Annotated in this window: 102 protein-coding genes (2 of these 102 cut by a window edge); 33 read left to right on the top strand and 69 right to left on the bottom strand. The window is 72.6% G+C overall.

Translation table 11 applies throughout. The annotated features are described in order from the left end of the window. The 3 genes from ACFYXU_RS32940 to ACFYXU_RS32930 form a co-directional block, all read right to left on the bottom strand. Positions 1-779: the 5' portion of a MetQ/NlpA family ABC transporter substrate-binding protein gene (locus ACFYXU_RS32940; RefSeq protein ID WP_389461304.1), read on the bottom strand. 76 nt of this gene lie to the left of the window's left edge; the window shows 779 of its 855 coding nt (coding positions 1-779); the start codon lies at positions 777-779; its stop codon lies off the left edge, out of view. A 92-nt stretch (positions 780-871) separates the two neighbouring features. Continuing rightward, the gene (locus ACFYXU_RS32935; protein WP_329850860.1) at positions 872-1,540 is read right to left on the bottom strand and encodes a methionine ABC transporter permease; all 669 of its coding nucleotides are present in this window, start codon (positions 1,538-1,540) and stop codon (positions 872-874) included. Continuing rightward, positions 1,537-2,592, bottom strand: a complete 1,056-nt coding sequence (locus ACFYXU_RS32930) for a methionine ABC transporter ATP-binding protein (RefSeq protein ID WP_376511988.1) — start codon at positions 2,590-2,592, stop codon at positions 1,537-1,539. The genes ACFYXU_RS32935 and ACFYXU_RS32930 overlap by 4 nt, the downstream gene beginning before the upstream one ends. Before the next feature lie 570 nt (positions 2,593-3,162). Here ACFYXU_RS32930 and ACFYXU_RS32925 point away from each other — a divergent pair. Next, entirely contained in the window at positions 3,163-3,525 is a 363-nt protein-coding gene (locus ACFYXU_RS32925) for a hypothetical protein (protein ID WP_041128303.1), read from the top strand. A gap of 2 nt (positions 3,526-3,527) precedes the next feature. Continuing rightward, positions 3,528-3,944, top strand: coding sequence for a hypothetical protein (locus ACFYXU_RS32920; protein WP_389408689.1), 417 nt, complete (start codon positions 3,528-3,530; stop codon positions 3,942-3,944). Positions 3,945-3,992: 48 nt separating this feature from the next. Here ACFYXU_RS32920 and ACFYXU_RS32915 read toward each other — a convergent pair whose 3' ends face one another. The 3 genes from ACFYXU_RS32915 to ACFYXU_RS32905 all read right to left on the bottom strand — a co-directional run bounded on the left by ACFYXU_RS32915 (position 3,993) and on the right by ACFYXU_RS32905 (position 6,397). Continuing rightward, positions 3,993-4,481: a GNAT family N-acetyltransferase gene (locus ACFYXU_RS32915; protein WP_389461301.1), complete on the bottom strand. Its 489-nt coding sequence runs from the start codon at positions 4,479-4,481 to the stop codon at positions 3,993-3,995. Positions 4,482-4,518: 37 nt separating this feature from the next. Next, the gene (locus tag ACFYXU_RS32910; RefSeq protein ID WP_376511984.1) at positions 4,519-5,100 is read right to left on the bottom strand and encodes a sigma-70 family RNA polymerase sigma factor; all 582 of its coding nucleotides are present in this window, start codon (positions 5,098-5,100) and stop codon (positions 4,519-4,521) included. 118 nt (positions 5,101-5,218) lie between these two features. Continuing rightward, positions 5,219-6,397: a glycerophosphodiester phosphodiesterase gene (locus tag ACFYXU_RS32905; RefSeq protein ID WP_389461299.1), complete on the bottom strand. Its 1,179-nt coding sequence runs from the start codon at positions 6,395-6,397 to the stop codon at positions 5,219-5,221. A 242-nt stretch (positions 6,398-6,639) separates the two neighbouring features. Here ACFYXU_RS32905 and ACFYXU_RS32900 point away from each other — a divergent pair, with 242 nt between their 5' ends. Continuing rightward, positions 6,640-7,311, top strand: a complete 672-nt coding sequence (locus ACFYXU_RS32900) for a lysophospholipid acyltransferase family protein (protein WP_329850866.1) — start codon at positions 6,640-6,642, stop codon at positions 7,309-7,311. A 73-nt stretch (positions 7,312-7,384) separates the two neighbouring features. Here ACFYXU_RS32900 and ACFYXU_RS32895 read toward each other — a convergent pair whose 3' ends face one another. Further along, positions 7,385-8,929 carry an MFS transporter gene (locus ACFYXU_RS32895; RefSeq protein WP_376511980.1) on the bottom strand — a complete coding sequence of 515 codons (1,545 nt, stop codon included), beginning with the start codon at positions 8,927-8,929 and terminating at the stop codon, positions 7,385-7,387. After that, positions 8,926-9,477, bottom strand: coding sequence for a helix-turn-helix domain-containing protein (locus ACFYXU_RS32890; protein ID WP_329850867.1), 552 nt, complete (start codon positions 9,475-9,477; stop codon positions 8,926-8,928). The genes ACFYXU_RS32895 and ACFYXU_RS32890 overlap by 4 nt, the downstream gene beginning before the upstream one ends. Positions 9,478-9,562: 85 nt before the next feature. Between ACFYXU_RS32890 and ACFYXU_RS32885 the strand changes: the two genes are divergently transcribed. Beyond that, complete coding sequence (locus ACFYXU_RS32885; protein ID WP_389408686.1) at positions 9,563-10,072, top strand: HAD domain-containing protein; 510 nt, start codon at positions 9,563-9,565, stop codon at positions 10,070-10,072. A 56-nt stretch (positions 10,073-10,128) separates the two neighbouring features. On the opposite strand, the gene argH is transcribed toward ACFYXU_RS32885, so the two are convergent. Next, on the bottom strand, positions 10,129-11,556 hold the full coding sequence (argH, locus tag ACFYXU_RS32880; RefSeq protein WP_376511976.1) for an argininosuccinate lyase: 1,428 nt from the start codon (positions 11,554-11,556) through the stop codon (positions 10,129-10,131). A gap of 234 nt (positions 11,557-11,790) precedes the next feature. On the opposite strand from argH, the gene ACFYXU_RS32875 reads away from it, so the two are divergent. Then, complete coding sequence (locus ACFYXU_RS32875) at positions 11,791-12,390, top strand: pyridoxamine 5'-phosphate oxidase family protein (RefSeq protein WP_389461297.1); 600 nt, start codon at positions 11,791-11,793, stop codon at positions 12,388-12,390. Between the two features lie 107 nt (positions 12,391-12,497). Here ACFYXU_RS32875 and ACFYXU_RS32870 read toward each other — a convergent pair whose 3' ends face one another. The 5 genes from ACFYXU_RS32870 to argC all read right to left on the bottom strand — a co-directional run bounded on the left by ACFYXU_RS32870 (position 12,498) and on the right by argC (position 17,512). Continuing rightward, the gene (locus ACFYXU_RS32870; RefSeq protein WP_030316147.1) at positions 12,498-13,028 is read right to left on the bottom strand and encodes an arginine repressor; all 531 of its coding nucleotides are present in this window, start codon (positions 13,026-13,028) and stop codon (positions 12,498-12,500) included. A gap of 7 nt (positions 13,029-13,035) precedes the next feature. After that, positions 13,036-14,235, bottom strand: coding sequence for an acetylornithine transaminase (locus tag ACFYXU_RS32865; protein ID WP_389461295.1), 1,200 nt, complete (start codon positions 14,233-14,235; stop codon positions 13,036-13,038). Beyond that, on the bottom strand, positions 14,232-15,155 hold the full coding sequence (argB, locus tag ACFYXU_RS32860; RefSeq protein ID WP_329850872.1) for an acetylglutamate kinase: 924 nt from the start codon (positions 15,153-15,155) through the stop codon (positions 14,232-14,234). The genes ACFYXU_RS32865 and argB overlap by 4 nt, the downstream gene beginning before the upstream one ends. Further along, the gene (gene argJ / locus ACFYXU_RS32855) at positions 15,152-16,303 is read right to left on the bottom strand and encodes a bifunctional glutamate N-acetyltransferase/amino-acid acetyltransferase ArgJ (protein WP_389461292.1); all 1,152 of its coding nucleotides are present in this window, start codon (positions 16,301-16,303) and stop codon (positions 15,152-15,154) included. Before argJ ends, argB begins: the two co-directional genes overlap by 4 nt. A gap of 180 nt (positions 16,304-16,483) precedes the next feature. Continuing rightward, positions 16,484-17,512 carry an N-acetyl-gamma-glutamyl-phosphate reductase gene (gene argC / locus ACFYXU_RS32850; RefSeq protein ID WP_389461290.1) on the bottom strand — a complete coding sequence of 343 codons (1,029 nt, stop codon included), beginning with the start codon at positions 17,510-17,512 and terminating at the stop codon, positions 16,484-16,486. A 334-nt stretch (positions 17,513-17,846) separates the two neighbouring features. Between argC and ACFYXU_RS32845 the strand changes: the two genes are divergently transcribed. The 4 genes from ACFYXU_RS32845 to ACFYXU_RS32830 all read left to right on the top strand — a co-directional run bounded on the left by ACFYXU_RS32845 (position 17,847) and on the right by ACFYXU_RS32830 (position 23,124). Continuing rightward, positions 17,847-18,440: a hypothetical protein gene (locus ACFYXU_RS32845; protein WP_389461288.1), complete on the top strand. Its 594-nt coding sequence runs from the start codon at positions 17,847-17,849 to the stop codon at positions 18,438-18,440. A 312-nt stretch (positions 18,441-18,752) separates the two neighbouring features. Next, positions 18,753-20,207, top strand: coding sequence for an argininosuccinate synthase (argG, locus tag ACFYXU_RS32840; protein ID WP_389461286.1), 1,455 nt, complete (start codon positions 18,753-18,755; stop codon positions 20,205-20,207). A gap of 126 nt (positions 20,208-20,333) precedes the next feature. Continuing rightward, positions 20,334-21,344 carry a sigma factor-like helix-turn-helix DNA-binding protein gene (locus tag ACFYXU_RS32835; protein WP_389461284.1) on the top strand — a complete coding sequence of 337 codons (1,011 nt, stop codon included), beginning with the start codon at positions 20,334-20,336 and terminating at the stop codon, positions 21,342-21,344. 181 nt (positions 21,345-21,525) lie between these two features. Beyond that, the gene (locus ACFYXU_RS32830; RefSeq protein ID WP_389408681.1) at positions 21,526-23,124 is read left to right on the top strand and encodes an ABC-F family ATP-binding cassette domain-containing protein; all 1,599 of its coding nucleotides are present in this window, start codon (positions 21,526-21,528) and stop codon (positions 23,122-23,124) included. 50 nt (positions 23,125-23,174) lie between these two features. Here ACFYXU_RS32830 and ACFYXU_RS32825 read toward each other — a convergent pair whose 3' ends face one another. The 6 genes from ACFYXU_RS32825 to ACFYXU_RS32800 form a co-directional block, all read right to left on the bottom strand. Then, positions 23,175-23,615 (bottom strand): MerR family transcriptional regulator, encoded by a 441-nt coding sequence (locus ACFYXU_RS32825; protein WP_389408680.1) that lies wholly within the window; start codon positions 23,613-23,615, stop codon positions 23,175-23,177. Between the two features lie 100 nt (positions 23,616-23,715). Continuing rightward, a complete protein-coding gene (locus ACFYXU_RS32820; RefSeq protein ID WP_389461282.1) occupies positions 23,716-24,735 on the bottom strand; it encodes an MDR family NADP-dependent oxidoreductase in 1,020 nt (339 codons plus the stop codon). Positions 24,736-24,968: 233 nt separating this feature from the next. Beyond that, on the bottom strand, positions 24,969-26,132 hold the full coding sequence (locus ACFYXU_RS32815) for a methyltransferase (protein WP_329850882.1): 1,164 nt from the start codon (positions 26,130-26,132) through the stop codon (positions 24,969-24,971). Between the two features lie 92 nt (positions 26,133-26,224). Then, complete coding sequence (locus ACFYXU_RS32810) at positions 26,225-26,800, bottom strand: histidine phosphatase family protein (protein WP_329850883.1); 576 nt, start codon at positions 26,798-26,800, stop codon at positions 26,225-26,227. Between the two features lie 69 nt (positions 26,801-26,869). Further along, complete coding sequence (locus tag ACFYXU_RS32805; RefSeq protein ID WP_361393751.1) at positions 26,870-27,331, bottom strand: GNAT family N-acetyltransferase; 462 nt, start codon at positions 27,329-27,331, stop codon at positions 26,870-26,872. Positions 27,332-27,435: 104 nt separating this feature from the next. After that, a complete protein-coding gene (locus tag ACFYXU_RS32800; protein WP_389461279.1) occupies positions 27,436-28,872 on the bottom strand; it encodes a PLP-dependent aminotransferase family protein in 1,437 nt (478 codons plus the stop codon). On the opposite strand from ACFYXU_RS32800, the gene ACFYXU_RS32795 reads away from it, so the two are divergent. Together ACFYXU_RS32795 and ACFYXU_RS32790 are read left to right on the top strand one after the other, a co-directional pair. After that, positions 28,871-30,013 carry an EamA family transporter gene (locus ACFYXU_RS32795; protein WP_389461277.1) on the top strand — a complete coding sequence of 381 codons (1,143 nt, stop codon included), beginning with the start codon at positions 28,871-28,873 and terminating at the stop codon, positions 30,011-30,013. The two genes, ACFYXU_RS32800 and ACFYXU_RS32795, sit on opposite strands and share 2 nt — an antisense overlap. 92 nt (positions 30,014-30,105) lie before the next feature. Next, complete coding sequence (locus tag ACFYXU_RS32790) at positions 30,106-30,309, top strand: DUF1918 domain-containing protein (RefSeq protein ID WP_376516039.1); 204 nt, start codon at positions 30,106-30,108, stop codon at positions 30,307-30,309. Positions 30,310-30,316: 7 nt separating this feature from the next. Here the strand turns inward: ACFYXU_RS32790 and ACFYXU_RS32785 are convergent, their stop codons facing one another. Further along, positions 30,317-31,537 carry a glycoside hydrolase family 10 protein gene (locus tag ACFYXU_RS32785; RefSeq protein WP_389461275.1) on the bottom strand — a complete coding sequence of 407 codons (1,221 nt, stop codon included), beginning with the start codon at positions 31,535-31,537 and terminating at the stop codon, positions 30,317-30,319. A gap of 199 nt (positions 31,538-31,736) precedes the next feature. On the opposite strand from ACFYXU_RS32785, the gene ACFYXU_RS32780 reads away from it, so the two are divergent. After that, positions 31,737-32,597 carry a 3-hydroxybutyryl-CoA dehydrogenase gene (locus tag ACFYXU_RS32780; RefSeq protein WP_376516044.1) on the top strand — a complete coding sequence of 287 codons (861 nt, stop codon included), beginning with the start codon at positions 31,737-31,739 and terminating at the stop codon, positions 32,595-32,597. A gap of 116 nt (positions 32,598-32,713) precedes the next feature. Here the strand turns inward: ACFYXU_RS32780 and ACFYXU_RS32775 are convergent, their stop codons facing one another. The 10 genes from ACFYXU_RS32775 to infC all read right to left on the bottom strand — a co-directional run bounded on the left by ACFYXU_RS32775 (position 32,714) and on the right by infC (position 43,881). Continuing rightward, positions 32,714-33,244 carry an NUDIX domain-containing protein gene (locus ACFYXU_RS32775; protein WP_361393748.1) on the bottom strand — a complete coding sequence of 177 codons (531 nt, stop codon included), beginning with the start codon at positions 33,242-33,244 and terminating at the stop codon, positions 32,714-32,716. Positions 33,245-33,306: 62 nt separating this feature from the next. After that, on the bottom strand, positions 33,307-34,647 hold the full coding sequence (locus ACFYXU_RS32770; RefSeq protein WP_376516048.1) for a transcriptional regulator: 1,341 nt from the start codon (positions 34,645-34,647) through the stop codon (positions 33,307-33,309). 280 nt (positions 34,648-34,927) lie between these two features. Next, positions 34,928-35,995, bottom strand: coding sequence for a PP2C family protein-serine/threonine phosphatase (locus ACFYXU_RS32765; RefSeq protein WP_376516050.1), 1,068 nt, complete (start codon positions 35,993-35,995; stop codon positions 34,928-34,930). A 311-nt stretch (positions 35,996-36,306) separates the two neighbouring features. After that, complete coding sequence (pheT, locus tag ACFYXU_RS32760; protein ID WP_389461272.1) at positions 36,307-38,835, bottom strand: phenylalanine--tRNA ligase subunit beta; 2,529 nt, start codon at positions 38,833-38,835, stop codon at positions 36,307-36,309. Next, positions 38,835-39,974 carry a phenylalanine--tRNA ligase subunit alpha gene (gene pheS / locus ACFYXU_RS32755; RefSeq protein WP_329850897.1) on the bottom strand — a complete coding sequence of 380 codons (1,140 nt, stop codon included), beginning with the start codon at positions 39,972-39,974 and terminating at the stop codon, positions 38,835-38,837. Before pheS ends, pheT begins: the two co-directional genes overlap by 1 nt. A gap of 156 nt (positions 39,975-40,130) precedes the next feature. After that, the gene (locus tag ACFYXU_RS32750; RefSeq protein WP_389461269.1) at positions 40,131-41,258 is read right to left on the bottom strand and encodes an ATP-binding protein; all 1,128 of its coding nucleotides are present in this window, start codon (positions 41,256-41,258) and stop codon (positions 40,131-40,133) included. Positions 41,259-41,339: 81 nt separating this feature from the next. Further along, positions 41,340-42,179: an RNA methyltransferase gene (locus ACFYXU_RS32745; RefSeq protein WP_329850899.1), complete on the bottom strand. Its 840-nt coding sequence runs from the start codon at positions 42,177-42,179 to the stop codon at positions 41,340-41,342. 144 nt (positions 42,180-42,323) lie between these two features. Then, positions 42,324-42,710 (bottom strand): 50S ribosomal protein L20, encoded by a 387-nt coding sequence (gene rplT, locus ACFYXU_RS32740; RefSeq protein ID WP_017241732.1) that lies wholly within the window; start codon positions 42,708-42,710, stop codon positions 42,324-42,326. A 106-nt stretch (positions 42,711-42,816) separates the two neighbouring features. Then, on the bottom strand, positions 42,817-43,011 hold the full coding sequence (gene rpmI, locus ACFYXU_RS32735) for a 50S ribosomal protein L35 (protein ID WP_015032399.1): 195 nt from the start codon (positions 43,009-43,011) through the stop codon (positions 42,817-42,819). Positions 43,012-43,134: 123 nt separating this feature from the next. Continuing rightward, positions 43,135-43,881 (bottom strand): translation initiation factor IF-3, encoded by a 747-nt coding sequence (infC, locus tag ACFYXU_RS32730; protein WP_376516055.1) that lies wholly within the window; start codon positions 43,879-43,881, stop codon positions 43,135-43,137. A gap of 271 nt (positions 43,882-44,152) precedes the next feature. On the opposite strand from infC, the gene ACFYXU_RS32725 reads away from it, so the two are divergent. Next, complete coding sequence (locus tag ACFYXU_RS32725; protein WP_376516057.1) at positions 44,153-44,521, top strand: DUF1844 domain-containing protein; 369 nt, start codon at positions 44,153-44,155, stop codon at positions 44,519-44,521. 18 nt (positions 44,522-44,539) lie between these two features. On the opposite strand, the gene ACFYXU_RS32720 is transcribed toward ACFYXU_RS32725, so the two are convergent. Genes ACFYXU_RS32720 through ACFYXU_RS32710 form a run of 3 tightly spaced genes read right to left on the bottom strand, consistent with a single transcriptional unit; the run spans position 44,540 to position 47,869 of the window. Beyond that, the gene (locus ACFYXU_RS32720) at positions 44,540-45,271 is read right to left on the bottom strand and encodes an SseB family protein (protein ID WP_376516060.1); all 732 of its coding nucleotides are present in this window, start codon (positions 45,269-45,271) and stop codon (positions 44,540-44,542) included. A 34-nt stretch (positions 45,272-45,305) separates the two neighbouring features. Next, on the bottom strand, positions 45,306-46,490 hold the full coding sequence (gene mycP, locus ACFYXU_RS32715) for a type VII secretion-associated serine protease mycosin (RefSeq protein ID WP_389461267.1): 1,185 nt from the start codon (positions 46,488-46,490) through the stop codon (positions 45,306-45,308). Next, positions 46,487-47,869 carry a hypothetical protein gene (locus ACFYXU_RS32710; RefSeq protein WP_389461265.1) on the bottom strand — a complete coding sequence of 461 codons (1,383 nt, stop codon included), beginning with the start codon at positions 47,867-47,869 and terminating at the stop codon, positions 46,487-46,489. Before ACFYXU_RS32710 ends, mycP begins: the two co-directional genes overlap by 4 nt. A 108-nt stretch (positions 47,870-47,977) precedes the next feature. On the opposite strand from ACFYXU_RS32710, the gene ACFYXU_RS32705 reads away from it, so the two are divergent. Continuing rightward, positions 47,978-49,180, top strand: coding sequence for an amino acid deaminase/aldolase (locus tag ACFYXU_RS32705; RefSeq protein ID WP_389408672.1), 1,203 nt, complete (start codon positions 47,978-47,980; stop codon positions 49,178-49,180). Positions 49,181-49,211: 31 nt separating this feature from the next. On the opposite strand, the gene ACFYXU_RS32700 is transcribed toward ACFYXU_RS32705, so the two are convergent. From ACFYXU_RS32700 to ACFYXU_RS32685, 4 genes are all read right to left on the bottom strand, one after another. Beyond that, on the bottom strand, positions 49,212-50,480 hold the full coding sequence (locus tag ACFYXU_RS32700; protein ID WP_389461263.1) for a haloacid dehalogenase-like hydrolase: 1,269 nt from the start codon (positions 50,478-50,480) through the stop codon (positions 49,212-49,214). Positions 50,481-50,561: 81 nt separating this feature from the next. Continuing rightward, the gene (locus ACFYXU_RS32695; RefSeq protein ID WP_361393737.1) at positions 50,562-51,347 is read right to left on the bottom strand and encodes a 3-oxoacyl-ACP reductase; all 786 of its coding nucleotides are present in this window, start codon (positions 51,345-51,347) and stop codon (positions 50,562-50,564) included. A 5-nt stretch (positions 51,348-51,352) separates the two neighbouring features. Further along, the gene (locus ACFYXU_RS32690; protein WP_361393736.1) at positions 51,353-52,717 is read right to left on the bottom strand and encodes an aldehyde dehydrogenase family protein; all 1,365 of its coding nucleotides are present in this window, start codon (positions 52,715-52,717) and stop codon (positions 51,353-51,355) included. A gap of 43 nt (positions 52,718-52,760) precedes the next feature. Next, entirely contained in the window at positions 52,761-54,125 is a 1,365-nt protein-coding gene (locus tag ACFYXU_RS32685) for a glutamine synthetase family protein (protein WP_376516808.1), read from the bottom strand. Between the two features lie 89 nt (positions 54,126-54,214). Between ACFYXU_RS32685 and ACFYXU_RS32680 the strand changes: the two genes are divergently transcribed. From ACFYXU_RS32680 to ACFYXU_RS32670, 3 genes are all read left to right on the top strand, one after another. Further along, entirely contained in the window at positions 54,215-54,943 is a 729-nt protein-coding gene (locus tag ACFYXU_RS32680) for an FCD domain-containing protein (RefSeq protein ID WP_329850920.1), read from the top strand. Positions 54,944-55,104: 161 nt separating this feature from the next. Next, positions 55,105-56,538 (top strand): ethanolamine permease, encoded by a 1,434-nt coding sequence (gene eat / locus ACFYXU_RS32675; RefSeq protein WP_329850921.1) that lies wholly within the window; start codon positions 55,105-55,107, stop codon positions 56,536-56,538. A gap of 28 nt (positions 56,539-56,566) precedes the next feature. Next, positions 56,567-57,250 carry a gamma-glutamyl-gamma-aminobutyrate hydrolase family protein gene (locus ACFYXU_RS32670; RefSeq protein WP_389461261.1) on the top strand — a complete coding sequence of 228 codons (684 nt, stop codon included), beginning with the start codon at positions 56,567-56,569 and terminating at the stop codon, positions 57,248-57,250. Positions 57,251-57,383: 133 nt separating this feature from the next. Here the strand turns inward: ACFYXU_RS32670 and ACFYXU_RS32665 are convergent, their stop codons facing one another. Next, entirely contained in the window at positions 57,384-58,814 is a 1,431-nt protein-coding gene (locus ACFYXU_RS32665) for a purine-cytosine permease family protein (RefSeq protein WP_389461259.1), read from the bottom strand. Positions 58,815-58,883: 69 nt separating this feature from the next. Between ACFYXU_RS32665 and ACFYXU_RS32660 the strand changes: the two genes are divergently transcribed. After that, positions 58,884-59,621, top strand: a complete 738-nt coding sequence (locus ACFYXU_RS32660; RefSeq protein WP_389461256.1) for a TetR/AcrR family transcriptional regulator — start codon at positions 58,884-58,886, stop codon at positions 59,619-59,621. A gap of 117 nt (positions 59,622-59,738) precedes the next feature. Continuing rightward, on the top strand, positions 59,739-61,370 hold the full coding sequence (locus tag ACFYXU_RS32655; protein WP_389461254.1) for an amidohydrolase: 1,632 nt from the start codon (positions 59,739-59,741) through the stop codon (positions 61,368-61,370). A gap of 726 nt (positions 61,371-62,096) precedes the next feature. Here the strand turns inward: ACFYXU_RS32655 and ACFYXU_RS32650 are convergent. Next, positions 62,097-63,068: a LysR family transcriptional regulator gene (locus ACFYXU_RS32650; RefSeq protein ID WP_389461252.1), complete on the bottom strand. Its 972-nt coding sequence runs from the start codon at positions 63,066-63,068 to the stop codon at positions 62,097-62,099. Positions 63,069-63,138: 70 nt separating this feature from the next. Between ACFYXU_RS32650 and ACFYXU_RS32645 the strand changes: the two genes are divergently transcribed. Beyond that, the gene (locus tag ACFYXU_RS32645; RefSeq protein WP_389461250.1) at positions 63,139-64,299 is read left to right on the top strand and encodes a TDT family transporter; all 1,161 of its coding nucleotides are present in this window, start codon (positions 63,139-63,141) and stop codon (positions 64,297-64,299) included. On the opposite strand, the gene ACFYXU_RS32640 is transcribed toward ACFYXU_RS32645, so the two are convergent. The 4 genes from ACFYXU_RS32640 to ACFYXU_RS32625 all read right to left on the bottom strand — a co-directional run bounded on the left by ACFYXU_RS32640 (position 64,226) and on the right by ACFYXU_RS32625 (position 68,536). Further along, the gene (locus ACFYXU_RS32640) at positions 64,226-64,942 is read right to left on the bottom strand and encodes a helical backbone metal receptor (protein ID WP_389408758.1); all 717 of its coding nucleotides are present in this window, start codon (positions 64,940-64,942) and stop codon (positions 64,226-64,228) included. The genes ACFYXU_RS32645 and ACFYXU_RS32640 overlap by 74 nt on opposite strands. Positions 64,943-64,955: 13 nt before the next feature. Further along, positions 64,956-65,507 (bottom strand): helix-turn-helix domain-containing protein, encoded by a 552-nt coding sequence (locus ACFYXU_RS32635; protein ID WP_389461248.1) that lies wholly within the window; start codon positions 65,505-65,507, stop codon positions 64,956-64,958. Positions 65,508-65,670: 163 nt separating this feature from the next. Next, positions 65,671-67,467 (bottom strand): ABC transporter permease/substrate binding protein, encoded by a 1,797-nt coding sequence (locus ACFYXU_RS32630; RefSeq protein ID WP_329855903.1) that lies wholly within the window; start codon positions 67,465-67,467, stop codon positions 65,671-65,673. After that, positions 67,460-68,536, bottom strand: coding sequence for a glycine betaine/L-proline ABC transporter ATP-binding protein (locus tag ACFYXU_RS32625; RefSeq protein ID WP_389408667.1), 1,077 nt, complete (start codon positions 68,534-68,536; stop codon positions 67,460-67,462). Before ACFYXU_RS32625 ends, ACFYXU_RS32630 begins: the two co-directional genes overlap by 8 nt. 362 nt (positions 68,537-68,898) lie before the next feature. Here ACFYXU_RS32625 and ACFYXU_RS32620 point away from each other — a divergent pair, with 362 nt between their 5' ends. Beyond that, a complete protein-coding gene (locus ACFYXU_RS32620) occupies positions 68,899-69,804 on the top strand; it encodes a 5'-3' exonuclease (protein ID WP_329855929.1) in 906 nt (301 codons plus the stop codon). 126 nt (positions 69,805-69,930) lie between these two features. Further along, a complete protein-coding gene (locus tag ACFYXU_RS32615; RefSeq protein ID WP_376515400.1) occupies positions 69,931-70,767 on the top strand; it encodes a siderophore-interacting protein in 837 nt (278 codons plus the stop codon). Positions 70,768-71,367: 600 nt separating this feature from the next. Here the strand turns inward: ACFYXU_RS32615 and ACFYXU_RS32610 are convergent. After that, positions 71,368-72,000 carry a MerR family transcriptional regulator gene (locus ACFYXU_RS32610; RefSeq protein WP_376515398.1) on the bottom strand — a complete coding sequence of 211 codons (633 nt, stop codon included), beginning with the start codon at positions 71,998-72,000 and terminating at the stop codon, positions 71,368-71,370. Between the two features lie 198 nt (positions 72,001-72,198). Between ACFYXU_RS32610 and ACFYXU_RS32605 the strand changes: the two genes are divergently transcribed. The 3 genes from ACFYXU_RS32605 to ACFYXU_RS32595 are packed head-to-tail and all read left to right on the top strand — an operon-like array spanning position 72,199 to position 74,544. Next, complete coding sequence (locus ACFYXU_RS32605; RefSeq protein ID WP_389461449.1) at positions 72,199-73,122, top strand: hypothetical protein; 924 nt, start codon at positions 72,199-72,201, stop codon at positions 73,120-73,122. Further along, positions 73,119-73,571 (top strand): ABA4-like family protein, encoded by a 453-nt coding sequence (locus ACFYXU_RS32600; protein ID WP_389461246.1) that lies wholly within the window; start codon positions 73,119-73,121, stop codon positions 73,569-73,571. Before ACFYXU_RS32605 ends, ACFYXU_RS32600 begins: the two co-directional genes overlap by 4 nt. A 4-nt stretch (positions 73,572-73,575) precedes the next feature. After that, positions 73,576-74,544, top strand: coding sequence for an ADP-ribosylglycohydrolase family protein (locus tag ACFYXU_RS32595; RefSeq protein ID WP_389461244.1), 969 nt, complete (start codon positions 73,576-73,578; stop codon positions 74,542-74,544). A 69-nt stretch (positions 74,545-74,613) separates the two neighbouring features. Here ACFYXU_RS32595 and ACFYXU_RS32590 read toward each other — a convergent pair whose 3' ends face one another. The 12 genes from ACFYXU_RS32590 to ACFYXU_RS32535 form a co-directional block, all read right to left on the bottom strand. Beyond that, positions 74,614-76,146, bottom strand: coding sequence for a cytochrome P450 (locus ACFYXU_RS32590; RefSeq protein ID WP_389461242.1), 1,533 nt, complete (start codon positions 76,144-76,146; stop codon positions 74,614-74,616). A gap of 179 nt (positions 76,147-76,325) precedes the next feature. Next, positions 76,326-79,154 carry a DEAD/DEAH box helicase gene (locus ACFYXU_RS32585; protein ID WP_389408662.1) on the bottom strand — a complete coding sequence of 943 codons (2,829 nt, stop codon included), beginning with the start codon at positions 79,152-79,154 and terminating at the stop codon, positions 76,326-76,328. A gap of 210 nt (positions 79,155-79,364) precedes the next feature. Further along, positions 79,365-80,267, bottom strand: a complete 903-nt coding sequence (gene tatC, locus ACFYXU_RS32580) for a twin-arginine translocase subunit TatC (protein WP_329855925.1) — start codon at positions 80,265-80,267, stop codon at positions 79,365-79,367. 104 nt (positions 80,268-80,371) lie between these two features. After that, positions 80,372-80,662 carry a Sec-independent protein translocase subunit TatA gene (gene tatA / locus ACFYXU_RS32575; RefSeq protein ID WP_329855894.1) on the bottom strand — a complete coding sequence of 97 codons (291 nt, stop codon included), beginning with the start codon at positions 80,660-80,662 and terminating at the stop codon, positions 80,372-80,374. A 184-nt stretch (positions 80,663-80,846) separates the two neighbouring features. Next, positions 80,847-81,044, bottom strand: coding sequence for a hypothetical protein (locus ACFYXU_RS32570; protein WP_329855893.1), 198 nt, complete (start codon positions 81,042-81,044; stop codon positions 80,847-80,849). 210 nt (positions 81,045-81,254) lie between these two features. Next, positions 81,255-81,518: a hypothetical protein gene (locus ACFYXU_RS32565; protein ID WP_361393719.1), complete on the bottom strand. Its 264-nt coding sequence runs from the start codon at positions 81,516-81,518 to the stop codon at positions 81,255-81,257. A gap of 52 nt (positions 81,519-81,570) precedes the next feature. Next, positions 81,571-82,524: a WYL domain-containing protein gene (locus ACFYXU_RS32560; RefSeq protein ID WP_329855890.1), complete on the bottom strand. Its 954-nt coding sequence runs from the start codon at positions 82,522-82,524 to the stop codon at positions 81,571-81,573. 16 nt (positions 82,525-82,540) lie between these two features. Further along, a complete protein-coding gene (locus ACFYXU_RS32555) occupies positions 82,541-83,497 on the bottom strand; it encodes a helix-turn-helix transcriptional regulator (protein WP_376515383.1) in 957 nt (318 codons plus the stop codon). 123 nt (positions 83,498-83,620) lie between these two features. After that, positions 83,621-83,998 (bottom strand): FKBP-type peptidyl-prolyl cis-trans isomerase, encoded by a 378-nt coding sequence (locus ACFYXU_RS32550; RefSeq protein ID WP_376515380.1) that lies wholly within the window; start codon positions 83,996-83,998, stop codon positions 83,621-83,623. Between the two features lie 58 nt (positions 83,999-84,056). Beyond that, positions 84,057-84,998: an FKBP-type peptidyl-prolyl cis-trans isomerase gene (locus ACFYXU_RS32545; protein ID WP_329855886.1), complete on the bottom strand. Its 942-nt coding sequence runs from the start codon at positions 84,996-84,998 to the stop codon at positions 84,057-84,059. A 117-nt stretch (positions 84,999-85,115) separates the two neighbouring features. Then, a complete protein-coding gene (pafA, locus tag ACFYXU_RS32540) occupies positions 85,116-86,477 on the bottom strand; it encodes a Pup--protein ligase (RefSeq protein ID WP_189804522.1) in 1,362 nt (453 codons plus the stop codon). A 69-nt stretch (positions 86,478-86,546) separates the two neighbouring features. After that, the gene (locus ACFYXU_RS32535; protein ID WP_389461239.1) at positions 86,547-87,818 is read right to left on the bottom strand and encodes an MFS transporter; all 1,272 of its coding nucleotides are present in this window, start codon (positions 87,816-87,818) and stop codon (positions 86,547-86,549) included. 123 nt (positions 87,819-87,941) lie between these two features. Between ACFYXU_RS32535 and ACFYXU_RS32530 the strand changes: the two genes are divergently transcribed. After that, complete coding sequence (locus tag ACFYXU_RS32530) at positions 87,942-88,961, top strand: LacI family DNA-binding transcriptional regulator (protein ID WP_361393716.1); 1,020 nt, start codon at positions 87,942-87,944, stop codon at positions 88,959-88,961. A gap of 142 nt (positions 88,962-89,103) precedes the next feature. Here ACFYXU_RS32530 and prcA read toward each other — a convergent pair whose 3' ends face one another. The 5 genes from prcA to arc all read right to left on the bottom strand — a co-directional run bounded on the left by prcA (position 89,104) and on the right by arc (position 94,751). Beyond that, positions 89,104-89,856, bottom strand: a complete 753-nt coding sequence (prcA, locus tag ACFYXU_RS32525; RefSeq protein ID WP_329855880.1) for a proteasome subunit alpha — start codon at positions 89,854-89,856, stop codon at positions 89,104-89,106. A 52-nt stretch (positions 89,857-89,908) separates the two neighbouring features. Then, positions 89,909-90,748: a proteasome subunit beta gene (gene prcB / locus ACFYXU_RS32520; RefSeq protein ID WP_376515372.1), complete on the bottom strand. Its 840-nt coding sequence runs from the start codon at positions 90,746-90,748 to the stop codon at positions 89,909-89,911. Positions 90,749-90,907: 159 nt separating this feature from the next. Continuing rightward, a complete protein-coding gene (locus ACFYXU_RS32515) occupies positions 90,908-91,120 on the bottom strand; it encodes a ubiquitin-like protein Pup (RefSeq protein WP_030315996.1) in 213 nt (70 codons plus the stop codon). A 160-nt stretch (positions 91,121-91,280) separates the two neighbouring features. After that, on the bottom strand, positions 91,281-92,792 hold the full coding sequence (gene dop, locus ACFYXU_RS32510) for a depupylase/deamidase Dop (protein ID WP_376515370.1): 1,512 nt from the start codon (positions 92,790-92,792) through the stop codon (positions 91,281-91,283). 192 nt (positions 92,793-92,984) lie between these two features. After that, positions 92,985-94,751, bottom strand: coding sequence for a proteasome ATPase (gene arc, locus ACFYXU_RS32505; protein ID WP_376515368.1), 1,767 nt, complete (start codon positions 94,749-94,751; stop codon positions 92,985-92,987). A gap of 240 nt (positions 94,752-94,991) precedes the next feature. On the opposite strand from arc, the gene ACFYXU_RS32500 reads away from it, so the two are divergent. Beyond that, positions 94,992-95,303, top strand: a complete 312-nt coding sequence (locus ACFYXU_RS32500) for a ferredoxin (protein ID WP_329855873.1) — start codon at positions 94,992-94,994, stop codon at positions 95,301-95,303. Between the two features lie 4 nt (positions 95,304-95,307). Here ACFYXU_RS32500 and ACFYXU_RS32495 read toward each other — a convergent pair whose 3' ends face one another. The 3 genes from ACFYXU_RS32495 to ACFYXU_RS32485 all read right to left on the bottom strand — a co-directional run bounded on the left by ACFYXU_RS32495 (position 95,308) and on the right by ACFYXU_RS32485 (position 98,172). Next, entirely contained in the window at positions 95,308-95,886 is a 579-nt protein-coding gene (locus ACFYXU_RS32495; protein WP_376515365.1) for a hypothetical protein, read from the bottom strand. A gap of 246 nt (positions 95,887-96,132) precedes the next feature. Continuing rightward, complete coding sequence (locus ACFYXU_RS32490) at positions 96,133-97,020, bottom strand: tRNA (adenine-N1)-methyltransferase (RefSeq protein WP_015032448.1); 888 nt, start codon at positions 97,018-97,020, stop codon at positions 96,133-96,135. Positions 97,021-97,038: 18 nt separating this feature from the next. Then, entirely contained in the window at positions 97,039-98,172 is a 1,134-nt protein-coding gene (locus tag ACFYXU_RS32485) for a site-2 protease family protein (RefSeq protein WP_376517734.1), read from the bottom strand. Between the two features lie 181 nt (positions 98,173-98,353). Here ACFYXU_RS32485 and ACFYXU_RS32480 point away from each other — a divergent pair, with 181 nt between their 5' ends. Beyond that, the gene (locus tag ACFYXU_RS32480) at positions 98,354-99,256 is read left to right on the top strand and encodes a RecB family exonuclease (RefSeq protein WP_361393712.1); all 903 of its coding nucleotides are present in this window, start codon (positions 98,354-98,356) and stop codon (positions 99,254-99,256) included. A 58-nt stretch (positions 99,257-99,314) separates the two neighbouring features. After that, the gene (locus ACFYXU_RS32475; RefSeq protein ID WP_329855866.1) at positions 99,315-99,992 is read left to right on the top strand and encodes a response regulator transcription factor; all 678 of its coding nucleotides are present in this window, start codon (positions 99,315-99,317) and stop codon (positions 99,990-99,992) included. Positions 99,993-100,069: 77 nt separating this feature from the next. Here the strand turns inward: ACFYXU_RS32475 and ACFYXU_RS32470 are convergent, their stop codons facing one another. The 4 genes from ACFYXU_RS32470 to metH all read right to left on the bottom strand — a co-directional run bounded on the left by ACFYXU_RS32470 (position 100,070) and on the right by metH (position 108,146). Further along, positions 100,070-101,650: an ABC transporter substrate-binding protein gene (locus tag ACFYXU_RS32470; protein ID WP_376515671.1), complete on the bottom strand. Its 1,581-nt coding sequence runs from the start codon at positions 101,648-101,650 to the stop codon at positions 100,070-100,072. Positions 101,651-101,716: 66 nt separating this feature from the next. Beyond that, a complete protein-coding gene (locus tag ACFYXU_RS32465) occupies positions 101,717-103,306 on the bottom strand; it encodes an ABC transporter substrate-binding protein (RefSeq protein ID WP_376515673.1) in 1,590 nt (529 codons plus the stop codon). Positions 103,307-103,778: 472 nt separating this feature from the next. Further along, positions 103,779-104,477, bottom strand: coding sequence for an HAD family phosphatase (locus tag ACFYXU_RS32460; protein ID WP_329855861.1), 699 nt, complete (start codon positions 104,475-104,477; stop codon positions 103,779-103,781). 159 nt (positions 104,478-104,636) lie between these two features. Next, complete coding sequence (gene metH, locus ACFYXU_RS32455) at positions 104,637-108,146, bottom strand: methionine synthase (protein ID WP_389461236.1); 3,510 nt, start codon at positions 108,144-108,146, stop codon at positions 104,637-104,639. 244 nt (positions 108,147-108,390) lie between these two features. On the opposite strand from metH, the gene ACFYXU_RS32450 reads away from it, so the two are divergent. The 4 genes from ACFYXU_RS32450 to ACFYXU_RS32435 form a co-directional block, all read left to right on the top strand. After that, positions 108,391-109,155: an IclR family transcriptional regulator gene (locus ACFYXU_RS32450; RefSeq protein ID WP_376515679.1), complete on the top strand. Its 765-nt coding sequence runs from the start codon at positions 108,391-108,393 to the stop codon at positions 109,153-109,155. 277 nt (positions 109,156-109,432) lie between these two features. Then, complete coding sequence (locus tag ACFYXU_RS32445; RefSeq protein WP_329855856.1) at positions 109,433-110,191, top strand: MIP/aquaporin family protein; 759 nt, start codon at positions 109,433-109,435, stop codon at positions 110,189-110,191. A 35-nt stretch (positions 110,192-110,226) separates the two neighbouring features. Beyond that, positions 110,227-111,753, top strand: a complete 1,527-nt coding sequence (gene glpK, locus ACFYXU_RS32440; protein ID WP_329855854.1) for a glycerol kinase GlpK — start codon at positions 110,227-110,229, stop codon at positions 111,751-111,753. A 6-nt stretch (positions 111,754-111,759) separates the two neighbouring features. Beyond that, positions 111,760-112,247, top strand: partial view of a glycerol-3-phosphate dehydrogenase/oxidase gene (locus ACFYXU_RS32435; protein WP_329855853.1) — the start only. 1,117 nt of this gene lie beyond the right edge of the window; only the first 488 of its 1,605 coding nucleotides appear in the window; it begins with the start codon at positions 111,760-111,762; its stop codon lies off the right edge, out of view.

Raw genomic sequence — 112,247 nt, 5'->3', positions numbered from 1 at the left:
TTGAGGAGCTTGGCGAGCTTCTGCACGCGGGCGTCCTTCTCGTTGCCGGCCTTGACGGCGAGGAAGTTGGCGTACGGGTTGCCCTCCGCCTTCTCCAGGACGAGGGAGTCCTTCGACGGGGAGAGCTTCGCCTCGATGGCGTAGTTGCCGTTGATGACGGCGGCGTCCACGTCGTTCAGGGCGCGGGGCACGGTGGCGGCCTCCAGCTCCTTGAACTCCAGGCCCTTCTTGTCGGTGATGTCGGAGAGCTTGGCGTCGGTGCCGACGCCGCCCTTGAGGGTGATGAGGCCGTTCTCCGCGAGGAGGTGCAGCGCGCGGCCCTCGTTGGTGGTGTCGTTCGGGACGGCGACGGTCTGGCCGGGCTTGATGTCCTTCACCGACTTGAGGCTCTTGGAGTAGAGGCCCAGCGGCTCCAGGTGGACGTTGACCACGGGGACGATGGTGGTCTTGTTCTTCTTGTTGAAGTCGTCGAGGTACGGCTTGTGCTGGAAGAAGTTGGCGTCGACCTGGCCGCTCTGGGTGGCGGTGTTCGGCAGGACGTAGTCCGTGAACTCCTTCACCTCCAGCTTCAGGCCGGCCTTCTCGGCCAGGTTGTCCTTGACGAAGTTGAGGATGTCGGCGTGCGGCGTCGGGGACGCGGCGACGACGAGCGGCTTGTCGGCGGAGCCGGCCGCGTCCTTGGAGGAGGACGGGTCCGAGGACGTGCCGCAGGCGGTGAGGCCGAGGGCCAGGGCCGCGGTGGCGGCGATACCGGCGGTGAGCTTGATGTTCTTACGCACGAAGAGTGCCTCTTTCCGGTGGAGCGGTGGACGCCTGGACAACAAGTCCGGGCTGTTCTTCGAGAACGAAGTCGTGGGTGGCCGGGCGGCCGTCAGGCGGTGCGGCCCCGGCGGGCGAGGAGTCGGACGACTCCGTCGCCGATGAGCTGGACGACGGTCACGATGGCGACCAGGACGACGACGGTGACGAGCATGAACGTGGTGTCGAAGCGCTGGTATCCGTAGGTGACGGCCTTGGATCCGAGGCCTTCGCCGCCGACCGCGCCGGCCATCGCCGAGTAGCCGATGAGCACGATCACGGTGGTCGTGACGCCCGAGATCAGCGAGGGCAGGGCCTGCGGGAGGAGGACCTTGCGGACGATGGTGGGGATGCCGCCGCCCATGGCCTGGACGGCTTCGACGAGTCCGTGGTCGACCTCGCGGATCGAGGTCTCGACGAGGCGCGCGAAGAAGGGGATGGCGCCGATGGCGAGCGGCACGATCATCGCGGTCGGGCCGATGAAGGTGCCGACGACGAAGGTCGTGAAGGGGATCAGGGCGATCAGCAGGATGATGAACGGGAGCGAACGCCCGATGTTCACGATCGCACCGACGACCTTGTTCACCGGCCGGTTCTGGAGCAGTCCGCCCTTGTCCGTGAGGACGAGGAGGATGCCGAGCGGCAGGCCGCCGACGATGGTGACGACGGTGGCCCACAGGACCATGTAGAGGGTGTCGAGGGTGCCCTGCTCCAGGAGGGGCTGCATCTCCGACCAGGTCACTTGGCACCTTCCTTGACCAGCGCGGGCGCGGCGTCCGCCACGGCCCCGGCGTCTTCCACGATCTCGACCTGGAGGCCCTGCTCGCGCAGGAAGCCCACCGGGACGACGTTCTCCTCGTACCGCCCGGGCAGTTCGATCCGCATCCGGCCGATCTGCTTCCCGGCGACGGTGTCCATCGCCGCCCCGAGGATCGAGATGTCGATGTTGTACGTGCGGGAGAGCTGCGAGATCACCGGCTGGGTGGCGGCCTCGCCGTGGAACGTGACGTCGACGACGGTGCGGTCGGGGCCGGTGGGCGCGCCGCCGACCGGGAAGAGCTCGGCCGCCAGCTGGGAGCCGGGGGTGGCGAGCAGTTCGCCGACGGTGCCGGACTCGACGACGCGGCCGTGCTGCATCAGGGCGGCGGAGTCGCAGATCGTCTTGACGACGTCCATCTCGTGCGTGATGAGCAGGACGGTGAGGCCGAGCTGCTGGTTGAGGTCGCGCAGGAGCTGGAGGATCGAGCGGGTGGTCTCCGGGTCGAGGGCGCTGGTGGCCTCGTCGGAGAGCAGGACCTTCGGCTCGCCGGCGAGGGCGCGGGCGATGCCGACGCGCTGCTTCTGCCCGCCGGAGAGCTGTCCGGGGTAGGACTTCGCCTTGTCGGCGAGGCCGACCAGGTCGAGGAGTTCCAGGGCGCGGCGGGAGCGCTCGGCTCCGGAGACGCCCAGGATCTCCAGGGGGAGTTCGATGTTGTCCTTGACCGTGCGGGAGGACAGCAGGTTGAAGTGCTGGAAGACCATGCCGATGCTGCTGCGCGCGCGCCGCAGGTCCTTCCCGGCGCGGCGGCTCCTCCCGGCGAGGGCGGTGAGGTCGACGCCGTCGACGGTCACCGTGCCGGAGGTGGGGCGCTCCAGGAGGTTGACGCAGCGGATGAGCGAGGATTTGCCGGCGCCGCTCTGGCCGATCACGCCGAACACCTCGCCCTCGCGGACGTGGAGGTCGACGCCGTCCAGAGCGGTGACCTGCCGGCCGCGCGACTCGTAGACCTTGGTCAGGCCCGAAGTGGTGATCACAGGGGTTTCCGTCACTGTCGAGTGCGCGACGCGGGGTCCGTCGTGCACGGGGCATTCGTCATTCGGACAGTCAGGCGCACGGGAGGGGCTGCTCCGGCTGGTGGCCGGGCGGCAGCGGTGCGCGGGGCAGGCACGGTCCGGCGCCGGGTGGCGGGCGGATCGGCTCGGCCGTCGGGGTCTCGCTTCGGGGCGCGAGGCTCAGGCGGGGGCCCTCAGATGGCGCACATTCGACACATACAACGAGCACCGGGCGTCGTGTTCGCCTCGGTCGCAAGGGTGCGGCTGCTCGTCGTGGTCATGTCTGCAAGTAAAACATGCGCAGCTGCGAAGGGAAGGGGAGTGTCCGAATACCGGACGTGATTGAGACGCCATGCGGACGCCCCGGAGGCGCCGTCGACCTCTTCTTTCCCCGCGTGGCCTGGAGGGAAGCGGTCCGGGGCGCGGGCCTCGCGGGGGCCGCGCCGGGGCCCGGATGTGGCCAAGGCCACGCGGCGGCGGGCCCCGGTTCCTCTCCCGGCGAGCCGGGGGGCGAGCGCATCGGGCCATTCGGCCCGTAATACCCTCGGGCGCATGCTTGACGCCCTGACGGTCGCGGTCTCCGTGGCCGCGCTCGCCCTCGCCGCCTGGTGCGGCTTCGCCGCCTTCCGGGACCAGTCGACCAAGGACTGGCACTTCATCGGCATGGCCGTGGTGACCTTCCTGGTCCTGGTCCAGCTGATCGTCGGCATCGTGCAGCTGGCGCGCGGCGAGAAGGCCGAGGAAGGCACGACGATCTTCGTGGCCTATCTCCTCGGCGCGCTGTGCGCGGTGCCGATCGCCGGTTTCATGTCGCTCGCGGAGCGGAGCCGGTGGGGTTCGGCGACGGTGGCGGCGGGCGCGGTCGTCCTGGCCGTGCTCGAAGTGCGTCTCTACGACATCTGGACGGTGGGCTGACCATGACCGCGACCGAGACCCAGGGAAAGGCCCGGCTCGTCACGGGTCCGGGCATGCTGCTCGTCTGGCTGTACGGCGTGATGTCGGTCGGCGCGGTCTCCCGCTCGATCTACCAGATCGCCACCGAGTTCGACCGGGCGCCGCTCGCGTACAGCCTGTCGGCGGTGGCGGCGGTGGTCTACGTCTTCATCACGTACACGCTGGTGCGCGGTGGGGAGAAGGCCCGCAGGGCGGCGCTGGTGTGCTGCGCCGCCGAGCTCGCGGGCGTGCTGATCGTGGGGACCTGGACGCTGGTGGAGCCGTCCGCCTTCCCGGACGCCACGGTCTGGTCGGACTTCGGCTACGGGTACGTCTTCATCCCGGTGCTGCTGCCGCTGACCGGCATCTGGTGGCTGCGGCGGGCGGCCAAGGCCGCCTAGGGCGTGTCGTCACACTCCCGTCGTCGCCCGGAGGGCGGCCAGGGCCGCCTAGGCGGCCTTCTCCAGGGTCACCAGGGTGAGCTTCGGGCCGAGTTCCCGGGTGCTCACCTGCGCGTAGCCCTTGCTGCGGTAGAGGCGCAGGTTGCCCTCGCTGCGGTGGCCGGTGAAGAGCTGGTAGCGCTTGGCGGACGCCGTCGCGGGGGCCGCGGCCGCGAAGTGGCGCTCGATGCCGTCGAGGAGCCGGCCGCCGAGGCCGTGCCGCCGCATGCGCGGGTGGACGATCAGCTTGGCGATCCGCACCGTGCCGTCCTCGTCGAGGCGGCCCCGCACGGAGGCGACGACCTCGTCGCCGAGCCGGGCCACGAGTCCGTACCCCTCGTCCAGTTCGGCGCGCAGGGCGTCCAGGGACTGGGTGAGCGGTTCGATCGACCAGTCCCCGTACAGCTCCGCCTCGCTCTGGTAGCAGAGGTACTGGAGCTTCAGGATGTGCTCCGCGTCCTGCGCGTCCGCCGCTGAGATGGTCACACTCAGGCCCATGTGTGCACGCCTCCCGCTCATCTGGTCGATCACCGGTTTACCGCACCCTTCCCCGTCGACCCGGGGCGGGAACCTCTGCCGCGAGCATTCTGCGCAGGCATCCCAGGCAACGGGAACGCATCGGCCCCAGACTGCCCTGTGAGATACCCAACTCTCCTGCGATTTCCCGGTACGTGGGGTCCTCCGGGTCGAGCATCGCGGTGAGCACCTTGGGGCAGCGGCCGGGTGTCCGGGTGACGGCGGCGCGCAGGCTGCGGCGTCCCTCGGCGGCCAACAGGGACTGTTCCGGGGAGCCCTGGGGCTCCGCGTCGCCCGGCTCCCCGGCGGGTTCGTCGCGGTAGGGGCGTTCCCGGTCGTGGGTCCTGCGGGCGCGGCGCGCCTCCGCGCGGACGGCCCGGCGCAGCCATTCGGCGGGGCGCTCCGGGGCGGTGCCGGTCTCCCGGAGCTGTTCCAGGAGGCGGAGCCAGACGGCCTGTTCGAGGTCGCCGGGGTCGACGCCGGCGGCGGGGGCCTCGGCGTCGGACTCGGCGGAGAGCAGCGGGGCGAGGGCGGCGAGGAGGCCGGGGGCGGCCGGCCGCTCCTGGGTCCGCGGGACGGGGGCGGTCTCGGGGGTGGTCATGACGGGCACGATGCCGGGGTGCGCGGCCGCGGTTGCGGCGCGGGGCGTAAACCACCCGGGAGGGGGGCGTACGGGCCGGTGGTCCGCCCGTACGCCCCCCCCTCGTCGGGGGCCCGGGTCAGCCGCGTCCCGTGAGGTCCTCGGCGGCAAGCAGCGCCGTGTCCGGGTTGTCGGCGAAGATGCCGTCGATGCCCGTCTCCAGGTACCGCCTGAGGGACCCGAAGGCGTCGCCGTACGCCGTCGGGTCGGTGCCCCTGCGGTACTCGGCGGGCAGGAAGGTGTTCTCGTTGCGGTGCGTGTACGGGTGGAGGATCAGGCCCTCGGCGTGCGCGTCGCGGACGAGGGTGGTGGGGGTGGTGAGCCGGCCGGCGGCGTCCTTCGGGATGACGAGGTCGAGGGTGGGGCCGATCCCCTGGGCGTAGGAGGCGATCCAGCGCAGGCCCTCGGGGGTGACCAGGTCGGCGACGGTGCGCGGGTCTCCGGCCTGGACGAAGTCCCAGGGGCGGGTGCTCGCGCCGGAGAGCAGGACGACGCCGGGGGCGTCGACCAGCTTCGCCAGCCGCTGGATGCTGCTGGGCTCGAAGGACTGGAGGAAGACCGGGGAGTTCGCGCGGTGGCGTCCGTACCGGCGCAGGAGCTTCGCCAGCCGCTCCTCCAGGCCGAGGCCGAGGGAGCGGAAGTAGCTGGGGTGCTTGGTCTCGACGTGGAGCCAGATCTCGCGGCCCCGGCGGCGGCCCTCGTCCTCGGCCCAGCGCAGCACCTCCTCGAAGGTGGGGACGGTCCAGCGCCCGTCGTAGAGGGTGTTCTCCTGGCGGGTGGCGGGGATGCGCTCCTTGGCCCGCAGGGTCTTGAGCTCGGCGAGCGTGAAGTCCTCGGTGAACCAGCCGGTGAGGGCGACGCCGTCGACGGTCTTCGTGGTCCTGCGGGAGGCGAACTCGGGGTGGTCGGCGACGTCGGTGGTGCCGCTGATGTCGTTCTCGTGACGGCAGACGAGGTGGCCGTCCCGGGTGGGGACGAGGTCCTGCTCGACGACGTGGGCGCCGAGGTCGAGGGCGTGCCGGTAGGAGCCGAGGGTGTGCTCGGGCCGGTAGCCGCTGGCGCCCCGGTGGCCGATGACGGTGGGGACGGGCAGGGAGCGGTAGCCGCGGCCGTGTCCGGACGCGCGGTCCGGGTGCGCCGTGGCGGCCGTCGCGGTGCCGGCACCGGCCGCGACGGCCGTGGAGGCGCCGAGGACGGTGGCGCCCGCCGCGCCGAGAACCGTGCGCCGTGCCGGGATCCGGCGTTCGCCCTGGGTCATGGGGGATCCTCCTGTGTGAGCCGCGGTGTGATGTCCCGCACCTGTCAATCGATGTCCCCGACGGTAGGCAGCGGGCCCCTACGGGCGGCGGACCTGGGCGGAACATGGCGGAAACACGCGTCAACACTGCGTATCCACTCGGTGAACCCGATGTGCGCGTGGGGGTGACCCGCGAGTATCGTCGCGAGCTCCAGCCGTCGGTCCGACCGGCTCGACCGACCCGCTTCCCACCGGAGGAACCGTTGTCCCGTCTCGCGATCATCAAGGCAGTGCTCGGGCCGGTCATGCGCCTGATGTTCCGCCCCCGCGTGGAGGGCCTCGAGAACATCCCGGGGACGGGACCCGTGATCCTCGCGGGCAACCACCTGACCTTCATCGACTCGATGATCATGCCGATCTGCCTGGACCGTCCGGTCTTCTTCATCGGCAAGGACGAGTACGTGACGGGCAAGGGCCTCAAGGGCCGGGCGATGGCCTGGTTCTTCACCAGCGTCGGCATGATCCCGGTGGACCGGGACGGCGGCCGCGGCGGTGTGGCGGCGCTGATGACGGGCCGTCGCGTGCTGGAGGAGGGCAAGATCTTCTCGATCTACCCCGAGGGCACCCGCTCCCCGGACGGGCGTCTGTACCGCGGTCGTACGGGCATCGCGCGGCTCACCCTGATGACGGGCGCGCCGGTGATCCCGTTCGCGATGATCGGCACCGACAAGATCCAGCCGGGCGGTGCGGGCTTCCCGCGCCCGGGCCGGGTGACGGTCCGCTTCGGCGAGGCGATGGAGTTCTCGCGGTACGACGGGATGGACCGGGACCGGTACGTGCTCCGGGCGGTGACGGACTCGGTGATGGCCGAGGTGATGCGTCTGTCCGGGCAGGAGTACGTGGACATGTACGCCACGAAGGCGAAGGCCGCGTAACCGCGTCCGCCGCACACGGAAGTGCCCCGTACGCCTTTCGGCCGTACGGGGCACTTCCGTGTCCGGGGGTGCGTCAGTGCTCGACGCCGTCCTCCAGCTTCTGGCCCTTCAGCAGGAACCAGGCCGCGACCGCCGTCGCGAGGAGGACCGCCGCGCCGACGCCGGCCGCGATCCGCAGACCGTCGACGAAGGCCTCCTGGGCGGAGGACACCAGCGCGCTCGCCGTCCCGGGGGCGAGGGTGCCGGAGGCCTCGACCGCGCCGCCGAGCGACTCGTGGGCGGCCGACGCGACGTCCGAGGGGACCCCGGCCGGGGTGGCGAAGCCCCGGTAGACGCCGGTCACGATCGAGCCGAGGATGGCGATGCCGAGCGCGGCGCCCAGTTCGTACGCGGTCTCGGAGACCGCGGAGGCGGAACCGGCCTGCTCCTTCGGGACGCTGGAGAGGATCACGTCCGCGGTCACGGTGAAGGAGAAGCCCGCGCCCACGCCGACGACGAGGAGGGTGGCCCCGAGCAGCGGGTAGCCGGTGTGCTGGTCGAGCGTCGTCAGGACGGCCAGGGAGAGGCCGACCGCGGCGAGACCGCCGGCCACCACGGACCGTACGGAGTAGCGGCGGGCGACCACGCCGGCGATCAGACCGGCCGTCACCGCGCCGATCGCGGCGGGGAGTTCGGCCAGTCCGGCCTCCAGCGGCTGGCGGCCCTGGACCAGCTGGAAGAACTGGGACAGGAAGAACACCAGGCCGGACAGGCCGAGGATGGTCAGCAGGTCGGCGGCGACGGCCCCGGAGAAGCCGCGGTGGCGGAAGAGCCGCATGTCCAGGAGCGGCGCGGGCAGGGTCAGCTGCCTGCGGACGAACCAGGCCAGGGCGGCCACGCCGAGGAGCGCGGCGACGCCGGCGTCCGGGGAGAGGCCGTGGGAGGCCAGCTCCTTGACGGCGTACACGATGCCGATGACGCCGACGAGGGACAGGGCGACGCTGGGCACGTCCCAGGGGCCGGGGTTCGGGTTCTTCGACTCGGGGATCAGCTTGGCGCCGACGAGGACCAGGACGGCCATGACGGGCAGGTTGATGAGGAAGACGGAGCCCCACCAGAAGTGCTCCAGGAGGAATCCGCCGACGACCGGTCCGACGGCGGCACCGGCCGAGGCCATGGCACCCCAGATGCCGATGGCGAGGCTGCGCTCGCGGGCGTCGTGGAAGAGGTTCCGGATGAGGGCCAGGGTCGACGGCATCAGGGTCGCGCCGGCGACGCCGAGGAGGGCGCGGGCGACGATCATCATCTCGGGGCTGGTCGCGTAGGCGTTCAGGACCGAGAGGGCGCCGAAGGCGGTGGCACCGATCAGCAGGAGCTTCTTGCGGCCGATGCGGTCGCCGAGGCTGCCCATGGAGACCAGGAGTCCGGCGATGACGAAGGAGTAGACGTCGCCGATCCAGAGGAGCTGGTTTCCGGTGGGCCGGAGGTCCTCGGAGAGGAAGGGGGTGGCGAGGCCGAGTACCGTGGCGTCGACCGCCACGAGGAGGACGGCCAGGACGAGCACGGAGAGGGCGAGCCACCGGCCGGGGCGGTGCGCGCCCCCGATATGGCTCTCTGTCTTGATCGTGCTGGTGATCACTTCTCCACGCTCCTGCGCGCTCCGCCGAGCAGCAGCTCGACGATCATGTACGGAAAGTCCTTGGCGGCGACCCGGCCGTCCTGCACGGCCCAGGCGCCGGAACCGATGAGCCCGTAGAAGGCCTCGGTGAGCCAGGCGGGGGTCATGTCGATGCGGAAGACGCCTTCTTCCTGACCGCGCCGGAAGAGCGCGGAGACCCGGGCGTCGAGGCGTTCCCAGCCGTCGTTCTGCTGGTCGCCCTCGAAGAGCTGGTTCTCGGTGACGAGGAACGAGAGCAGCGGTGCGACGTCCTCGACCTCGGCGACGAGCCGTCGTACGGCCTCGTCGGCGGGACCCTCCGCGGTGCGGGCCCGGTCGTGGGCCGCCTCCAGCTCCTGGATCCCGAGCTCTTCGAGCGCCCGCACCAGGGCGTCCCGCCCGGCGAAGTGCCGGTGCAGCGTGGCGCGGCCGATCCCGGCGGCGCGGGCGACCTCGTCCATGGTGGCGGTCGCCTTGCGGGTGAGCAGGGCGGCGGCGGCATGGAGCACCTGGGTGCGATCGACTGACATGAGACAACCATACACCCAATGAGACATCCGTGTCTCATTCGATAAATCCACGCCTCATCGAGGGCGGGAACGGAAAGCTGTGCGGATGACCAGACCCCTGCTGCTGCTCGATGTCGACGGTCCGCTGAATCCGTACGCGGCGCAACGCGAACGGCGCCCGGAGGGGTACACGACGCACCGGATGCGGCCGGGCGGCTGGTTCGACACGAAGCCGCTCCGGGTGTGGCTCGACCCCGGTCACGGCGTCGAGCTGCGCGCCCTGGCCGGGGCGTACGAGCTGGTGTGGGCGACGACCTGGAAGAACGAGGCCAACGAGTGGATCGGGCCGCGGCTCGGGCTCCCCGAGCTGCCGTTCATCGACTGGCCGACCATGCACGGGGCCGCCCCGCGCGGGACGTTCTGGAAGACCCAGTACATCCTGGAGTACGCGGCGGGGCGGCCGTTCGCCTGGGTGGACGACGACATCACGCCGTACGACCACGAGTACGTGGAGCAGAAACACCTCGCCGCCGCCCTGCTCCTGCACGTCGACCCCCGGATCGGACTGATCCGGCCGGACTTCGACGCGCTCGCGGAGTGGGCGGCGGCGCTGTGACGGGCTGAGTCCTACCTCTTGGCCTCGGCCCAGGCGGCACCGTGACGGGCTGAGTCCTACTTCTTGGCCTCGGCCCAGGCGTGCTGGATGACCAGGTCCGCCTTGACCTCGACCAGCTGGACCGCGACCGCCGAGGGGGCGGTGCCGCCCCGGCCGTTGCGGGAGGCGAGGGCGCCGGGGACGTCGAGGACCGTGCGGACCTCGGGGGTGAGGTGCTCGGAGATCTTGGCGAACTGCTCGTCCGTCAGCTCGTCCAGCTCCTTGCCCTCGGACTCGGCGACCTTCACGCACTCGCCGGCCACCTCGTGCGCCACCCGGAAGGGCACGCCCTGCCTGACCAGCCACTCCGCGATGTCGGTGGCGAGCGAGAAACCGGCCGGGGCGAGCTCCTCCATGCGCTCCCGGTTGACCGTGAGCGTGGCCATCATGCCGGTGAAGGCGGGCAGCAGGATCTCCAGCTGGTCGCAGGAGTCGAAGACCGGCTCCTTGTCCTCCTGGAGGTCCCGGTTGTAGGCGAGCGGGAGGGCCTTCAGGGTGGCCATCAGACCGGAGAGGTTGCCGATCAGGCGGCCGGACTTGCCCCGCGCCAGCTCGGCGATGTCGGGGTTCTTCTTCTGCGGCATGATCGAGGAGCCGGTGGAGAAGGCGTCGTGCAGGGTAACGAAGGAGAACTCCTTCGTGTTCCAGATGATGATCTCCTCGGCGATCCGCGAGAGGTTGACGCCGATCATCGCCGTGATGAAGGCGAACTCGGCGACGAAGTCGCGGGAGGCCGTGCCGTCGATCGAGTTGCCGGCCGAGCCCCGCTCGAAGCCGAGGTCCTTGGCGACCGCCTGCGGGTCGAGCCCGAGGGAGGAGCCGGCGAGGGCGCCGGAGCCGTACGGGGAGACCGCCGTCCGGGTGTCCCACTGCCGCAGCCGCTCGGCGTCCCGGGAGAGCGACTGGACGTGGGCGAGGACGTGGTGGGCGAAGAGCACCGGCTGGGCGTGCTGGAGGTGCGTACGGCCGGGCATGGCGACGTCCGCGTGGGCCTCGGCGAGGCCGACGAGCGCGTCCTGGAGGTCGGCGACGAGGCCGCCGATGATCCGGGCGTGGTCCCGCAGGTACATCCGGAAGAGGGTCGCGACCTGGTCGTTCCGGGACCGGCCGGCGCGCAGCTTGCCGCCGAGGTCCGGGCCGAGGCGCTCCAGCAGGCCCCGCTCCAGGGCGGTGTGGACGTCCTCGTCGGCGAGGGTGCCGACGAAGGAGCCGTCGGCGACGTCCGCCTCCAGCCGGTCGAGACCGCCGAGCATGCGGGTCAGCTCGTCCTCGGTGAGCAGGCCGGCCTTGTGCAGCACGCGCGCGTGGGCACGGGATCCGGCGATGTCGTACGGCGCGAGACGCCAGTCGAAGTGGACCGAGGCGGAGAGCTTCGCCAGGGCCTCGGCGGGGCCGTCGGCGAACCGTCCGCCCCAGAGCCGGACGTCACCGTTGTTGCTGCTCACTGCTGCTCCTCGGGAGAGTGGGTGTACCGCCGCCTCCCGGCCCGGGCCTGGGCCGGGGGGACGGCCTGTTCAACGCGTGCGGGTCACGCCAGGTCGCGCCGGGCGGCGATGGCGCGCCTCTCCGGTAGGCATAACTATGCAAGTGGCCGTATGTTTTGTCAACGCGGGGGCGTGGAGGGCCGGTGCCTGAGACGGGTCTCCCCCCGGGCGGGCGGCGTGGGGAGAATGGCCGGCATGGGCAAAACGTATGAACACATCGACGGGCGGCTGCGCGCCTTCATCGAGGAGCAGCCGGTGTTCGTCGCCGCGACCGCTCCCCTCTCGGGCGACGGGCACGTCAACCTCTCCCCCAAGGGGCGCCGGGGGACGCTCGTCGTCCTGGACGAACTGACCCTCGCGTACGTCGACTTCGGCGGCAGCAGCGCCGAGACGATCGCGCATCTGCGCGAGCCGGGGAACGGGCGGATCACGCTGATGTGGACCGCCTTCTCCGGACCGCCGACCGTCGTCCGGGTGCACGGGACCGGCGAGGCGGTGCTGCGGGACGATCCGCGGTGGGGCGAGCTCTTCGCGCGGTTCCCCGCCGAGGCCGTCGAGGGGCAGGGCAGTGCCCGGGCGATCGTCCTCGTGCACGCGCGCAGGGTCAGCGACGCCTGCGGGTTCGCGGTGCCTCTGATGGAGTACCAGGAGGACCGGGGTCTGCACGCCGAGTACTTCAACCGGAAGACCGACGAGGAGTTCAACGCGTACTGCGAGCGGAAGGACCACATCGCCAGCAGCCTCGACGGGCTGCCCGCGCTGCCGCTCCCGCTGCCGCCGCTGCCCGCCGGATAGCCCGTACGACGGGCGGCGGCGCGGGCGCGGTCCTCGCGCGCCGGCCGCTGATCGCCGTCGGCACGCGGGGCGGGCCGACGGCGGTCACGCGGTGCCGGGCCCGGCGGCTACTTCTGGGCCAGCTTCAGCAGGTGGTCGGCGAGGGCCTGGCCGCCCGCCGGGTCGCGGCTGATGAGCAGCAGGGTGTCGTCACCCGCGATGGTGCCGAGGATGGCGTGGAGTTCGGCCTGGTCGATGGCCGACGCGAGGAACTGGGCGGCGCCCGGCGGGGTCCGCAGCACCACCAGGTTGGCGGAGGCCTCGGCGGAGATCAGCAGTTCGCCGGAGAGGCGGCGCATGCGCTCCTCCTTGGCCGACTCGCCGAGCGGGGCCTGCGGGGTGCGGAAGCCGCCCTCGCTGGGCACCGCGTAGATCAGCTCACCGCCGGTGTTGCGGATCTTCACCGCGCCGAGTTCGTCGAGGTCGCGGCTGAGCGTCGCCTGGGTGACGCTCAGCCCGTCGTCCGCGAGGAGCTTGGCGAGCTGGCTCTGCGAGCGCACCGGCTGCCGGTTGAGGATGTCGACGATCCTGCGGTGGCGTGCGGTGCGGGTCTGCGGAACGGACGGCCCTCCGTGCTCGTTCTCCTGCGCGTCGGTCATCGTCGTCTCATTCTCCGGTTCGTCCTTGCCCGTTCGCCTCGTCCAGGACCGCCGGCAGAGCCCGGAGGAAGGAGTCCGCCTCGGCGTCGGTGAGGACCAGCGGAGGCATGATCCGTACGACATCGGGGGCGGGCGCGTTCACCAGGAGGCCGGCGTCCTGGGCCGCCTGCTGCACCTGGGGTGCGAGGGGCCCGGTGAGCACGATACCCAGCAGCAGGCCCGCACCACGGACGTGGGAGACCAGCGGGTGGCCCAGACCCTCGATTCCCTGGCGCAGCCGCTCCCCGACCGCCTTCACGTGGTCGAGGGCCGCGTCGGCCGCGAGGGTGTCCAGGACGGCGAGTCCGGCGGCGCAGGCGACCGGGTTGCCGCCGAAGGTGGTGCCGTGGTGGCCGGGCGCGAACAGTTCCGCGGCCTCGCCGAAGGCGACGGTGGCGCCGAGCGGCAGACCGCCGCCGAGGCCCTTGGCGAGGGTCACGACGTCCGGGTCCACACCCTCGTGGGCCTGGTACTCGAACCACTGGCCGCACCGGCCGATGCCGGTCTGCACCTCGTCGAGGACGAGCAGGGTGCCGGTGGCGCGGGTGATCTCCCGGGCGGCCCGGAGGTAGCCGGCGGGCGGGACGACGACGCCGTTCTCCCCCTGGACGGGCTCGATGATGACGAAGGCGGTGTCCTCGGTGACCGCGGCCCGCAGCGCCTCCACGTCCCCGTAGGGCACGTGGGTGACGTCGCCGGGGAGCGGCAGGAAGGGGGTCTGCTTGCCGGGCTGGCCGGTGAGCGCGAGGGAGCCCATGGTCCGGCCGTGGAAGCCGCCCTCGGTGGCGACCATGTGCGACCGGCCGGTCAGCCGGCCGATCTTGAACGCGGCTTCGTTCGCCTCGGCGCCCGAATTGCAGAAGAAGACCTTGCCGGGGCGGCCGGAGAGGCTCAGGAGCCGCTCGGCGAGGGCGACGGGCGGCTCGGCGACGAAGAGGTTGGAGACGTGGCCGAGGCTCTGGATCTGCCGGGTGACGGCCTCGACGACGGCCGGGTGGGCGTGGCCGAGGGCGTTGACGGCGATGCCGCCGACGAAGTCCAGGTACTCCTTGCCGTCGGCGTCCCAGACCTTGGCGCCCTCACCGCGGACGAGCGGCAGCCGGGGGGTGCCGTAGTTGTCCATGAGCGAGCCCTGCCACCGCTGGGTCAGCTCCGCGTTGCCGGTCATTTCTCCCCCTGTGCGTTCTTGCCGCCCCGGTGGTCGGGTACGACCATCGTGCCGATGCCCTCGTCCGTGAAGATCTCCAGCAGGATCGAGTGCTGGACCCGGCCGTCGATGACGCGGGCCGTGGTGACCCCGTTCCGTACGGCGTGCAGGCAGCCCTCCATCTTGGGGACCATGCCGCTGGAGAGCTCGGGCAGCAGCTTCTCCAGCTGGCTCGCGGTGAGCCTGCTGATGACCTCGTCGCTGTGCGGCCAGTCCTCGTAGAGGCCCTCGACGTCGGTCAGGACCATCAGGGTCTCGGCACCCAGCGCCGCAGCGAGTGCCGCAGCCGCCGTATCAGCATTGACGTTGTAGACATGTCCGTCGTCCTGGGAGCGGGCGATGGAGGAGATGACCGGGATCCGGCCGTCCTCCAGGAGCGCCTCGATGGCTCCGGTCTCGATGGCCGTGATCTCGCCGACGCGGCCGATGTCGACCCGCTCGCCCTCGATGACCGGCCGGTGCTGGGTGGCCGTGATGGTGTGCGCGTCCTCGCCGGTCATGCCGACGGCGAAGGGGCCGTGCTGGTTGAGCAGCCCGACCAGCTCGCGCTGGACCTGGCCGGCGAGGACCATCCGTACGACGTCCATGGCCTCCGGGGTGGTGACCCGCAGACCGGCCTTGAACTCGCTGACCAGGCCCGCCTGGTCGAGGGCGCGGTTGATCTGGGGGCCGCCGCCGTGCACCACGACCGGCTTGAGGCCGGCGTGGCGGAGGAAGACGACGTCCTGGGCGAAGGCGGCCTTCAGGTCCTCGTCGATCATGGCGTTGCCGCCGAACTTGATGACGACGGTCTTGCCGTGGTGGCGGGTGAGCCAGGGCAGGGCCTCGATGAGGATCTGCGCCTTCGGGAGGGCGGTGTGCTTCCGCGCGGTGTTGCTCATGACGAGTACGCGCTGTTCTCGTGGACGTAGTCCGCGGTGAGGTCGTTCGCCCAGATGACGGCGGACTCCGTGCCGGCCGCGAGGTCGGCGGTGACGGTGACCTCCCGGTAGCGCATGTCGACCAGGTCGCGGTCCTCGCCGACGGAGCCGTTCCGGCAGACCCAGACGCCGTTGATGGCGACGTTGAGCCGGTCGGGCTCGAAGGCCGCCCGCGTGGTGCCGATGGCGGAGAGCACCCGGCCCCAGTTGGGGTCCTCACCGTGGATGGCGCACTTGAGGAGGTTGTTACGGGCGATGGAGCGGCCCACCTCGACGGCGTCGTCCTCGGTCGCGGCGTTGATCACCTCGATGCGGATGTCCTTGCTGGCGCCTTCGGCGTCGCCGATGAGCTGGCGGGCGAGGTCGTCGCAGACGCCCCGGACGGCCTCGGCGAACGCGTCCTGCTCCGGGGTGACGCCGGAGGCGCCGGAGGCGAGGAGGAGGACCGTGTCGTTGGTGGACATGCAGCCGTCGGAGTCGACCCGGTCGAAGGTGAGCCGGGTGGCGGTGCGCAGCGCGGCGTCGAGGCCCTTGGTGTCGACGTCGGCGTCGGTGGTGAGGACGACGAGCATGGTGGCCAGGCCGGGGGCGAGCATGCCGGCGCCCTTGGCCATGCCGCCGACGGTCCAACCGTCCCGGGTGACGACGGAGGTCTTGTGGACGGTGTCGGTGGTCTTGATGGCGATGGCGGCCTTCTCGCCGCCGTGCTCGGAGAGTTCGCCCGCGGCCTTCTCGACGCCGGGGAGGAGCTTGTCCATGGGGAGCAGCATGCCGATGAGACCGGTGGAGGCGACGGCGACCTCGCCGGCGCCGATGCCGAGGACGTCCGCGACCTTCTCGGCGGTGGCGTGGGTGTCCTGGAAGCCCTTCGGGCCGGTGCAGGCGTTGGCGCCGCCGGAGTTGAGCACGACGGCCGTCAGCTCGCCGCCGGCGAGGACCTGCTGGGACCAGAGGACGGGCGCGGCCTTGACGCGGTTGGAGGTGAAGACTCCCGCGGCGGCGCGGCGGGGCCCGGTGTTGACCACGAGGGCCAGGTCCGGGTTGCCGTTCTGCTTGATCCCGGCGGCGATGCCCGCGGCCGTGAATCCCTTCGCTGCGGTGACGCTCACTCTGCTACTCCGTTCGCTTCTCCGCCCGCGCGGCACTGGGGCGCGGGCTTCGTCGTCGTCTGCGGGCCGGTGGCTGCGCGTGCGCCGCTCACTGTGCCCCTCCGTTCGCTGCTCCGCCCACGCGGCGCGGAGGTGCGGGCTTCGTCCTCGTCCGCGGGCCGGTGACGGCGCGCGCGTCGCTCACGGAGCGACTCCGATCGTGGAAAGTCCGGTGGCCTCGGGAAGTCCGAGGGCGATGTTCATGCTCTGCACCGCGCCGCCGGCGGTGCCCTTGGTGAGGTTGTCGATGGCGCTGATCGCGATGATCCGGTTCGCGTTCGCGTCGTACGCGACCTGCACCTGAACGGCGTTGGAACCGTAGACGGACGCCGTGGCGGGCCACTGTCCCTCGGGGAGCAGGTGGACGAAGGGCTCGTCCGCGAAGGCCTTCTCGTACGCGGCCCGCACGCTCTCGGCGGTGACGCCGGGCTTCGCCGTGGCGGTGCAGGTGGCGAGGATGCCCCGGGGCATCGGGGCCAGGGTCGGCGTGAAGGAGACGGTGACCCGCTCCCCCGCCGGTCCGCTGAGGTTCTGGATCATCTCGGGCGTGTGGCGGTGGCCGCCTCCGACGCCGTACGGGGACATGCTGCCCATGACCTCGCTGCCGAGCAGGTGCGGCTTGGCGGCCTTGCCGGCGCCGGACGTGCCGGAGGCGGCGACGATCACGGCCTCGGGCTCGGCGAGGCCCTCGGCGTACGCCGGGAAGAGGGCGAGCGAGACGGCCGTCGGGTAGCAGCCGGGGACCGCGACCCGCTTGGTCCCGTCGAGGGCGGCGCGGGCACCGGGCAGCTCGGGGAGGCCGTAGGGCCAGGTCCCGGCGTGCGGGGAGCCGTAGTACGTCTCCCAGTCGGCCGGGTCCTGGAGGCGGAAGTCGGCGCCCATGTCGACGACGAGGACGTCGGGCCCGAGCTGCTCGGCGACGGCGGCGGACTGGCCGTGCGGCAGCGCGAGGAAGACGACGTCGTGTCCGGCGAGCTCCTCGGCCGTGGTGGGCGCGAGGACACGGTCGGCGAGCGGGAGCAGGTGGGGCTGGAGGGCCCCGAGGCGCTGGCCGGCGTTGGAGTGCCCGGTCAGTGTGCCGATCTCCACGTGGGGGTGCGCGACGAGGAGACGCAGGAGCTCTCCGCCCGCGTATCCGCTCGCACCCGCCACTGCTACTCGTACCGTCATCGAAACCCTCCTCATGGATGGCATGACTATACGTGTCGCCGAACTTTTATGCAATGACAGGGAGAGCGACTCGGTGCGGCCCGGTACGACAGAGAGATCGACTCGGTCCGGCCCGGTACGCCAGGGAGAGCGACTCGGTCCGGCCCGGTACGCCAGGGAGATCGACTCGGTGCGGCCCGGTACGCCGGAGAGATCGACCCGGTCCGGGCCCGGTACGCCGGAGAGATCGACTCGGTCCAGCCCAGTACGTCCGCCGGAGAGGTCGACTCGGTCCGGTCCGCTACTCCGCGCCATCGGGTCGCCCACCGCTTCACGGCCTGCCAAGGTGTCCCCCATGAGTGCCGAGCCCACACGCCCCGGACCGGACCGCCACGACGACCACGGCACCTGGCTCGTCCGGTTCACCGGGCGGGTGCTCGTCGTCTGCCCCGGCTGCGGCGGCCGCGCGCTCGTGACGCCCCGGCCGGGCCTCCCGGAGCCGCGGCACCTGCTCTTCGAGCCCCGTCGCCTCACCTGCGGCGGCTGCGGCGCGGTCGCCGAGTGGACGGCGGGACAGCGGGGCGGAGGCCTGGTGGGAGCGGTGCCCGGCGGCACCGAGGACCCGTTCTTCCGCCGTCCGCTCTGGCTCCAGACGCGCTGCGCGGGGCGGATCCTCTGGGCCTACGACGAGGAGCACGCCGACGCGCTGGCCGCGTACGTCCGGGCACGGCACCGCGTCCGCCACGCCTCCCCCACGCTGTCGATGTTCGCCCGGCTGCCCGCCTGGATGAAGTCCGCGAACCGCCGGGAGGAGGTCCTGGCGGGCCTGGCGACGCTCCGCGCCCTCGCCGAGCGGACGGCCCCCGCCGACCGCTCGGACGCGGCCCACGAGCGCGGCGACCGCCCGCGCCACCACGGCAGCCTGCTGTTCCGGGGCGGGCCGTACTAGAGGGCACACGACCGGACCGTACCGGGGAGCACGCGACCGGACCGTCCGTCGGCGGCCTGCAACCGGGCCCTGCCGGTCTCGGAGATGCGGGCCCCCTTCGAACCCAGGTCGGGCATGCCCGACCTGGAGGACGGATCGGCTCCGTGAGCGGGGCCGGGCGCCCCCGGCCTGGACGACGGGTGGGGCTCGGTGAGCGGGCCCGGGCCCGGGGCGACGGGTCGGTCCCTTGAGCGGGCATCACGGCCCGCACACCTGATCACCGACCCCCCCCCCCCCTTTGCATGACCATGCGAGTTCATGCATAATCTTCCTATGTCCAAGGTCCTCACCTCCCTGCCCGCCGGCGAGCGCGTCGGCATCGCCTTCTCCGGCGGCCTCGACACCTCCGTCGCGGTCGCATGGATGCGCGACAAGGGCGCCATCCCCTGCACCTACACCGCCGACATCGGCCAGTACGACGAGCCCGACATCGAGTCGGTCCCCGGCCGCGCGAAGACCTACGGTGCCGAGATCGCGCGCCTGGTCGACTGCCGCGCCGCGCTGGTCGAGGAAGGCCTTGCCGCGCTCACCTGCGGCGCGTTCCACATCCGCTCCGGCGGCCGCGCCTACTTCAACACCACCCCGCTCGGCCGCGCCGTCACCGGCACCCTGCTGGTCCGCGCGATGCTCGAGGACAACGTCCAGATCTGGGGCGACGGCTCGACGTTCAAGGGCAACGACATCGAGCGGTTCTACCGCTACGGCCTGCTGGCCAATCCGCACCTGCGGATCTACAAGCCCTGGCTGGACGCGGACTTCGTGACCGAGCTCGGCGGCCGCAAGGAGATGTCCGAGTGGCTGCTCGCCCATGAGCTGCCCTACCGGGACAGCACCGAGAAGGCGTACTCCACCGACGCCAACATCTGGGGCGCCACGCACGAGGCCAAGACCCTGGAGCACCTGGACACGGGCGTCGAGACCGTCGACCCGATCATGGGTGTGAAGTTCTGGGACCCGTCGGTCGAGATCGTCACCGAGGACGTCACGATCGGCTTCGAGCAGGGCCGCCCTGTGACGATCAACGGCAAGGAGTTCCACTCCGCCGTCGACCTGGTCATGGAGGCGAACGCCATCGGCGGCCGCCACGGCATGGGCATGTCCGACCAGATCGAGAACCGGATCATCGAGGCCAAGAGCCGCGGCATCTACGAGGCCCCCGGCATGGCGCTGCTGCACGCCGCGTACGAGCGCCTGGTCAACGCGATCCACAACGAGGACACCCTCGCCCAGTACCACAACGAGGGCCGGCGCCTCGGCCGCCTCATGTACGAGGGCCGCTGGCTCGACCCGCAGGCCCTCATGGTCCGCGAGTCGCTCCAGCGCTGGGTCGGCGCGGCCGTCACCGGAGAGGTGACCCTGCGGCTGCGGCGCGGCGAGGACTACTCGATCCTCGACACCACCGGCCCGGCGTTCAGCTACCACCCGGACAAGCTGTCCATGGAGCGCACCGAGGACTCGGCCTTCGGACCGGTGGACCGGATCGGCCAGCTCACCATGCGCAACCTCGACATCGCCGACTCGCGCGCCAAGCTGGAGCAGTACGCCGGTCTCGGCCTGATCGGCACCGGCAGCCCCTCCATCGGTGCCGCCCAGGCGGCCGCGACGGGCCTGATCGGCTCCATGACGCAGCTGCCCGAGGGCGGCGCCGAGGCCATCGCCTCGCGCGGCGAGGTCTCCGGCGACGAGGAGATGCTGGACCGGGCCGCGATGGAGTTCGGCACGGACTGACGCACGACGGCACGACCACGGAAGGCCGGTCCGACACGCCTGGTGCCGGACCGGCCTTCTCGCTGTCCTGGGCGGTTTCGGCCCGCGCGCCCCTGTCACATCGCGACGGGTCCTCGCGTCAACGCGGTGACGGGAACCGACGAGGAGTGGGACGCCATGGACGACGACACCTTTCTGACCGCCCTGACCAGGCGCTTCGACGCCCAGGAGGAGCGACTGCGGGCCGTGGCCCTGCGGATCACCGGATCGCCGGCGCGGGCCGAGGCGGCCCTCGCGGCGGCCCGGGCGGGGCTCGGCAGGGACGGCGACGCGGCGGTACGCGCCTGGCTGACGGCGACGGTGGGCGAGACCTGCGTACGGGGGCTCCAGGGGCGGGGGGCTGGGGGTGGTTCGGGGGCTGGTGCGCGGGGAGCCGGGGCCGGTCGGGGGCCTGGAGCGCGGGAGGTCGGCGCCGGTTCGGGACCTGGGGCCGGGGACGGTTCGGGGCCCGGGGACGGGGACGGTTCGCCACCCGGGGACGGGGACGGTTCGGGGACCGAGCCCGGGGTCGGGGACGGCCGAGGGCCCGGGGTCGGGGACGGCGACGTCGAGGCTCTGTGGCTGGTCCTGCTCGTGATGCTGGAGCGGCTCGGGGGGCAGGAGCGGCTCGCCTATGTCCTGCACGACGCGTTCGGGCTGCCCGTGCCCCAGACCGCGCGGATCCTGGGGAGCTCCCCCGAGGCGGCGGCGCGGCTGGCCCGGGAGGCGCGGGAGCGGATCAGGGGCCGCGGAGCCGTCCGCACGGAGGGGGAGCGGGGGCGGCAGCGGGCGGTGGTGGACCGGTTCGTGGCCGCCGCACGCGCGCGGGACGCCCGCGGTCTGGTGTCCGTCCTCGACCCGGACGTCGTGGCGTACGCGGACGCCGGCCCGGTCCACGGGGTCGCCGCGGTCTCCGAGACGGCCGCCGCCTTCGCGCGGAGCGTGGACGTGTCCCGGCCCGCGCTGGTCGACGGGGCCGTCGGCGCGGTGGGCTTCGCCGCCGGGCGGCCGGTCTCGGCGCTCGCGGCCACCCTCCACCGGGACCGGATCGTCACGCTCTCGGTCACCACCGGCGAGGAGCGGGTGCGCGCACTGGACCTGACCTTCCCCGACAGCTGAGACCGAGAGGCAGGCGGGGGCGGGCGGGGCACAGCCGCAGGCTGGGGCCCAGAGGTAAAGCCCGTGCGTTCGGCGACCGGATCCTTTAGCCTCGACGGCATGTCTACGCCCCGAATCTCCTAGCTGAGGACCCGCACTCACGCCACCCGTGTGTCCTCAAGCTTGTTCGGAGCGTTATCCCATGATCACCGTTCGTGGTGCCGACGTGCGCGTCGGCGCCCGGCTCCTGCTGTCCGGCGTCTCCTTCCACGTCGCCCCCGGCGACCGGATCGGTCTGGTCGGCCGCAACGGCGCCGGCAAGACCACCCTCCTCGACACCCTGGCCGGGCTGCGCGCCCCGGCCGCCGGCACCGTCACCCGTACCGGCTCCCTCGGGCACCTCGCCCAGGACGCGCGGGCCGCCGACCCCGAGACGACCGTCACCGACCGGATCCTCTCCGCGCGCGGCCTCGACCAAGCGGCTCGGCGGCTCGCGGACGCCGCCCGGCGGCTCGGCGAGGCGCCCGACGCGCGAGCACTCGCCGCGTACGACGCCGCCGAGACCGCCTTCGAGGCCGGCGGCGGCTACGCGGCGGAGGCGGAGGCCGCCCGGGTCGCCGCCGGCCTCGGCCTGCCCCCCGCCCTGATGGACCGGCCGGTCGGACGGCTGTCCGGCGGGCAGAAGCGCCGGGTCGAACTCGCCCGGATCCTCTTCGCCGGGCACGGGCGGGACGACACGCTGCTGCTCGACGAGCCGACGAACCACCTGGACGCCGACTCGATCGGCTGGCTGCGCGGCCACCTCGCCGCCCACCGGGGCGGACTCGTGCTGATCAGCCACGACGTGCGCCTCCTCGCCGAGACCGTCAACCGGGTCTTCCACCTCGATCCGGGGCGCGCCGCACTCGACGTCCACAACACCGGTTGGGACGCGTACCTCGCCCAGCGGGACGCCGACGAACGGCGCCGGGTGCGCGAGCGCGCCAACGCCGAGCGGAAGGCGGCCGCCCTGCACGCGCAGGCGGACCGCATGAAGTCGCGCGTGGCGACGGCGACGACGGCCCGCAGCATGGCACGCCGCGCCGACCGGATGCTCGCCGGGCTCGACCCGGCACGGCAGGCCGAGCGGGTCGCCCGCATCCGGCTGCCGGAGCCCGCCCCGTGCGGCCGGACGCCGCTCGGCGCCGTGTCGCTCACCAAGGCGTACGGGGAGCAGCACGTGCTCGGCGGCGTGGACCTGGCCGTGGACCGGGGCTCGCGGCTGGTCGTCCTCGGGCTCAACGGAGCCGGGAAGACGACGCTGCTGCGGCTCCTCGCCGGGCGGGAGACGCCCGACGCGGGGCGGGTGGTGCGCGGCCACGGGCTGCGGCTCGGCTACTTCGCCCAGGAGCACGAGACGCTGGACCGGGCGCGTACGGTCCGGGAGAACCTCGCGGCGGCGGCCCCGCACCTGACGGACGGTGAGGTACGGGCGGTGCTCGGCGCGTTCCTGTTCCGGGGCGACGACGCCGACAAGCCCGCCGGGGTGCTGTCCGGCGGCGAGAGGACCAGGCTCGCGCTGGCCGCCCTGGTGCACTCCGGCGCGAACGTGCTGCTCCTGGACGAGCCCACCAACAACCTGGATCCCGCGTCGCGCGACGAGGTGCTGGCTGCGGTGGGCACGTACCCGGGCGCGATCGTGATGGTCACGCACGACGAGGGCGCGATCGACGCGCTGCGCCCGGAGCGGGTCCTGCTGCTCCCGGACGCGGACGAGGACCTGTGGAACGCGGAGTACCGGGAGCTGGTCACCCTGGCGTGAGGTCCCGCCGTCCGGGGCTCGGATCCGGGCGGGGTCGCGGCGGCCTGCCGTCACCGGGCCTCTGACGCGGGCGCGGGTTCGGGCCGGGGCGTCGCCTCCGGGGCCGCCGGGCCGGGTCCCGGGCCCGTCACCGCGCGGGCCGCCAGTGCGTCGCGGCGGCGGGTGAGGCGGGCGATCTCCGCGTCCAGGGCGGCGAGCCGGCGGCTCACGACCGGCGACGCCCGGACGCACACGCCCTCGGGGACCCGGCGCGAGCGGATCGCCTCCGCGTCGAGCAGCGGGAGGCGGTCCACACAGGCGCGTACGTCCTCGATCGTCAGGCCGAGGCCGAGGAGTTCGCGTACGACCCGGACCCGCTCCACGTCGTCCGGGCCGTAGCGCCGCTGGCCGGTGGGAGTGCGGTCCGCCGGCGGAAGGAGACCGCGCTGCTCGTAGAGGCGCAGTGCCCGGGGTGTGGTCCCCGCCGCTGCCGCCGCGTCACCGATCCGCATGCCGGCCACCCTCCGTCGCGTCACCGATCCGCATGTCGACCACCCTCCGCCGCGTCACCGACCGCATGCCGACCGCCGCCCTCCGCCGAGACCACCGTCGTCACGGCAACTCGACCACGACCGCGCCGAGATGCCGGCCCTCCATCACCTCCCGCAACGCCTGGGCGGCGCGTTCCATGCCCGCGACCCTGAGGTGGGGGAAGGTGATCGTCCCGGCGCGCAGCCAGTCGCCGAACCGGTCCCGCCACTCGGCGTCGGTCTCGGGGTGGTCGAGCGGGCTGAAGCCGCGCAGGGAGATCCGCCTGAGGATGAGCGGGAACGTGTCCAGCTCCACGCGCGCGGTGGCTCCGTTTCCCTCCGGGTCGAGCTGTCCGGCGAGCGCGCCGACGAGGACGGCCCGCGCCCCGGGGCGGGCGGCGGCGAGCGCGGCGCTCAGCTGCTCGCCGCCGACGGTGTCGAGGACGACGTCGATGCCGTCGGGCGCGGCCTCGGCGAGCTGCGCGGCGAAGGGGGCGGCGGCGCCCCGGACGACGGCGGCGTCGTAGCCGAGTGCGGTGACGAGGTGCTCGGCCTTGGCCGGTGAGCCGGTGCTGCCGATGATCCGGCCCGCGCCGAGGAGCCGGGCGATCTGGCCGGCCATCGTCCCGACGGCGCCGGCCCCGCCGGTGACGAGGACCGTGTCGCCGGGGCGCAGCTCCGCGCCGCGGGTGAGGGCGGCGTAGGCGGTCCGGCCCTGGGAGAGGTGGGCGACGGGGTCGGGCAGCGTGTCGCCGACGGGCGTGACCAGCGACGGGGCCACGGCGGCGTACTCGCGCCAGCCCTGCCAGTGGAGGACGAGGTCCCCGGGGCGAGGGCCGCTGCCGTCCGGTGCGGACACGACTTCGCCGACGGCCGCGCCGGGGAGGGGGTCGCCGGGCTCGACGGGCGGGAAGGGGGCGTCCTTCACCCCGCCGCCGATGAGGGTCCGCAGGGCGGCGGAGACCGCGAACCAGCGGTTCCTGACGAGGAGTTCGCCGGGGGCGGGCTCGGGACGGGCGGTGGTGACGAGCTCCAGGTGCTCGGGGGCCGGGAGGCCGCGCTCGGGTCGGGTGCGCAGCCGGATCTCGCGGTGGGTGGCCATGGGGCGCTCCGGGGAAAGGGGGCGGGCGGGTCGGGCGGACCGTAGACCCTGACCCGCGCGTCAGGGTCAAGTCCGTGACGAGGGAGGGTGATCCCCGAGAGACACCGCCGCCGGAGCCTCCTAGCCTTGAGACATGATCACCGATGCGCAGATCCGCTCGCGCTCCTGGAGCATATGAACGGGGAGTGCCCGGCCCCTGGGGTCCGGCACTCCCCGGCGCGGGGCGGCGTGCCCTAGCTCTGGCGCACCGCGCGCAGCACGACGAACTTGGCGTCGCTCGCGACGAGTTCGCTGTTGCCGAAGATCCGGCGGAGCGTGACGTGGTAGCCGAGGTGCCGGTTGCCGATGACCCACAGCTCGCCGCCGGGGCGCAGGGCGCGCCGCGCGTCCGCGAACATCCGGCGGGCGGTGCGGTCGGTGGTGGCCTGATGGCTGTGGAAGGGAGGGTTGTTGAGGACCAGGTCGAACGAGCCGGGCGCGAGGCCGGTGAGCCCGTCCCCGACGAGGAACTCGGCCTTGCGGTCCGGGCCCAGGTGGGCGCGGAAGTTCTCCTCGGCCGAGGCGACCGCGGGGTACGACTCGTCGGTGAAGACCAGTTCGGCCTCGGGCTCGTGGAGGGCGATGGCGAGGCCGACGACTCCGTTGCCGCAGCCGAGGTCGGCGACGCGGGCCCGGCCGAGACCGCCGGGCAGGTTCGCGAGGAAGAAGCGGGTGCCGATGTCCAGGCGGTCGGCGCAGAAGACGCCCGCGTGGTTGGTGACGGTCAGTCCGGGGAGTCCGGGCGCGGGGGTGTCTCCGGGGAGGGCGTAGCGGTGGGGCCAGGGGTTGGGCCGGGGAGTGAGGGCCGGATCGGGGGTGGTGTGGATGAGCCGGGCCTTCTTCACCGCGAGCGAGGTGCGGGTGGGGCCGAGGATCCGCTCGAAGAGCTTGAGCGTGGAGGTGTGGATCTCCTTGACCATGCCCGCGCCGACGACCACGGTGTCCTCGTGCACAGCGGGGGCGAGCCGGTGCAGCTGGTCCTCCAGGAGCGCGAGGCTCTTGGGGACGCGGACGAGGAGCACGTCGATGCGCTCGGGCGGCGGATCCTGGGTGGTGAGGAGGCGGACGGCGTCGGGGGCGGCACCGGCGCGGGCGAGGTTGGCGCGGGTGGCCTGCTCGCCGAGGTACGAGTCGGTGATCTGGACGAGTTCGCGGGGTCCCGCCGCCTGGAGCGCCGTGACGAGCGCGCCCCAGCGGTCGCCGAGGACGGCGACGTTCCCCGACAGGTCGGTGCCGCTCTCGGCGAGGTGTCCGAGGAGGTACTCGTCGGACGCGTCCCAGGCGCGCAGCTGGTCGCGCGGGTCCTCGGGGAAGCGGGTCAGCGTGAAGGCGCCCCATGACGTGCTCAAACGGTTCATCGTGCTCTCAGGCTAGCCGGTCGGGGCCGAGTGCCCCACCCTGCGCCAGCCGGTCGGGGCCGAGTGCCCCACCCCGCGCGTCCGGGGAGCCGTCAGTGGAGGGCGGTGGCGAGGTGGAGGTGCCAGAGGCCGGGGCGGCCGGTGAGGGTGATCGTGGAGAGGGGGCGTACCTCGACGTTCCAGTAGGTGGCGGGCGGCGCCTTGAGGGCGTACACGAGGGCGGCCCGTACGACGGAGGGCTCGGCCACGGCGACGATGGCGCCGTCCTCGGCGGGCCGGGTGTCGAGCCAGTGCCCTATCCGGGAGATGAAGGCGAGGAGGGGTTCGCCGCCGTGCGGGGCCGTGCGGGGGTCGGTGAGCCAGGCGTCGACGGCGGCGGGTTCGAGGGCGGCGACCTCGGCGAGGGTGAGGCCGCGCCAGCGGCCCATGTCGCAGTCGCGGAGCGCGGGCTGGACGAGGGGCGCGTAGCCCAGCGCGGTGCCGGTGGCGCGGCTGCGCGGGGTCGGGGAGCAGTAGCGCAGTTCGGCCGCGCCGAGCGGGATGAGCGCGGGCGCGGCCTGCTGCACCTCGTACCAGCCGGCCTCGTCGAGGGGCCGGTCGTCGTCGAAGCGTTCGGCGAGCAGGGAGGAGCTGCGTGCCGCCGTGACGAGCGTCACCCGAAGACTCATGGCCGCGATCGTGAGGCCGGTGACTGCGCTGGTCAAGGGGTCATGTGCCGGGACGGGCGGGGGTGGGTCTCACTGCTGCCCGAGAGCCATCCACTTGTCCGGATTCCGCAGTGGCGTGAAACCCACCTTCTCGTACACGCCGTGGGCGTCGGCGGTGGCGAGCAGGACCCGGCGCAGTCCGTACGGTGCGAGGTGGTCGCGGACGGCGGTGACGAGCGCGGTGCCGAGGCCGGTGCCGCGGGCCGGGCGGTCGACGTAGACGTCGCAGAGCCAGGCGAAGGTGGCGTAGTCGGTGACGACGCGCGCGTAGGCGCTGATCTCTCCGGTCTCCCGGTGGTAGGCGCCGAGGTTCAGGGAGCCCGCGATGGCGCTGTCCTGCTTCTCCCGAGGTCGGCCGAGGGCCCAGTAGGAGTCGGTGGACAGCCAGTGGTGGACGCGGGCGGCGTCGATCCGGGCGGGGTCGGCTGAGATCTCGTACGCCCCGTGCAGGACGGGGGCGCCGGGGGTGTCGGAGGCGGTGCTGTCGCTCATGGGCGAAGGCTCGCAGGGGCGGGTGGGCTTGTCAGGTGAATTTGCCCGCGGCCAGGGCGGCTGGCCGTGCCGCGTGGTGGCCCCGCGCGGCCCGGCCCCCGGCGTCAGCGGGTGAGCTCGTCGACCGCCGCCCGCAGGCGGCGCACGCCCTCGACGATCTCCGCCGGTCCCGCGACACCCGCGAAACTCAGCCGGATGTGGCCGGCGGGGGGTTCGGCGCAGAAGTAGGGGCGGCCGGGAGCGGCGGCGACGCCCGCGCGCAGGCCCGCGGTGAGGAGGGAGGTCTCGGGGAGGGTGTCGGGGAGGCGCAGCCAGAGCTGGTAGCCGCCGGAGGCGACGTGCGGCAGGGCGAGTTCGGGAAGGTGGAGGGCGAGCGCGCCGGTCATGACGTCCCGGCGGCTCCTGAGCTCCTGGGAGACGGCGCGGAGGTGACGCGGCCAGGCCGGGGAGCCGACGAGTTCGAGCGCGGCCTCCTGGAGGGGGCGCGGGACGAAGAAGCTGTCGACGACCTGGATGGCGCGCAGCCGTTCCAGGACGGGCCCCCGGGCGGCGAGGGCGCCGACGCGGAGGCTCGGCGAGGTGATCTTGGTGAGGGAGCGGACGTGGACGACGACGCCGTCGGGGTCCTCGGCGACGAGCGGCGCGGGGAGCGGGCCGGCGTCCTCGTGGCCGAGGCGGCGGGCGAAGTCGTCCTCGACGACGAAGGCGCCGGCGGCGCGGGCGATGCGGACGACCTCGCGGCCCCGCTCGGGGCGGACCACGGTCCCGGTGGGGTTCTGGAAGAGCGGCTGGCAGACGAAGACGCGGGCCCCGGTGGCGCGGAACGCGGCGTCGAGGAGCTCGGGGCGCACCCCGTCGGCGTCGGTGGGCACGGGGACCGGGCGGAGTCCGGCCGCGCGGGCGACGGCCAGCATGCCGGGGTAGGTGGGCGACTCGACGAGCACGGGGGTGCCGGGCGGGGCGAGGGCGCGCAGCGCGGTGCTGAGCGCGGACTGTCCGCCGGCGGTGACGAGGACGTCCGCGGCGGTGACGCCGCCGCCGATCTCGCGGGCGAACCAGGCGCGCAGTTCGGGCAGACCGTCGGTGGGCGGCCGGCCCCAGGCGCCGGGGCGGCGGCCGGCCCGGGCGAGGGCGGCGGCGAGGGCGCTCTCGGGCTGGAGGGAGGGGTGGAGATAGCCGCCGTTGAACTCGATCACGCCGGGCGGGGGCGCGGAGAGGGTGACGAGGACTCCGGAGGCGTCGACGGCGCGGGGCACGAGTTCGGTGGCGGCGTCGGCGCTGAGCGCGACCTCCTGCCAGGAGGTGTCGCCGACGACCGGGGCGGGGGTGCGGGCTTCCGCGCGGAAGGCCCCGGCCCCGGGGCGGGTGACGACGAGCCCTTCGGCGGCGAGCTGGGCGAGGGCCCGGGTGACGGTGACCGGGGAGACGTGGAAACGCTCGACGAGCGCGCGACTCGACGGCAGCTTTCCCCCTGGTGAGTAGCGGTCCAGCTCCTCTCGCAGGGATTTCACCAGTTCCGCGACACTGCTACGCTCGTGCATGAGGACACAGGATAGCGCTACTACTCCGACGGCGATAGCGGTCACCGCCCCCGGACCCGCCCGGACCGCCACCCCCGCCGCTGCCGGATCCACTCGGACCGCCGTCCCGGGGGCCACCGGACCCGCTCGCACCGACACCCCGGACGCCGCCGCGCCCGCCCAGGCCGTCTCCGGCCGGACCCCCTCCGAGCCCGCTCCGACCGCCTCCGGCCGGACCGTTACCGGACGGACCTCCTCCGCGACCGGGGCAACCCCCTCCCCCGGGCCCCGCGCCCCCGCCGACCCCCGGACGCGGGGCACCCTGCTCGCCGGGCTCGGTGTGATCGCGTTCTCCCTCACCTTCCCCTCGACCGTCTGGGGTCTGGAGAGCTTCGGCCCCTGGTCGCTCGTGGCCGTGCGCTCCACCCTCGCCGCGCTCGTCGCCGGGTGCTTCCTCCTCGCGGGCCGGGTGCCGCTGCCCGAGCGCCGGCACTGGGCGGGTCTCGCGGTCGTCGCCTGCGGAGTCGTCATCGGCTTCCCGCTCCTGACCACCCTGGCCCTGCGGACCTCCACCACCTCGCACGCCGCCGTGGTCGTGGGCCTCCTGCCGCTGACCACGGCGACGCTCGCCGCCGTGCGGACGGGCCGCCGCCCCTCCCGCGCCTTCTGGGTCGCGGCCGTCTCCGGCGCCGTGGTGGTGCTGGGCTTCACGCTCCAGCAGAGCGGCGGCTCCTTCTCCACGGGCGACCTCTACCTCTTCGGGGCGCTGCTCGTGTGCGCGGCCGGATACACCGAGGGCGGCCGGCTCGCCGCGCTCATGCCGGGCTGGCAGGTCATCGGCTGGGCGCTGGTCCTCTGCCTGCCGCTGATGGCGGTCGGCTCGGCCGTGTCGCTGTCGTTCGAGCCCGTGCACCTGACCGCGCACGGCGTCATCGGTCTGGTGTGGGTCGCCGCCGGCTCCACCTTCTTCGGCCTGTACGTCTGGTACCGGGGCATGGCCGCCATCGGCATTCCCAAGGCCAGCCAACTCCAGCTCGCCCAGCCGCTGCTCACCCTGTTCTGGGCGGTCGTCCTCCTGGGCGAGACGCTGCCGGTGGCCGCCCCGATCGCCGCGCTGGCGGTCCTGGTCTGCATCGCGGTCACCCAGCGGGCGAGGAGCTGACGCGACGAACCAGGACGGAACGGTCACAATGGCAGACAGAGACCCTGCGCAGTACAGGCCAGGAGAAGCCAGGTCGCGAGGAGGTCAGCCCGATGCAGGCGAGCGTGGGCGACAAGCTGCTGGTACACGGCCGGACCGTGGGTCACCACGACCGCACGGCCGAGGTCCTTCAGGTGCTGGGGGAGAACGGCACTCCCCCGTACCGCGTGAAGTTCGACGACGACGGCCACGAGGCCCTGATGTCGCCGGGCCCCGACACCGTCGTACGCCACCACCCGGAGATGGGGATCGGCTGAGCCGTCCCTACCTCGGCGGACGGACCCTGGTCGGGTAGTGATCGGCCACCACGGTGGTCATCGCCCCGATCGGGTCCGCGGCGACCTCCTTCGCGGAGAACCAGCAGTGGCCCCCGACGGAGGGATACGTCCGGGCCAGGTCCAGATGGCGCGAGAGCTCCCGCAGGTCCTGCCAGGGCGCGGGCTGGGCCGGATCACCCGCCTTGTAGAGCGCCTCGCCGATGTAGAGATTGACCCCGGTGCCCCGCACCACCGCGTCCCACCAGGGCAGCAGCCTGGCGTAGTCCGCGGCGGGTAGTCCGATGTTCCAGTAGAGCTGCGGGACGATGTGGTCGATCCAGCCCTCGCGGATCCACTTCCGGGTGTCGGCGTGGAGGTCGTCGTAGGTCTGGACGCCGGCGCTCGTGTCCGAGCCCTCCGGGTCGGTGGAGGCGTTCCGCCAGACCCCGAACGGGCTGATGCCGAAGGCCGTGCGCTTCCCGGTCTCCTTGATCCGGGCGGACATCTCCGAGACCAGCAGATCGGTGTTGTTCCGCCGCCAGGACGCCCGGTCGGGGAAGTCCCCTCCGTACCGCGCGTACGTCTCGTCGTCGGCGAAGACCTGCCCGGCCACCGGGTACGGGTAGAAGTAGTCGTCCCAGTGCACGGCGTCGATGTCGTAGCGGCGCACCGCGTCCAGCATCGCCTCCTGGACGAAGCCGCGGACCTCGGGCAGCCCCGGGTCGTAGTAGAGCTTCCCTCCGTAGGGCAGGACCCACTCCGGGTGGAGCCGGGCCGGGTGTCCGGCGACGAGCCGGCCGGGGTCCGTGTGGTTCGCCACGCGGTACGGGTTGAACCAGGCGTGCAGTTCGAGGCCCCGGGCGTGGGCCTCCTCGACGGCCGTGCCCAGCGGGTCCCAGCCGGGATCCCGGCCCTGCGTGCCGGTCAGGCACTCCGCCCACGGCTCGTACGGCGAGGGCCAGAGCGCGTCGGCGGTCGGCCTGACCTGGAGGACCACCACGTTGAGCCGGCGCTCGACGGCCGCGTCCAGGTGATCGAGGAGCTCGGCGCGCTGCCGCTCCGCCGTGAGTCCGGGCCGGGAGGGCCAGTCGCGGTTGGCGACGGTCGCCAGCCACATCCCCCGGAACTCCCTCCCGCGACGCGGCCCGCCCCGACCCGGGCGCGCGGCACCGGACGCCGGGGCTGTCGTTCCCGTCACGGCGAGGGCCGCTCCGCCGGCGCCGGTCACGAACCCTCTTCTGCCGATAGGCCGCACTTGTACCCCTCTTCTGTCGGATACGTCACACCCACCCGGACAGCATGCCCGTCCTCGGCGATCGATCATCGGTTAATGAGCGGTAACGTCGTGGGGGTAGAGGCGGACGCTCCCGGAATCACACGGGCCCCCGCCGCCGGAGAAGAGCGAAAGGCACGAGGTGACGGACTCCATGGCCGACATTGAGCGCGTCGGAGTGGTGGGCTGCGGCCAGATGGGCGCGGGCATCGCGGAGGTGTGTGCCCGGAGCGGGCTCGAGGTGAGGGTCGCCGAGACCACCGGCGAGGCGCTGGAGATCGGCCGCACACGGCTCTACAACTCGCTGAACAAGGCCGCCGAGCGCGGCAAGATCAGCGAGGAGGAGCGCGACGCGACGCTCGCCCGCCTCAGCTTCACCACCGACCTCGGCGAGTTCGCCGACCGTGACCTCGTCATCGAGGCGGTCGTCGAGAACGAGCAGGTCAAGACCGAGATCTTCCAGGTCCTCGACCAGGTGATGACCCGGCCCGACGCCATCCTGGCCTCCAACACCTCCTCCATCCCGCTGGTGAAGCTGGCCGTGGCGACCTCCCGCCCCGACCAGGTCGTCGGCATCCACTTCTTCAACCCGGCCCCGGTGCAGAAGCTCGTCGAGCTGATCCCGGCCCTCACCACCTCCGAGGGCACGATCAGCCGGGCGCAGGCCTTCGCGGAGAAGGTGCTCGGCAAGCACGCGATCCGCGCCCAGGACCGCTCCGGCTTCGTGGTCAACGCGCTGCTCGTGCCGTACCTCCTCTCGGCGATCCGGATGTTCGAGTCGGGCATCGCGAGCCGCGAGGACATCGACAACGGCATGGAGTTCGGCTGCGCCCACCCGATGGGCCCGCTGAAGCTCTCCGACCTGATCGGCCTGGACACGATCGCGTCCATCGCCGACTCGATGTACTCCGAGTTCAAGGAGCCGCTGTACGCCGCTCCCCCGCTGCTCCAGCGCATGGTGGACGCGGGCCGGCTCGGCCGGAAGACGGGCTCGGGCTTCTACCCGTACCCCTAGGACCCGGCACTCCCCAGACCCGGAGTCCGGCGTCCGACCCCTGACACCGTGACTCCGGCCGGACGGCCCGTACCCCCGCACAGGCACGGGCCGTCCGGCACAGGTGCCCCCGCGTCTCAGCCGAGGCGCAGATGGTGGAGCATCAGCAGCCCGGCGGCCATGTTCGCCGCCGGGATCTCGCCCCGGCCGATCATGTCGGGGATCTGCTTCAGCGGCACCCAGGCCCGCCGCGAGGACTCGAAGGCGTCCTCGGGCGGTCCGGTGTACGTGGCGCGCTCCGCCCAGTAGAGGTGGTGCCGGGCGTCGGTGAGGCCGTTGGAGGGTTCCACGGTGAGGAGATGGCGCAGCGGCCCGGGCCGCCAGCCGGTCTCCTCCTCCATCTCGCGGGCCGCGGCGGCCTCGATGTCCTCGCCGTCCTCGACGACGCCGGCGGCCAGCTCCCAGCCCCAGCTGTCGGTGATGAAGCGGTGCCGCCAGAGCATCAGGACTTCGTCGGCCTCGTTGACCGCCGTCGCGACGGCGACCGGGCGGAGCCGGATCAGATAGTGGTCGAGGTGGCGGCCGTCGGGGAGTTCGACGTCCGCGAGGTTCACCCGGAACCAGCGGTTCTCATAGACAGAGCGTTCGCTCAGTTTCGTCCACTGCACGTTCTTGCCACCTTCCGATCGGTCGGTGCTTGTTTGGTGGCAATATCGCAGCAGTTGACGGGTCACAGGGGAACGCGCAGCGCCCCGTCGATGAGCGCGGCGGCCTCCCGGGCGTCCCCGCCGCCGCTCGCCAGGAGCCGCTCCCGCACCTGCGTCAGCCGCTCCCTCAGCCGCCGCGACTCCATCCCCCGCGCCCGCTCCGTCATCTCCACCGCCGTGCGCGCCGCCCGGTCGGCCTCCCCCCGCCGCAGCTCGATCTGGCACAGGATGGCGAGCCGGTGCACCCGGCCCCGGTCGTGCGAGGGCGTCCCCACCGCTTCGGCGGCGTGCTCGTGGGCCGCCGCGAGATCGCCCAGGTCGAGCAGGGCCTCGGCCACCTGGACGTTGACGAACCCCGGCTGGACGTAGCCGGTCTCGACCGGCTCCTCACCCGGACTGATCCGCCCCGCGGCCTCCTCCGCCCGCCGGATGCAGGACAGGGCGGCGGCCCCGTCGCCCAGGTGCGCGTACGCCTTCGCCTGCATCGCCGTCAGATCCGCCGCGAGCGCCGGGGTGAGCTGCGCCCCCGCCGCCCGCAGCGCCGCCTCGGCGAACGCCACGGCCTGGCGGTACTCCCCCGTGAACAGCGACTGGTTGACCAGGAGCGCGATCACGTACGCCCCGAGACCCCGGTCCCCGCTCGCCTTCGCCAGCCGCAGCGCCTGGTGGAAGTAGCGCTGGGCGAGGCCGTGCGCGTCCGCGTCGTACGCGCAGATCCCGGCCACCGCGACGAGCCCGCCGGTGGCCCGGTGCAGCCGCCGCCCCAGCGCGTCGCCGTACGTCCCGCGGAGCAGCGGCGCGGTCTCGGTGTTCAGGAAGCCGACGATCCGGGCCCGGGTCGCGATGCCCCCGGCCCTGCGGTACATCTGCTCGTAGTGCGACCGGGCCGCGCTCAGGACGGTGATGTCGGCCGCCGAGACCGTCGTCCGGCCCGTACGGGACACGTCCACGTCCTCCGGCGGGTTCTCCCACTCCCACACCGGCATCACCGCCGGGGTGCCGGTCACGGCCGGGGCGGCGACGATGTGCGGCCGCTGCTGCTCGTCGGAGCGCCACAGCGCGGCGGCCCGCTCCACGAAGCCGGACAGCGGCGATCCGGCCGCCGGCGGCCCGCCGCCCGGCACGCCCAGGCCGATGTCGTCCAGGGTCACCTGCCGGTGCAGCCGGGCGGCGAGCACCTCGCAGATCAGGTCCGGCACCTGGCCCCGCGGCCGCTGGCCCTTCAGCCAGCGGGCCACCGCGGTGTGCTCGTACCGCAGGGTGAGGCCCCGGGCCCGGCCCGCCCGGTTCACCCGGGCGGCCAGGCCGGCGTTCGAGACGCCCGCTTCGTCGAGCAGGGCGTCGAGCAAGGTGTTGGGCTGCATGACCGCTCCGGTGGCTCGCGTGCCGCACCGCACGCTCGGTGAAGTCAGCCTAGCGGCGGCCGATTTCGCACGGGGTGTGAACGAAGTACCCGTTCTCCCGGTCCGCGTACTCTGCCGCGCTCGTCCGGGCCCCGGTTGACTGTGCTTCTCGCCGCAAGGCGAAGACCGGGCCGCCGGCTCCCCCTCGTACAGTGCGGCCGCCCGGTCCGCGTCGCCCGCTCCGCTGATCTGCCCGACACTCCGTGGCGGAGCGGGCGACGCCGGTCCCGGCCCCCTCCGCTCAGCAGCGCGGGGAGGGGGCGGGCCGGGGGCGGCGCAGCCCGGGTTCGGCGGGCTGCGCCGGCACCCGGACACGGTCGTTGCGTACGACGAGCAGCGCGACGTCGTCGGCGAGCCGGCCTCCCGTGTGGTGCAGCAGCGCCGCCCGGACCCGGCGGACCAGGGCGGCGGGCGCCTCGCCGGGCACCCCGGACAGGGCCGCGTCCAGCGCGAAGAACCGGCCCCGGTGGTCCCGGGCCTCCTCCGCGCCGTCGGTGTGCAGGACCAGCGTCTCGCCGGGCAGCAGCCGCGCCGCCGTGTGGGGCACGAGCACGGCGGGCAGCGGGAGCACGCCGAGCGGCGGCAGCGGGTCCCCGACCGGGAGCCGCTCCGCCCGGACTCCGAGCCGGTACGGGCCGGGATGGCCGCAGTTGAGGACGGCGAGGCGGCCGTCGGGGCGGACCTCCACGAGCAGCAGGGTGACGAACTCCTCCGCCACCGGGTGCGGGGGCTCCGCGTCCGGCCCCGCCGGCTGCTCGTCGCGCGCGGGCTCCCGCAGGTGGCGCTCCAGGGCCCGCTCCAACCGCCGCAGCACCCCGGCGAGTTCGGCCTCGTCGTGGGCGGCCTCGCGGAAGCTGCCGAGCACCGCCACGACCGCGCCGAGCGCGGCGAGCCCGTGGCCCCGCACGTCCCCGACGACGATCCGTACCCCGTGGGGCGTGGCCACCGCCTCGTAGAGGTCCCCTCCGACGGACGCGCCCCGGGTGGCGGACAGCTGTCCGGCGGCGAGCGTGAGGCCGTCGAGCCGGGCCGGCGGCGGGCGCAGCAGGACCCGTTGGGTGGCGGCGGCGACGGCCCGGGCCCGCGTCAGCTCCCGCACGAGCCCGTGCCGGAGGCCCAGGACCATCCCGATGCCGACGGTGAGGAAGACGACGCTGGTGGCGATCCGGGTCGGCAGCCCCGGCTGCCGGGCCAGCGGACAGCAGAACTTCCACGCCACGGCCACGGCACCCCAGGCGGCGGGAAGGACAAGCGGGGCCAGCCGGCGGAGCCGGGAGCCCTCGGCGAGCAACGACCTGGTACGGATCATCCACGGCCCTTCCCGAGCCCCGACAGCGCCCGAAGGCCCCGCGGCCCACAGGTCCGCCCCTGTGGCCGCGTCGATTCTGCCGACCGTGCCCGGCGCGCCGGAACAGCGCCCGGGGATCTCACCCGAAGGAGTGAGCGCCCCCCGCGCGCCGCCTTCCGCCAGGGCTGCGCCACGCGCACGGGCGGCCTGATCTCGCACGGATGTACGGACCCGGCGCCCGCGCGCGGCACGCCCCCGACACGGCGGAGGGCCGCCCCGGGAATCCCGGGGCGGCCCTCCTTCGTCCTGCCGGACGTGCTGCTCGGTGCCGGTCAGGCGCCGCGCAGGACGGCGCCCGTGCGCTCGGCGGCCAGGGCCACCGCGGCGTCGCGGGCCGCGCTGGCCTCGTCGACCGTCAGGGTCCGGTCCGCGGCGCGGAACTTCAGCGCGTACGCCAGGGACTTGCTGCCCTCGCCGAGCTGGTCGCCGGTGTAGACGTCGAACAGCCGGATGGACTCCAGGAGTTCACCCGCGCCCTCGGTCAGGGCGGCCTCGACGTCGGCGGCCGGGACGCCGGCGGCGACGACCAGGGCGACGTCCTGGGTGGCCACCGGGAAGGAGGAGATCCGGGGTGCCTTCAGGGGCCCCTCGTTCGCCTTCTCCAGGAGGTCCAGGTCGATCTCCATCGCGCAGGCGCGGGCCGGCAGGCCGAACGCCTTCACCACGCGCGGGTGGAGCTCGCCGGCGTGGCCGACGAGGACCTTCTCGCCGTCCACCTCGACGTGGAACGCGGCGCAGCGGCCGGGGTGCCAGGGCGCGTGCTGGTCGGCGCTGATGATCAGCTCGACCCCGGCCTCGGCGGCCACCGTGCGGCCGGCCTCGACGGCGTCCGCCCAGTCGGACGGACGGCCCTTGCCCCACCAGCCGGCCTGCTCGCGCGCACCGGCGAGGACGACGGCGGCACGGCGCGGCTGCGCGGGCAGCGCGGCGTTGACCTCGGCGATCTCCTCGTCGGTGGGACGCCGGTCGACGCCCAGGCGGACGGCGACGCCCGGCCGGTCGCCCGGCCGGAAGACCAGACCGGTCTCGAAGAGCGCCAGGTCGTGGCTGCCCCGGCTGTCGTTGCGGCGGAGCGCGCCGAGCAGGCCCGGGAGCAGCGTCGTACGGAGCGCGGGCTCCTCGTCGGAGAGCGGGTTGACCAGCTTCACGAGGCGGCGACGGGCGTCGTCCGCGTCGAGGCCGAGCTGGTCGAGGGCCTGCTCCCCGATGAACGGGTAGTTCAGCGCCTCGACGTAGCCGGCGCCGGCCAGGGCGCGGCCCACCCGGCGGTGGACGCGCTGGCGCTCGGTGAGGCCGCGGCCGGCCGGGGGCTTGGGCAGCGTGGAGGGCAGGTTCTCGTAGCCCTCCAGCCGGATGACCTCCTCGGCGAGGTCGTTCGGCTCGTTCAGGTCGGGGCGCCACGAGGGCACCGTGACGACGAGCTCGTCCTGGCCGTAGACATCGCAGCCGACCTCCTGGAGGCGACGGACGACGGTCTCGCGGCCGTAGCCGACGCCCGCGACCTGGTCCGGGTGGTCCGCCGGCATGGCGATCGTCCGGGGCGCCGACGGGGCCGAGACCTCGGTGACCCCGGCCTCGGCGGTGCCGCCCGCGAGCAGCACCAGCAGGTCGACGCAGCGCTGCGCGGCAGCGGCGGCGGCCTGCGGGTCGACCCCGCGCTCGAAGCGCTTGGACGCCTCGGAGGACAGCTTGTGGCGGCGGGCCGTGCGGGCGATCGAGATCGCGTCGAAGTGCGCGGCCTCGATGACGACCTCGGAGCTGCCGGTGACGACGCCGGTCTCCGGGTCGGTCTCCGGGTCGGCGATCTCCGTGTTGGCCCCGCCCATGACGCCCGCGAGGCCGATCGGGCCGCGGTTGTCGGTGATGACGAGGTCCGCGGCGTCCAGGACGCGCACGGTGCCGTCGAGCGTGGTGATCTTCTCGCCGGCCTCGGCGCGGCGGACCCCGATGGGGCCGTCGAGCCGGGTGCGGTCGTAGGCGTGGATCGGCTGGCCGAGCTCCAGCATCACGTAGTTGGTGACGTCGACGGCCAGCGAGATCGAGCGCATGCCGGCCTTCTGGAGGCGACGCCGCAGCCAGATCGGGGAGCGGGCCTCGGGGGCCAGGCCGACCACGGTGCGCGCGGTGAAGCGGTCGCAGCCGAGCGGGTCGCTGATCCGGACCGGGTAGCCGTACGAGTTCGGCGCGGGCACGTCGAGGAGCGCCGGGTCGCGCAGCGGAAGGCCGTAGGCGGTGGCCGTCTCGCGGGCGACGCCGCGCATCGAGAGGCAGTAGCCGCGGTCCGGCGTGACGGCGATGTCCAGGACCTCGTCGAACAGCTCCAGGAGGACCGTGGCGTCGGTGCCGATCTCGTGCTCCGGCGGCAGCACGATGATGCCGTGCGTGCCGTCGTCGCCCATGCCGAGCTCGTCGCCGGAGCAGATCATGCCCCGGGAGACGCGGCCGTACGTCTTGCGCTCGGCGATCCGGAAGTCTCCGGGGAGGACGGCGCCGGGCAGCGCCACGACGACCTTGTCGCCCTCGGCGAAGTTCCGGGCGCCGCAGATGATCTCCTGGGGCTCACCGGTGCCGTTGGCCTGGCCGACGTCGACGGTGCAGAAGCGGATGGGCTTCTTGAACTCCGTCAGCTCCTCGATGGTGAGGACCTTGCCGACCACCAGCGGGCCGGTCAGACCGGCGCCGAGCTGCTCGACGGTCTCGACCTCGAGGCCTGCCGAAATGAGCTTGGCCTGGACGTCGCGGCCGGTCTCCGTCGCCGGCAGGTCGACGTACTCCCGCAGCCAAGAAAGCGGGACCCGCATCAGATCTCCATCCCGAAAGGCCGGGTGAAACGGACGTCACCCTCGACCATGTCTCGCATGTCGTCGACGTTGTGGCGGAACATCAGCATCCGCTCGATGCCGAACCCGAAGGCGAATCCGCTGTACTTCTCGGGGTCCACACCGCAGGCGGTCAGCACCTTCGGGTTGACCATGCCGCAGCCGCCGAGCTCGATCCAGCCCTCGCTGCCGCAGGTGCGGCAGGGACGGTCCGGGTTGCCGACGGACTCGCCGCGGCAGACGTAGCAGAGCATGTCCATCTCGGCGGACGGCTCGGTGAAGGGGAAGAAGTTCGGCCGCAGCCGGGTCTTCATGTCCGGGCCGAAGAGCGCCTGGACCATGTGGTCCAGGGTGCCCTTGAGGTCGGCCATGGTGAGGCCCTCGTCGACGGCGAGCAGCTCGATCTGGTGGAAGACCGGGGTGTGCGTGGCGTCGAGCTCGTCGGTGCGGTAGACGCGGCCGGGGCACACGACGTAGACCGGGGGCTCCCGGTCGATGAGCGTGCGGGCCTGGACCGGCGAGGTGTGCGTACGGAGCACGACGCCCGACTCGTCGCCGGTCGTCGCCTTTCCGTCGGCGGAGGTGCCCTCGACGAAGAAGGTGTCCTGCATCTGCCGGGCCGGGTGGTCCGGGACGAAGTTCAGGGCGTCGAAGTTGAACCACTCCGCCTCGACCTCGGGGCCCTCGGCGACCTCGTAGCCCATGGAGACGAAGACGTCGGAGACGCGCTCCATGAGGGTGGTCAGCGGGTGCCGGGCACCGGCCGGGACGCGGTCGTACGGCAGGGTGACGTCGACGGCCTCCTCGACGAGGACGCGCGCGTCGCGCTCGGCCTCCAGCTCGGTCTGCCGGGCGGCCAGCGCCTTGGAGACGGCGCCGCGGGCCTGGCCCACGAGCTTGCCGGCGGCGGCCTTGGCCTGCGGCGGCAGGGCGCCGATCTCCCGGTTGGCGAGCGCCAGCGGCGAGGTGCCACCGGTGTGCGCCGTCTTCGCGTGCGCGAGCGCGTCGAGGTCGCCCGCGGCGGCGAAGGCGGCGAGCGCCTCGTCCCGCATGCGCTCGATCTCTTCCGGTTTCAGTGCCTCGACCTCAACCGGGTCGTACGACTTATTGGGTGCGGACATCTCTTCCCGTGCTTCCGTTGGCTGGCTGGGCGGCCCCGCTCGACGTCAAGGGCGCAAACGTGCCAAAGGACGAGTCTAACGGGGCGCGGGGACGCGAATGAGCCCGTGGGCAGGCCGGGCGGCTCCTGATCTCGTACGGTCTCGACTGCTGAGACGTCAGAGGAGGTGGGCCGGGGTGCCGACGGGCAGGATAAATCGGAACTCGGCCCCGCCACGGGGGCCCCGTCCGACGGTGATGGTGCCGCCGTGGGCCTCGACGACGCCCTTGACGATGTAGAGGCCGAGGCCGGTGCCGCCGCGTTTGCTGCCCCGCCAGAAGCGGGTGAAGACGCGGTTCATCGACGCTTCGGGGATGCCGGGTCCCTCGTCTCGCACGGTGACCTCCGTCCCCTCTTCTCCGTCGTCGCCCAGCGTGGTGGGTGCCACCTCGATGGTGACGGTTCCGTCGCCGTGGCGCACCGCATTTTCGAGGAGGTTGCCGAGGATCTGGTCGATCTTGTCGGGGTCGGCCCACAGCGCGGGCAGCTCGGGCCTGATCCGTACGAAGAACCGGTCCGGGGACTGGCCGTTGGTGGTGTGCACCTGGATGTGGCGGCCGACGGCGGCGGCGATGTCCACGGGCTGGCGGCGCACTTCGAGACGGCCGGAGTCGATGCGGGAGATGTCGAGGAGCTCCGCGATGAGCCGCTTGATGCGGCCCGCGTCGGCGTCGACCGTCTCCAGCATGAGCCGCTTCTGCTCGTCGTTGAACCGCTCCCACTTGTCGAGGAGGGTGGCGGTGAAGCCCTTCACGGAGGTGAGCGGGGAGCGCAGTTCGTGGGCGACGGTGGCGATGAGCTCGGCGTGGCTGCGCTCGGTGCGGCGGCGCGCCTCGGTGCCGCGCAGGGAGACCACGACGCGCCGGACGGGTCCGGTGGGGTGCTCGCGGACGTACCGGGCGGAGACGAGGACCTCGCGGCCGCCGGGGAGCAGCAGGTTCCGCTCGGGCTGTCCGCGCCGGGTGGCGAGGCCGCCGTACGGATCGGTCACCGCCCACCAGCGGCATCCCTTGAGGTCCTCCAGGGGCAGCGCCCGGTCGAGGGGGAGGCCGAGGGCCCGGTCGGCGGGTACGGCGGTGATGCGGGCGGCCGCGGCGTTGAAGCAGACGACGCGGCCGGTCTCGTCGGCGATGACGAGGCCGTCCGGCAGGTCGTCGGGGTCGACGCCGGCGAACCCGGCGGGCTGCTGCGGGGCGTGCGGCGGAGCGCTCCCTGCCTGTGCGGGACTGTCCGTGCCGACCGTCATCCCCGTACCCCACCCCTCCGTGCAGTGCAGTGGGTCCCCGAGTGCGTCACTCTACTGGGCGGGGGCCGCGGAATGGACCCCTCAGGGGGAGGTTCGGGGGCGCTGGGCGCGCGCGGAGGCGTACAGGCAGACCGCCGCGGCGGTGGCGAGGTTGAGGCTCTCGGCCTTGCCGTGGATCGGGACGCGGACGACGGCGTCGGCGAGCGCCCGGGTCTCCTCGGGCAGCCCCCAGGCCTCGTTGCCGAAGATCCACGCGGTGGGCCCGCCCATGGTGCCGGCGTCGAGCTCGTCGTCGAGGTCGTCCAGGCCCGCCCCGTCGGCGGCGAGGATCCGCACGCCCGCGCCCTTGAGTCCGGCGACGGCCTGCTCGACGGGGACGCCGACGGCCACCGGCAGGTGGAAGAGGGAGCCCACGGAGGCGCGGACGGACTTGGGGTTGTAGAGGTCGACGGAGGCGTCGGTGAGGACGACGGCGTCGGCACCGGCGGCGTCGGCGCAGCGCAGGACGGTGCCGGCGTTCCCGGGGTCACGGACGTGCGCGAGGACGGCGACCAGCTTGGGCCGGGCGGCGATGATCTCCTCGAACGGCGAGTCGAGGAACCGGCAGACGCCGACGAGGCCCTGCGGGGTGACGGTCTGGGAGACCTCGGCGAGGACGGCGTCGGAGGCGAGGTGGACGCGGGCGCCGGCGGCGTGGGCCGCGTCGACGATCGCGGCGTAGCGCTCGGCCGCCTCGACCGTGCTGAAGAGCTCGACGAGGGTGGGCTCTCCGCCGGGCCCGCGGTGCTCGACGGCCTCGCGGACGGCCTGCGGGCCCTCGGCGATGAAGAGGCGGTCCTTGCCCCGGAAGTTGCGCTTGGCGAGCCGCCGGGCGGCGACGACGCGCGGGGAACGCGGGGAGATCAGCTCGGGGGTGGACATGTGCCTGCGGCTCTCTTGCTCGTCGGGTACGGCGGCTCGGGCCCGGTCCGACGGGGGCGCCGGCGGGGACCTGGGGCGGTCAACGCGCCGGACCCGCAGGCGCGAGGCCTGCGGGTCCGGGCAGAAGTACTGCGGCCTGGGAGATCAGGCGGCGGCCTTCGGGGCGTTGACGTCGGCCGGGAGGGCCTTCTGCGCGACCTCGACCAGCGCGGCGAACGCGTTGATGTCGTTGACGGCCAGCTCGGCGAGGATCTTGCGGTCCACCTCGATGTTGGCGGCCTTCAGACCCTGGATGAGGCGGTTGTACGTCATGCCGTTCTGGCGGGCAGCGGCGTTGATGCGCTGGATCCACAGCTGACGGAAGTCGCCCTTGCGCTTCTTGCGGTCGTTGTAGTTGTAGACCAGCGAGTGGGTGACCTGCTCCTTGGCCTTGCGGTACAGGCGCGAACGCTGACCGCGGTAGCCGGAGGCCGCCTCGAGGATCGCCCGGCGCTTCTTGTGGGCGTTGACTGCCCGCTTGACGCGTGCCACTTGTTAACTCCTTGTAGCGGGGTCGTGGTTGGACTCACACGACCCGAAAAACGAATGGGTCCCGGACCTGGCCGGAGGCCCCCGTCGCCGGGGGCGGGTGATCAGATCAGATGCCCAGCATCTTCTTGATCTTGGCCGCGTCGCCCGGGGCCATCTCGGCGTTGCCGGTGAGGCGACGCGTCAGCTTGGACGACTTGTGCTCGAGCAGGTGGCGCTTGCCGGCGCGCTCGCGCAGGATCTTGCCGGAGCCGGTGACCTTGAAGCGCTTCTTGGCACCGGAGTGCGTCTTGTTCTTCGGCATCGCGCCGTATCTCCTCGTCAGTGGCGCTCCCCCCGGTGCGGGCACCGGACATCCGGGAGCGTCAATTCTTCGTTGGGTGGTTCCGGGCGGGGCCCGGGGCTGCCTGGGTGGCAGCCCCTCGGGTCACGCCTCGGGGGTCTCGGCCGGAGCGTCGACCGGGGCCTCGGCTGCCGGGGCCTCGGCGACCGGAGCCTCGGAGGTCTCCTCGGAGGAGACGCCCTGGCGCTCGGCCTTGCGTGCGGCCTGGGCCTCACGCGCCTCGGCCATGGCCTCGGTCTTCTTCTTGTGCGGACCGAGAACCATGATCATGTTCCGGCCGTCCTGCTTCGGGTTGGACTCGATGAAGCCAAGCTCCTCGACGTCCGACGCCAGCCGCTGCAGCAGTCGGAAACCAAGCTCGGGGCGGGACTGCTCACGACCACGGAACATGATCGTGATCTTGACCTTGTCACCCTGCTTGAGGAACCGGACGACGTGACCCTTCTTGGTGTCGTAGTCGTGCGGGTCGATCTTCGGCCGGAGCTTCATCTCCTTGATGACCGTGTGCGCCTGGTTCTTGCGCGCCTCACGGGCCTTCATGGCCGACTCGTACTTGAACTTCCCGTAGTCCATGAGCTTGCACACGGGCGGACGGGCGTTCGCCGCGACCTCGACCAGGTCGAGGTCGTACTCCTGTGCGAGCTCCAGGGCCTTGGCAAGCGGAACAATCCCGACCTGCTCGCCGCTGGGTCCGACAAGTCGCACCTCGGGAACGCGAATCCTGTCGTTGATGCGGGGCTCGGCGCTGATGGATCCTCCTCGGTAGCACCACGCGACCGTCTGGCGGACGGACGCGCACGTCTGTTTCTGAGACCAACCGAGCCGGCACATGAAAAACGCCCCGGTACAGTACACAGGCGGGGCTCCATGGAAAACCGGAGCACCGCCACGGTGAACCGCGGGGCGCACATCGGGCGGCTCCATCGTCCGTACGGAACGATGGGCGCCACCTGACCGGTGACCCGCCTCCCGTGAGGGCGGTCGGGTGGGAGTACGGAGCCTCCACTTGTGGGCCGGACACAGAGATGTCCAGCCGGTCGTTACACAAGGTTAGCAGGACCCGGCGGTCGGCGCGAACCGTACGTCCGCTTATCGTGTGGGCATGAGCGAGACGCCCCAGAACGAGTCCACGGACTCCCCCGACTTCGAAAGCATGACCCGCGACATCGCGGAGGTCCCGGCCGTCGAGGTGATCGTGACCGTCGCCGTGAATCTGATGAGCGCCGCCGCCGTGAAGCTCGGGCTCACCGAGGAGGGCGAGAAGCACAAGGACCTCGACGAGGCCCGGAAGCTGATCCACGCGCTCGCGGGCCTCATGGACGCCGGCGCGACGGAGGTGTCCTCCTTCCACGCGGCGCCCCTGCGCGACGGCCTGAAGTCCCTCCAGCTCGCCTTCCGCGAGGCCTCCCTGATCCCGGACGAGCCGGGCCAGGGGCCGGGCGAGAAGTACACGGGTCCGGTGTACGGCTAGGAGCCGCTTCCCGCAGACCTACCGCACGTAGAAGGGCTCGCCCGGAGGCGTGGCCGAGACCGGCAGGAGTGCCAGGTCGAGGCCCCGCACCAGGCGGGCCCTCAGTGTTTCGTCGGCGGCCAGGGCCCGCGCCACCCGCTGGGCGGCCTCCGCCGGGGAGGCGCCGGGGTCGAGCACCAGGGCGACGGTGCCGTCGGCGGCGCCGGGTCCCAGGTGGGCGCGGAGCACGGCGGGCTCGGCGGCCACGACGGCGCGCACGGCCTCCCGCACGGCCGGGTCGTCGAGCGGGTCGGCGCTGGAGCGGCCCTCGGCGAGCGCGAGCAGCGCGGAGCCGGTCACCTGGTACGGGACGGGGCCGGCCAGGTCCAGCACCAGGGTGTCAGCCTTCTCGTGGACGAGCGCGGCCAGCGCCTGCCGCGTCGGCACGGCGACGGGGCGCGCCTGGGGGTCCCAGAGGGCGAGCGCGGCGATCGAGGTGAAGGCCGGCAGGGCCCGCCGGTCGCCCGCCGTGAGGGTGGGGACGGCCATGTCGCTGGTCTTCTCCTGCTTCAGGCCCGTCACGGGGTCGGTCTCGACCTCGCCGAGGACGGCGACCACGGGGACGAGCAGCCGGGCCTCCTTCAGCGCTTCGAGGACGGGACCGTGGGCGGTTCTGTCCTCCGCCCAGGCCGCCAGGGCCGCGGCGAGGCGCGGGTCGGCGGTGCCGTCGTCTTCGGAGAAACCGGGGTCCGGGATGTTCTTGAGGGCCACGGGACGAGCCTAGCCGCCGGGTCCCGGCCCCCGGCTAGGAGGTCCGGTGGGCTCGCCGGAGGACGACGGCGGTGAGCAGGAGCAGGGCGCCGAGTCCGCCGGCGACGGGCGCGAGCAGGCCGAAGGGGCGGCTCTCCTCGACGGCGGGGAGGGGTCCGGGCCCGAAGTGGCGACCCTGGTAGCCGGTGGCGGTGTCCTTGGGGTCGCCGCCCCTCATCCCGCGGCCGGCGGCGATCGCCGCGGCCGGGTCGACCGTCCCGTACCCCTTGGCGTCGCTGCGTCCGCCCTTCGGCCGGTCGCGGGCCGTGTCGATGAGGAGCCGCTTGATCTGGGCGGGGGTGAGGTCGGGGTGGGCCGAGCGGACGAGGGCGACGGCCCCGGAGACGAACGCCGCGGCGGCGCTGGTGCCCCAGCCCTCGTAGTAGCGGCGGTCGGGGTCGGCGATGACGATGTCGTCGCCGGGGGCGCTGACCGTGGCGTACCAGCGGCGGGTGGAGAAGGCGGCGTGGGTGCCGTAGCGGTCGACGGCCGTGACCGCGATGACGCCGGGGTAGGCCGCCGGGTAGGAGACGTGGTCGCCCTTCTCGCCGCCGTTGCCCGCGGAGGCGACGACGGAGACGCCCTTGCCGAGGGCGTACTGGACGGCGGCGTCCTCGCCCGCGTCGGGGTGGGCGGACTTGGAGTCGTCGCCGAGGGAGAGGTTGATGACGTCGGCGCCGTGGTCGGCGGCCCAGCGGATGCCCTGGGCGAGGGCGGTGCCCCGGGTCTTGCGGGCCTTGTCGCGGGCCTTGTCGGCGGACTCCAGGATGACCCGCACCGGCAGGACGCGGACGTCGGGGGCGACGCCGAGGACGCCGTCCTGGGCACCGGGGCCGTGGCCGTGCCCGGCGATGATGCCCGCCATGGCCGTGCCGTGCCGGGCCCAGGCGCGGTCGCCGCGCGCGGCGCCGAAGCCGATGAGGTCGTGTCCGGGCAGCACGGATCCGGCGAGGTCCGGGTGGTCGGCGTCGACGCCGGTGTCGAGGACGGCGACGGTGACGCCATTGCCCCGGGTGGTGCGCCAGGCCTCGGTGGTGTGGAGGGCTTCGAGACCCCACTGCCGGGCCCGGATGGTGTCGGCGTGCGCGGGGGCGGTGGTGGCGGGCAGGACGGTGAACGCGGCGGCGAGCAGGGCGACCGCGCCGCCGCGGGCGGGGCGGCGGTGGAGGGGTCGGGTCACCGGTCGTTCTCCTCGGCGGCCGTGGTGGCGGCCGTGCGCAGCAGTCGTACGAGGCGTTCGGTGATGCCCTTGGCCTCGTGGCCGAGTCCGGACTGGGCGACGGGGTCGGGACGCTTGCCGACGACGGCCTCGTCGGCGGACACGGGTGCGCCGTCGGTCTTCCGGCCGTCGGCGAAGCCGGAGACGGCGGTGACGACGACCGGGAGGTCGGCGGGGGCGTTCAGCCACCAGGCGGCGCGCTGCGGGGCGCCGAAGCGGGCGGCGACGGTGCCGGGTCCGGCGAGGGCCGGGGGGACGTCCGCGCCGAGGCGGGCGGTGAGGTCCTTGCCGAGGGTGCGCTGGGTGGTGGCCTCGGCGCGGGTGAAGACGAGGCCGACGGTGATGACGCTGCTGGCGGTGGCGTCGGTGTACGTGGCGCGCAGGACGCGCTCGCAGCCGAGGGGCTCGACGGTGGCGAGGAGTCCCTCCGCGAGGGCGGCGGAGGTGCAGGGGGCGTCCGGGGCGACGACGATCCGGGTCCAGGTGCGGTCGGCGCCTCCGGGGCCGGCGCCGGGGCCCGCGAGGGTGCGGGGGAAGAGGGTGTCGACGGGGGCGTTGTGCCAGAGGTCCTTCGCCTCGGTGTAGCCGACGGGCTCGACGGGCCTGCCGGGTTCGGCGGCCGCCAGCCACACACCGGCGAGGGCACCGCCGACGAGCCCGAACCCGAGCACGGCGCAGGCGGCGACGGCGAAGCTCCGCCCGCGACGGCGCTCGGGCCGGGGCCGCGCGCGGGGGGCGACCTCGACGGGCACCTCGGGCGGCAGGGCGCCGGGACCTCGGGAGTGGGCGTACGGGGGGAGGCCCGGCGGGCGCGGGGAGGCGGCCGCACCGGCGTGCGGGGCGGGGCGCCCGGGGGCGGCGGGCCCGTCGACGGGGGTGGCGGCGGCCCCGGGGTGCGGGGTGTGGCGCCCCGGGGCGGCCGGGGACCGGGGCGGCGCGGCTGCGGGACGTGCGGGCGGAACCGAGGGCCGGGAGGGCGCGACCGGCGGCACGGTGGCGGACGGCGCGGTGGCGGACGGCGCGGTGGCAGCCGGTGCGGGCGTCACCGGAGCCGGTCGGGCGACCTGAGGCGCCGGTCGGGCGGGCGGAGCCGGGGGCCGGGCGGGCGCGGCAGCGGGGCGGGCGGGGGCGACCGGACGCGCCGACGCGGCAGCCGGACGGGCGGGCGCGGCCGAGGGGCCGGCGGGCAGGCGCGGGGCCGCGGGGGTGATCGGGCGGAGGCGGGTCGTCGTCTCCGCGGCGGGGAGGTCGGCCGCCTCCGGGGCCGGGAGCAGGACCTCCGGGGCCGGGAGCAGGGCGTCCGTGATGCGGGAGGTCGTGGCGCGGTGCTCGCCGGTCATCCCCGTCCCCCCGCTCGTCCCGACAATGCCCGTCACTCTACGGGCTGTTCCCCCACGTGCGGGAACCCAGGGGTACCCACCCGCAAACCGGTCTGGCAAGCTCGGGCCATGACTCCCCGTGCCGCCGACCGGGCCCGATACGACCGGGCCACCGCTCACCTCGACGCGCCGGTGGCGATCGTCGATCTGGAGGCCTTCGACGACAACGCGGCGGACCTCGTGCGCCGGGCCGGGGGCAAGCCGATCCGGGTGGCGAGCAAGTCCGTGCGGTGCCGGGCGCTGCTCGAACGGGTCCTGGCGCGGGACGGGTTCGCCGGGATCATGTCGTTCACGCTCGACGAGTCGCTGTGGCTGGCGCGGGCCGGGTTCGAGGACGTCCTCCTCGCGTACCCGTCCGCCGACCGCTCCGGCTTCGGGGAGCTCGCGCGGGACCCGAAGCTGGCCGCCGCCGTGACGGTGATGGTGGACGACGTGGCGCAGCTCGATCTGATCGACGCGGCCCGCGCGGGCGGGGCGGAGGAGGTGCGGGTCTGTCTGGAGATGGACACCGCGCTCCGGCTGCTCGGCGGGCGGGTGCGGATCGGGGCGCTGCGCTCGCCGCTGCGGACCCCGGCCGACCTGGCCGAGCTGGCCCGTTCCGTGGTGCGGCGCCCCGGTTTCCGGCTGGTCGGGATCATGGCGTACGAGGGACACGTCGCCGGGGTCGGGGACGCGGTGGCGGGCCGGCCGCTGCGGTCGCGGGCGGTCCGGCTGATGCAGTCCGCCGCCCGCCGGGAGCTCGCGGAGCGCCGGGCGGCCGTGGTACGGGCCGTCCGGGCGGTGGCGCCGGACCTGGAGTTCGTGAACGGCGGCGGGACCGGCAGCGTGCAGCACACGGCAGCCGAGGACGCGGTGACGGAGATCGCCGCCGGTTCGGGGCTCTTCGTCCCGCGTCTCTTCGACCACTACACGTCCTTCAGCGGGCGCCCGGCCGCGCTCTTCGCGCAGCCGGTGGTCCGCCGCCCGGGGGTGGGCGTGGTGACGGTCCTCGGCGGCGGCTATCCGGCGTCGGGCGCGGCGGGCCCGGACCGGCTGCCCGTCCCGTATCTGCCGGAGGGTCTCCGGTACGACGCCCAGGAGGGTCCCGGAGAGGTGCAGACCCCGCTGCTCGGCTCCCCCGCCGACGATCTGCGGATCGGCGACAAGGTCTGGTTCCGGCACGCGAAGGCCGGGGAGCTGTGCGAGCGGTTCGAGAGCCTGCACCTGGTCGAGGGCGACCGTGTGACGGCGACCGTCCCGACGTACCGGGGCGAGGGGATGACCTTCCTCTAGGACCCTGGGCCCGACGCGGCGGGCACTGGAGCTAGAAGACGGTGTCCAGCTGGTCCGGGACGACGCTGCCGTCGGCGCGCCGGACCGGCTGCGTCGTGCCGTCGCCTGCCGTGTAGCCGGTGGTGGAGCAGGGGTAGGCGCTCGTCTTCTGCTTCTTGGGCTCGATGAACATGGGGTTGACGAGCCAGCGGCCGTCGCCGTTCTCGTACGCCCGGCACATGAGTTCGTTCTTGTTGCGGTTGAGGACCAGGCGCAGTCCCGTGGCGTCCCGCAGGAAGGAGATGTCGGTGTCGGAGTCGCCGGCGGCGAAGACCTGGCGGCGGGCGGCGGGCTGGACGCGCTCGGCGGCGGGGCCCCGGACGCCGAAGATCTCCTGGTTGATCCAGCAGCGCTTGCCGTCGATGTAGGTGATCATCGCGTCCTCGCCGTCCCGGACGGTGCCGCAGCCCTTGAGGTGGCTGGTGAGGCGGCCGTGGTCGGTGGTGTTGCGGATGCCGAGGGCGTGGGAAGGCGCGACGCCGACGCCCTTCGCCCAGACGTCGACGACGGGTTCCGGCGAGGCGGAGACGATCCAGACATCGAAGCCGGTGTCCTTCAGGGCGCGGATCAGGTCGCGCTGCTGGTCGTAGTAGCGGACCCAGCCGGTGACCCGGGCCGTGCCGACCTGCTGGGTGGCGCCCTGCGGAGCGGCAAGGTTCTCGGCGCGGGCGGCGGCGGCGAAGGAGGCGGCCTGGCGGGTGGTCCAGCCGTGCAGGAGCTGGGCGAGCCAGGCGTACTGGGGCTCGATGCGGCGGTGGTCGTAGCCGGCGAAGGCGGTCTTCCCGCCGGTGGTGGTGCCCGAGCCGTAGACGGAGAGGAGCTCGTCGGCGCAGCGGGTGTCGGTGGACGTGGGGAGGGTGCGGACGCCGGTGGGACAGGCCGTGCCGAGGGCGGTCGCGGCCTCGGGGGTGAGGTACCGGCTGGTGGTGGACCAGTCGCCGCCCTTCGGGGGGCGGACGCGGTCGTGGCGCAGGAGCCAGTAGAAGGTGGCGTCGCCGACGTCGTTCTTGATGACGGTGTTGTCCCAGTCGAAGACGGCGACGGGCTTCCTGCCGCCCTTGTCGCGGTTCCCGCAGTGCTCGGCGAGGAGGGCGTCGACGCGGGCCTTGTTGGTCCCGTACCAGCCCTCGGAGACCTTCAGGGTGGGGCATCCGGCGGGCCGGGCCGCGGGGCGGGCCTCGGCGTTCGCCGCGGGGAGGAGGCCGGTGGCGGCGAGGGCGAGGGCCGCCGCCGCGGCGGAGGTGCGGAGCTTGTCGTTCATGATCACTCTCCTGGGTGTACGCAGGACAGCCGGGCGCCTCGCGACGCCCGGCTGTCGGGTGGGGGGATTCGAGGTGAACGGTTAGAGCGGGGTCACGTACGCGCCGGCGATGCCGCCGTCGACGACGAAGTCGCTGGCGTTGACGAAGGAGGAGTCGTCGCTGGCGAGGAACGCGACGGCGGCGGCGATCTCCTCGGCCTCGGCGAAGCGGCCGACGGGGATGTGGACGAGGCGGCGCGCGGCCCGCTCGGGGTCCTTGGCGAAGAGCTCCTGGAGGAGCGGGGTGTTGACGGGCCCGGGGCAGAGGGCGTTGACGCGGATGCCCTCGCGGGCGAACTGGACGCCCAGTTCGCGGGACATGGCGAGGACGCCGCCCTTGGAAGCGGTGTACGAGATCTGACTGGTGGCGGCGCCCATGAGGGCGACGAAGGAGGCGGTGTTGATGATGGAGCCCCTGCCCTGGCGGCGCATGTAGGGCAGCGCGGCCTTGCAGCAGAGGTACACGGAGGTGAGGTTGACGTCCTGGACGCGCTTCCAGGCCTCCAGGCCGGTCTCCAGGATGGAGTCGTCGTCGGGGGGCGAGATGCCGGCGTTGTTGAAGGCGATGTCGACGGAGCCGTAGGTCTCGAACGCCGTCCTGAACAGCGCCTCGACCTCCTCCGGGTCGGTGACGTCGACCTTGACGAAGGTGCCGCCGACCTCCTCGGCGGCGGCCTTGCCGGCCCGCTCGTCGATGTCGGCACAGACGACGTGGGCGCCCTCGGAGGCGAGGCGGCGGGCGGTGGCGAGGCCGATGCCGCTGCCGGCCCCGGTGATGACGGCGGTGCGGCCGACCAGGCGGCGGCAGACGATCTCTTCGGTGCTCATGCGGTTCAGGCCTCCGTGCTGAGGAAGACGTTCTTGGTTTCGGTGAAGGCGGTCAGGGCGTCGGGGCCGAGTTCGCGGCCGAGGCCGGACTGCTGGTAGCCGCCGAAGGGGGTCCAGTAGCGGACGCTGGAGTGCGAGTTGACGGAGAGGTTGCCGGCCCGGACGGCGCGGGAGGCGCGCAGGGCGCGGCCGAGGTCGCGGGTCCAGATCGAGCCGGACAGGCCGTACTCGGTGGCGTTGGCGAGCCGGATCGCGTCGGCCTCGTCCTCGAAGGGGAGGACGACGGCGACGGGGCCGAAGATCTCCTCGACGGCGCAGGGCGCGTCCTCGGCGACGCCGGTGAGGACGGTGGGCGGGAACCAGAATCCGGGTCCCTCGGGTGCCTTGCCCCGGATGCCCACGGCCTGCTCGGTGGCGTCCGTGACGTAGGAGCGGACGCGGTCGAGCTGGGCGCGCGAGATGAGCGGGCCCATCTGGGTGCGCTCGTCGGCGGGGTCGCCGACGACGATCTCCTGGACGGCGGGGGTGAGGAGCTCCAGGAAGCGGTCGTACGCGCTCCGCTGCACGAGGATCCGGGTGCGGGCGCAGCAGTCCTGGCCGCTGTTGTCGAGGAAGGACATCGGCGCCGCCGCCGCCGCGGCCTCCAGGTCCGCGTCGGCGAAGACGATGTTGGGGCTCTTGCCGCCGAGTTCGAGGGTGACCCGCTTCACCCGGTCGGCGCACTTGGCCATGATCGACTTTCCGACCCGGGTGGAGCCGGTGAAGACGATCTTGGCGACGCCGGGGTGTTCGACGAGGGCGTTCCCGGCGACGGGGCCGGTGCCGGGGAGGACCTGGAAGAGGCCTTCGGGGAGGCCGGCCTCCAGGGCGAGTTCGGCGAGACGCAGCGCGGTGAGCGGGGTGGTCTCGGCGGGCTTGAGGAGGACCGCGTTGCCGGCGGCGAGGGCGGGCGCGGTGGCCCAGGCGGCGATCGGCATGGGGAAGTTCCAGGGGGCGATGACGCCGACGACCCCGAGCGGTTCCAGGATCGTGAGGTCGATGCCTCCGGCCACCGGGATCTGGCGGCCGTTGAGCCGCTCCACTCCCCCGGCGGCGAAGTCGAGCAGGTCGCGGACGTTGCCGGCCTCCCAGCGGGCGTTGCCGAGGGTGTGGCCCGCCTCGGTGACCTCCAGGCGGGCGAGTTCCTCGACGTGGTCGTCGACGACGGCGGCGAAGCGGCGGAGCAGCCGGGCCCGGTCGGCGGGCGCCGCGGCGGCCCAGCCGCGCTGGGCGGCGGCGGCGCGGGTGACGGCGGCGTCCACGTCGGCCGGGGTGGCGGCGGGGACGGTGGCGACGAGTTCCTCGGTCGCCGGGTTCAGTACCTGGAGCAACTCTTCCTCTTCTTTCGTCTTCGTCACAGGCGTTCGAAGGTCGTCACAGGCGTTCGAAGGAGCGGCGCAGCTCCCAGTCGGTCACCGCCGCGTCGAAGGCGTCGAGTTCGACGCGGGCCATGTTGCGGTAGTGGGCGACGACCTCGGGCCCGAAGGCGGCCTTGGCGATCTCGCTGGTCTCCCAGAGTTCGGCGGCCTCGCGCAGGGTGGTGGGGACGTGCGCGTACTCGGCGGTGTACGCGTTCCCGGCGCAGGGCGCGGGCAGTTCGAGGCGCTGCTCGATGCCGTGGAGGCCCGCGGCGACCAGGCCGGCGACGGCGAGGTAGGGGTTGACGTCGCCGCCGGGGAGGCGGTTCTCGAAGCGGGTGGAGCGGCCGTGGCCGACGACCCGGAGCGAGCAGGTGCGGTTGTCGTGGCCCCAGGCGACGGCGGTGGGCGCGAAGGAGCCGGGCTGGAAGCGCTTGTAGGAGTTGATGTTCGGGGCGTAGAGGAGGGAGAAGTCGCGGAGGGCGGCGAGCTGTCCGGCGAGGAAGTGGCGCATGGTCTCGGACATGCCGTGCTCGTCGTCCCCGGCCATGACGTTGTGCCCGTCGGCGTCCTGGAGCGAGAGGTGGATGTGACAGGAGTTGCCCTCGCGCTCGTTGTACTTCGCCATGAAGGTGAGCGAGCAGCCCTCCTGGGAGGCGATCTCCTTGGCGCCGGTCTTGTAGACGGCGTGCTGGTCGCAGGTGACGAGGGCCTCGTCGTACTTGAAGGCGATCTCGTGCTGGCCGGGGTTGCACTCGCCCTTGGCGGACTCGACGGTGAGTCCGGCGCCGGTCATCTCGTTGCGGATGCGGCGCAGGAGGGGTTCGATGCGTCCGGTACCGAGGACGGAGTAGTCGATGTTGTACTGGTTGGCGGGGGTGAGGTCGCGGTAGTTCGCGTCCCAGGCCTGCTCGTAGCTGTCCCTGAAGACGATGAACTCCAGCTCGGTGCCGACGTGGGCGGTGAGGCCGAGCTCCGCGAGGCGCTCCAGCTGGCGGCGCAGGATCTGGCGGGGCGCGGCGACGACCGGGGTGCCGTCGGCCCAGGCGAGGTCGGCGGTCACCATGGCGGTGGCGTCGTTCCAGGGGAGGCGGCGGAGGGTGGTGAGGTCGGGATGCATCGCGAAGTCGCCGTAGCCGCGGTCCCAGGACGACATCTCGTAGCCGTCGACGGTGTTCATCTCGGTGTCGACGGCGAGGAGGTAGTTGCAGCCCTCGGTGCCGTGGCCGAGGACCTCGTCCAGGAAGAACGGTGCGGCGAACCGCTTGCCCTGGAGGCGTCCCTGCATGTCGGGGAAGGCCAGGACGACGGTGTCGATCTCGCCGCTCGCGACGAGGGCGCGGAGCTCCTCGACGGTGAGCGGGGGTGTGCGGTCTGCCACGGGATTGCTCCTCCTTCGGCCTGCCGGGAGCCATAAGGTATTGCGGAAGACCATTGCTTGGGAAGTGCTGGAGGAAGGGAAACGAGAACGTGGCCAGTACGAGTGAATCGGCGGACCGGCTGACGCCCGTGCTGCGGCCGGTGCGGGCGGGCAACGGGTTCGAGGAGGCCCTGGAGCAGATCCTCCAGGTGGTGCGGCTCGGTCTGGTGCCCGGCGGGGAGCGGCTGCCCGCCGAGCGGGAGCTCGCCGAGCGGATGGGGATCAGCCGGGTGACGCTGCGCGAGGTCCTCAAGGTCCTCCAGGAACAGGGGCTCGTGGAGAGCCGGCGCGGCCGGTACGGCGGGACGTTCGTGCTGCCCCGCACGCAGACGGCCGACGAGGACGAGCTGCGGCGCCGGATCGCCACCGTCGACATGGAGGACACCCTGCGCTTCCGTGAGGTCCTGGAGGTGGGGGCCGCCGGGCTGTGCGCGGCCCACGGTCTCGACGCGGCGGGCGCCGAGCGGCTGCGGACGGCCGTCGCGGCGACCCAGGACGCCCCGCTGGCCGATTACCGCCGCCAGGACACCCTGCTCCACCTCACGCTCGCGGAGCTCTCCGGCTCGCCGACGCTGACGGCCCAGTACGCGGCCGTCCGCGCGACGGTGAACGACCTCCTGGACTGCATCCCCCTGCTCGTACGCAACCTGGAGCACTCCCAGCACCAGCACACCGCCCTGGTGGAGGCGGTCCTGGACGGGGACGCGGACGCGGCGCGTGAGGTGATGCGGGAGCACTGCGCGGGCACGGCGGCGCTGCTGCGGGGCTTCCTGACGTGAGGCGCGCGCCCCGCCGCCGCGCGCCGGGCGCGGCCCTGCGTGACGGGGCGGCGGACGGCGGCGTAACCCGAAAGTAACGCACGGGGGTTGCGCTCCCCCGTCGGCCACCGCAAAGGTATGGCTCCAATCCATTGGGCCCGTTGCGGGGAGCTGACGCTGCCATGACGCTCGAAGACACCACGCCGACGAAGGACGACTACCTGGAGCGCCGGGCACTGCGCCGCGGCAGCGCCGGGTGGCTGCTGCTGACCGGTCTCGGCGTGGCGTACGTCGTGTCCGGAGACTTCTCCGGCTGGAACATCGGCCTGTCGAAGGGCGGCTTCGGCGGGCTCGCCGTCGCCACCGTCCTGATGGGCGCGATGTACGCCTGCCTGGTCTTCGCGCTCGCCGAGCTCTCCGCCATCCTGCCCACCGCGGGCGGCGGCTACGGCTTCGCCCGGCGGGCGCTGGGCACCTGGGGCGGCTTCCTCACCGGCACCGCGATCCTCATCGAGTACATCCTGGCCCCCGCCGCGATCTCCATCTTCATCGGCGACTACGTGGAGTCCCTCGGGCTCTTCGGCCTGGAGTCGGGCTGGCCGGTCTACCTGGTCTGCTTCGCGCTCTTCATCGGCATCCACCTGTGGGGCGTCGGCGAGGCGCTGCGCTTCAGCCTGATCGTCACGGCGATCGCGGTCGCGGCGCTGGTCGTCTTCGCGCTCGGCGCGTTCACCGACTTCCACGTCGACGGCCTGAACGACATCCCGGTCGACGGCGAGGCCTTCGGGTCGAACTCCTGGCTGCCCTTCGGACTCCTCGGGATCTGGGCCGCCTTCCCCTTCGGCATGTGGTTCTTCCTCGGCGTCGAGGGCGTGCCGCTCGCCGCCGAGGAGGCCAAGGACCCGGTGCGGTCCATGCCGAGGGCGCTCGCGATCGCCATGGGCATCCTGGTGCTCCTCGCCGTCATGACCTTCTTCGCCGCCACCGGCGCGCGCGGTTCGGCCGCCGTCCAGGAGGCCGGCAACCCACTGGTCGTGGCGCTCCAGGGCGACGGGGAGCCGACCGCGCTCAGCCGCTTCGTGAACTACGCGGGGCTCGCGGGCCTGGTCGCCTCCTTCTTCTCCCTCATCTACGCCGGTTCGCGTCAGCTGTTCGCCCTCTCCCGGGCGGGCTACCTGCCCCGCTTCCTCTCCCTGACCAGCCGCCGCAAGTCGCCCTACCTGGGGCTCCTCATCCCGGGCGCCATCGGCTTCGCGCTCGCCGCCGGGACCGGGAACGGCGCCCGGATGCTGAACATCGCGGTCTTCGGCGCCACCATCTCGTACGCCCTGATGGCGCTCTCCCACATCGTGCTGCGCCGCCGCGAGCCGGGTCTGCACCGGCCGTACCGCACGCCCGGCGGGATCGTGACGTCCTCGGTGGCCTTCGTCCTGGCCCTCTCGGCGCTGGTCGCGACCTTCCTGGTGGACCGGACGGCGGCGTTCATGGCGCTCGGGGTGTACGTGATCGCCCTCGCCTACTTCGCGTTCTACAGTCGGCACCACCTGGTGGCCAGGGCCCCCGAGGAGGAGTTCGCCGCGCTCGCCGCGGCCGAGGCCGAACTCGAACGCGACTGATGCCCCTTCCCTTCCTGGAGGACGTTCCGTGACCAAGCCGCTCATCGGCGTGACCACCTACCTGGACCAGGCGCGCTGGGGGGTGTGGGACATGACCGCCGCGCTGCTCCCCGCCCCGTACCCGCGTCTCGTCCGGGAGAGCGGAGGCCTCGCGGTGATGCTGCCGCCCGGCGGGCCCGAGGACGCGGCGGCGGTCGTGGCCCGGCTGGACGGCCTGGTCGTCGCGGGCGGGGCGGACGTCGAGCCCGTACGGTACGGGGCCGAGCCCGACCCCCGCACCGGTCCGCCCGCCCGCGCCCGGGACACCGGGGAGCTGGCCCTGATCGACGCGGCGCTCGCCGCCGGGACCCCGCTCCTCGGCATCTGCCGGGGCATGCAGCTCCTGAACGTGGCGCTCGGCGGCACGCTGATCCAGCACCTGGACGGGCACGTGGAGGCGGTCGGGGTGATCGGCCGGCACGCGGTGAAGCCGGTGCCGGGCACGCGGTACGCCGCGCTGGTGCCCGAGCTCACCGAGGTGCCGACCTACCACCACCAGGCCGTGGACCGGCTGGGCACGGGCCTGGCGGCCTCGGCGCACGCGGAGGACGGCACGGTCGAGGCGGTGGAGCTGGCCGCGCCGGCCTGGGCGCTCGGCGTGCAGTGGCACCCGGAGATGGGCGAGGACCTGCGCGTGATGCGGGGCCTGGTGGAGGCGGCGGCCGGCCGCTGACGCGGCGACGGGGTGCGGGGCGACCGGGGTGGGCTCCGGTCGCCCCGCGGCATGAGGGGGGGGTGGCTCAGCTCGTCGCCCGGCGGCACGAGGGGGTGGCTCAGCTCGTCGCCCCGCGAGATGACGGGGTGCGTCAGCTCGTCGCCGCCACCGCGCGGCGGCCGAGGAGCACGTACAGGCCCGAGGCGACGGCCATGCCGACCGGCAGGGAGAGGTCGACGCCGCCGAGCGCCGAGGCCACCGGACCGGTGTAGAGCGTGTCGACGCAGAGGGACGCCACGGCCACGCCGGTGATCAGGGAGACGGCTCCCGCCCGGTTGACGCCGCGGGTGAACCAGAAGGCGCTGCCGGGGGTCTCGTCCGAGAGCGCACGGCCGTCGTAGCGGTTGCGGCGCAGGAGGATGTCCGTGGCGTACACGGCCATCAGCGGACCGCTCAGGACGACGATCACCTGGAGGGCGTTGCTGACGGTGTCCAGGAAGTTGGAGACCAGCAGGCCGTAGAGGGTCAGCGCGACCGCCACCGTGCCGTCGAAGAGGACGCTGACGGTACGTCGGACGCGCAGGCCGACGGCCTGGAGGGCGAGTCCCGCGCTGTACGCGGTCAGGGCGTTGATGGAGATCGTGCCGAGGACCAGGGCCAGCAGGAAGACGGGCGTGAACCAGCCCGGCAGGATCTCCTGAAGTGCGGTCTGAGGGTCCGTCATGTCGACGGCGGTGGCCGCGAAGGCGCCGAGCGAACACACGATGACGCTGGGCACGAAGGCGCCGAGCGCCGTCCAGCCGATGATCGCCTTCCGGGAGGCCGTGCGGGGCAGGTAGCGGGAGAAGTCGGCGCTCGTCGTGTACGAGAGCGGACCCGAGGCGATCATCGTGGTGCCCGCGACGAGCAGGGCCCAGAGCCCGGCGCCGTGGGCCGGCTCGGCGGGGGTGTACGAGAAGTCGGCGTGCCGGAAGACCGCGAGCGCGACGACCGTGAAGGCACCCGCCAGGGCCAGGGTGATCGGCAGGTACAGCTTGATGATCAGGGCGTGGCCGTAGACGCTGATCGCGAGGGTGAGCGCGGCGATGACGACGATCACCGCCACCTCGACCGGGACGTTCACGGTGATCCCGGCCTTCTCGACGAGCGCGAAGGCGGCGGTCGCGGCGGCGGCGAGGTTGAGCGCGAAGTAGCACACGGAGACCAGCCAGCCGCCGATCGCGTTGTTCACCCGGTTGCCGATGACGCCGTACAGGGCGCGGGTGATCACCTCGCTGGGCGCTCCGGCGGCCGGTCCGGAGGTGGCGAGGAGGCCGGTCAGCACCCAGAAGAGGTTGCCCACGACGATCACGCCGACGGCCTGCCAGAGGCTCAGGCCCATCAGGACCAGGGCGCCGCCGATGACCAGGCTGAGGTAGTTGACGTTCGCCGCGGCCCACACGGAGAAGAGCTCGCGCGGATGGCCGTGGCGCTCGCTGTCGGGAATGTGATCGATGCCGTGGGCCTCGATGCGGCCGGGGCGGTCGGCCGGCGGGGTGGCCTCGGCGCGGGCGGCGCCGTGGTCGGGGATCGTGGAAGCCATGCGGCCCTCCGGATGCGTGTGGTGCCCACCTGGTTGCTTATTGGTCGCACACTCAATAGCATCGCCGGTATGCCGTCAAGCGTCCAGCGCAAGAGAATTCGGAAAACTCCCGAGGCCCGCAGGGCCGAGATCGTGGAGACCGCGGCCCGGGTCGCCCTGACCGAGGGCCTGGAGTGCGTCACGCTCCGGCGCATCGCCGACGAGCTCGCCGTGCGCCCCGGTCTGATCAGCCACTACTTCCCGTCGGCGGAGGATCTGGTGGCCGAGGCGTTCAGCGTCGCCGCCACCGGGGAGCTCGACGCCCTGCTGCCCGCCGACCGCCCCGACGGCACCCCCACGCAGTACCTCGCGCGCTACTTCGCCCTCTCGGCCGGAGAGGCGTACGACGACATCAGCCGCCTGTGGATCAACGCCCGGCACCTCAGCCGCTACCGGCCCGTCCTGCGCGACCGGGTCTCCGCGCAGGAGCTCGCCTCCGACGACCGCATCGAGGGCCTGATCCGCGAGGGCGTCGAGCGGGGCGAGTTCCGGACGGACGACCCCCGCGCGGCGGCGATCCACATCCTGGTCGTCCTCGACGGCCTCGGATCCCACGCCAACACGGACCGGAGCGATCTGCCGGAGGCGGTGGCGCGCATGGCGGTGACGACGGCGGAACGCGAACTCGGCCTCACGTACGGCGCCTTGACGGAGGTGGCGCTGCCGCCGGGGTGGACGGGGGCGAAGGGGTCCTGGGGGTCTGCGGAGCCGGACGGGGGCGAGGAGCCGGAAGCGCCCGAGCCGCCCGAGACGTCCGAGCCGGGGTGACGGCGACCGGGCCCACCACCTCACGCCGCTGACCGGGCCACTGCCGCCCCAGCACCCGTGACACTCACCCCCCACCCACCCACGACACTCCCCCATCCGCGAACTTCTGGAGCCACCGTGCGCACCCGACTCGTCCTGCTCTCCGCCCGTCTGCTCGACCCCGGCACGGGGGCGTTCCTGCCCGGGACGGCGCTCGCCGTCTCCGACGACGGCCGGATCTCCGCCCTGGGCGACGACCGAGAGATCCGGACGCTGGCCGGTCCCGGGACGACCGTCGTCGACCTCAAGGGGTCCGTCGTCACCCCCGGCCTCGTCGACGGCCACCTGCACCCGGTGTCGGGCGCCGAACTGTCCCACGGCCTCGACCTGTCCTACTGCGCGGACGTCGACGACGTACGGGAGGCCCTGGCCGCCGAGGTGCGGAAGCTCGACCGGGGCCAGTGGCTGTTCGGCTGGGGTCTGGACCCGAACGTCTTCGGCGACCGCCCCGTCGGGACCGCGCCGTTCGACGCCGTGCTCGACGGCGTCCCGGCGTTCCTGCTGCTCTTCGACGCCCACTCGGCCCTCGCCAGCCGCAGGGCTCTCGAACTCGCCGGGGTCGACGGCCCCCGCACCTTCGACCAGGCCTCCGCCGAGGTCGTCTGCGACGCCGACGGACGCCCCACCGGACTGCTCCAGGAGGACGCCGCCTGCGAGCTGGTCGAGCGGGTCGCTCCCAAGCCGACGCGCGAGGAGAGCCGGCAGCGGCTCGCGACCGCGCTGCGGTCGATGGCGGCGGCGGGCCTCACCGGCGGTCACGCGATGGACGCCAACGGCGACAGCCTCGCCCTGTACGGGGAGCTCGACGCGGCCGGTGAGCTGCCGCTGCGGCTCCGGGTCGCGCCCTGGTGCCAGCCGGGCACGGACGAGCAGGGCGTGCGGGAGCTGATCGCGCTCCAGGGCACGGGCGGCGAGCTCTGGCAGGTCGCGGGCGTGAAGCTCTTCATGGACGGGACGATCGACAACGGCACGGCGTGGCTGGAGCGCCCGGACTGCCACGGCGAGTCCACGCACGCGTTCTGGCCGGACCCGGAGGCGTACACGCGGATCATCGGGGAGCTGCACCGGGCGGGCGTGGCCACCGCGACGCACGCCATCGGCGACGCGGCCGTACGCCATGTCCTCGACGCGGTCGAGAACGCGCGGACCGGTGGCGGCGGGAGCGGAGTGCGGCACCGGGTCGAGCACATCGAGACGGTGCCGGACGACACGCTGCGCCGGTTCGCGGAGCTGGGCGTCCTGGCGTCGATGCAGCCCACGCACTGCTGCGACTTCACCCGGGCCGACCACACCGACAACTGGTCGCGGCGCCTCGGCGAGGAGCGGGCCGCGCGGGCGTGGCGCTGCCGGGACCTCGCGGACTCGGGTGCCACGGTCGTGCTGGGCTCGGACTGGCCGATCGCGCCGTTCCCGCCGCTCGGCGTGATGGCGGGGGCGCGGCACCGGCGCCCGAGCCGTGACCTCGGGCAGGCGCCGCACGGCCCGGAGCAGGCGCTCACGGCCCTTGAGGCGCTGCGGGGCATGACGACGGCGGCGGCGTACGCGGCGGGCGAGGAGCACGAGGCGGGGCGCCTGGCGGTCGGGTACCGGGCGGACCTGACGGTACTGGGGGCGGATCCGCTGACGACGGGGGCGACGGAGCTGCCGTCGGTGCCGGTGCGGCTGACGACGGTGTCGGGCCGCGTGACGTTCCGCTCGACGGACCTCTGACCCCCTGCGGCCCGGTCCTCCGTGGGCGGCGGCGCCCTCGCACCCGTTGTGGGCGGCGCCCCCGTCGGCCCCGTCGCGTGGGCCCGCCCCCGCCGCCCCCCGTTGTGGGCAGGCGTTCCGCAAGGGGCGGAACGGGTGGGCACAACGGACCAGCGCCCTGCCGGCGCCAGAGGCTCCTGTTCCTGACCCGCACCACCCGGGTGCCGTCACAGGCGGTGCGGGCCAGGGCACAGGACGCGGAGGCGCCGCGAGAGGGCGCCGTCCCGTGTGCCCACCCGTCCCGCCCCAGCGGGACGATTGCCCACACGGGCGTGGGCGACGGCCCCACACGGGCGTGGGCGCCGGGGGCACACGGGCGTGGGCGACGGCCCCACACGGGCGCGGGCGCCGGGGGCACACGGGCGTGGGCGATGGGCCCACACGGGCGCGGGCGCAGGCCCACAAGCGGCGCGGCCCGCACCGACGAGGGTGGCGGGACCGCACGGCGGCGGCCCCCACACGCGGCGGGCACTCGCGAGCGCGGGGGCCCAGGCCCACGCACGCGCCGAGCTCCCGCGAGGGCGAGCGCCCAGCTCCGGCGCGAGTGCCCGGGCCCGGCTCACCGGCGCCGGCCCCGGCCCCGGCGCACGGCCCCCAGCTCCGGCGCGGAGGCCCGGGCCCGGCTCACCGGCGGCCCCGGGCCCGGCGCAGGCCCCCCACATCCGCCGCCGGCACGACGGCCCCGCCTCACCCCCGCGTCAACGACAACAGGTCGCGCGCCGGGCCCGTCGGGCGATGGCCCGTCGGCCAGACCGCGCGCAGGTCCCGGCGGAGCAGTACCCCCTTCACCGGGATCGCCACCAGGCGCCGCGACGCCAGCTCCTCCGTGATCGCGAGCTCGCTGAGCACCGCCGGCCCGGCCCCGCTGACCGCCGCCGCCTTCACCGCCGTCGTGGAGGCGAGTTCGAGCAGCGGCTGCGCGAGCCCGCCGTGGGCGGAAAGCGCCGCGTCGAGGACCTGCCGGGTGCCGGAGCCCCGTTCCCGCAGGATCAGCGGGGCCGCGGCGAGCTCCGCCGGGTCGACCGGGTCGCGGCGCCGGGCCCAGGGGTGCGAGGGAGCGGCGACGACCGCGAGCCGGTCGTGCGCGACGACGGCCCCGTCCAGGCCGTCCGGGACGGCGAGGCCCTCGACGAAGCCGAGGTCCGCCTCGCCGGAGAAGAGGCGCGCGGCGACGGCCGCGGAGTTCCCGGCCTGGAGCGAGACGGCCGTGTCGGGCCGCTCGGCGCGCAGCGCGATCAGCCAGCCCGGCAGCAGGTACTCGGCGATCGTCATGGACGCGGCCACCCGCAGCCGCGAGTCCCGCCGTCCGCGCAGCGCCTGCGCGCCCGCGTCGAAGGCCTCGGCGGCCTCGACGATCCGCCGGGCCCAGTCGGTGACGAGGGCGCCCGCGTCGGTGAGCCGGGAGCCGCGCGGCGAGCGGTCGAGCAGGGCCACGCCGAGCTGCCGTTCCATGGAGCGGACGCGGCTGCTGGCGGCGGGCTGGGTGATCCCGACCTCGCGGGCGGCCGCGCCCAGGCTGCCGTGCCGGGCGACGGCGAGGAGGAGTTCGAGGGCGCCGAGGTCCGGGACCCGGTGGGAGAGGACCCGGTGGGAGCCGGCCTCCGGGGAGCCGGGCTCACCGGGGACGGGGGTCGGTGTCGTGCCCTGCTCGCTGCTCATAAAGGCAGCTTATGGCCTCATAGTCGCAACGTCCCTGGTGGGCCCCGTTCCGGCGCGAAACGATCGGGACATGGCAAGCTTCGCACCTCCTCTCCCCGTCCTCCGCGCCACCACCCCCGGCGCCCGCGCGACCCGGTCCGTCCGTCACCTCGGACCCAACTGGTACGCGTCCGTGATGGGCACGGCCATCGTCGCCAACGCGGGCGCCGCGCTCCCGGTGGACGTCCCGGGCCTCCGTACGGCCTGCGCCGCGGTCTGGGTCCTGTCGTTCGCGATGCTGCTCGCCCTGGTCGCCGCGCGCGCCGCGCACTGGGCCCGGCACCGGGACCAGGCCCGCGCGCACCTCATGGACCCGGCGATGGCGCCGTTCTACGGCTGTCTGTCGATGGCGCTGCTCGCGGTCGGCGGCGGGGCGCTGATCGTGGGCCGGGACTGGATCGGGCTCCCCGCGGCCGTCGCCCTCGACACGGTCCTGTTCACCGCCGGGACGGTGATCGGACTGGTGGCGGCGGTGGCCGTCCCGTACCTCATGGTGGTGCACCACCGGATCGAGAGCGCCTCTCCGGTGTGGCTGCTGCCGGTCGTCGCGCCCATGGTGTCCGCCGCGCTCGGACCGCTGCTCGTGCCGCACCTGCCCGCCGGGCAGGCCCAGCAGACGCTGCTGATCGGCTGCTACGCGCTCTTCGGCGTCAGCCTCCTCGCCACCCTGGTGATGCTGCCGCTGGTCTTCGGGCGGCTCGTCACGGGCGGTCCGCTGCCGCTCGCGCTGACGCCGACCCTCTTCCTGGTCCTCGGCCCGCTGGGCCAGTCGACGACCGCCGCGAACAAGTTCGCCAACACGGCCGCGGGCGTGCTGCCCGCCCCGTACGCGCACGGCTTCGCCGCCTTCGCCGTGCTCTACGGGGTCCCGGTGATGGGCTTCGCGCTGCTGTGGCTGGTGCTGGCCGGGGCGATGGTCCTGCGGGCCCGGCGGCGGGGCATGGGCTTCGCGATGACGTTCTGGGCGTTCACGTTCCCGGTGGGGACCTGTGTGACGGGCGCCGAGGGGCTGGCCCAGCACACCGGTCTGGCCGTGTTCCGGTGGCTCGCGATCGGTCTGTACGTGTTCCTCGTGGCGGCCTGGCTGGTGGCCGGTTTCCACACCCTGCGCGGGCTGGTCAGCGGTGCGCTGCTCGCAGGGCCCGGGACAGCGCACGCGGCGCCTCGGCGAGTGACGGCCCGTACCAGGTGAGCATGCGTCCGTCGACGAGGGCGGCGGCGGTCCCGGGGAAGGCCTCGGGGCCGTCGTCCGGCGTGAAGCGGTAGGGCTCGTCGGGCAGCACGACGAGGTCGGGCCCGGCGGCACGGAGCTCGTCCAGGGCGATCCTCGGATAGCGCTCGTCGTGGTCCGCGTACAGGTTGTGTACGCCGAGGCGGGCGAGCAGGTCGCCGGCGAAGGTGTCGCGGCCGAGGACCATCCAGGGCCTGCGCCAGATCGGTACGACGGCGGTGCGCGGCGCCGACGGCGTCACGGACTCCCAGGCCGCCTCGGCGTCCGCCAGCCAGCGGGGCCGCCGGCCGGCGCCGCAGGCGGCGAGGACGCGCTCCAGCTCCCGGAGCCCCTCGTCGAGGGTGCGGATCGTGGTGACGAGGACGTCGAGTCCCGCCGCCCGGAGGGCGGCGAGGTCGGGGACGCGGTTCTCCTCCTCGTTGGCGAGGACCAGGTCGGGCCGGAGCGCGGCGATCGCCGCGACGTCGGGGTTCTTGGTGCCGCCGACGCGGACGACGTCGAGGCCGGCGGGGCGGCTGCACCAGTCGGTCGCGCCGACGAGGACGCCGGGCGCGGTGACGGCGACGGCCTCGGTGAGGGACGGCACGAGGGAGACGACCCTCATCGGCACGGGGACCTCACTCCTCCTCGGCCTCGACGTGCTCGGCGACGGCGACGACGAGGAGCCGGGTGCCGGGCTCGGTGGCGCGCCAGCGGTGCCGCACGCCGCCGGACAGGTAGAGCGTGTCGCCGCGGCCGAGCCGGTGGGCCCGGCCCTCGGCCTCGACCTCGGCGGCGCCGTCGGCGACGTACAGCAGCTCGTCGTTCCGGTGCTGGAACTCGCGTCCCGCGTCCTGCTCGCCGGTGAACTCCAGGGCGTGCAGCTGGTGGCGTCCCCGGACCAGGGTGCGGACGCCCGGGGGCATGCCCGGGGCCGGCTCCCCGGCCCGTACGACGTCGACGGTGCGGGAGGCCTCGGCGGCGGCGAGGAGTTCGCCGGCCGTGGTCTCCAGGGCCTCGGCGACGAGTTCGAGGGAGCGGCGGCTGGGGCGGGCGCGCTCGTTCTCGACCTGGCTGAGGAAGGGTACGGACAGGCCGCTGCGGGAGGCGACGACGGCCAGGGTCAGCTGGAGCGCTCTGCGGCGCCTCTTGACGGCCGCGCCCACGCGGGGTGCTTCCTTGTCGTCCATGTCGGCTCCCTCCCTCAGCTCGTACCGGTCGGTTACCTGAACCTTACGCAGCTTTGGGGCGGGGTTTCGCGCCGTGACGAAAAGGGGTGGTCGCCGAACACGTTCGGCGACCACCCCTTTTCGGCCAGTGAGCCCCCCGTGGGCTCGGGCACCCCCGTGGGGGCTACTGCGGCGTGAGCTTCTCCGCGAGGCCGGGGTTCCGGTCCAGCCAGGTGCGGACGGCTTCCTGCTCCTTGCCCTTGCCGGTCTCCTGGATGACGGCCTCCAGGTCCGTGAGCTGCTTCTCGGACAGCTTGAAGTGCTTCAGCCAGGCGCCGACCTCGGGGTTCTCGGCGGCGAAGCCCTTGCGGGCGAGGGTGTGGACGCCGTCGCCCTTGCCCCAGGAGCCCTTCGGGTCGTCGAGCTTCTTCAGGTCGTGGGCGGAGTAGGCCCAGTGCGGGGACCAGAGGGTGACGACGACAGGCTCCTTGCGGTCGTAGGCGCGCTTCAGCTCGGCGAGCATGCCGGGCGTGGAGCCGTCGACGACCTTGTACTCGCCCTCCAGGCCGTAGTCCTTGAGGACCTTGTCCTTGAGGATGCCCATCATTCCGGCGCTGGGCTCGATGCCGACGATGCGGCCCTTGAACTGTCCGGCCTTGCCCTTGAGGTCGGCGAGCGAGTCGACGCCCTTCACGTACGAGGGGACGGAGAGCTCCAGGGAGGTGGGGCCGTACCAGGAGCCGAGGTCCTCCAGCTTGTTCTTGTACTTCTCCCAGTACTGGGCGTGGGTGACGGGGAGCCAGGAGTCGGTCTGGAAGTCCAGCTGCCCGCCGGCCAGGCCGGTGTAGAGCGCGCCGGCCTCCAGCTGCTTGGTCTCGACCTCGTAGCCGCGGCGCTCCAGGAGCTCCTTCCACAGGTACGTGGAGGCGATGCCCTCGTCCCAGGGGATGTAGCCGATGCTGACCTTCTTGCCCTGGCCGGCGGCGGAGGCGGTGTCGCCCTTGCCGCCGAGGAAGCCCATGCCGCCGGCGACGAGCGCCAGGACGACGACGCCGACGAGCGCGGCGACGGGCTGCGGGCGGTGGGCCCAGACCTTGGCGCCGGGGCGCTTGGCGCTCAGCGCGGCGCGCGCCTTGGCGGCGGCGCGGCGGCCCAGCGGGGAGACCTGGCGGCCGAGGGCGCCGGTCATCCGGTCCAGGTACATGGCGAGGACGACGATGGAGACGCCGGCCTCGAAGCCGAGGCCGATGTCGACGTTGCCGATGGCGCGGTAGACGGCGCCGCCGAGCCCGCCGCCGCCGACCATGCCGGCGATGACGACCATGGAGAGGCCGAGCATGATGACCTGGTTGACGCCGGCCATGATCGTCGGCAGGGCGAGCGGCAGCTGCACGCGCACCAGCGTGTTGCGCGGGGTGGTGCCGAACGCCTCGGCGGCCTCGACGAGTTCACCGTCGACCTGGCGGATGCCGAGCTCGGTCATGCGCACGCCCGGGGGCAGCGCGAAGACGATGGTGGCGATGATGCCGGGGACCACGCCGACGCCGAAGAAGATGATGCCGGGGATCAGGTAGACCATGGCCGGCATGGTCTGCATGAAGTCGAGCACCGGCCGCAGGACGGCGCTGACGGTGTTCGAGCGGGCCGCCCAGATGCCGAGCGGTACGGCGATCACCAGGGTGACGAGGGTGGCGACGAGGACGAGCGAGAGCGTCGCCATCGCCTCGTCCCACAGCTGGACCGAGTCGACGAGCGCGAAGCCCGCGAAGGCCAGGACACCGGCGGCGAGGCCGCGCAGCCACCAGGCTCCGATGGCGAGGATGCCGGCGAAGAGCAGCGGGTGCGGCGCGGAGAGGACGGCGTCGATGCCGTCGTAGAGGCCGGTGACGCCGGTGCTGACGGCGTCGAACAGCCAGGAGAACTGGGCCTGGAGCCAGTCGACGGAGCTGTCGACCCACTGGCCGAGGGGGAGCCTAGGCACCGGCGGTCACCTCCTCGGCCTTGGCGAGCGGGACGCTCGTGGCGGCGGCACCGCCCATGACGGCGAGGAGCCGCTCGGTCGGTACGACTCCGAGGACGGAGCCGTCGGCGTCCTCGACGGTCACCGGGTGCGGGGCCAGGGCGGCCACGGCGCACAGGTCGGCGACGAGCGTGTCGGGGCCGACGGCCCGGCAGGAGCAGTCGTCGGGGCAGTCGGCCGGGGTGGCGGACTCCGTCATGACGGCGGAGGCGGTGAGCACGCGCGAACGGTCGACGTCCTGGATGAACGAGGCGACGTAGTCGTCGGCGGGGCGGACGAGGATGTCCTCGGCGGTACCGAGCTGGACGATCCGGCCGTCGCGCATGACGGCGATCCGGTCCCCGAGACGCATGGCCTCGTTGAGGTCGTGGGTGATGAAGACGATCGTCTTCTTCAGGCGCTTCTGGAGCACCAGGAGCTGGTCCTGCATGTCGCGGCGGATCAGCGGGTCGAGCGCGCTGAAGGACTCGTCCATCAGGAGCAGGTCGGCGTCCGTGGCGAGCGCGCGGGCCAGGCCGACGCGCTGCTGCATGCCGCCGGAGAGCTCGTCCGGCCAAGACTTCTCCCAGCCGGCCAGACCGCACAGTTCGAGGGCCTCGGCGGCGCGGGTCTCGCGCTCGGCGCGGGGCACGCCCTGGACCTCCAGGCCGTAGGCGGCGTTCTCCAGGACGTTCCGGTGCGGGAAGAGCGCAAAGTGCTGGAAGACCATGCTGATCTTGGTGGACCGGACCGCGCGCAGCTCGCGGGGGGAGAGCGCGGTGAGGTCGTGGCCGTCGTAGAGGACCCGGCCGGCGGTGGGTTCGAGCAGGCCGTTGAGCATGCGCAGGAGGGTGGACTTCCCGGAACCGGACAGGCCCATCACGACGAAGATCTCACCGGGGTCGACGGCGAAGCCGGCGTCCACGACGGCGGCGGTCGTCCCTTCGGCGCGCAGCTCCTCGCGGTCGGCGCCGTCGACGAGCCGGCGGACGGCTTCGTCGGGTCGTCTGCCGAACACCTTGAACAGGTGGTCGGCCTGGAGCCTGGACACATACACCTCACGGGTAGAAACGAAGAACGGCCCCACCACCCCCGCGTGGCCGGCCGTGGAGCGGGCGGGATCGGCCCGCGGCCCGTCTCGTTGCGAGATCCTTTTCGTTGAATCCCGTACCGGGTTCCGCTCCGGGCTCGCGCCTGCCCGGCCCCATCGAGTGCAAACGCAAAGGTGACGGGGGTCACGCGCGGGTGAGGGGCGGGGCGGGGAGGGGCGCCGCGGGGGCGGGGGCGACGCGAGGGCCGACGAGGAAGGGCCTGCCGCCCGGGAGGGGTGTCGGCGTCGCGGGAGCGACGGCCTGTCGCTCGGAGGGGACTGTCGGTGGGGTGCGGCATGATCGGGGTGTGACGCGACGCCTGATGCTCCTCGACACCGCCAGCCTCTACTTCCGCGCGTACTTCGGCGTACCGGACTCCGTCCGGGCCCCGGACGGCACCCCGGTGAACGCCGTGCGGGGCCTGCTCGACTTCATCACCCGGCTCGTCCAGGACCACCACCCCGACGACCTGGTGGCCTGCTGGGACGAGGACTGGCGGCCGCAGTGGCGGGTGGACCTGATCCCCTCGTACAAGGCGCACCGGGTGGCCGTGGAGACGGAGACCGGGCCCGACGAGGAGGAGATCCCGGACACGCTGTCCCCGCAGGTACCGGTCATCGAGGAGGTGCTCGCGGCGCTCGGCATCGCGCGGATCGGATCCGCGGGGTACGAGGCGGACGACGTGATCGGGACGCTGGCCGGCCGCGCCGAGGGACCCGTGGACATCGTCACCGGCGACCGCGACCTGTTCCAGCTGGTCGACGACGCCCGGGGGATCCGCGTGCTGTACCCCCGCAAGGGCGTCGGCGACTGCGACCTCGTGGACGGGGAGATGATCCGGACGAAGTACGGGGTGCGGCCCGACCAGTACGCGGACTTCGCGGCCCTGCGCGGGGACGCGAGCGACGGACTGCCCGGGGTGAAGGGCATCGGGGAGAAGACGGCGGCGCAGCTGATCACGGAGTACGGGGACCTGGCGGGCGTCCGGGCGGCGGCGGAGGACCGCACGTCGAAGCTGACGCCGGCGAAGCGGCGCGGGATCGTGGAGGCGGCCGCCTACCTGGACGTGGCGCCGACGGTGGTGCGGGTCGCCTCCGACGCGCCGCTGCCGGAGTTCACCGCGGCCCTGCCGACCGCGCCCCGCGACCCGGCCGCCCTGGAGACGCTGGTGAAGCGCTGGGGTCTGGGCGGTGCGGTGGGGCGCCTGCTGCCGGTCCTGGAGCGCTGACAGGAGGCCCCGCGGCGGCCCGGTCCGGGCTCCGGTCACGGGGGCCGCTCGGGTCACGCCGTGCCCCTCTTGCCTCGGGATGCTAGCTTAGGCATACCTAAGTGCGCAGAGTCAGGAGAGCCCGTCGTGGCAGAGCAGCAGGCCCGCAAGGCACCGAAGGCCACGGAAGCACGCGTGGTGCACACCGAGCGGATCACTCCGCACATGGTGCGGGTCGTGCTGGGAGGCCCCGGGCTTGCGGGCTTCGCGGCGGACACCTACACCGACCATTACGTGAAGCTGCTCTTCGCCCCGGAGGGGGTCTCCTACCCGGAGCCCTTCGACATGGAGCGGATCCGGGCGGAGTTCCCCCGGGACCAGTGGCCGACGACGCGGACGTACACCGTGCGGGCCTGGGACCCGGTCCACCACGAGCTGACGATCGACTTCGTGGTCCACGGCGACGAGGGCCTCGCGGGCCCGTGGGCGGCGCGCGCCCGGGCGGGCGAGACGGTGCGCTTCCTCGGCCCCGGCGGCGGTTACGCGCCGGACCCGGAGGCGGACTGGCACCTGCTCGCGGGCGACGAGAGCGCGCTCCCGGCGATCGCGGTGGCCTTGGAGGCACTCCCCGAGGGCGCGAGGGCACAGGCCTTCGTCGAGGTCTCGGACGCGGCCGAGGAGCAGAAGCTGGCGACGTCCAAGGACATCCACGTGACCTGGCTGCACCGCGGCGACCGCCCGGCGGGCGAGGCGCTGGTGGAGGCGATCACAGCCCTGGAGTTCCCGGCGGGCGACGTGCAGGCCTTCGTCCACGGCGAGGCCGGCTTCGTGAAGGAGCTCCGCCGTCACCTGCGGCACGACCGGAGCGTGGCGCGCGAGCGCCTGTCGATCTCGGGCTACTGGCGGCTGGGCAAGTCGGACGAGGCGTGGCGCGCCATCAAGCGCGAGTGGAACGACGAGGTGGAGCGCGAACAGGAGAACTGAGCCCGCGCGAACGACCCCGAAGGGCGGCGACCGAGACACGGCGCCGCCCTTCGGGGTTCCCGGGCCCGTCCGGTAGGACGGCCCGCGCCGGTCACGGCTGACGGAGTGAGCACGGCCGCAGGACGGGGAGCGGCACGTTCGCACGACCGACGGGGAGCAGCCCTTCGTCCGCCACGGTCACCCGTCGCCCTGCGAACACGCGCACGACCGGCGCCGCACCGGGGTGCACGCGGCGGTCCGCATCGCCCGGTCGAGGCCGCACGCCCGGTGGCCAGGTGTGCGAAGCGCCTGCGGGCGCGGGCCGAGGCACGCCAGACGGGTGTGCCCCCGCGTACGTACGGCGCGGTGCCGCCCTCCCCCGCGCGGGACCCCTGACGCCACGCGGCGGCGAAACCCGTACGCCCCCGCACCCGGGGGCACGCGACAGCCCGCCCCCGGCAGAGCCGTAGGCCCGGCGGACCAGGTGTACGCGGCGGCCCTCGGCGCCCGGGAGATGCCGTACGCCCAGCGGCGCGGGCCCGACCAGTGCGGTATCCCGGTGTCGCCGTACCCGTGGCCGGAACCGCCCCACCGCAAAGCTGTCGGCCCGTCCCCGCGGCGTCAGGTCGTGCGGCCGAAGGCGCGGTCCGAGGCGTCCGCGTGGGCGATCCGGCGCAGGGCCGAGAAGATCGCGTCGCCGAGGACCGTGCCGACGACCACGCTCTCCACCACCTCCTCGCGCGCCACGTGGTGCGCGACGTACTCCAGGTCGACCCGCGCCACCCGCTCCGCCGCGTCCGCGTACGCGCCGAGGACCTCGGTGAACGCCCCGTGGCCGGCGTCCTCCAGGGCCGCGAGCGCCGTCGCGAGGGCCTCCGCGGCGGGCCCGCCCTCGTGCGTGTGCCAGCCGCGCTCGGCGATCAGGTCGGCGACCCGCTCCCGCGCCTCCTCCATGCCGGCACCCGGCTCGTGGTCGTAGCGCGGCACGAGCCGGCTCGCCGCCGCTCCCAGCACCTTGTGCACCGGCCGCTCGGAGTCGTCGACCGCGACGATCACCTCACGGACCGCGGCCACGGACAGGCCGCCCACGTCCATGAGCGCCCGGATCAGGCGGAGCCGCCGCACGTGCGTCTCCCCGTACGAAGCCTGGTTCGGACTCGTGAGCTCTCCGGCGGGCAGCAGACCTTCCCGTACGTAGAACTTGATCGTCGGCACCGACACCCCGGTCGTACGACTCAACTCTCCGATGCGCACCGCGTGTTCACCTTCCAGGTTCTCCCCCGGCCCTTGCCGACCGACACCCCATCATAGATAGTGGCGCTATCAGATAGTGGCGAGTGCCACTATCCATACTTTGCATGGGGGATTCGTATGTCGTCTTCACCGCGCCCGCAGAACTCACCGGCCACACCGACCCGGTTACACCGCCCGCTGCTCTGGTTCTCCGCGTCGATGGGCGTCCTCGCGCTCGTCTCCGCCGTCGGCATCGCCGTCGACGACCGGGTACTCGTCGGCGTCCCGATCTGGACGAAGCCGTTCAAGTTCTCCGTCTCGTTCATCGCCTACGCGCTGTCGCTCGCCTGGATGCTGACCCTGCTCCCCCGCGGCCGGCGGGCCAGCTGGTGGGCGGGGACGGTGATCACCGTCGCCGGCGTGGTCGAGATGGCGCTCATCACGCTCCAGGTGATCCGCGGCACCCAGAGCCACTTCAACCAGGCGACCCCCTTCGACGGCGCCGTCTTCCAGATCATGGGCGCCACCGTCGTCGTCCTGTGGCTGGGCGCCCTGGTCATCGCGGTCCTGCTGCTGCGGGCGAAGATCCTGGACCGGGCGATGGCCTGGGCCGTCCGCCTGTCCTCCCTGATAGCCCTGGCGGGCGCGGGCGTCGGCTTCCTGATGGTCCGTCCGACGCCGGAACAGCTGGCGGTCGAGAACCCTCCGATCAGCGGCGCGCACAGCGTCGGCGTCCCGGACGGCGGACCGTCGATGCCGGTCACCGGCTGGGCGACCACCGGCGGCGACCTGCGCATAGCCCACTTCTTCGGCATGCACGCGCTACAGCTGCTCCCGCTGCTGCTGATCGTCCTGACCGCCCTCGCCGCGCGCTCCGCCCGCTTCCCGGCCTTCGCGCGCCTGGCCGACGAGAGCGTCCGACTGCGCCTCACGCTCACCGGCTCAGCGGTCTACGGGGCCGCCTTCGTCCTCCTGACCTGGCAGGCCCTGCGCGGCCAGGCGCTCCTCGCGCCGGACGGCGCGACGCTCGCCGGAGCGGCGGCGATCGTGGTCGCGGGCGGTGCGGCGACGGCCCTGTCGCTCCGTACCACCCGCACCCGCCGCACCGCATCCCCCGCTCTCACCGAGGAGGTCGCGGCATGACCGGCTTCCTCTTCGAGCTGACGTTCCTCCTCGCGGCGCCGGTCTGGCTGCTCATGATCTTCGCGCCGGGCCTGCGGGTCACGGAGCGCCTCGCGGCCTCGCCGCTGACCGTCCTGCCGATCCTGGCCGTCTGGGCCGTCCTGGCCGCACCCGTCCTGCCCGAACTGTGGGCGGCGGTGACCAGCCCCGACCTCGACACGTTCCGCGCCCTCACCGCGCACCCGAACGGAGCCGCCGCCCTCTGGGCCCAGGTCATCGCCTGGGACCTCCTCCTGGGCCAGTGGATGTACCGCGAGGCCCGCCGCCTCTCGCTCTCCCCCTTCCTGATGGGCCCGCTGCTGCTCCTGACGATCCTCCTGTCTCCCGTCGGCCTGCCCCTGTTCCTGATCGCCCGCGCGACCGGAACCCCCCGAAGGGACCGACGGCCCGCGCCGGCCGCCCTAGTCTGACCGCATGCCAGACACCGACCGAGCCGTGGGCGCCGTACTGGGTTCCGCCGTGGGCGACGCGTTGGGCGCGCCCTTCGAGTTCGGCGCGCCGGGCGTCTTCCGGGAACGGTTCCCGGACGGCGTCGGGGAGCTGTGCGGGGGCGGCGGCTGGGATCCGGGCGAGGCGACCGACGACACGCAGATGGCCGTCCTGCTCGGGGAGTCGCTCCTGGAGCGGGGCGGCCTGGACCTTCCGGACGTCTTCGCACGCTTCCGGCTCTGGGCTGCGGCCGACCCCAAGGACATCGGCCTCCAGACCGAGCAGGTCCTGCTGGGCGGCGACGCCTGGGACATCGCCGCCGCACTGTATTTCCAGGTCAACGGCCGTGCGGCCGGGAACGGTTCACTCATGAGGGCCTCGACCTCAGCGGTCCACTTCGCGGCACGGGGCCGGACGGAGACGATGGACGCCGCCCGTCGGATCGCCGCGCTCACGCACGGGGACCGTGCGGCCTGGGAGGGCACCGCCGTCCTGCACGAACTGGTCCGGGTCGCCCTGCTCGGCGACGACCCCCTCGCCGCCGTGAACGCCACGCTGGCCGAGGTGGACCCGGCCCACCGGGAACGGTGGGCGAGGGTCCTCGCCCCGCACTGGCACCCGGACGACGCGACCGAGTTCAACGGCGCCGTCTGGCCCTGCCTCGGCTCGGCGCTCTGGGCCCTGCGGACCACGGACTCCTTCGAGGCAGCTCTCGCGGCGGCCGTCGACCTCGGCGGCGACACCGACACCGTGGCCGCCGTGACCGGCACCCTCGCGGGCGCGGTGTACGGCCCCGACGCCATCCCCGCCCGCTGGACGACCCCTCTCCACGTCCCCCTCCCCGGCTCCGCAGGCCGCGTCCTGCACGCCGAGGACCTGCGAACCCTCGCCCGCTCCCTCGCGGAGGGCCCTGGCGGGGGCGGAGTCCTCGGCGGGGGCGGGGGCCGGATCTGAACCGGCCGCCGCCACCGGGCCGTCGAGGAGCCGGACGCTTCCGGGTCGTCCGCCCGGAGCCGCACCCCCTCAGCCCCGGGCCCGGACCGTGGCCAGTACGTCGCGGTCCGGCTGGAGGGTGAGGCTGGGGACCGGGAGGATCTCCTCCGTCGTGAGGTCCAGGTGGTAGCGGCGGGCCAGGACGGCGAGGACCAGGACCGCCTCCACCAGGGCGAAGCGGGTGCCCAGGCAGACCCGGGGGCCGCCTCCGAAGGGGAACCAGGCGTACTCCGGTATCTGTTCGGCCGGTTCGCCGTCCTCCCCGGTGAGCCAGCGCTCGGGCCGGAACGCCTCCGCGTCCCCGTACCAGCGGGGATCCCGCTGCGTCGCCCACTGGCTCGACCAGACCCGTGTCCCGGCCGGGACGGGGGTGCCGCCGAGGGTGGCGCCCTCCTTGGCGATGCCGGTGAGGAGCCAGATCGTCGGGTAGAGGCGCAGGGTCTCCTTGATGACCGCCTGCGTGTACGTGAGCGCGGCGTAGTCGTCGTACCCGGGCTCGTGGTCCACGAGCACCCGGTCGAGCTCCTCGGCGAGCGCGTCCCGGACCCGGGGGTTGCGCGAGAGCAGGTACCAGGCCCAGACGAGGGTGGAGCTGGTGGTCTCGTGCCCGCCGATGTACAGCGTGACGGTCTCGTCCCGGATCTCCTGGTCCGAGAGCGGCGCGCCCGTCTCGTCCCGCGCGGCGAGCAGCCGGCTGAGCAGGTCGGGGCGCTCCGTGTCGCCGTCACGGTGACGGGAGACGACCCGGGAGACCTCCGCGTCGATGACGGCCGTCGCGCGCTTGATGCGGGCGCGGCCCGGCGTGGGGAGCCAGTCCGGCAGCACCGCCCCGATGCCGCTGAACTCGGCACCGATCTCCCGCTGCGCGACGTCCATCGCCCGCCCGATGGCCTCCGCGTCGGCGGCGGTGTCCACCCCGAAGATGGTGCGGACGGCGATGAGCTGGGTGAGGGCGGCCATCTCCTTCTTGATGTCGATCCGCTGTCCGTCGCTCCAGCGGTCGGCGAGGTCCACGGCGCACTCGGCCATCGTCGAGGCGTAGGACCGGACCTGCTTGGGACGGACCGAGGGCTGGACGAGGGAGCGCTTGCGCCGCCAGTCGGCGCCCTTGGAGACGATGACCCCGCTGCCGAGGAGGGTCCGGAAGGCGATGCCGAGGTCCGGCTGGTCGAAGGTGCGCTCGATCTCGGTGAGGAGCTCGCCGATGCTCTCGGGGTGGGCGATGAAGAGGGCGGGACCCCGGCCGAAGCGCCAGCGGACGAAGTCCCCGCGCTCCCGGAGCTGTTCGAAGAAGGCGAGCGGGTCCTTGCCGAAGGCGGGCAGGTTCCCGAGGAGGGGCACTCCCCGCGGCCCCTCGGCGAAGACCGGCGCGCCCCCCGGCTTCCCGGCCGGCGCCTCCCTCACTCCCGGCTCTCCGACCGCCACCGCCCCCACTCCCGGCTCCTCGACCGCCGCCACCCCTACGCCCGGCTCCCCGACCGTCACCGTAGGCCCGCCTGCCGACACTCCGGTCCGCTGCCCCTCGTCTTCCGTCCCGGCGTCCGGACCGGCCTGCGTGGTCATGCGCGTTCCCTCCCCAACTGACTCTCCCTGCTTGCGAGTCCATGCAAGCGGAAGCCCGGCCCCCCGCGCCACCCCTGTGGACGACGACCTGTGGAAAACCCCTGCCGGGGGCTCGGGGGCATGCCGAAGGGCCCGTGGCGCACCGGCCACGGGCCCTTCGCTGACGATCGACGACCCCGTCAGCCCACGGAGCTGTAGGCGACGACACCGCGCAGCAGCGCGTCCACCGCCTTGCGGGCGTTCTTGGCGACCGTGCTGTTCTCCTTGGGCGCCGCCGCGGCGATCTGCCCGAGGACGTCGATCACCTGCTTGCACCAGCGGACGAAGTCACCCGCGGGCATCTCCGCCTCCCGGAGCACCTCGTCCAGGCTCTTGTCGGAGGCCCACTGGTACGCGGCCCAGGCGAAGCCGAGGTCGGGCTCGCGCTGACCGACACCCTCCGCCTGGTTGATCTTGAAATCCTCTTCGAGCGCGTCGAGTCGGCCCCAGATCCGTACCATCTCGCCGAGCGCCGCCTTGGCGTTGCCCGTGGGCAGCTTGGGGGCGACGGCGTCGTCCGACTGACGCGCCTCGAACACCAACGCGGAGACGCAGGCTGCGAGTTCGGCCGGAGTGAGGCCCTCCCAGACTCCGTCGCGAAGGCACTCGCTGGCCAGCAGGTCGAGTTCGCCGTAGAGCCGGGCGAGCCGCTTGCCGTTGTCCGTGACCTCGTCGCCGCGCAGGTAGTCCAGCTCGGTGAGGAGCGCGACGATCCGGTCGAAGGTGCGGGCGATGGTGTTGGTGCGGCCCTCGATGCGCCGCTCCAGCTGCTGGGTGTCGCGCTGGAGCCGGTGGTAGCGCTCGGCCCAGCGGGCGTGGTCCTCGCGCTCGTCGCAGCCGTGGCAGGGGTGCGCGCGGATCTCGGTGCGCAGCCGGGCGATCTCGCGGTCATCGGCGGCGGCCGCGCGCTGGCGCTGGTGGCGCTCGGGGTTGATGTGCCCGGCCTTGCTCCGCAGCGCGGAGGCGAGGTCGCGGCGGGACTGCGGCGAGCGCGGGTTGAAGGACTTGGGGATCCTCATGCGCTCCAGCGCCTCGACCGGGACCGGGAAGTCGATGGAGGCGAGCCTCTTGACCTGCCGCTCGGCGGTGAGGACGAGGGGCCGCGGCCCGTCGTGGTGCTCGAAGCCGCGGTGCCCGTTGGTGCGGCCGGCCGGGATGCCGGGGTCGAGGACGAGGGCGAGGCCCGCGAACTTGCCGGTGGGGACGTGGATGACGTCGCCGGGCTTGAGCTTCTCCAGGGAGCTCGCGGCCTGGGCGCGGCGCTGGGCGGCGCCCTGCCGTGCCAGTTCCGTCTCGCGGTCCTTGAGGTCGCGGCGCAGCCGCGCGTACTCCTCGAAGTCTCCGAGGTGGCAGGTCATGCCCTCGCGGTAGCCGTCGAGCCCTTCCTCGTTCCGCTGGACCTGGCGCGAGATGCCCACGACGGAGCGGTCGGCCTGGAACTGGGCGAAGGAGGTCTCCAGGAGCTCGCGCGAGCGGTGCCGGCCGAACTGGTCGACGAGGTTGACCGCCATGTTGTACGAGGGCCGGAAGCTGGAGCGCAGCGGGTACGTGCGCGTGCCGGCGAGCCCGGCGAGGTGGTCGGGGTCGAGTCCGCGCTGCCAGAGCACGACGGCGTGCCCCTCGACGTCGATGCCACGGCGTCCCGCGCGGCCGGTGAGCTGGGTGTACTCGCCGGGGGTGATGTCCGCGTGCTGCTCGCCGTTCCACTTGACGAGCTTCTCGAGGATGACGGTGCGCGCGGGCATGTTGATGCCCAGGGCGAGGGTCTCGGTGGCGAAGACCGCCTTCACCAGGCCGCGGACGAAGAGCTCCTCGACGACCTCCTTGAAGGTCGGGAGCATGCCGGCGTGGTGGGCGGCGATGCCCCGCTCCAGCGCTTCGAGCCACTCGTAGTAGCCGAGGACGTGGAGGTCCTCGGTGGGGATGGCGGCGGTGCGTGCCTCGACGATCTCCCGGACGCGCAGGCGCGCCTCGTCGTCGTTGAGGCGGAGTCCGGCGTAGAGGCACTGCTGAACGGCGGCCTCGCAGCCGGCGCGGCTGAAGATGAAGGTGATGGCGGGCAGCAGCCCCTCCGCGTCGAGGCGCTCGATGACCTCGGGGCGGCCGGGGGTCCAGATCCGGGAGCGCTGGCGGCGCTCGCGCTCGCGGTCGGCCTCGCGGACCATCTTGCCGCGCCGCCGGTCGCGCGGGTTGTACGTGCGCGTGTTCTCCGTGCGGGCGAGGCGGAGGAGGTCGGGGTTGACCTCGCGGCGGGACGCGCCGCGGCCGCCGTGGTCGGTCTCCTCCTCGAAGAGGTCGTACATCCGGCGTCCGGCGAGGACGTGCTGCCAGAGGGGCACGGGGCGGCTCTCCGACACGATGACCTCGGTGTCGCCGCGGACGGTGTCGAGCCAGTCGCCGAACTCCTCGGCGTTGGACACGGTCGCGGAGAGCGACACGAGCGTGACCGACTCCGGGAGGTGGATGATCACTTCCTCCCAGACCGCGCCCCGGAAGCGGTCGGAGAGGTAGTGGACCTCGTCCATCACGACGTACCCCAGGCCGGAGAGGGCCTGGGAGCCCGCGTACAGCATGTTGCGGAGGACTTCGGTGGTCATGACGACGATCGGCGCGTCGCCGTTCACACTGTTGTCGCCGGTGAGCAGGCCGACCTTGTCGGCGCCGTACCGCTTGACGAGGTCGGCGTACTTCTGGTTCGACAGCGCCTTGATGGGCGTCGTGTAGAAGCACTTGCGGCCCTGCGTGAGGGCGAGGTGGACGGCGAACTCGCCGACGATGGTCTTGCCGGAGCCGGTGGGCGCGGCGACGAGCACGCCCTTGCCCGCTTCGAGTGCCTTGCAGGCCTCGATCTGGAACGGGTCCAGACCGAACTCGTACATCTCGCGGAAGGGCGCAAGGGCGGTGGCCTGCTCGGCGTTGCGCGCGAGGGCTGCCGCGTACGCCTGGGCTGGAGTGAGGTCCTCTGTCATCTTGTCGTCGAGCCTACCCGCCACCTCTGACAGTGACGCGATCTTTATCGAGGGGATGCGGAGGCTTTGATTCCGGGGGTGTCCGGGAGGGGCCCCGGCGGGTCGGGACCCCTGCGGAAGGCCCACAGGGAAGGCCCCCCGGACCGAGTCCGGGGGGCCTTGCGCCGATCCGCGTGCCTGACGGGAGCAGGTGATCAGGTGATCAGGTGATCAGGTGATGTCGTCGTACCCGTTGAGTCGCTTCACGCCCTTGTCGGCGTACCCCCCGGTGACCTGCTCGGGCAGGGCCGGTGCGGCGCTGATCGGCTCCACGGAGGCGACGGCCTCGGGGGTGAGGTCGAGCGAGGAGGCCTCGTCGTCGTCGAGCTCGGCGTCGGGGTTGCCGCGCCGCCGCCGGCGGTCGTTGAGCAGGGAGAACCCGACGGCCGCGAAGTACAGGATCGTGATCGGCCCGGCGAGGGCGAGCATGCCGACGGGGTCGGTGGTCGGGGTGATCACGGCGCCGAAGATGAAGACGCCCATGATCACGCCGCGCCACCAGCCGGCCATGCGGCGGCCGCTCAGGACACCGGTGAGGTTGAGCATCACCAGGACGAGCGGGAGCTCGAAGGCAAGGCCGAAGACGAGCACCATGCGCAGGGTGAAGTCGAGGACGTCGTTCAGCGCCAGGAGGTTCGCGGAGCCGGCGGGCGTGAGGCTGATGAGCACCTTCACGCTGACGGGAAGGATGAGGTACGCGAGGTAGGCGCCGGCGCCGAAGAGCGGCACGGCCGCGCCGACGAAGGCGTACGTGTACTTCTTCTCGCTCTTGTGCAGTCCGGGCGCGATGAAGGCCCACAGCTGGTAGAGCCAGACGGGACTGGCGACGACGAGACCCGCCGTCAGCGACACCTGGATCGTCGTGCTGAAGGGGGCCATCAGCGTGTTGAAGGTGACGACCGCGCAGTTGCCGCCGTCACTGGTGACGTTCGGGGGGCATTTGGGCACCGACTTCGACAGGAACTGCAGCAGCTCCTCGCTGTACACGAGGGCCGCGATCGTCACCACCGTGATGGCGAGAATGCCCTTCGCCAGTCGGTTGCGGAGCTCACGCAGGTGCTCCACGAGGGGCATCCGGCCCTCGGGATCCTTCTCCTGCTTGCGGGCAGACTTGGGCAACCCACGTCCTCATCTCGTGCGGCAGCCGCCGCACGGTGCGACGGCCGCGGCGGACCGGGTCAGCGCTTGGTGGTGTCCGACGGCTCGGTCACGGGACGCGCGCTGGTCACGTCGCCGGGAGCGGCCTGGATGGTGCGCGGGGCGGGCTCCGGCGTGGCGGGGTGCGGCGGGTCGGCGGGGGCGGGGGCGGCGACCGGCTGGTCGTCCGACTTCATCGCCTTGGCCTCGCTCTTGAGGATGCGGGCCGACTTGCCCAGCGAGCGGGCCATGTCGGGAAGCTTCTTGGCGCCGAACAGGAGAATGACGACGACGAGAATGAGAATGATCTCGGTGGGGCCGAGCCTACCCATAGCTGTTTACCTTCTTCACCGAGGCGACATGGAGTGCGTGCCCGGCGGGTCGGACATGCGTCCGGCCACCGCGCTGCCTGCGATCGTAACCCGCAGGAGTAAACGCGGGGCAATGCCCGTGCATACTCCCGATTGCGTCCCGCGGGCCCCGGACGGGGCCCTCATTGCAGCGTACGGCACTGCTTCAGCGAAGCGACTCACCGGTCCGGGCCAGGTCGGCGGCGGCGGTTTCGAGGTCTTCCGCGGCCCGCTGGATCCGCTCCGAGGTGCGGGCCACCTGGCGGCCGAGCCGCTGGACCTCCAGGAAGACCCGGACGGCGAGGACGCCGAGGACGGCGAGGCCGAGGAAGCCGAGGGCGATGGCGAGCATGGGCCAGAACATGTGCTGAGCCTAGACGCTGGGCGGGTGCGGCTCGCTCCGACGGTGGTGCGCGGGCGCGGGGTCCGCACCCCAGGGGCGTTCAGGCGGTGGTGCGCGGGCGCGGGGTCCGCACTCCAGGGTCGCTCAGACCGTGGCGTGCAGGATCGGGGTCCGCGCCCCAGGGCCGCTCAGACAGTGGCATGCGGGCGCGGAGTCCGCGCCCAGAGCCGTTCAGACCGTGGTGTGCAGGCGCAGGGTCCGCACCCCGCCGCCGGTCAGGAGCTCGACGATGCGCTCCCCGGCGGGCTTGCGGACGGAGCTGCCGCACTCGGGGCAGGTGAAGGAGTAGAAGGTGGTGCGGCGGCTCGCCCCGATGGCCAGGCGCAGGGCGCCGGCGGAGAGCTCGAAGCGCGAGCGGCAGTCGGGGCAGGCGGCCTTGAAGAGGACCGGGGCCATGGACGCCGCAAAACCGTGCATCACGGACATCTCCCTCATCTCTCTCGACTCTCGCGTCACGTCGGTCACAGCGTCTCCGGAGCGGGGAACGTCACACGCCCTCGTACGCGGCGAGCGCGGCGGCCGCGGCCGTCCGCGCGCTGTCGGCCAGCTCCGCCGGCGCGACGATCCGTCCGTCGCTGCCGAGCCGCAGCGCCAGCCTGCGCAGCGAGGCGGGGTCCGGCGTCCGCAGCGTGATCCGCAGCCCGCCGTCCGCCAGCTCCTCGGCCCGGTCGTGCGGGTAGTACTCGGCGACCCAGCGGCCCCCGGGGCCCACCTCGACCACGACCTCCGGGTCGTCGGCCGACGGCTGGACCAGGCCCTCGGACAGGTCGCGCAGCTCCAGCTCCGGCGGCGCCGCGTGCTCGTCGAGGATCCGGATCTCGGCGACCCGGTCGAGCCGGAAGGTGCGGCGCGCCTCGGAGAGCCGGCACCACGCCTCCATGTAGGTGTGACCGACGGCGAAGAGCCGGATCGGGTCGACCTCGCGCTCGGTGAGCTCGTCGCGCGCTGGCGAGTAGTACCGCACCCACAGCCGCCTGCGCTCGGAGATGGCCCGGTCGACCTCGGCGAAGACCCCGCCCTCGGACTCGAAGGTCACCGAGAGCCGGGCGCTGGCCCCGGCGGCCTCGCCGGCCGCCGCCTCCAGCTTCGCGGTGGCGCGCAGCAGGGCGTCCCGGTCGCTCTCCCGGAGCCCCGGCAGGGTGGCGACGGCCCGGGCGGCGACGAGCAGCGCGGTGGCCTCGTCCGCGGCGAGCCGCAGCGGCTCGGCCACGTCGTCCGGGTTGTGCCACCAGATCCGGTCGCCGTCGGTGTCGATGTCGAGCAGGTCGCCGCCCCGGAAGCTGGTGCCGCACATGGGCAGCACGTCCAGGTCGGAGATCAGCTCGTCCTCGGTGATCCCGAAGGCACGCGCCACGTCGGCGACGTGCGCGCCGGGGCGCTCACGGAGATAGGTGACGAGGGAGAGCATCCGCCTCGTCTGGTCGATCGCGTTGGCAGCCATGCGGTACGTCTCCCCCTCAGCCCTTGGCGACGGCGCGCAGCCGCTCCACCACGTCGGCCCGCAGATCGGCCGGTTCCAGTACGACGACGTCGGGGCCGAACTCGACGAGCCAGGCGTCGAGCCCGTGCCCGTACGGGATCTCCAGCTCGTCCCAGCCGTCGGCGCCCCCGGTCACGGCCCGGGCACGGGCGCGCAGCGGGTAGCCGCAGCCGGCGCGCAGCCGGATCCGCGCGGAGCGGGTGGCGGTCTCGCCGGCCCAGCTCTCGACGGTCTCCCGGACGGTCGAGACGTCGGGGACGGGCGCGGTGAAGGCGCCGGCCCGCGAGCGGACCTTTCCGGTGATGCGGGAGAGCCGGAAGACGCGCTCGGCGCCCCGGTCCCGGTCCCAGCCGGCCAGGTACCAGTGGCCGCGCCAGCATTCGAGGGTCCAGGGCTCGACCTGCCGGGTCTCCGGCCGCGCGGCGTTGGCCTTGCGGTAGTCGAAGACGACGGGCCGGCGGTCCCGGCAGGCCAGCATGAGGGGCTCGAAGGCGGTCTCGTGGACGGGGATGCGCGGTTCGAGGGCGCTCGGCTGGGTCTCGTACGAGTCCTCCGCCTCGGGCATGCCGGCGGCGCGGAGCTTCTGGAGGGCGCCGCTCGCGGCGCCGGCGAGCCGGGCCTGCTGCCACACCTTGGCGGCGAGGCCGAGCGCGGCGGCCTCCTCGGCGTCGAGGGTGATCGGCGGCAGCCGGTTGGAGTCGCGGCGGGCGAGGTAACCGGTCTCGCCCTCCAGGTTCTCGACCGTCTCGATCACCAGGCCGAGCTCGCGGAGATCGTCCTTGTCCCTTTCGAACATGCGGTTGAAGGCGTCGTCACCGCTGGCCTCGAGGTACGCCTCGATGGAGCCGCGGAGCTCCCGCTTGCTCAGCGGGCGACGCGTCCCGAGCAGGCACAGCGCGAGATTCATCAGCCGCTCGGACTTGGCAATCGCCATCGACGCCCCGCACCCCTTCGCCGGTTGCACTTCTCGACGTCCGACCGTACCGCCCCGGGGTGTCGGGACCAAAGCCGAGGGCCCCCGCCGTCTCACGGCGGGGGCCCTCGGCTCGGGCGGACGTCAGCCCTTCACGCCCACGAGGTCGCAGACGAAGATCAGCGTCTCGCCGGGGGCGATCGCGCTGCCGGCGCCGCGGTCGCCGTAGGCGAGGTGCGCGGGGATGATCAGCTGGCGGCGCCCGCCGACCTTCATGCCCTGGACGCCCTGGTCCCAGCCCGCGATGACCTGGCCGACGCCGAGCTTGAACTCGAGCGCGCTGCCGCGGTTCCAGGAGGCGTCGAACTCCTCGCCGGTGGAGAAGGCCACACCCACGTAGTGGACCTGCACGAACTGGCCGGCCGTGGCGACCTCGCCGTCGCCTTCCCAGAGGTCCTTGATCTCCAGGTCCTTCGGCGGCTCGCCACCCGGGAAGTCGATCTCGGGCTTCTCGATGCTCACTGAACTGCTCCTCATACCGATGAACCGCGCGACGGTGGGACGCGCGAACGGGACAGTCTTACATCTTCGTCAGGATGTCCACGGCGAAGACGAGGGTGGAGTTCTTCGGAATCCCCTGCTGCTCCTTGTCGCCGAAGGCCTCGGACGGCGGGGCGACGATCAGGACGCGGCTGCCGACCTTCTTGCCGACGAGACCGTCCTTGAGGCCCTTCAGCGTCAGCTGCGGCAGCGGGAAGTTGGCGGGCTTGCCCGCGGTGTACGTCGAGTCGAAGACCTTGCCGTCCTTCCACAGGGCGGCGACGTAGTTCACGACGACCGTGTCGGTGGCCTTGACGGCCTCGCCCTTGGACTCCAGGACGTAGTTGGACACGAGCTTGGTCGGCGGGTCCGTCTTCGGGACCGTCAGCGAGGGGGCCTTGCCGTCGGTGTTCGTCCCGACGACCGGCAGGTCCTTGTTGTCCTGGGCGACCGGGGTGCCCGTGGCGGACTTGGGGATCGTGACGGCCTTGAGGATGTCGACGACGAAGACGAGGGTCGCGTTCGGCTTGATGCTGGGCGGCGAACCCGCCTCGCCGTAACCGAGCTCCGGCGGGATGCCGATCTCGATGCGGCTGCCGACCTTCTGCCCCTCCAGGCCCTGGTCCCAGCCCTTGATGACCTGACCGGCGCCCAGCGTCACGTCGAAGGGCTGACCGCGGTCGAAGCTGTTGTCGAAGGGGGTGGTGGAGTCCCAGGCCTGACCCAGGTAGTTCACCTGGAGCGCGTCGCCCTTCTTCGTCACCGGGCCCTTGCCCTCGCTGATGACGTTGACCTTGAGTTCCTTGGGCGGGTCGCCCTCACCCTTGGCGAGGGTCGGCTTCTCCCCGAACTTCTGCCCCGCGGTGATGGAGGGCAGTCCGTTCGTCATCGAGGCGGAATCGGAGCCCTTGTCGTCGCTGCCGCACGCCGCTGTGGAGAGCAGCAGCAGTGGGACGACGAGAAGGCCGGCAAGTCGGCGCACGTGTTCCTCAGATCTCAGACGGCACAGTAGTGGTGCCGACACTCTAGGCGCTCCTCCTCTCACGTCGAGGGCCCCGCACGCCGAACGTGCGGGGCCCTGCCGACCGATACGACCTGCCTACATTCCGGCGATCAGCTTTTCCACCCGGTCGTCGACGGAGCGGAACGGGTCCTTGCACAACACCGTCCGCTGCGCCTGGTCATTGAGCTTGAGGTGGACCCAGTCGACGGTGAAGTCCCGCCGCTGCTCCTGCGCGCGGCGGATGAAGTCGCCGCGCAGCCGGGCCCGAGTGGTCTGCGGGGGCACCGACTTGCCCTCGAAGATCTTCAGGTCGTTGCAGATGCGGGCGGCCTGTCCGTTCTTCTGGAGCAGGTAGTACAGCCCGCGACGACGGTGGATGTCGTGGTAGGCGAGGTCTATCTGCGCGACCCTCGGGTTCGACATGGTCATGTTGTGCTTGGCCCGGTAGCGCTCGATGAGCCGGTGCTTCATGACCCAGTCGATCTCGGTCTCGATGCGGTCGAGCCGCTCGCTCTCGATCGCGTCGAGCGTGCGGCCCCACAGCTCCAGGACCTGGGCGACCGTGCCGGAGCGGATGCCGCGCCGGTCGACGAAGTCCACGGCCTTCTCGTAGTACTCGCGCTGGACCTCCAGGGCGGAGGCCTCCCGGCCGCTGGCGAGGCGGACCTTGCGCTGGCCGGTGATGTCGTGGCTGACCTCGCGGATCGCCCGGATGGGGTTCTCCAGCGTGAGGTCGCGCATGACCGTGCCCGCCTCGATCATGCGCAGCACCAGGTCGGTGGCGCCGACCTTGAGCAGCATGGTCGTCTCGGACATGTTCGAGTCGCCGACGATGACGTGCAGCCTGCGGTAGCGCTCGGCGTCCGCGTGCGGCTCGTCCCGGGTGTTGATGATGGGGCGCGAGCGGGTGGTGGCCGAGCTGACACCCTCCCAGATGTGCTCGGCACGCTGGGAGACGCAGTAGACCGCGCCGCGCGGGGTCTGGAGGACCTTTCCCGCGCCGCAGATCAGCTGCCGCGTCACGAGGAAGGGAATGAGGATGTCCGCGAGCCGGGAGAACTCTCCGTGGCGGGCGACGAGATAGTTCTCGTGGCAGCCGTAGGAGTTTCCGGCCGAGTCGGTGTTGTTCTTGAAGAGGTAGACGTCGCCCGCGATTCCCTCCTCGTGCAGGCGGCGTTCGGCGTCGACGAGCAGGCCCTCGAGAATGCGCTCGCCGGCCTTGTCGTGGGTGACCAGTTCGGTCACGTTGTCGCATTCCGGTGTGGCGTATTCCGGATGCGAACCCACGTCGAGGTACAGGCGGGCGCCGTTCCGCAGGAAGACATTGCTGCTGCGGCCCCATGACACGACACGGCGGAAGAGGTAGCGCGCCACTTCGTCAGGAGACAGCCGGCGCTGTCCCCTGAACGTGCACGTGACGCCGTACTCGTTCTCCAGCCCGAAAATGCGGCGGTCCATGTCTGAACATTACGCCTGACGGCGTGCGCTGAAACCGGGTTGGACGTTCCCGTTTCGATCATTTTCCGATCAGTGCGTGTTCTTTTCGGTGTGTACGGCGGTGGGGACCGGCTCTCCCCCGGCGTGTCGCACGACGCCACCGGCCGCGACCGGGGCGGCGAGGACCCGTCCGGTGGCGAGCAGGACGAGGAGCGCGACGAGGCCGCCGCCCCCGGCCACCGCGAACCCGGCGACCGTTCCGGCCAGTTCGATCGCGGGGCCCGCGACGGCGGAGCCCAGGGCCGCGCCGACGCCGAAGGTGGTGACGAGCCAGGAGAAGGCCTCCGTGACCGTGCCGCGCGGGGCGTGCCGGTCGACCACGATGAACGCGCAGGCGAGGACGGGGGCGAGGAAGACGCCGGACAGCACCGCGAGGGCCGTCATGGCGACGGGGCCGGGGGTGAGCGTCAGCGGCAGGTAGCAGACCGCGAGGAGGGCCACCAGGACCCTCAGCCGCCGCTCGGGCTCCCCGGCCCACTGCCGGGCGCCGTAGGCGACGCCGCCGACGAGCGCGCCGAGGCCGAGCGCGGCCATCAGCCAGCCGTACACGGACGGGGTGCCCCGGTCGTCGGCGTACGCGACGGCGGCCACCGTGATGGAGCCCAGGGCGAGCCCGACGAAGAAGAACGAGCCGAGGAGGGCGAGCAGCCCGCGCGAGCGCAGGGCGCCCAACCAGTGCGCCTCGCGGGTGGCGGAGCGCCAGATGCGGGAGGGCTCGGAGAGGACGACCGCGAGGGCGCCCAGGACCCCCAGCACGTTGATGACGACGAGGGCGGCGGCGGGCGAGCGCAGCGCGACCAGAAGCGTCACCAGGAGCGGGCCCACGGTGAACATCACCTCCTGGGCGACGGCGTCCAGGGCGTACGCCCGGTGGACCCGGTCCTCGCGGCCGAGGACGCTCGGCCACAGGGCGCGCAGGCCGCCCTCCAGCGGCGGGGTGAAGAGCCCGGCGAGCACGACGGCGGCGTAGGCCAGGCCGAGGTGTCCGATGCCGGTGAGGGCGAACAGGGCCATGCCGAGGGCGGAGAGGACGGCGGCGGGCAGCTGGACGCGGGGCTGGCCCTTGAGGTCGACGGCACGGCCGAGGAGCGGCTGCCCGACGGCGTTCGCGACGCCGTAGGCCGCGATGAGGCCGCCGGCCAGCGTGTAGCTGCCGCCCTGGTCCCGGACGAAGAGGGTCATCGCGACGGGGCCGGTGCCGTTGGGCAGGCGCCCGACCAGCGTTCCGGCGAGCAGCCGGGCGGCGTGCGGCGCCCGGAGTATGTCGAGATAGCCGCCGCGTGCCGTGGCCTCGGTGGCCATGTCGGTCTCCCCTCCGCCCCGGAAGAACCGAGGTTTTACGTATAACTTCCTGCGTCATACGTACCATGTCGACAGCGCGCGGGTCCACCCCGCACCCCGGAACCGTCCGACGCGGAGGCATGTGTGCAGACCCCGGAACCGATCGGCTCCGCCCGCCCCACCAGCCGGGACGTGGCCCGGGCCGCGGGGGTCTCCCAGGCCACCGTCTCCCTGGTCCTCGGCGACAAGTGGCGCGGCCGCGTCTCCGAGCGCACCGCCGGGACCGTCCGCGAGGCCGCGTCCGAACTCGGCTACCGGCCCAACCTCGCCGCCCGCAACCTGCGGCTGGGACGGACCCGGACGGCCCTGCTCGTCGTCCCGGCCCTCACCAACGAGTTCTTCGCCCACGTCTACACCGGCGCCGCCGCCGCGGCGGCGGAACACGGCTTCGGCGTCGTCCTCTACCCCTCCCCCGACGGCCTCGGGCCCGCCCGCGACCCCTTCGCCTCGGCCCAGGCCGCGCTCGACGGCGTGATCGCCTCCTCGATGGCGACCGACGCCCTACGGGCCTTCAGGGGCGGCGACCTCCCGCTGGTCATGCTCGACAGCGACCCGGCGGGCTCCGGCGCCGCCGCCCACGTCAACCTCGACGTCGCCGACGGCATGCGCCGCGTCACCGGCCACCTGCTCGGCCTCGGCCACCGCCGCTTCCTGCACCTGGCCTCGGCGGCCCCGTCCTGGACCTTCGACGTCCGCGCCGAGGTGCTCGCGCACGCCCTGCGGGACGCCGAGGTGCGCACCGTGCGCTCACCGCTGAACGTCGCGGACGCCTGGGAGGCCGCGCGCACCGCCCTCGCCGCCCCCGGGCCCCGGCCCACCGCCGTGATCTGCGACGACGACATCCTCGCGGTCGGCGTCTGCAAGGCCGCGCGCCGGCTCGGCCTGCGGGTCCCCGAGGACCTCTCCGTCACCGGCTTCGACGACATGGCCCTGGCCACCGTCGTCGAACCCGAACTGACCACGGTGCGGCTCCCCGCCGAGGAGTTCGGCCGGCGGGGCATGGAGGCGCTCCTGGCCGTCCTCGCGGGCGAACGCCCCGAGCCGGTCGCCCTGCCCGTCTCCCTCGTCCCCCGCGGCTCCTCGGGGCCCGCACCGGCCGTCTGAGCACCGCTTGCGCCGGGAGGGCCCCAGGTACTCCAGAAGCTGCCAGGTGCGCCGGGAAGGGCCCCGATATGCCTGAGACACCAGGTACGCCGGGAGGGGCCCAGGTCCAGGCGGACCGGGGCCCCTCCGGGCACCGCCTCGACTACTCCTCCGGAGCCTCGTCCGAGGGCTCGTCGGTCTTCGCCGCGGCCGCGTTGTCCGCCTCCAGGAGGCGGGACAGCTGACGGCCGAGGATCCGCTTGAACTTGCGCTGCTGCGGTCGCGTACGGTCCAGGACCGCCACCTCCAGGCGCTCCGCGGGGATCTCCCGCTCGGTGCCGTTGGTGTCCCGCGACAGCGCCTGCACGGCCAGCTTCAGCGCCTCGGCCAGGGACATGCCGTCCCGGTGCCGCTGGTCCAGGAAGGAGCTGATCTGCTCCGCGTTCCCGCCGACCGCGACCGAGCCGTGCTCGTCCACGATCGAGCCGTCGTGCGGCAGCCGGTAGATCTGGTCGCCCTCCGGCTCGGAACCGACCTCGGCGACGACCAGCTCCACCTCGTACGGCTTCTCCCCCGCGCTGGAGAAGATCGTGCCCAGCGTCTGGGCGTAGACGTTGGCCAGGCCGCGCGCGGTGACGTCGTCCCGGTCGTAGGTGTAGCCCCGAAGGTCGGCGTAGCGCACCCCGCCGATGCGGAGGTTCTCGTACTCGTTGTACTTGCCGGCGGCCGCGAAGCCGATCCGGTCGTAGATCTCGCTGAACTTGTGCAGGGCACGGGACGGGTTCTCACCGACGAAGACGATGCCGTCGGTGTACTGGAGGACGACCAGGCTGCGGCCGCGGGCGATGCCCTTGCGGGCGTACTCGGCCCGGTCCGCCATGGCCTGCTGAGGTGAGACATAGAACGGCGTGGACACCGGCTACCGTCCCTTTCTTCCGGTCTGAAGGGCTGCTGCGGGCGACGAACGGTCAGAGGAGGGCGGCGCGCGGCCCGTCGGGCTGCTCCAGACGCCGCTCGGTGACCGACCGGGCCAGCTCGGAGGACTCCGCCTCGGTGAGCCGGCGGAAGCCCTCGTCGGTGATGACGGTGACGATCGGGAAGATCCGGCGGGCCATGTCGGGACCACCGGTCGCCGAGTCGTCGTCCGCCGCGTCGTAGAGCGCCTGCACCACCAGCGTGGTGGCCTGCTGCTCGGTGAGGTCCGCGCGGTACAGCTTCTTCATCGAGCCGCGCGCGAAGATCGAGCCGGAGCCGGTGGCGGCGAAGCCGTGCTCCTCGGAGCGGCCGCCGGTCACGTCGTACGAGAAGATCCGGCCCTTCTCCTTGCCCTCGTCCCAGCCCGCGAAGAGCGGCACGACGGCGAGCCCCTGCATGGCCATGCCCAGGTTGCCCCGGATCATGGTGGAGAGACGGTTCGCCTTGCCCTCCAGGGAGAGCGTCGCGCCCTCCACCTTCTCGAAGTGCTCCAGCTCCAGCTGGAACAGCTTGACCATCTCCACGGCGAGGCCGGCGGTGCCGGCGATGCCGACCGCGGAGTACTCGTCGGCCGGGAACACCTTCTCGATGTCCCGCTGCGCGATCATGTTCCCCATGGTCGCCCGCCGGTCACCGGCGAGCACGACCCCGCCGGGGAACGTGGCGGCCACGATGGTGGTGCCGTGCGGCGCCTCGACGATCCCCTCCGGCAGCTTCCGGTGCCCCGGGAGCAGGTCGGGCGAGTGATCGGCCAGGAAGTCCATGAAGGAGGACGATCCCGGCGTCAGGAAGGCCGCCGGCAGACGCCCGGTGCTACGAGGGTTGGCTTCCACGCGATTCCTTCCGGGTGGGAGATTCGGACCGCCGTGGGACGCGCGGGCCGATCTTGCTTGCTGTGCACGGACCTTACCCGTGCCACCGCTTGTCATCCGTCCCCGGACCCGCGGCTTTCTCCGGGGCTCCGGGGACGGAGGACGACAGGCGCGGTGCGGCTACTCGCCGCCCTTCTGCACGAACGACCGCACGAAGTCCTCGGCGTTCTCCTCGAGGACGTCGTCGATCTCGTCCAGGACGGAGTCCACGTCGTCGCTCAGCTTCTCCTGGCGCTCCTGGAGGTCGGAGCTCGCCTCCGTGGTGGTCTCCTCGACCTCCTCCGTGGATCGCGTCGCCTTCTGCTGTCCGCCGCCGGTGTCCTTGGTCGCCATATCCCTCACCCCGCTCGAATCGGCCCGCTCGGTTGAGTCCGTACAAGATCAGACCCTATAGGTCGGGTCCGATTTCGGCCCCGCAGTTTCCACAACGCCCGGGCACTGTTTCCATGATTCCCAGTGCCGGGGCATTTCAGGCCCGTGCCGGGCCCCCGGTTCAGCCGCCGGACAGCACGCGGACCAGTTCCTCGGCGGTCCGGCAGCGGTCCAACAGCGATTTCACGTGCGCCTTGGTGCCGCGCAGCGGCTCCAGGGTCGGGACCCGCTGGAGGGAGTCCCTGCCGGGCAGGTCGAAGATCACCGAGTCCCAGGAGGCCGCAGCGACGTCGTCGGCGTACTGCTCCAGGCAGCGGCCCCGGAAGTAGGCCCTGGTGTCCTCCGGGGGCGCCGTCTCGGCCCGTACCACCTCGGCCTCGTCCAGGAGCCGCTTCATGCGCCCGCGGGCCACCAGGCGGTTGTAGAGGCCCTTGTCGGGGCGTACGTCCGCGTACTGGAGGTCCACCAGGTGCAGCCGGGCCGCGTCCCAGTCCAGGCCGTCGCGGCGCCGGTAGCCCTCCATGAGCTCCCGCTTGGCGACCCAGTCCAGCTCGCCGGCGAGGCTCATCGGGTCGGTCTCCAGGCGCCCCAGGGTGTCCTCCCAGCGCGCGAGGACGTCCATGGTCTGCTCGTCCGCGTCCGCGCCGTACCGCTCCTCCACGTACTTCCTGGCCAGCTCGAAGTACTCCATCTGGAGCTGGACCGCGGTGAGCGTCCGGCCGCTGCGGAGCGTGATCAGGTACTGGAGGGTCGGGTCGTGCGAGACCTGGTGCAGGGTGCGCACCGGCTGGTCGACGGCGAGGTCGACGGTGATGAAGCCGTCCTCGATCATGGACAGGACGAGGGCGGTGGTGCCGAGCTTGAGGTAGGTGGAGATCTCCGAGAGGTTCGCGTCGCCGATGATCACGTGCAGGCGGCGGTACTTCTCGGCGTCGGCGTGCGGCTCGTCCCGGGTGTTGATGATGGGCCGCTTGAGGGTGGTCTCCAGACCCACCTCGACCTCGAAGTAGTCGGCGCGCTGGCTGAGCTGGAAGCCGTCCTCGCGGCCGTCCTGGCCGATGCCGACCCGTCCCGCGCCGGTGACGACCTGGCGGGAGACGAAGAAGGGGGTGAGGTGGCGCACGATGTCCGAGAAGGGGGTCTCCCGCTTCATCAGGTAGTTCTCGTGCGTGCCGTAGGAGGCGCCCTTGTTGTCGGTGTTGTTCTTGTAGAGGTGGATGGGCTGGGCCCCGGGGAGCTGGGCGGCGCGCTCGGCCGCCTCGGCCATGATCCGTTCGCCGGCCTTGTCCCAGAGGACGGCGTCCCGCGGGTTGGTGACCTCGGGGGCGCTGTACTCGGGGTGGGCGTGGTCCACGTAGAGCCGGGCCCCGTTGGTGAGGATGACGTTGGCCAGGCCGATGTCCTCGTCGGTGAGCTGGCTGGAGTCGGCCACCTCGCGGGCGAGGTCGAAGCCGCGGGCGTCCCGCAGCGGGTTCTCCTCCTCGAAGTCCCAGCGGGCGCGGCGCGCCCGGTGCATCGCCGCCGCGTAGGCGTTGACGATCTGGGACGAGGTGAGCATGGCATTGGCGTTCGGGTGTCCGGGGACGGAGATCCCGTACTCCGTCTCGATGCCCATTACTCGCCGTACGGTCATGCGGCCCTCCTTGCCCGGCGGTCGCTCACTGTGCGCGACTCGGCGGGTACCGATGAGCCTAGAGCGGCTCCGCGCTGGTGGGGAGATCAGTTGCAGTATTTCCCTGTTTCCCCGTGCTGCCGGGGGAAATGCGGGACGGAATGCGTCGGCTGCGGATGCCCGGTTTCCGGGCATCCGCAGCCGGTGGGCGTTTTACAGGTACTGACCGGTATTGGCCACCGTGTCGATGGAGCGTCCGGTGTCCGCGCCCTGCTTTCCGGTGACGAGCGTGCGGATGAAGACGATCCGCTCGCCCTTCTTTCCGGAGATCCGGGCCCAGTCGTCGGGGTTGGTGGTGTTGGGCAGGTCCTCGTTCTCCTTGAACTCGTCCACGCACGCCTGGAGGAGGTGGGAGACCCGGATGCCCTTCTGGTTGTGGTCGAGGAAGGCCTTGATGGCCATCTTCTTGGCCCGGTCGACGATGTTCTGGATCATCGCGCCGGAGTTGAAGTCCTTGAAGTAGAGGACTTCCTTGTCACCGTTCGCGTACGTCACTTCGAGGAAGCGGTTCTCCTCGGATTCCGCGTACATCTGCTCGACGACGGACTGGATCATTCCGTGCGCGGCGGCGGCCTTCGAGCCGCTGTGCTCGGAGATGTCGTCCGTGTGGAGCGGCAGGGTGGCCGTCAGGTACTTGGCGAAGATGTCCTTCGCCGCCTCCGCGTCCGGACGCTCGATCTTGATCTTGACGTCGAGCCGGCCGGGCCGCAGGATCGCGGGGTCGATCATGTCCTCGCGGTTGGAGGCGCCGATGACGATGACGTTCTCCAGGCCCTCCACACCGTCGATCTCGGCGAGCAGCTGGGGGACGATGGTGTTCTCCACGTCCGAGCTGACACCGGATCCGCGGGTGCGGAAGAGGGATTCCATCTCGTCGAAGAAGACGATGACGGGGGTGCCCTCGCTCGCCTTCTCCCTCGCACGCTGGAAGACGAGGCGGATGTGCCGCTCGGTCTCGCCGACGTACTTGTTGAGGAGCTCGGGGCCCTTGATGTTGAGGAAGTAGGACTTCCCCGCGGGCCGGCCGGTCACCTCGGCGACCTTCTTGGCCAGGGAATTGGCCACGGCCTTCGCGATCAGCGTCTTTCCGCAACCGGGCGGGCCGTAGAGCAGGATGCCCTTGGGCGGACGCAGTTCGTGCTCCTTGAAGAGGTCCGGGTGGAGGTACGGAAGCTCGACCGCGTCGCGGATCAGCTCGATCTGGTTGCCCAGACCGCCGATCTTCTCGTAGTCGACGTCCGGGACCTCTTCCAGAACGAGCTCCTCGACCTCGCTCTTGGGGACCACCTCGTAGACGTAGCCGGACCTGGAGTCGAGCAGCAGGGCGTCGCCGGCGCGGATGGTGACGTCCAGCAGAGGCTCGGCGAGCCTCACCACCCGCTCCTCGTCGGTGTGCCCCACCACCAGGGCGCGCTCGCCGTCCTCGAGGATCTCCTTGAGGGTGACGATGTCCCCGGCGCGCTCGAACTCCATGGCCTCGACCACGTTGAGCGCTTCGTTGAGCATGACTTCCTGGCCGCGCTTGAGCTCTTCGAGCTCGATGCTCGGGCTGACGTTCACCCGGAGCTTGCGGCCCCCGGTGAAGATGTCGCACGTGCCGTCCTCGTTGGCCTGCAGGAAGACACCGAAGCCGGCCGGCGGCTGTGCGAGCCGGTCGACCTCCTCCTTGAGGGCCACGATCTGGTCGCGGGCCTCACGGAGCGTGTTCGCCAGACGTTCGTTCTGCGCGGACACGCCGGCCAGGTTGGTCTGCAGCTCGACGATCCGCTCTTCGAGAATCCTCGTGTGGCGCGGAGAGTCGGCGAGCTTGCGGCGCAGGACGGCGATTTCCTGCTCGAGATAGGCAACCTGACCGGCGGGGTCTTCAGACCCTCGCCCCGGCCGGATGCCGCGGTTGATGTCGTCGTCGTGGGCTGCCACGGTCCTCACCTCCTCCAAGGGGAGCTGGACGCTTCCTGACCCTACCTGCGTGGGTGGTGATTGAAACCCCTAGATCAAAAAGACTCCGGGGTGTGTCCGATCTTCACCCTTGCGCTTCCCCTCTCGCCAGGGGAATACCCACCCTTCACCGTCTGAAAGCGGGCGGTTGTATCGTCGTCTTTGGTCAACACCCGTCAGAGGTGGCCCGACTTATCGCGCGAAGCAGAAACGGCAGGAGATATGACCGTGCAGCACGAGGACCCGGCGACGGGTGCCGAGGAGGCGCTCGAGGTCTGGATCGACCAGGACCTGTGCACCGGGGACGGGATCTGCGCGCAGTACGCTCCCGAGGTCTTCGAGCTCGACATCGACGGACTCGCTTATGTGAAGAGCGCCGACGACGAGCTCCTCCAGGACGCGGGGGCCACCACGCCGGTGCCGCTGCCGCTACTCCAGGACGTGGTGGACTCCGCGAAGGAGTGCCCGGGCGACTGCATCCATGTGCGCAGGGTCGCGGACCGGGTCGAGGTGTACGGCCCCGACGCCGACTGAGGGCTCAGACGCCGCGGGCGTCGGCCTGGCCGGCGCGGACGAAGGCGCCGCTCTGCCAGCGCCAGCTGACCTGCTCCTTCTCGTCGGGGCAGCAGCTGGGCACGTCCGGGGACGAGTAGCCGAGCAGGGTGGCGCGCACGGCCCCGTCGCGTACGGCGAGCTCCGTGACGCTCCGGTGCTCGTCGGGCGCCACGAGCGTCGCGACCACGCGCGCGGGGGTGCCCGCCTCCCGGCCGCGGGTCAGGACGTAGACGCCGCTCGGGGGCGTGCCGGAGCCGGCTTCGCAGTGCACGACCGCAACGGTCTCGGGGTTCCGGTCGCCGTCGAGGTCCCCGGTGGCCCGCTGGGCGACCGTACGGGCGCCTCCCCCGCAGTCCAGCGGATAGGCGGCTCCGGCGGCCTCGGGCGCGGGTGCCGGGCGCGGGGCGGCGGCCGGGGCGGCCGAGGCTCCCGCGGGGCCGGGCTGGAGCAGTCCGGCCAGGGCGACGACCGCGGCCGTCGCGGTGGCGGTGGCCAGCCAGTGGGACGGCCGGGCGAAGGTGTGGGCGAGGTCCGCGAGGTCCGGGGCGGCGGAGGGCTGCACGCGCGACGTCTCCTGTGGGGTGGTGCGGCGGGGTTCCCGGCATCGTGCCACACGTCACAGGGGGACGGAACAGCCGGGTCGTCGGCGGCCTCGGCCCGTCCTCCGCCGCCGGCCCCCTCGCGCACGGCACCGGGACCACTCCGGCCGGGCCCCGGCGTGCGCTCCGGGGCGAACATGAGGACGCCGCCGTCGAGTTCCCGGCGTGGACCGGGAACTCGACGGCGGCGTGCTGTGAATGTCGGGACGTCAGCCCTTGTTGGGGCCCTCGTAGTCCTCGCCGTAGGCGCCCTTGGCGGGGCGGCGGCGGCGCATCGGGGGCTCGACGCCGTCGGCGAGGCGACGGGCGGTGACGAGGAAGCCGGTGTGGCCGATCATGCGGTGATCGGGCCGGACGGCGAGGCCCTCGACGTGCCAGTTGCGGATCATGGACTCCCACGGCTGCGGCTCGGCGTAGCAGCCGAACTCGCGGATGGACTCCACGGTGCGGGCGAGCTGGGTGGTGGTGGCCACGTAGCAGCAGAGGATGCCGCCGGGGACCAGGGCCTTGGAGACGGCCTCCAGGCACTCCCAGGGCGCGAGCATGTCCAGGATGACGCGGTCGACGTCGGTGTCGGACAGGTTGTCCTGGAGGTCGCCGACGGTCAGCTGCCACGCGGGGTGGGGTCCGCCGAAGTAGCGCTCGACGTTGCCCTTCGCGATCTCGGCGAAGTCCTCGCGGCGCTCGTAGGAGTGCAGCATGCCGCTGTCTCCGATGGCGCGCAGGAGGAAGCTGCTCAGCGATCCCGAGCCCACTCCGGCTTCCACGACGCGGGCGCCGGGGAAGATGTCGGCGAAGGCCAGGATCTGCCCCGCGTCCTTGGGGTAGACCACGGCTGCGCCGCGGGGCATGGACAGGACGTAGTCGGGGAGCAGGGGGCGCAGCGCGAGGTAGGCGACGTTTCCGGTGGTACGGACAACGCTGCCCTCGGGGGCGCCGATCAGTTCGTCGTGCGGGAAAGAACCCTTGTGGGTGTGGAAGTTCTTTCCCTCTTCGAGCGTGAACGTGTAGTGACGGCCCTTGGGGTCGGTCAGCTGAACCTGGTCCCCGACCTTGAAGGGCCCGCGTCGGCGGGCGGCACCGGTCGGTTCGGACATGTGACCAGAGTACCGGGGTTACGCGGACGGTCGTGCCATGGCCTGGACGAAGGCGCGCTCGACGTCCGTGGTGGCGAGGACGCCGTAGATGGCGCCGGTCTCCTCGACGACGAGGTACTCGGTGGCCGGGCTGGCCCGGAGGTGGTCCAGGAGGGGCTGGCCGGTGAGTTCGGCGGGGACCCGCATGCCCTCGGTGAGGTCCTGGGCGAGGGTGCTGACGGCGACCCAGGGGCGGCGGTGCTGCGGCACGGCGGCGATGGCGGTCTCGCGGACGATGCCGGTGGGTTCGCCGGTGGCGTCGACGACGACGAGGGCGCGGGCGCCCGCCTCGTTCGCGCGGCGCAGGGCCTCGGAGAGCGGGGTGGCGGGTTCGACGGGGATGGCGCGGCGGGTGAGGGCGCGGGCGCGGAGCTCGGGGAGGTGCTCGCGGAGGCGGGCCATGCGGAGGCTGTTGCCGGCGCCGGTCCAGATGATCGCGGCGAGGATCGCGGCGAGGAGGGCGTCGGTGACGGTCTCGAAGCCGCCGATGTCGTCGGTGGAGTTGCCGAGGAAGCCGGTGCGGGTGAGCAGGGGCAGGCCGACGAGGACGAGGACGGCGAGGGCGCGGCCGACCCAGGCGGCGGCGACGGTGCCGCTCATCGGGTTGCCGGTGATCTTCCAGACGACGGCGCGGAGCATGCGGCCGCCGTCGAGGGGGAGGCCGGGGAGCAGGTTGAAGACCGCGACGATCAGGTTGGAGATCATCAGGCCGGCGAGGAGGACGCCGGGGACGGTGCCCGGTTCGACGGCGTAGAGGGAGAGGTAGAACAGGCCGGCGAGGACGAGGGAGAGCAGGGGGCCGACGAAGGCGAGGACGAACTCGCGGCCGGGGGTCTCGCTCTCCTTCTCGATCTCGGACACGCCGCCGAAGAACTGGAGCTGGATGCGGCGCACCGGGAGCTTGAAGCGGAGCGCGGCGATGGTGTGGGCCAGTTCGTGGACGAGCACGGAGGCGTAGAAGGCGATGGCGAAGAAGAGGGAGACGAGATAGCGGGCGGCGCCGAGCTCGGGCAGGACGCGCTCGATCTGGTCGCCGAAGACCCAGGTGATGAGGGCGGCGACGAGGAACCAGCTGGGGGCGACGTAGACGGGCACGCCGAAGGGCCGTCCCATGAGGATCCCGCCGCCGGGCTCCTCGGTCCGCTGCGGCTTGGGCTCGTCGTGGTTCACGGGTTCCTCTCGTCGCGTGGTGTGACCCCGCGTCGGTGCGTCACGGTTCGATCATGCAGTGCGACGGGGTCCCAGGTCGATGGTATGCCGCTGGTTGTCCGTGGCGGGTCGTAGGGTCTTCGTCATGAGTACGAGCGAGCAGGTGCCGTCGGAGCCGCGGGCGCCCATGTCGTTGTCGCCGTCGCGGGCGAGCGATTTCATGCAGTGTCCGCTGCTGTACCGGTTCCGGGTGATCGACCGGCTGCCGGAGCGGCCGAGCCCGGCGGCGACGCGGGGGACGCTGGTGCACGCGGTCCTGGAGCGGCTCTTCGACGATCCCGCGGCGGAGCGGACGGCGCCCCGGGCGCGGTCGATGGTTCCGGGCCAGTGGGACCGGCTCCTGGAGTCGAAGCCGGAGCTGGGCGAGCTGTTCGCGGAGGATCCGGGCGGGGAGCGTCTCGCGGGGTGGCTGGGCGAGGCGGAGTCGCTGGTCGAGCGGTGGTTCACGCTGGAGGACCCGACGCGCCTGGAGCCGGCCGAGCGCGAGCTGTTCGTGGAGACGGAGCTGGATTCGGGGCTGCGGCTGCGCGGGGTGATCGACCGGGTGGACGTGGCGCCCTCGGGCGAGGTGCGGATCGTCGACTACAAGACGGGGAAGGCGCCGCGGCCCGAGTACCGGGACGGCGCGCTGTTCCAGATGACGTTCTACGCGCTGGTGGTGTGGCGGCTGAAGGGGGTGATCCCGCGGCGGCTCCAGCTGGTGTACCTGGGCAGCGGGGAGGTGCTGACGTACGACCCGGTGGAGGCGGACCTGCTGCGGGTGGAGCGGAAGCTGCACGCGCTGTGGGACGCGATCCGGCTGGCGACGGAGTCGGGTGACTGGCGGCCGCGGCCGACGAAGCTGTGCGGTTGGTGCGACCATCAGGCGGTCTGTCCCGAGTTCGGGGGGACTCCCCCGGTCTATCCGCTGAAGATCGTTTCCGCGCGCCCGCCGGAGTCGGGTGAATCCGGGCAGGGCAGAATGGACCCGGCCCAGCCGTCTTCCTGAGCACGGCCCGCACCCTGGCGGGCCTCCCGCGTGAGCTCAGCACCGTGAAGGAGCCCTTGTGACGATCCGCGTCCTGTTGGTCGACGATCAGCCGCTGCTGCGGACCGGCTTCCGGATGATCCTGGAGGCGGAGCAGGACATCGCGGTGGTGGGCGAGGCCGGGGACGGTCTGCAGGCGCAGGAGCAGGTGCGGGCGCTCCAGCCGGACGTGGTCCTGATGGACATCCGGATGCCGCGGATGGACGGGGTGGAGGCGACCCGCCAGATCACCGGTCCGGGGCGGGACGGTCCGGCGAAGGTGCTGGTGCTGACGACCTTCGACCTGGACGAGTACGTGGTGGAGGCGCTGCGGGCGGGGGCCAGCGGCTTCCTCCTGAAGGACGCCCCGGCGAACGAGCTGGTGCAGGCGATCCGGGTGGTGGCCGCCGGTGAGGCGATGCTGGCGCCGTCGATCACGCGCCGGCTGCTGGACAAGTACTCGGCGCACCTGCCGACGGGCGAGGAGCAGGTCCCGGACACGCTGAACACCCTGACCGACCGTGAGGTGGAGGTGCTGAAGCTGGTGGCGCGGGGCCTGTCGAACGCGGAGATCGCGGCGGACCTGTTCGTGAGCGAGACGACGGTGAAGACCCATGTGGGGCACGTGCTGACGAAGCTGAGCCTGCGGGACCGGGTCCAGGCGGCGGTGTACGCGTACGAGAGCGGTCTGGTGCGGCCGGGGGCCGGCGGCCAGTAGCCACGGGGACGACGTCGTCGACGCGGGAGGGCCCGGTGCGCGGGGTGCGCACCGGGCCCTCCTGTGTCGACGGGGCGTCAGCCCTTGCGGATCTCCCAGAAGCGGAAGACGGTCGACGCGTCGAGGGTCCATTCCAGACCGGTGACGTCGTCGCGGGCGACGGCGTACTGCTTACCCTGCCAGAGCGGGAGGAGCGGGAGCTCGTCGGCGACGAGGTCCTGGAGGCGGCCGTACTCGTCGGTGGTGGCGGCGCGGTCGGCCGCGGCGGCGGTCTTCGGCAGGAGGGTGCCGGTGATGGTGCGGTTCTCGTAGTGGTTGCCGAGGACGTTGCCCTCGCCGAAGAAGGGGCCGGTGAAGTTGTCGGCGTCCGGGTAGTCGGGGACCCAGCCCTTGACGTAGACGCCGTACTTGCCGGCGGCGATGTCCTTCTCGTACTGGTCGTAGGCGACGGACTTCACGTCGGCGTCGAACAGGCCGCTCGCGTTGAGCTGCTCGGCGATGGCCTTGAGCTCCTGGTCGGTGGACGGGCCGTAGCGGCTGGGCGTGGACCAGAGGGTCAGCTTGACCTTGCCGGTGATGCCCGCGTCGCGGAGGGCCTTCTTGGCCTTGGCCGGGTCGGGGGCGCCGTAGGTGTCGTAGAAGGCCGTGTTGTGTCCGGCGATGCCGGCCGGGACGATCGAGTAGAGCGGGGTGGCCGTCGACTTGTAGACGTTCTCGACGAGGGCCTCGCGGTCGACGAGGTGGGCGATGGCCTTGCGGACGCCGAGCTTGCCGGCGACCGGGTCCTTCATGTTGAAGACGAGGTGCTGGACCTCGGCGCTGCTGCCCTGGATGACCTCGATGCCCTTGTCGGCGGTGGTGGAGGAGTTCTCCAGGGCGGCGATGTCGCCGGCGGAGAGGCCTCGGTAGGCGACGTCGATGTCGCCGTCGGTGAAGGCCTTGGAGAGGGCGGCGCGGTCACCCCGGTAGAGCTTGAGGGTGACCGCGCCGTTCTTGGGCTTGGCGTCGCCCTTGTAGCCGGGGTTGGCCGAGAAGGTGGCCTCGGTGTCGCTGAAGGAGTCCAGCTTGTAGGGGCCGGAGCCGGTGGCCTTGCCGTCGGTGCGGAGCGCGTCGGCGGGGTAGTCCCGGTGGTCGACGATGGAGCCGGCGCCGGAGGCGATCTTGCTGGGGAAGGTGGCGTCCGGGACCTTCAGGCGGAAGACGACGGTCTTCTCGTCCGGGGTCTCGATGGTGTCGATGGTCGAGAGGAGCGGCGCCGGGCCGGCGGGGTCGGCGATCTTGAGGGCGCGCTCGAAGGAGAACTTGACGTCCTCGGAGGTGAGCTTGTTGCCGTTGGAGAAGGTGAGGCCGTCGCGCAGGGTGCAGGTGTAGACCTTGCTGCCCGTGGCGAACTCGCACTTCTCGGCGGCTTCGGGCTGCGGCTCGGCGCCGCCCTTGGGGAAGGCGAGGAGGGACTGGAAGACGTTGTTGAACAGCAGCCAGGAGCCGGGGTCGTAACCGGCCGCCGGGTCGGTGGCGAGGATCTCGTCGGACATGCCGACGCGTATGCCGCCTCCGGAGTCCCCGGAGCCGCCCTGCTCGGTGCCGCAGCCGCTGAGGAGGGCGGCGGACAGGCCCGCGGCGAGCGGGGCCGTCAGCCACTTGTTGTGTGCCTTCACAGAACTTGCCTCTTGATCTCTTGCAGGCCGGCCGCGCAGGGGCGCGCGGCCGGGACGACGAAGGGGTCAGGCGGTGCCGCGGCCCAGCTCCCACAGCAGCAGGTCGGAGGAGGTGTTGAGCGCGTACTCGACCCCGTTGAGGTCGTCGCGGGCGGCGACGTACTGCTTGCCCTGCCACAGCGGCAGGACGGGGACGTCCTCGGCGACGATCTTCTGGATCTGCGCGTAGACGGGGCTCGCGGCGTTGCGGTCGGCCTGGCGGCGCGAACGCGGGATGAGCTTCTCGCGGACGGTCTTGTTCACGTACGGGGTGTTCAGGAAGTTGTCGCTGTCCAGGAAGGGCGCGATGTAGTTGTCCGGGTCCGGGTAGTCCGGGAACCAGCCGAGGCCGTAGACGGCGTAGTCGCCGCGCTTCTGGGCCGTGCGGAAGGTGGACCACTCGGCGCCCTTGACGGAGGCGTCGAAGAGCTCGCTGGCGACGAGCTGCTTCTTGAGCGCCTCGAACTCCTGGGCGGTCTCGGCGCCGTAGTGGTCGGTGGTGTAGTTGAGGGTCACCTTGACCGGCGTCTTGATGCCCGCGTCCTTGAGGATCTTGGCGGCGCGGGCGGTGTCGGGCTCGCCGTACTCGTCGAAGAAGGGGGTGGCGTGACCGGTGATGCTGGAGGGGATCAGCGAGTAGAGCGGCTCGGCGGTGGGGCCGTAGACGAGGTTCACGAGCGCGCCCCGGTCGACGACGGCGGCCATGGCCTGGCGCACGGCCTTCTCCTGGACGGAGGGGGCCTTGGTGTTGAAGCCGAGGTAGCGGATCTCCAGGCCGGGCACCTCGGTGACGCGGATGCCGTCCTTGGGCGTCTCGGTGAGGTCCTTGATCTGCCTCTGCGACAGGGAGCGGGCCATCATGTCGATGTCGTCGCCCTCCAGCGCCTTGCCCATGGTCTCGGCGTCGGCGTAGGGGCGCAGCTCGACCTTGTCGTTGCGCAGGGTGATGTCGCCCTTGTAGGCCGGGTTCTTGGTGAAGACGAAGCGGGTGGCCTTGTCGCCCTCGCGCTCGACCTTCAGGGTGTACGGGCCGGAGCCGTCGACGTCGAAGCCGTCGCGGAGCTTGTCGGCGGCGTACTTGTCCTTGCTGAGGATGCCGGCGACGGGCGTGGAGAGCTTGTACGGGAAGGTGGCGTCGGGGGTCTTCAGGTGGAAGACGATCCCGTTGGTGCCCTGGGTCTCGACGGTGTCGATGTTCGAGAGGAGGGCGGCCGTGCCGTTGTCCGACTTGATCTTCAGCACGCGCTCGACGGAGTACTTGACGTCCTCGGCGGTGATCGGGGTGCCGTCGGCGAAGGTGAGTCCGGCGCGGAGCGTGCAGCGGTAGCTCTCGCTGGCCTTGTCGGAGAACGCGCAGCTCTCGGCGGCCTCGGGGACGGGCTCGCCGCCGCCGCGGGGCACGTGCAGCAGGGTCTGGACGGTCTGGCGCAGGATGTTCCAGGCGCCGGTGTCGTACGCGTAGGCCGGGTCGAGCGGGGCGGGGGCGTCCTGCGTGGCGATGAACTGGTCCGTGGTGCCGACGGCGATCGCTCTGGCGTCCTCGCCCCCGCCGCAGGCGGCGAGCAGAGGAGCGAGCAGTCCGGCCACGGCCGGCAGCACCAGGGTCTTGCGGTTCATCAGGGACGATCTCCTCATCCGGCACTGGGGTACAGCGGTCAGGGGAACTCCGCCGCGGCCGCCCGGTCGGGGCGGGAGCGATCGGGCCGGGTGTTGCGATCGGTCCTGTGTTCACGGCGACTTGGGTGTGCGCCGGTGCACGCGGTTATGCGGCGAAGTACTCGCGAAAGATTAGTGGGCGGCGCCGGTAATGCCGGACCACGGGCGGCCGTGGGGGTAATCGCACAGTGATCATGGATGCGGCGGGGTCGATAGTCATGCGCCGGAGGATGCGGAAGGACCCGAGCGAATCGGGACACATGGGAGCGCCGAAAGGGGCGCTTTTCGGTCACCGGACGAGGACAGGCCACCCCCCGTCGAGCACTCTGGGTGACCAAGGTCACGTGGAGGGCTTATCGGGGAATGGCCTGTCCGTTTTCCCGGCTCTCCCCGGCGCGAAAGCGCATTCCGCCGGGGGAAGCTCAGAGAATGCTCAGATTCCGGTGATCAGCGTACGCAGGAAGGGCACGTCGACCTCTTCGAGGGAGCGCACGACGACCCGGCCCGGCGAGGGCGCGATCGGGGCGACGGAGGGGACCGCGACGACCCGGCAGCCGGCCGCCTCGGCGGACGCGACCCCGGTCGCGGTGTCCTCGATGACGGCGCAGAGCGCCGGGTCGGCCCCGACGCCCTGGGCGGCCGTCAGGTACGGCTCGGGGTGCGGCTTGGTGCGGCCGACCTCGTCCCCGGCGACGGTGAGCGTGAAGCGGTCGCGGCCGAGCGAGGCGAGGACCCGGTCGATGATCCGGCGGTGCGAGGCGGAGACCAGGGCGGTGGGGATGGAGTGCCGTGCCAGCTCGGCGAGGAGCCGCTCGGCGCCGGGCATGAGGGGGACGCCCCGCCCGATGCGCTGCTCGAACTTCTCGTTGAGCAGGACGGTCAGCTCGTCGAGGGTGACGTCGGCGCCGGTGGACTCGATGAGGTAGCCCGCGCTGCGGGTCATCGGGCCGCCGACGACGATGTCCCGCCAGGCCTCGTCCAGCCGGTGCCCGAGGTCGGCGAAGACCTCGACCTCGGCGTCCCACCAGAACCCCTCCGTGTCGACGAGGGTCCCGTCCATGTCGAGGAAGACCGCCTGCAGGGCGGAGCTGCCGTTCGTACGGAACAGGGACGCGGGGACCGTACTGGTCATCGGCACACCTCCACGGAGGGACGAGAAGGCCGGCCCCCTCCCCGGTACGGGGAGGAAGACCGGCCTGCACTGGACCGACCAGTGTACGTCGCGATCACCGGAAAGGCGCGGATTTACGACACGCGTCCGGCTCGCCCCGGTCCGCGGGCCGGGGGGCGGTCACCGTGCGTTGAAGTACTTCGCCTCGGGGTGGTGGATGACGATGGCGTCGGTGGACTGCTCGGGGTGGAGCTGGAACTCCTCGGAGAGGTGGACCCCGATCCGCTCCGGGCGCAGCAGCTCCGCGATCTTCGCGCGGTCCTCCAGGTCCGGGCAGGCGCCGTAGCCGAGGGAGAAGCGGGCGCCCCGGTACTTGAGCGCGAACATGTCCTCGACCTGCTCCGGGTCCTCGCCGCCGAAGCCGAGCTCGGCGCGGACCCGGGCGTGCCAGTACTCGGCGAGGGCCTCGGCGAGCTGGACGGAGAGGCCGTGGAGTTCGAGGTAGTCGCGGTAGGAGTCGGAGTCGAAGAGCTTGGCCGTGGCCTCGCCGATCTTCGAGCCGACGGTGACGACCTGGAGGCCGACGACGTCGGTCTCGCCGGACTCCTCCGGGCGGAAGAAGTCGGCGAGGCACAGGCGGCGGCCCCGGCGCTGGCGGGGGAAGGTGAAGCGGGTCCGCTCGTTGCCCTGCTCGTCCAGGATGATCAGATCGTCGCCCTTGGACACACAGGGGAAGTAGCCGTGCACGACGGCCGCTTCCAGGAGGTTCTCGGTGTGCAGGCGCTCCAGCCAGCCGCGCAGCCGGGGCCGGCCCTCGGTGTCGACGAGCTCCTCGTACGCCGGCCCGTCGCCGGCCCGGTTCTGCTTGAGGCCCCACTGGCCCTTGAAGAGGGCGTCCTCGTCGAGCCAGGACGCGTACTCCTTCAGGCCGATGCCCTTGACGACGCGGGTGCCCCAGAAGGGAGGGGTCGGCACCGGGTTGTCGACGGCCACGTCCGACCGGCCGCCCGGCTCCGGCTCGTCGACCTGGAGGGCGGCCGCGGTCTTCGCGACCCGCCGCTGCTTCAGCTCGGGCAGCACGGCGCCCGGGACGCCCCGCTTGACGCCGATCAGCGCGTCCATGAGGCGCAGGCCCTCGAAGGCGTCGCGGGCGTAGCGGACCTCGCCCTGGTAGATCTCGTGCAGGTCCTGCTCGACGTAGGCCCGGGTGAGGGCGGCGCCGCCGAGGATCACGGGGTACTTGGCGGCCAGCTCGCGCTGGTTGAGCTCCTCCAGGTTCTCCTTCATGATCACGGTGGACTTGACCAGGAGACCGGACATGCCGATGACGTCCGCGTTGTGCTCCTCGGCGGCCTCGAGGATCGCGGAGACCGGCTGCTTGATGCCGATGTTGACGACGTTGTAGCCGTTGTTGGACAGGATGATGTCGACGAGGTTCTTGCCGATGTCGTGGACGTCGCCGCGCACGGTGGCCAGGACGATGGTGCCCTTGCCGTCCGCGTCCGACTTCTCCATGTGCGGCTCCAGGTGGGCCACCGCCGTCTTCATGACCTCGGCGGACTGGAGCACGAACGGCAGCTGCATCTGACCCGAGCCGAACAGCTCGCCGACCGTCTTCATGCCGTCGAGGAGCGTCTCGTTGACGATGTCCAGGGCCGCGCGGGTCTCCAGGGCCTCGTCGAGGTCGGCCTCCAGGCCGTTCTTCTCGCCGTCGACGATCCGCCGCTTCAGCCGCTCGTCCAGCGGCAGCGCGAGCAGCTCCTCGGTCTTGCCGGCCTTCATCGACTTGGTGGTGGCGCCCTCGAACAGGGCCATCAGCTTCTGGAGCGGGTCGTAGCCCTCGGCGCGCCGGTCGTAGATCAGGTCGAGGGCGGTGGTGACCTGTTCCTCGTCGAAACGGGCGATCGGGAGGATCTTCGAGGCGTGCACGATCGCGGAGTCGAGACCCGCCTTCACGCACTCGTCGAGGAAGACCGAGTTCAGCAGGATCCGGGCCGCCGGGTTGAGGCCGAAGGAGATGTTCGACAGGCCGAGCGTCGTCTGGACCTCGGGGTGGCGGCGCTTCAGCTCGCGGATCGCCTCGATCGTGGCGATGCCGTCCTTGCGGGACTCCTCCTGACCCGTGCAGATCGTGAAGGTCAGGGTGTCGATCAGGATGTCCGACTCGTGGATGCCCCAGTTGCCCGTGAGGTCCTCGATCAGGCGCTCGGCGATGGCGACCTTGTGCTCGGGGGTCCGGGCCTGGCCCTCCTCGTCGATGGTCAGCGCGATCAGGGCGGCGCCGTGCTCCTGCGCCAGACGGGTGACCTTGGCGAAGCGGGACTCGGGGCCGTCGCCGTCCTCGTAGTTCACCGAGTTGATGACGGCCCGGCCGCCGAGCTTCTCCAGACCGGCCCGCAGGACGTCCACCTCGGTGGAGTCGAGCACGATCGGGAGCGTGGAGGCGGTCGCGAAGCGGCCGGCGAGCTCCGCCATGTCGGCGACGCCGTCGCGGCCCACGTAGTCGACGCAGAGGTCGAGCATGTGCGCGCCCTCGCGGATCTGGTCGCGGGCCATCTCGACGCAGTCGTCCCAGCGCGCCTCCAGCATGGCCTCGCGGAACTTCTTCGAGCCGTTGGCGTTCGTCCGCTCGCCGATCGCCATGTAGGCGGTGTCCTGGCGGAACGGCACGGTCTGGTAGAGCGAGGCGGCGCCGGGCTCGGGGCGCGGGGAGCGCTCGGGGGGCGTGAGGCCCCGGACCCGCTCGACGACCTGGCGCAGGTGCTCGGGCGTGGAGCCGCAGCAGCCGCCGACCAGGGAGAGGCCGTAGTCGCGGACGAAGTTCTCCTGCGCGTCGGCCATCTCGGGGGCGGTGAGCGGGAAGTACGCGCCGTCCTTGGTCAGCACGGGCAGGCCGGCGTTCGGCATGCACATGAGGGGCGTACGGGAGTGGCGGGCGAGGTAACGCAGGTGCTCGCTCATCTCGGCCGGGCCGGTGGAGCAGTTCAGGCCGATCAGGTCGATGCCGAGGGGCTCCAGGGCGGTGAGCGCCGCGCCGATCTCGGAGCCGAGGAGCATGACGCCGGTGGTCTCGAAGGCGAGCGAACAGATCAGCGGCACGCTGATGCCCAGGGAGTCCATCGCGCGGCGCGCGCCGACGATGCTGGACTTGGTCTGGAGGAGGTCCTGGGTCGTCTCGACGATCAGGGCGTCGGCGCCGCCGGCGAGGAGGCCCTCGGCGTTCTGCTGGTAGCCGTCGCGCAGCACGTCGTACCCGATGTGGCCGAGCGAGGGGAGCTTGGTGCCGGGGCCGATCGAGCCGAGCACCCAGCGCTGGCGGCCGTCCTCGGCGCCGAACTCGTCGGCGACCTCGCGGGCGATGCGGGCGCCCGCCTCGGAGAGCTCGAAGATCCGGTCGGCGATCTCGTACTCGCCTGCGGCCGAGTGGTTGGAGCCGAACGTGTTGGTCTCGACGCAGTCGACGCCGACCTCGAAGTACGCCTCGTGGACCGAACGGACGATGTCGGGCCGCGTGACGTTCAGGATCTCGTTGCATCCTTCGAGGTTCTGGAAGTCCTCGAGGGTGGGGTCCTGGGCCTGGAGCATGGTGCCCATGGCTCCGTCGGCGACGACGACTCGGCTGGCGAGTGCCTCGCGGAGGGCGGCGGCGCGGGTCCGGCTGTCAGCGGAAGGGGTCGGCGACGAGGCCATGGATGAGCTCCCTGGGATGCGACGGCTGTCGGCTTTGCACCCTCGGGGGAGGATGCACGGGGCCAGCGTAACCGCGTGGGGGCCGGGGTGGACACGGCGTCCCACGGGCCGGACGGCATCCTGTGTGCGGGGACTCCCGGTTCTGCGCCTCCTTGGCCGACAATGAGCGGTGTGACACAAGGTCGGCATCGACCGATAGTGTTCAGCATTGTCGAACAGTGTGAGAAGGGTGAGGGGCCGGGCGATGGCGAAGAACATCCAGTCGCTTGAACGAGCGGCGGCCATGCTGCGACTGCTCGCGGGCGGCGAGCGCCGGCTCGGCCTGTCCGACATCGCGTCCTCGCTCGGACTCGCCAAGGGGACGGCCCACGGCATCCTGCGCACCCTCCAGGCGGAGGGCTTCGTGGAGCAGGAGGCGGCCTCGGGCCGCTACCAGCTGGGCGCGGAGCTGCTGCGGCTGGGCAACAGCTATCTGGACGTGCACGAGCTGCGGGCGCGGGCCCTGGTCTGGACGGACGACCTGGCGCGGTCCAGCGGGGAGAGCGTGCACCTGGGGGTGCTCCACCAGAGGGGCGTGCTGATCGTGCACCACGTCTTCCGCCCGGACGACAGCCGCCAGGTCCTGGAGGTGGGGGCCATGCAGCCGCTGCACTCCACGGCGCTCGGCAAGGTGCTGTCGGCGTACGACCCGGTGGCGCACAGCGAGGTGCTGGAGGTCGAGCGGGAGGCGTTCACGCCCCGGACGACCACGGAGCTCGTCGACTTCGAGTCGCTGCTGGACATGACGCGGGCCCGGGGCTGGGCGGCGGACGTGGAGGAGACCTGGGAGGGCGTGGCCTCGGTGGCGGCGCCGATCCACGACCGGCGGCGGATGCCGGTGGGCGCGGTGGCGGTCACGGGGGCGGTGGAGCGGGTCTGTCCGGGCGGGGAGCTGCGCCCGGAGCTGGTGGCCTCGGTGCGGGACTGCGCCCGCGCCGTCTCCCGTGACCTGGGGGCCGGCCGCTTCTGACCGCCCCGGGGGTCGGCGGCCCGTCCGACCCCGAGCAGAACCGAACCCGCCGGTAACGATCGCGTTATCGGCGGGTTTTTCACTTCCCAGACCCTTGACGTGCTGTTAACCCGAGGGCAAAACTTCCGTTCATCGGTCGGCATTGTCGAACAGCTAACGGCAATACGCGCTATGGTGTGGCAGTGCCAAGGGCCGGCAACGCCCTCACACGAGGGCGCGGACCACCGGAGGGACCCGGGGTTCGCCTTCCCCTGGACGAAGGACAAAGGAGTCGCGGGTGTCCAGCTCCGACATCTTCCTCGGCGAGACCATCGGTACCGCCGTACTCATTCTGCTCGGCGGCGGTGTGTGCGCCGCCGTCACGCTCAAGAGCTCCAAGGCCCGCAACGCGGGCTGGCTCGCGATCGCCTTCGGGTGGGGCTTCGCCGTCATGACGGCGGTCTACATGACCGCTTCCCTCTCGGGAGCCCATCTGAACCCCGCCGTCACGGTCGGTATCGCGATCAAGGACGGGGAGTGGGGCAACGTCCCCGTCTACCTCGCCGGCCAGATGCTCGGCGCGATGATCGGCGCGGCGCTGGTCTGGGTGGCCTACTACGGCCAGTTCCAGGCGCACCTCACGGACCCGGAGGCGGCCGGCGAGAAGCCGATCGAGGGCCCCGGCCCGGTGCTCGGCATCTTCTCCACGGGCCCCGAGATCCGCAACACCTGGCAGAACCTGGCCACCGAGATCATCGGCACCGTCGTGCTCGTCCTGGCCGTGCTCACCCAGGGCCTCAACGACAGCGGCAAGGGTCTCGGCGTCCTCGGCGCCCTGATCACCGCGTTCGTCGTGGTCTCCATCGGCCTCTCGCTCGGCGGCCCGACCGGTTACGCCATCAACCCGGCCCGTGACCTCGGCCCGCGCATCGTGCACGCCCTGCTCCCGCTGCCGAACAAGGGCGGCTCCGACTGGAGCTACGCCTGGATCCCGGTCGTCGGTCCGCTGATCGGTGGAGCCGTCGCCGCGGGTATCTACAACATCGCGTTCGCCTGAGCCGTCCTTCTTCCAGACTTCCCGAGGAGCACACCGTGACCGACGCACACACCACCGGCCCGTTCATCGCGGCCATCGACCAGGGCACCACGTCCTCGCGCTGCATCGTCTTCGACAAGGACGGCCGGATCGTCTCGGTCGACCAGAAGGAGCACGAGCAGATCTTCCCGAAGCCGGGCTGGGTCGAGCACGACGCCGCCGAGATCTGGACCAACGTCCAGGAGGTCGTCGCCGGCGCCCTGACGAAGGGCGGCATCGCCGCCGCCGACGTCAAGGCCATCGGCATCACCAACCAGCGCGAGACCACCCTGCTCTGGGACAAGAACACCGGTGAGCCCGTCCACAACGCCCTCGTCTGGCAGGACACCCGCACCGACGCCCTCTGCAAGGAGCTCGGCCGCAACGTCGGCCAGGACCGCTTCCGCCGCGAGACCGGCCTGCCGCTGGCGAGCTACTTCGCCGGTCCCAAGATCCGCTGGATGCTCGACAACGTCGAGGGGCTCCGCGAGCGCGCCGAGGCCGGCGACATCCTCTTCGGCACCATGGACTCGTGGGTCATCTGGAACCTCACGGGTGGCGTCGACGGCGGCGTGCACGTCACCGACGTCACCAACGCCTCGCGCACCATGCTGATGAACCTGCACACCCTGGCCTGGGACGAGAAGATCGCGGAGTCGATGGGGGTCCCCCTCAACGTCCTCCCCGAGATCCGCTCCTCCGCCGAGGTCTACGGCCACGTCAAGGACGGCGTCCTCGCCGGCGTCCCGGTCGCCTCCGCGCTCGGCGACCAGCAGGCCGCCCTGTTCGGCCAGACGTGCTTCGCCGAGGGCGAGGCCAAGTCCACGTACGGCACCGGCACCTTCATGCTGATGAACACCGGCGACAAGATCATCAACTCCTACAGCGGCCTGCTGACCACCGTCGGCTACCAGATCGGCGACGCGAAGCCGGTCTACGCCCTGGAGGGCTCGATCGCCGTCACCGGTTCGCTGGTGCAGTGGATGCGCGACCAGATGGGCCTCATCAAGTCCGCCGCCGAGATCGAGACGCTCGCGTCCTCGGTCGAGGACAACGGCGGCGCCTACTTCGTGCCGGCCTTCTCCGGCCTGTTCGCCCCGTACTGGCGCTCCGACGCGCGCGGTGTCATCGCCGGCCTCACCCGGTACGTCACCAAGGCGCACATCGCCCGCGCCGTCCTGGAGGCCACCGCCTGGCAGACCCGCGAGATCACCGACGCCATGACGAAGGACTCCGGCGTCGAGCTGACCGCGCTCAAGGTCGACGGCGGCATGACCTCCAACAACCTGCTGATGCAGACCCTCTCGGACTTCCTGGACGCGCCCGTCGTGCGTCCGATGGTCGCCGAGACCACCTGCCTCGGCGCCGCCTACGCCGCCGGCCTGGCCGTCGGCTTCTGGCCGGACACCGACGCGCTGCGCGCCAACTGGCGCCGGGCGGCGGAATGGACCCCTCGCATGGACGCCGAGAGGCGTGACAGCGAGTACAAGAGCTGGCTCAAGGCCGTGGAGCGGACCATGGGCTGGATCGAGGACGAGGAGTAATACGAGATGACCACCCTGCAGAGCGTCCCTGCCCTCGGGACGCACCCGGCTGCCGGTTCCCTTCCGAGCCGCGCCGAGACCCGGGAACAGCTTTCCAAGGCGACGTACGACCTCCTGGTGATCGGAGGCGGCATCCTGGGCATCTCCACCGCCTGGCACGCCGCGCAGTCGGGTCTGCGGGTGGCCCTGGTGGACGCCGGCGACTTCGCCGGCGCCACCTCCTCCGCCTCCTCCAAGCTCCTCCACGGCGGTCTGCGCTACCTCCAGACCGGCGCGGTCAAGCTGGTGGCGGAGAACCACTTCGAGCGGCGCGCGGTCTCGCGCCAGGTGGCACCGCACCTCGCCAACCCGCTCACCTTCTACCTGCCCGTCTACAAGGGCGGCCCGCACGGCGCGGCCAAGCTCGGCGCCGGTGTCTTCGCGTACAGCGCCCTCTCGGCGTTCGGCGACGGCGTCGGCCACCTGCTCTCCCCCGCCAAGGCCGCGCAGGACGT

The sequence above is a fragment of the Streptomyces sp. NPDC002232 genome (assembly GCF_042890295.1).
In the GTDB taxonomy this organism is placed as follows: Bacteria; Actinomycetota; Actinomycetes; order Streptomycetales; family Streptomycetaceae; genus Streptomyces.
This window is presented reverse-complemented; position numbering and strand designations above follow the sequence as displayed.

Bases quoted from the DNA above. Each gene is read 5' to 3' on its own strand.
- ACFYXU_RS32810 (WP_329850883.1), bottom strand. From the start codon at position 26,800: ATGAGTCTTCGGGTGACGCTCGTCACGGCGGCACGCAGCTCCTCCCTG.
- ACFYXU_RS32605 (WP_389461449.1), top strand. From the start codon at position 72,199: ATGGGCGTCCTCGCGCTCGTCTCCGCCGTCGGCATCGCCGTCGACGAC.
- ACFYXU_RS32790 (WP_376516039.1), top strand. From the start codon at position 30,106: ATGCAGGCGAGCGTGGGCGACAAGCTGCTGGTACACGGCCGGACCGTG.
- ACFYXU_RS32825 (WP_389408680.1), bottom strand. From the start codon at position 23,615: ATGCGGATCGGTGACGCGGCGGCAGCGGCGGGGACCACACCCCGGGCA.
- ACFYXU_RS32925 (WP_041128303.1), top strand. From the start codon at position 3,163: ATGCTTGACGCCCTGACGGTCGCGGTCTCCGTGGCCGCGCTCGCCCTC.
- ACFYXU_RS32815 (WP_329850882.1), bottom strand. From the start codon at position 26,132: ATGAACCGTTTGAGCACGTCATGGGGCGCCTTCACGCTGACCCGCTTC.
- ACFYXU_RS32700 (WP_389461263.1), bottom strand. From the start codon at position 50,480: ATGAACGACAAGCTCCGCACCTCCGCCGCGGCGGCGGCCCTCGCCCTC.
- ACFYXU_RS32665 (WP_389461259.1), bottom strand. From the start codon at position 58,814: ATGGCTTCCACGATCCCCGACCACGGCGCCGCCCGCGCCGAGGCCACC.
- pheT (WP_389461272.1), bottom strand. From the start codon at position 38,835: ATGCGGGTCCCGCTTTCTTGGCTGCGGGAGTACGTCGACCTGCCGGCG.
- ACFYXU_RS32910 (WP_376511984.1), bottom strand. From the start codon at position 5,100: ATGACCACCCCCGAGACCGCCCCCGTCCCGCGGACCCAGGAGCGGCCG.
- ACFYXU_RS32585 (WP_389408662.1), bottom strand. From the start codon at position 79,154: ATGACAGAGGACCTCACTCCAGCCCAGGCGTACGCGGCAGCCCTCGCG.
- ACFYXU_RS32560 (WP_329855890.1), bottom strand. From the start codon at position 82,524: ATGGCTGCCAACGCGATCGACCAGACGAGGCGGATGCTCTCCCTCGTC.
- ACFYXU_RS32695 (WP_361393737.1), bottom strand. From the start codon at position 51,347: ATGAGCACCGAAGAGATCGTCTGCCGCCGCCTGGTCGGCCGCACCGCC.
- ACFYXU_RS32460 (WP_329855861.1), bottom strand. From the start codon at position 104,477: ATGACCAGTACGGTCCCCGCGTCCCTGTTCCGTACGAACGGCAGCTCC.
- rpmI (WP_015032399.1), bottom strand. From the start codon at position 43,011: ATGCCGAAGAACAAGACGCACTCCGGTGCCAAGAAGCGCTTCAAGGTC.
- ACFYXU_RS32780 (WP_376516044.1), top strand. From the start codon at position 31,737: ATGGCCGACATTGAGCGCGTCGGAGTGGTGGGCTGCGGCCAGATGGGC.
- ACFYXU_RS32645 (WP_389461250.1), top strand. From the start codon at position 63,139: ATGGCAAGCTTCGCACCTCCTCTCCCCGTCCTCCGCGCCACCACCCCC.
- ACFYXU_RS32705 (WP_389408672.1), top strand. From the start codon at position 47,978: ATGACTCCCCGTGCCGCCGACCGGGCCCGATACGACCGGGCCACCGCT.
- ACFYXU_RS32640 (WP_389408758.1), bottom strand. From the start codon at position 64,942: ATGAGGGTCGTCTCCCTCGTGCCGTCCCTCACCGAGGCCGTCGCCGTC.
- argB (WP_329850872.1), bottom strand. From the start codon at position 15,155: ATGAGCAACACCGCGCGGAAGCACACCGCCCTCCCGAAGGCGCAGATC.
- ACFYXU_RS32515 (WP_030315996.1), bottom strand. From the start codon at position 91,120: ATGGCGACCAAGGACACCGGCGGCGGACAGCAGAAGGCGACGCGATCC.
- ACFYXU_RS32710 (WP_389461265.1), bottom strand. From the start codon at position 47,869: ATGACCGGCGAGCACCGCGCCACGACCTCCCGCATCACGGACGCCCTG.
- ACFYXU_RS32590 (WP_389461242.1), bottom strand. From the start codon at position 76,146: ATGACCACGCAGGCCGGTCCGGACGCCGGGACGGAAGACGAGGGGCAG.
- ACFYXU_RS32555 (WP_376515383.1), bottom strand. From the start codon at position 83,497: ATGGCGATTGCCAAGTCCGAGCGGCTGATGAATCTCGCGCTGTGCCTG.
- tatC (WP_329855925.1), bottom strand. From the start codon at position 80,267: ATGCCCCTCGTGGAGCACCTGCGTGAGCTCCGCAACCGACTGGCGAAG.
- ACFYXU_RS32450 (WP_376515679.1), top strand. From the start codon at position 108,391: ATGGCGAAGAACATCCAGTCGCTTGAACGAGCGGCGGCCATGCTGCGA.
- ACFYXU_RS32480 (WP_361393712.1), top strand. From the start codon at position 98,354: ATGAGTACGAGCGAGCAGGTGCCGTCGGAGCCGCGGGCGCCCATGTCG.
- metH (WP_389461236.1), bottom strand. From the start codon at position 108,146: ATGGCCTCGTCGCCGACCCCTTCCGCTGACAGCCGGACCCGCGCCGCC.
- ACFYXU_RS32870 (WP_030316147.1), bottom strand. From the start codon at position 13,028: ATGACCGACGCGCAGGAGAACGAGCACGGAGGGCCGTCCGTTCCGCAG.
- dop (WP_376515370.1), bottom strand. From the start codon at position 92,792: ATGACCGTACGGCGAGTAATGGGCATCGAGACGGAGTACGGGATCTCC.
- ACFYXU_RS32805 (WP_361393751.1), bottom strand. From the start codon at position 27,331: ATGAGCGACAGCACCGCCTCCGACACCCCCGGCGCCCCCGTCCTGCAC.
- ACFYXU_RS32600 (WP_389461246.1), top strand. From the start codon at position 73,119: ATGACCGGCTTCCTCTTCGAGCTGACGTTCCTCCTCGCGGCGCCGGTC.
- ACFYXU_RS32845 (WP_389461288.1), top strand. From the start codon at position 17,847: ATGAGTGCCGAGCCCACACGCCCCGGACCGGACCGCCACGACGACCAC.
- ACFYXU_RS32865 (WP_389461295.1), bottom strand. From the start codon at position 14,235: ATGACCGGCAACGCGGAGCTGACCCAGCGGTGGCAGGGCTCGCTCATG.
- ACFYXU_RS32570 (WP_329855893.1), bottom strand. From the start codon at position 81,044: ATGTTCTGGCCCATGCTCGCCATCGCCCTCGGCTTCCTCGGCCTCGCC.
- ACFYXU_RS32795 (WP_389461277.1), top strand. From the start codon at position 28,871: ATGAGGACACAGGATAGCGCTACTACTCCGACGGCGATAGCGGTCACC.
- ACFYXU_RS32595 (WP_389461244.1), top strand. From the start codon at position 73,576: ATGCCAGACACCGACCGAGCCGTGGGCGCCGTACTGGGTTCCGCCGTG.
- tatA (WP_329855894.1), bottom strand. From the start codon at position 80,662: ATGGGTAGGCTCGGCCCCACCGAGATCATTCTCATTCTCGTCGTCGTC.
- ACFYXU_RS32765 (WP_376516050.1), bottom strand. From the start codon at position 35,995: ATGATCCGTACCAGGTCGTTGCTCGCCGAGGGCTCCCGGCTCCGCCGG.
- ACFYXU_RS32875 (WP_389461297.1), top strand. From the start codon at position 11,791: ATGGGCAAAACGTATGAACACATCGACGGGCGGCTGCGCGCCTTCATC.
- ACFYXU_RS32535 (WP_389461239.1), bottom strand. From the start codon at position 87,818: ATGGCCACCGAGGCCACGGCACGCGGCGGCTATCTCGACATACTCCGG.
- ACFYXU_RS32830 (WP_389408681.1), top strand. From the start codon at position 21,526: ATGATCACCGTTCGTGGTGCCGACGTGCGCGTCGGCGCCCGGCTCCTG.
- ACFYXU_RS32915 (WP_389461301.1), bottom strand. From the start codon at position 4,481: ATGGGCCTGAGTGTGACCATCTCAGCGGCGGACGCGCAGGACGCGGAG.
- ACFYXU_RS32885 (WP_389408686.1), top strand. From the start codon at position 9,563: ATGACCAGACCCCTGCTGCTGCTCGATGTCGACGGTCCGCTGAATCCG.
- ACFYXU_RS32905 (WP_389461299.1), bottom strand. From the start codon at position 6,397: ATGACCCAGGGCGAACGCCGGATCCCGGCACGGCGCACGGTTCTCGGC.
- ACFYXU_RS32565 (WP_361393719.1), bottom strand. From the start codon at position 81,518: ATGAGGGAGATGTCCGTGATGCACGGTTTTGCGGCGTCCATGGCCCCG.
- ACFYXU_RS32660 (WP_389461256.1), top strand. From the start codon at position 58,884: ATGCCGTCAAGCGTCCAGCGCAAGAGAATTCGGAAAACTCCCGAGGCC.
- argC (WP_389461290.1), bottom strand. From the start codon at position 17,512: ATGACGGTACGAGTAGCAGTGGCGGGTGCGAGCGGATACGCGGGCGGA.
- ACFYXU_RS32465 (WP_376515673.1), bottom strand. From the start codon at position 103,306: ATGAACCGCAAGACCCTGGTGCTGCCGGCCGTGGCCGGACTGCTCGCT.
- ACFYXU_RS32770 (WP_376516048.1), bottom strand. From the start codon at position 34,647: ATGCAGCCCAACACCTTGCTCGACGCCCTGCTCGACGAAGCGGGCGTC.
- pafA (WP_189804522.1), bottom strand. From the start codon at position 86,477: ATGGACCGCCGCATTTTCGGGCTGGAGAACGAGTACGGCGTCACGTGC.
- ACFYXU_RS32620 (WP_329855929.1), top strand. From the start codon at position 68,899: ATGCTCCTCGACACCGCCAGCCTCTACTTCCGCGCGTACTTCGGCGTA.
- ACFYXU_RS32485 (WP_376517734.1), bottom strand. From the start codon at position 98,172: ATGGGACGGCCCTTCGGCGTGCCCGTCTACGTCGCCCCCAGCTGGTTC.
- ACFYXU_RS32820 (WP_389461282.1), bottom strand. From the start codon at position 24,735: ATGGCCACCCACCGCGAGATCCGGCTGCGCACCCGACCCGAGCGCGGC.
- ACFYXU_RS32750 (WP_389461269.1), bottom strand. From the start codon at position 41,258: ATGACGGTCGGCACGGACAGTCCCGCACAGGCAGGGAGCGCTCCGCCG.
- argG (WP_389461286.1), top strand. From the start codon at position 18,753: ATGTCCAAGGTCCTCACCTCCCTGCCCGCCGGCGAGCGCGTCGGCATC.
- ACFYXU_RS32800 (WP_389461279.1), bottom strand. From the start codon at position 28,872: ATGCACGAGCGTAGCAGTGTCGCGGAACTGGTGAAATCCCTGCGAGAG.
- pheS (WP_329850897.1), bottom strand. From the start codon at position 39,974: ATGTCCGCACCCAATAAGTCGTACGACCCGGTTGAGGTCGAGGCACTG.
- ACFYXU_RS32650 (WP_389461252.1), bottom strand. From the start codon at position 63,068: ATGAGCAGCGAGCAGGGCACGACACCGACCCCCGTCCCCGGTGAGCCC.
- ACFYXU_RS32490 (WP_015032448.1), bottom strand. From the start codon at position 97,020: ATGTCCGAACCGACCGGTGCCGCCCGCCGACGCGGGCCCTTCAAGGTC.
- ACFYXU_RS32890 (WP_329850867.1), bottom strand. From the start codon at position 9,477: ATGTCAGTCGATCGCACCCAGGTGCTCCATGCCGCCGCCGCCCTGCTC.
- eat (WP_329850921.1), top strand. From the start codon at position 55,105: ATGACGCTCGAAGACACCACGCCGACGAAGGACGACTACCTGGAGCGC.
- ACFYXU_RS32725 (WP_376516057.1), top strand. From the start codon at position 44,153: ATGAGCGAGACGCCCCAGAACGAGTCCACGGACTCCCCCGACTTCGAA.
- ACFYXU_RS32635 (WP_389461248.1), bottom strand. From the start codon at position 65,507: ATGGACGACAAGGAAGCACCCCGCGTGGGCGCGGCCGTCAAGAGGCGC.
- infC (WP_376516055.1), bottom strand. From the start codon at position 43,881: ATGTGCCGGCTCGGTTGGTCTCAGAAACAGACGTGCGCGTCCGTCCGC.
- ACFYXU_RS32920 (WP_389408689.1), top strand. From the start codon at position 3,528: ATGACCGCGACCGAGACCCAGGGAAAGGCCCGGCTCGTCACGGGTCCG.
- ACFYXU_RS32500 (WP_329855873.1), top strand. From the start codon at position 94,992: ATGACCGTGCAGCACGAGGACCCGGCGACGGGTGCCGAGGAGGCGCTC.
- ACFYXU_RS32745 (WP_329850899.1), bottom strand. From the start codon at position 42,179: ATGTCCACCCCCGAGCTGATCTCCCCGCGTTCCCCGCGCGTCGTCGCC.